This window comes from Sphingobacterium sp. xlx-96, assembly GCF_011007365.1.
Lineage (GTDB): Bacteria > Bacteroidota > Bacteroidia > Sphingobacteriales > Sphingobacteriaceae > Sphingobacterium > Sphingobacterium luzhongxinii.
Map to the genome: position 1 here is coordinate 460,542 of NZ_WFKM01000001.1, position 115,343 is coordinate 575,884.

Annotated in this window: 87 protein-coding genes, 2 tRNA genes and 1 pseudogene (2 of these 90 cut by a window edge); 53 read left to right on the forward strand and 37 right to left on the reverse strand. The window is 39.6% G+C overall.

Annotated elements, in window-relative coordinates; translation table 11 throughout:
• The 4 genes from G7B20_RS02175 to G7B20_RS02190 all read left to right on the forward strand — a co-directional run.
• Window positions 1-1,048, forward strand: partial view of a FecR family protein gene (locus G7B20_RS02175; RefSeq protein WP_164108386.1) — the 3' portion only. It extends 125 nt beyond the left edge of the window; the window shows 1,048 of its 1,173 coding nt (coding positions 126-1,173); its start codon lies beyond the left edge, outside the window; its stop codon occupies window positions 1,046-1,048.
• A gap of 106 nt (window positions 1,049-1,154) precedes the next feature.
• Window positions 1,155-4,727, forward strand: coding sequence for a TonB-dependent receptor (locus tag G7B20_RS02180; RefSeq protein ID WP_205600158.1), 3,573 nt, complete (start codon window positions 1,155-1,157; stop codon window positions 4,725-4,727).
• Window positions 4,728-4,742: 15 nt separating this feature from the next.
• Window positions 4,743-6,509 (forward strand): RagB/SusD family nutrient uptake outer membrane protein, encoded by a 1,767-nt coding sequence (locus tag G7B20_RS02185; RefSeq protein WP_164108387.1) that lies wholly within the window; start codon window positions 4,743-4,745, stop codon window positions 6,507-6,509.
• Window positions 6,506-7,354 carry an endonuclease/exonuclease/phosphatase family protein gene (locus G7B20_RS02190; RefSeq protein WP_164108388.1) on the forward strand — a complete coding sequence of 283 codons (849 nt, stop codon included), beginning with the start codon at window positions 6,506-6,508 and terminating at the stop codon, window positions 7,352-7,354. The genes G7B20_RS02185 and G7B20_RS02190 overlap by 4 nt, the downstream gene beginning before the upstream one ends.
• Before the next feature lie 231 nt (window positions 7,355-7,585).
• Here G7B20_RS02190 and G7B20_RS02195 read toward each other — a convergent pair whose 3' ends face one another.
• On the reverse strand, window positions 7,586-7,981 hold the full coding sequence (locus tag G7B20_RS02195; RefSeq protein WP_164108389.1) for a VOC family protein: 396 nt from the start codon (window positions 7,979-7,981) through the stop codon (window positions 7,586-7,588).
• A gap of 133 nt (window positions 7,982-8,114) precedes the next feature.
• A complete protein-coding gene (locus G7B20_RS02200) occupies window positions 8,115-9,392 on the reverse strand; it encodes an ATP-binding protein (protein WP_164108390.1) in 1,278 nt (425 codons plus the stop codon).
• A gap of 274 nt (window positions 9,393-9,666) precedes the next feature.
• On the opposite strand from G7B20_RS02200, the gene G7B20_RS02205 reads away from it, so the two are divergent.
• From G7B20_RS02205 to G7B20_RS02245, 9 genes are all read left to right on the forward strand, one after another.
• Complete coding sequence (locus tag G7B20_RS02205; protein WP_164108391.1) at window positions 9,667-10,683, forward strand: hypothetical protein; 1,017 nt, start codon at window positions 9,667-9,669, stop codon at window positions 10,681-10,683.
• Window positions 10,684-11,025: 342 nt separating this feature from the next.
• Complete coding sequence (locus G7B20_RS02210; RefSeq protein WP_164108392.1) at window positions 11,026-11,574, forward strand: dihydrofolate reductase family protein; 549 nt, start codon at window positions 11,026-11,028, stop codon at window positions 11,572-11,574.
• Between the two features lie 282 nt (window positions 11,575-11,856).
• Entirely contained in the window at window positions 11,857-12,423 is a 567-nt protein-coding gene (locus G7B20_RS02215; RefSeq protein WP_164108393.1) for an RNA polymerase sigma factor, read from the forward strand.
• A 57-nt stretch (window positions 12,424-12,480) separates the two neighbouring features.
• Window positions 12,481-13,569: a FecR family protein gene (locus G7B20_RS02220; RefSeq protein ID WP_164108394.1), complete on the forward strand. Its 1,089-nt coding sequence runs from the start codon at window positions 12,481-12,483 to the stop codon at window positions 13,567-13,569.
• A 36-nt stretch (window positions 13,570-13,605) separates the two neighbouring features.
• A complete protein-coding gene (locus G7B20_RS02225) occupies window positions 13,606-16,941 on the forward strand; it encodes a SusC/RagA family TonB-linked outer membrane protein (RefSeq protein ID WP_205600157.1) in 3,336 nt (1,111 codons plus the stop codon).
• A 4-nt stretch (window positions 16,942-16,945) separates the two neighbouring features.
• Window positions 16,946-18,226, forward strand: a complete 1,281-nt coding sequence (locus G7B20_RS02230) for a RagB/SusD family nutrient uptake outer membrane protein (protein WP_164108395.1) — start codon at window positions 16,946-16,948, stop codon at window positions 18,224-18,226.
• 2 nt (window positions 18,227-18,228) lie between these two features.
• On the forward strand, window positions 18,229-19,176 hold the full coding sequence (locus G7B20_RS02235; protein WP_240465968.1) for a phosphodiester glycosidase family protein: 948 nt from the start codon (window positions 18,229-18,231) through the stop codon (window positions 19,174-19,176).
• An 8-nt stretch (window positions 19,177-19,184) separates the two neighbouring features.
• Window positions 19,185-20,942, forward strand: coding sequence for a BACON domain-containing protein (locus tag G7B20_RS02240; RefSeq protein WP_164108396.1), 1,758 nt, complete (start codon window positions 19,185-19,187; stop codon window positions 20,940-20,942).
• Window positions 20,943-21,739: 797 nt separating this feature from the next.
• On the forward strand, window positions 21,740-21,919 hold the full coding sequence (locus G7B20_RS02245; protein WP_164108397.1) for a hypothetical protein: 180 nt from the start codon (window positions 21,740-21,742) through the stop codon (window positions 21,917-21,919).
• 801 nt (window positions 21,920-22,720) lie between these two features.
• On the opposite strand, the gene G7B20_RS02250 is transcribed toward G7B20_RS02245, so the two are convergent.
• On the reverse strand, window positions 22,721-22,876 hold the full coding sequence (locus G7B20_RS02250; protein WP_164108398.1) for a hypothetical protein: 156 nt from the start codon (window positions 22,874-22,876) through the stop codon (window positions 22,721-22,723).
• Between the two features lie 274 nt (window positions 22,877-23,150).
• Here G7B20_RS02250 and G7B20_RS02255 point away from each other — a divergent pair, with 274 nt between their 5' ends.
• Complete coding sequence (locus tag G7B20_RS02255; protein ID WP_164108399.1) at window positions 23,151-23,387, forward strand: hypothetical protein; 237 nt, start codon at window positions 23,151-23,153, stop codon at window positions 23,385-23,387.
• A gap of 170 nt (window positions 23,388-23,557) precedes the next feature.
• On the opposite strand, the gene G7B20_RS02260 is transcribed toward G7B20_RS02255, so the two are convergent.
• The 4 genes and pseudogenes from G7B20_RS02260 to msrA form a co-directional block, all read right to left on the reverse strand.
• The gene (locus G7B20_RS02260; protein WP_164108400.1) at window positions 23,558-25,270 is read right to left on the reverse strand and encodes a RagB/SusD family nutrient uptake outer membrane protein; all 1,713 of its coding nucleotides are present in this window, start codon (window positions 25,268-25,270) and stop codon (window positions 23,558-23,560) included.
• A 17-nt stretch (window positions 25,271-25,287) separates the two neighbouring features.
• Window positions 25,288-28,560, reverse strand: a complete 3,273-nt coding sequence (locus tag G7B20_RS02265) for a SusC/RagA family TonB-linked outer membrane protein (protein ID WP_164108401.1) — start codon at window positions 28,558-28,560, stop codon at window positions 25,288-25,290.
• A 409-nt stretch (window positions 28,561-28,969) separates the two neighbouring features.
• A complete protein-coding gene (gene msrB / locus G7B20_RS19715) occupies window positions 28,970-29,458 on the reverse strand; it encodes a peptide-methionine (R)-S-oxide reductase MsrB (RefSeq protein ID WP_205600165.1) in 489 nt (162 codons plus the stop codon).
• A 24-nt stretch (window positions 29,459-29,482) separates the two neighbouring features.
• A pseudogene (gene msrA, locus G7B20_RS19720) lies at window positions 29,483-30,058 on the reverse strand (peptide-methionine (S)-S-oxide reductase MsrA); the annotation flags it as partial.
• Between the two features lie 381 nt (window positions 30,059-30,439).
• Between msrA and G7B20_RS02275 the strand changes: the two are divergent.
• The 15 genes from G7B20_RS02275 to G7B20_RS02345 all read left to right on the forward strand — a co-directional run bounded on the left by G7B20_RS02275 (window position 30,440) and on the right by G7B20_RS02345 (window position 53,263).
• A complete protein-coding gene (locus G7B20_RS02275) occupies window positions 30,440-31,885 on the forward strand; it encodes a sulfatase family protein (RefSeq protein ID WP_240452759.1) in 1,446 nt (481 codons plus the stop codon).
• A gap of 661 nt (window positions 31,886-32,546) precedes the next feature.
• Window positions 32,547-33,995, forward strand: a complete 1,449-nt coding sequence (locus G7B20_RS02280; RefSeq protein ID WP_164108404.1) for a sulfatase — start codon at window positions 32,547-32,549, stop codon at window positions 33,993-33,995.
• A 119-nt stretch (window positions 33,996-34,114) separates the two neighbouring features.
• Window positions 34,115-34,915 carry an alpha/beta hydrolase gene (locus G7B20_RS02285; protein ID WP_240452758.1) on the forward strand — a complete coding sequence of 267 codons (801 nt, stop codon included), beginning with the start codon at window positions 34,115-34,117 and terminating at the stop codon, window positions 34,913-34,915.
• Between the two features lie 143 nt (window positions 34,916-35,058).
• Window positions 35,059-36,441, forward strand: a complete 1,383-nt coding sequence (locus G7B20_RS02290) for a TrkH family potassium uptake protein (RefSeq protein WP_164108405.1) — start codon at window positions 35,059-35,061, stop codon at window positions 36,439-36,441.
• A gap of 4 nt (window positions 36,442-36,445) precedes the next feature.
• On the forward strand, window positions 36,446-37,123 hold the full coding sequence (locus G7B20_RS02295) for a potassium channel family protein (protein ID WP_164108406.1): 678 nt from the start codon (window positions 36,446-36,448) through the stop codon (window positions 37,121-37,123).
• A 139-nt stretch (window positions 37,124-37,262) separates the two neighbouring features.
• Complete coding sequence (locus G7B20_RS02300) at window positions 37,263-38,714, forward strand: sulfatase-like hydrolase/transferase (RefSeq protein ID WP_164108407.1); 1,452 nt, start codon at window positions 37,263-37,265, stop codon at window positions 38,712-38,714.
• Window positions 38,715-38,788: 74 nt separating this feature from the next.
• Window positions 38,789-40,306, forward strand: coding sequence for a sulfatase family protein (locus G7B20_RS02305; RefSeq protein WP_205600156.1), 1,518 nt, complete (start codon window positions 38,789-38,791; stop codon window positions 40,304-40,306).
• Window positions 40,307-40,513: 207 nt separating this feature from the next.
• The gene (locus G7B20_RS02310; protein WP_164108408.1) at window positions 40,514-40,903 is read left to right on the forward strand and encodes a DUF1398 domain-containing protein; all 390 of its coding nucleotides are present in this window, start codon (window positions 40,514-40,516) and stop codon (window positions 40,901-40,903) included.
• A gap of 1,371 nt (window positions 40,904-42,274) precedes the next feature.
• Window positions 42,275-43,267, forward strand: a complete 993-nt coding sequence (locus G7B20_RS02315; RefSeq protein ID WP_205600155.1) for a helix-turn-helix transcriptional regulator — start codon at window positions 42,275-42,277, stop codon at window positions 43,265-43,267.
• Between the two features lie 335 nt (window positions 43,268-43,602).
• Window positions 43,603-44,691 carry a hypothetical protein gene (locus G7B20_RS02320; protein ID WP_164108409.1) on the forward strand — a complete coding sequence of 363 codons (1,089 nt, stop codon included), beginning with the start codon at window positions 43,603-43,605 and terminating at the stop codon, window positions 44,689-44,691.
• An 89-nt stretch (window positions 44,692-44,780) separates the two neighbouring features.
• Complete coding sequence (locus G7B20_RS02325; RefSeq protein ID WP_164108410.1) at window positions 44,781-47,852, forward strand: beta strand repeat-containing protein; 3,072 nt, start codon at window positions 44,781-44,783, stop codon at window positions 47,850-47,852.
• Window positions 47,853-47,945: 93 nt separating this feature from the next.
• Window positions 47,946-49,493, forward strand: a complete 1,548-nt coding sequence (locus G7B20_RS02330) for a gliding motility-associated C-terminal domain-containing protein (RefSeq protein WP_164108411.1) — start codon at window positions 47,946-47,948, stop codon at window positions 49,491-49,493.
• Between the two features lie 356 nt (window positions 49,494-49,849).
• Entirely contained in the window at window positions 49,850-50,845 is a 996-nt protein-coding gene (locus G7B20_RS02335) for a type IX secretion system membrane protein PorP/SprF (RefSeq protein ID WP_164108412.1), read from the forward strand.
• A 30-nt stretch (window positions 50,846-50,875) separates the two neighbouring features.
• Complete coding sequence (locus tag G7B20_RS02340) at window positions 50,876-52,843, forward strand: OmpA family protein (RefSeq protein ID WP_164108413.1); 1,968 nt, start codon at window positions 50,876-50,878, stop codon at window positions 52,841-52,843.
• Between the two features lie 243 nt (window positions 52,844-53,086).
• Entirely contained in the window at window positions 53,087-53,263 is a 177-nt protein-coding gene (locus G7B20_RS02345) for a hypothetical protein (protein ID WP_164108414.1), read from the forward strand.
• A gap of 250 nt (window positions 53,264-53,513) precedes the next feature.
• Here G7B20_RS02345 and G7B20_RS02350 read toward each other — a convergent pair whose 3' ends face one another.
• The 3 genes from G7B20_RS02350 to G7B20_RS02360 form a co-directional block, all read right to left on the reverse strand.
• On the reverse strand, window positions 53,514-54,392 hold the full coding sequence (locus G7B20_RS02350) for an AraC family transcriptional regulator (protein WP_164108415.1): 879 nt from the start codon (window positions 54,390-54,392) through the stop codon (window positions 53,514-53,516).
• Between the two features lie 124 nt (window positions 54,393-54,516).
• Window positions 54,517-55,956 carry an alanine/glycine:cation symporter family protein gene (locus tag G7B20_RS02355; protein WP_164108416.1) on the reverse strand — a complete coding sequence of 480 codons (1,440 nt, stop codon included), beginning with the start codon at window positions 55,954-55,956 and terminating at the stop codon, window positions 54,517-54,519.
• 331 nt (window positions 55,957-56,287) lie between these two features.
• Window positions 56,288-57,469, reverse strand: coding sequence for a trans-sulfuration enzyme family protein (locus tag G7B20_RS02360; protein ID WP_164108417.1), 1,182 nt, complete (start codon window positions 57,467-57,469; stop codon window positions 56,288-56,290).
• 189 nt (window positions 57,470-57,658) lie between these two features.
• On the opposite strand from G7B20_RS02360, the gene G7B20_RS02365 reads away from it, so the two are divergent.
• Entirely contained in the window at window positions 57,659-58,714 is a 1,056-nt protein-coding gene (locus G7B20_RS02365) for an NAD(P)-dependent alcohol dehydrogenase (RefSeq protein ID WP_164108418.1), read from the forward strand.
• 102 nt (window positions 58,715-58,816) lie between these two features.
• Here G7B20_RS02365 and G7B20_RS02370 read toward each other — a convergent pair whose 3' ends face one another.
• A complete protein-coding gene (locus G7B20_RS02370) occupies window positions 58,817-59,362 on the reverse strand; it encodes a hypothetical protein (RefSeq protein WP_164108419.1) in 546 nt (181 codons plus the stop codon).
• A 421-nt stretch (window positions 59,363-59,783) separates the two neighbouring features.
• Here G7B20_RS02370 and G7B20_RS02375 point away from each other — a divergent pair, with 421 nt between their 5' ends.
• From G7B20_RS02375 to G7B20_RS02385, 3 genes are all read left to right on the forward strand, one after another.
• Window positions 59,784-60,278, forward strand: coding sequence for a hypothetical protein (locus G7B20_RS02375; RefSeq protein WP_164108420.1), 495 nt, complete (start codon window positions 59,784-59,786; stop codon window positions 60,276-60,278).
• A gap of 172 nt (window positions 60,279-60,450) precedes the next feature.
• On the forward strand, window positions 60,451-62,145 hold the full coding sequence (locus G7B20_RS02380; RefSeq protein ID WP_164108421.1) for a tetratricopeptide repeat protein: 1,695 nt from the start codon (window positions 60,451-60,453) through the stop codon (window positions 62,143-62,145).
• A 15-nt stretch (window positions 62,146-62,160) separates the two neighbouring features.
• Window positions 62,161-62,826, forward strand: a complete 666-nt coding sequence (locus G7B20_RS02385; RefSeq protein WP_164108422.1) for a response regulator — start codon at window positions 62,161-62,163, stop codon at window positions 62,824-62,826.
• Window positions 62,827-62,976: 150 nt separating this feature from the next.
• On the opposite strand, the gene G7B20_RS02390 is transcribed toward G7B20_RS02385, so the two are convergent.
• Window positions 62,977-63,168: a cold-shock protein gene (locus G7B20_RS02390; RefSeq protein WP_079642416.1), complete on the reverse strand. Its 192-nt coding sequence runs from the start codon at window positions 63,166-63,168 to the stop codon at window positions 62,977-62,979.
• 94 nt (window positions 63,169-63,262) lie between these two features.
• Window positions 63,263-63,336, reverse strand: a tRNA-Arg gene (locus G7B20_RS02395).
• Between the two features lie 227 nt (window positions 63,337-63,563).
• Between G7B20_RS02395 and G7B20_RS02400 the strand changes: the two genes are divergently transcribed.
• The 3 genes from G7B20_RS02400 (at window position 63,564) to rlmH (ending at window position 65,202) form a co-directional block, all read left to right on the forward strand.
• Window positions 63,564-64,088: a YceI family protein gene (locus G7B20_RS02400; protein WP_164108423.1), complete on the forward strand. Its 525-nt coding sequence runs from the start codon at window positions 63,564-63,566 to the stop codon at window positions 64,086-64,088.
• A gap of 80 nt (window positions 64,089-64,168) precedes the next feature.
• Window positions 64,169-64,253: transfer RNA gene (locus tag G7B20_RS02405), tRNA-Ser, on the forward strand.
• 475 nt (window positions 64,254-64,728) lie between these two features.
• Window positions 64,729-65,202, forward strand: a complete 474-nt coding sequence (gene rlmH / locus G7B20_RS02410; RefSeq protein ID WP_164108424.1) for a 23S rRNA (pseudouridine(1915)-N(3))-methyltransferase RlmH — start codon at window positions 64,729-64,731, stop codon at window positions 65,200-65,202.
• 373 nt (window positions 65,203-65,575) lie between these two features.
• Here the strand turns inward: rlmH and G7B20_RS02415 are convergent, their stop codons facing one another.
• From G7B20_RS02415 to G7B20_RS02425, 3 genes are read right to left on the reverse strand one after another with little or no spacing between them, the layout of a single operon-like run.
• Complete coding sequence (locus G7B20_RS02415) at window positions 65,576-66,037, reverse strand: NUDIX domain-containing protein (RefSeq protein WP_164108425.1); 462 nt, start codon at window positions 66,035-66,037, stop codon at window positions 65,576-65,578.
• A gap of 12 nt (window positions 66,038-66,049) precedes the next feature.
• A complete protein-coding gene (locus tag G7B20_RS02420) occupies window positions 66,050-66,853 on the reverse strand; it encodes a DUF1080 domain-containing protein (RefSeq protein WP_164108426.1) in 804 nt (267 codons plus the stop codon).
• Between the two features lie 2 nt (window positions 66,854-66,855).
• On the reverse strand, window positions 66,856-67,587 hold the full coding sequence (locus tag G7B20_RS02425; protein ID WP_164108427.1) for a hypothetical protein: 732 nt from the start codon (window positions 67,585-67,587) through the stop codon (window positions 66,856-66,858).
• Window positions 67,588-67,886: 299 nt separating this feature from the next.
• Between G7B20_RS02425 and G7B20_RS02430 the strand changes: the two genes are divergently transcribed.
• Window positions 67,887-70,304, forward strand: a complete 2,418-nt coding sequence (locus G7B20_RS02430; protein WP_164108428.1) for a thiamine pyrophosphate-dependent enzyme — start codon at window positions 67,887-67,889, stop codon at window positions 70,302-70,304.
• A 62-nt stretch (window positions 70,305-70,366) separates the two neighbouring features.
• On the opposite strand, the gene G7B20_RS02435 is transcribed toward G7B20_RS02430, so the two are convergent.
• The 5 genes from G7B20_RS02435 to G7B20_RS02455 all read right to left on the reverse strand — a co-directional run bounded on the left by G7B20_RS02435 (window position 70,367) and on the right by G7B20_RS02455 (window position 75,616).
• On the reverse strand, window positions 70,367-71,224 hold the full coding sequence (locus tag G7B20_RS02435) for an ROK family protein (RefSeq protein WP_164108429.1): 858 nt from the start codon (window positions 71,222-71,224) through the stop codon (window positions 70,367-70,369).
• Entirely contained in the window at window positions 71,211-72,308 is a 1,098-nt protein-coding gene (aroC, locus tag G7B20_RS02440; protein WP_164108430.1) for a chorismate synthase, read from the reverse strand. The genes G7B20_RS02435 and aroC overlap by 14 nt, the downstream gene beginning before the upstream one ends.
• 77 nt (window positions 72,309-72,385) lie before the next feature.
• Window positions 72,386-73,636: a 3-phosphoshikimate 1-carboxyvinyltransferase gene (aroA, locus tag G7B20_RS02445; RefSeq protein WP_164108431.1), complete on the reverse strand. Its 1,251-nt coding sequence runs from the start codon at window positions 73,634-73,636 to the stop codon at window positions 72,386-72,388.
• A complete protein-coding gene (locus G7B20_RS02450; protein WP_164108432.1) occupies window positions 73,636-74,742 on the reverse strand; it encodes a chorismate mutase in 1,107 nt (368 codons plus the stop codon). The genes aroA and G7B20_RS02450 overlap by 1 nt, the downstream gene beginning before the upstream one ends.
• A gap of 49 nt (window positions 74,743-74,791) precedes the next feature.
• On the reverse strand, window positions 74,792-75,616 hold the full coding sequence (locus tag G7B20_RS02455; protein ID WP_164108433.1) for a prephenate dehydratase: 825 nt from the start codon (window positions 75,614-75,616) through the stop codon (window positions 74,792-74,794).
• Window positions 75,617-76,180: 564 nt separating this feature from the next.
• On the opposite strand from G7B20_RS02455, the gene G7B20_RS02460 reads away from it, so the two are divergent.
• From G7B20_RS02460 to G7B20_RS02470, 3 genes are read left to right on the forward strand one after another with little or no spacing between them, the layout of a single operon-like run.
• Complete coding sequence (locus G7B20_RS02460) at window positions 76,181-77,038, forward strand: EamA/RhaT family transporter (RefSeq protein WP_164108434.1); 858 nt, start codon at window positions 76,181-76,183, stop codon at window positions 77,036-77,038.
• Window positions 77,035-77,652: a YigZ family protein gene (locus tag G7B20_RS02465; protein WP_164108435.1), complete on the forward strand. Its 618-nt coding sequence runs from the start codon at window positions 77,035-77,037 to the stop codon at window positions 77,650-77,652. Before G7B20_RS02460 ends, G7B20_RS02465 begins: the two co-directional genes overlap by 4 nt.
• Window positions 77,649-78,506, forward strand: a complete 858-nt coding sequence (locus G7B20_RS02470) for a nucleoside phosphorylase (protein ID WP_164108436.1) — start codon at window positions 77,649-77,651, stop codon at window positions 78,504-78,506. The genes G7B20_RS02465 and G7B20_RS02470 overlap by 4 nt, the downstream gene beginning before the upstream one ends.
• 5 nt (window positions 78,507-78,511) lie before the next feature.
• Here G7B20_RS02470 and rodA read toward each other — a convergent pair whose 3' ends face one another.
• The 8 genes from rodA to G7B20_RS02510 form a co-directional block, all read right to left on the reverse strand.
• Window positions 78,512-79,786 carry a rod shape-determining protein RodA gene (rodA, locus tag G7B20_RS02475; protein ID WP_164108437.1) on the reverse strand — a complete coding sequence of 425 codons (1,275 nt, stop codon included), beginning with the start codon at window positions 79,784-79,786 and terminating at the stop codon, window positions 78,512-78,514.
• Window positions 79,773-81,746, reverse strand: coding sequence for a penicillin-binding protein 2 (mrdA, locus tag G7B20_RS02480; RefSeq protein WP_164108438.1), 1,974 nt, complete (start codon window positions 81,744-81,746; stop codon window positions 79,773-79,775). The genes rodA and mrdA overlap by 14 nt, the downstream gene beginning before the upstream one ends.
• A gap of 6 nt (window positions 81,747-81,752) precedes the next feature.
• Window positions 81,753-82,277, reverse strand: coding sequence for a rod shape-determining protein MreD (locus G7B20_RS02485; RefSeq protein ID WP_164108439.1), 525 nt, complete (start codon window positions 82,275-82,277; stop codon window positions 81,753-81,755).
• Window positions 82,270-83,112, reverse strand: a complete 843-nt coding sequence (mreC, locus tag G7B20_RS02490) for a rod shape-determining protein MreC (protein WP_164108440.1) — start codon at window positions 83,110-83,112, stop codon at window positions 82,270-82,272. Before mreC ends, G7B20_RS02485 begins: the two co-directional genes overlap by 8 nt.
• A gap of 104 nt (window positions 83,113-83,216) precedes the next feature.
• A complete protein-coding gene (locus tag G7B20_RS02495; RefSeq protein ID WP_079642435.1) occupies window positions 83,217-84,239 on the reverse strand; it encodes a rod shape-determining protein in 1,023 nt (340 codons plus the stop codon).
• A gap of 146 nt (window positions 84,240-84,385) precedes the next feature.
• Window positions 84,386-86,074 (reverse strand): M1 family metallopeptidase, encoded by a 1,689-nt coding sequence (locus G7B20_RS02500; protein ID WP_164108441.1) that lies wholly within the window; start codon window positions 86,072-86,074, stop codon window positions 84,386-84,388.
• Entirely contained in the window at window positions 86,055-86,498 is a 444-nt protein-coding gene (locus tag G7B20_RS02505; RefSeq protein ID WP_164108442.1) for an acyl-CoA thioesterase, read from the reverse strand. Before G7B20_RS02505 ends, G7B20_RS02500 begins: the two co-directional genes overlap by 20 nt.
• A gap of 74 nt (window positions 86,499-86,572) precedes the next feature.
• The gene (locus G7B20_RS02510; protein WP_164108443.1) at window positions 86,573-87,838 is read right to left on the reverse strand and encodes a DUF819 domain-containing protein; all 1,266 of its coding nucleotides are present in this window, start codon (window positions 87,836-87,838) and stop codon (window positions 86,573-86,575) included.
• A 253-nt stretch (window positions 87,839-88,091) separates the two neighbouring features.
• Between G7B20_RS02510 and G7B20_RS02515 the strand changes: the two genes are divergently transcribed.
• Window positions 88,092-89,363, forward strand: a complete 1,272-nt coding sequence (locus G7B20_RS02515; protein ID WP_164108444.1) for a Gfo/Idh/MocA family protein — start codon at window positions 88,092-88,094, stop codon at window positions 89,361-89,363.
• A 3-nt stretch (window positions 89,364-89,366) separates the two neighbouring features.
• Window positions 89,367-90,440, forward strand: coding sequence for a Gfo/Idh/MocA family protein (locus tag G7B20_RS02520; protein WP_164108445.1), 1,074 nt, complete (start codon window positions 89,367-89,369; stop codon window positions 90,438-90,440).
• Here G7B20_RS02520 and G7B20_RS02525 read toward each other — a convergent pair.
• Entirely contained in the window at window positions 90,437-92,326 is a 1,890-nt protein-coding gene (locus G7B20_RS02525) for an OmpA family protein (RefSeq protein WP_164108446.1), read from the reverse strand. The two genes, G7B20_RS02520 and G7B20_RS02525, sit on opposite strands and share 4 nt — an antisense overlap.
• A gap of 89 nt (window positions 92,327-92,415) precedes the next feature.
• Window positions 92,416-93,039, reverse strand: coding sequence for a 7-carboxy-7-deazaguanine synthase QueE (locus G7B20_RS02530; protein ID WP_164108447.1), 624 nt, complete (start codon window positions 93,037-93,039; stop codon window positions 92,416-92,418).
• Window positions 93,040-93,180: 141 nt separating this feature from the next.
• Here G7B20_RS02530 and G7B20_RS02535 point away from each other — a divergent pair, with 141 nt between their 5' ends.
• Complete coding sequence (locus G7B20_RS02535; protein WP_164108448.1) at window positions 93,181-95,613, forward strand: gliding motility-associated C-terminal domain-containing protein; 2,433 nt, start codon at window positions 93,181-93,183, stop codon at window positions 95,611-95,613.
• 81 nt (window positions 95,614-95,694) lie between these two features.
• On the opposite strand, the gene G7B20_RS02540 is transcribed toward G7B20_RS02535, so the two are convergent.
• A complete protein-coding gene (locus tag G7B20_RS02540; protein WP_164108449.1) occupies window positions 95,695-96,630 on the reverse strand; it encodes a zinc dependent phospholipase C family protein in 936 nt (311 codons plus the stop codon).
• A gap of 116 nt (window positions 96,631-96,746) precedes the next feature.
• On the opposite strand from G7B20_RS02540, the gene G7B20_RS02545 reads away from it, so the two are divergent.
• From G7B20_RS02545 to G7B20_RS02555, 3 genes are read left to right on the forward strand one after another with little or no spacing between them, the layout of a single operon-like run.
• Complete coding sequence (locus tag G7B20_RS02545; protein WP_164108450.1) at window positions 96,747-97,733, forward strand: glycosyltransferase family protein; 987 nt, start codon at window positions 96,747-96,749, stop codon at window positions 97,731-97,733.
• Window positions 97,730-98,494, forward strand: a complete 765-nt coding sequence (locus tag G7B20_RS02550) for an FKBP-type peptidyl-prolyl cis-trans isomerase (RefSeq protein WP_240452878.1) — start codon at window positions 97,730-97,732, stop codon at window positions 98,492-98,494. The genes G7B20_RS02545 and G7B20_RS02550 overlap by 4 nt, the downstream gene beginning before the upstream one ends.
• Window positions 98,481-99,377, forward strand: a complete 897-nt coding sequence (locus G7B20_RS02555; protein WP_164108451.1) for an aldo/keto reductase — start codon at window positions 98,481-98,483, stop codon at window positions 99,375-99,377. Before G7B20_RS02550 ends, G7B20_RS02555 begins: the two co-directional genes overlap by 14 nt.
• Window positions 99,378-99,380: 3 nt before the next feature.
• Here G7B20_RS02555 and kdsB read toward each other — a convergent pair whose 3' ends face one another.
• The 3 genes from kdsB to G7B20_RS02570 all read right to left on the reverse strand — a co-directional run bounded on the left by kdsB (window position 99,381) and on the right by G7B20_RS02570 (window position 105,487).
• The gene (gene kdsB / locus G7B20_RS02560) at window positions 99,381-100,124 is read right to left on the reverse strand and encodes a 3-deoxy-manno-octulosonate cytidylyltransferase (RefSeq protein WP_164108452.1); all 744 of its coding nucleotides are present in this window, start codon (window positions 100,122-100,124) and stop codon (window positions 99,381-99,383) included.
• 236 nt (window positions 100,125-100,360) lie between these two features.
• Window positions 100,361-102,550 (reverse strand): glutamine synthetase III, encoded by a 2,190-nt coding sequence (locus tag G7B20_RS02565; protein ID WP_164108453.1) that lies wholly within the window; start codon window positions 102,548-102,550, stop codon window positions 100,361-100,363.
• 156 nt (window positions 102,551-102,706) lie between these two features.
• Window positions 102,707-105,487 carry a prolyl oligopeptidase family serine peptidase gene (locus tag G7B20_RS02570; RefSeq protein WP_240465969.1) on the reverse strand — a complete coding sequence of 927 codons (2,781 nt, stop codon included), beginning with the start codon at window positions 105,485-105,487 and terminating at the stop codon, window positions 102,707-102,709.
• A 231-nt stretch (window positions 105,488-105,718) separates the two neighbouring features.
• Here G7B20_RS02570 and G7B20_RS02575 point away from each other — a divergent pair, with 231 nt between their 5' ends.
• The gene (locus tag G7B20_RS02575) at window positions 105,719-106,450 is read left to right on the forward strand and encodes an SIMPL domain-containing protein (RefSeq protein WP_164108455.1); all 732 of its coding nucleotides are present in this window, start codon (window positions 105,719-105,721) and stop codon (window positions 106,448-106,450) included.
• 73 nt (window positions 106,451-106,523) lie between these two features.
• On the opposite strand, the gene G7B20_RS02580 is transcribed toward G7B20_RS02575, so the two are convergent.
• Window positions 106,524-107,384, reverse strand: a complete 861-nt coding sequence (locus G7B20_RS02580; protein WP_079642450.1) for an RNA polymerase sigma factor RpoD/SigA — start codon at window positions 107,382-107,384, stop codon at window positions 106,524-106,526.
• Window positions 107,385-107,635: 251 nt separating this feature from the next.
• Here G7B20_RS02580 and G7B20_RS02585 point away from each other — a divergent pair, with 251 nt between their 5' ends.
• Entirely contained in the window at window positions 107,636-107,863 is a 228-nt protein-coding gene (locus G7B20_RS02585) for a helix-turn-helix domain-containing protein (RefSeq protein WP_164108456.1), read from the forward strand.
• Here G7B20_RS02585 and fmt read toward each other — a convergent pair.
• Window positions 107,860-108,777, reverse strand: a complete 918-nt coding sequence (gene fmt / locus G7B20_RS02590; protein ID WP_164108457.1) for a methionyl-tRNA formyltransferase — start codon at window positions 108,775-108,777, stop codon at window positions 107,860-107,862. The two genes, G7B20_RS02585 and fmt, sit on opposite strands and share 4 nt — an antisense overlap.
• Before the next feature lie 96 nt (window positions 108,778-108,873).
• Here fmt and G7B20_RS02595 point away from each other — a divergent pair, with 96 nt between their 5' ends.
• From G7B20_RS02595 to G7B20_RS02615, 5 genes are all read left to right on the forward strand, one after another.
• A complete protein-coding gene (locus G7B20_RS02595) occupies window positions 108,874-110,091 on the forward strand; it encodes an ABC transporter permease (protein WP_164108458.1) in 1,218 nt (405 codons plus the stop codon).
• Window positions 110,092-110,200: 109 nt separating this feature from the next.
• Complete coding sequence (locus G7B20_RS02600; RefSeq protein WP_164108459.1) at window positions 110,201-112,330, forward strand: cation:proton antiporter; 2,130 nt, start codon at window positions 110,201-110,203, stop codon at window positions 112,328-112,330.
• 14 nt (window positions 112,331-112,344) lie between these two features.
• Window positions 112,345-113,607 carry an NADP-dependent isocitrate dehydrogenase gene (gene icd, locus G7B20_RS02605; RefSeq protein WP_164108460.1) on the forward strand — a complete coding sequence of 421 codons (1,263 nt, stop codon included), beginning with the start codon at window positions 112,345-112,347 and terminating at the stop codon, window positions 113,605-113,607.
• 8 nt (window positions 113,608-113,615) lie between these two features.
• Window positions 113,616-113,819 (forward strand): M64 family metallopeptidase, encoded by a 204-nt coding sequence (locus G7B20_RS02610; RefSeq protein ID WP_164108461.1) that lies wholly within the window; start codon window positions 113,616-113,618, stop codon window positions 113,817-113,819.
• Between the two features lie 11 nt (window positions 113,820-113,830).
• Window positions 113,831-115,343: the 5' portion of a M64 family metallopeptidase gene (locus G7B20_RS02615; protein WP_164108462.1), read on the forward strand. It continues 2 nt past the right edge of the window; only the first 1,513 of its 1,515 coding nucleotides appear in the window; its start codon is at window positions 113,831-113,833; the stop codon is cut by the window's right edge — 1 of its three bases falls inside, at window position 115,343.

Consider the following 115,343-nt stretch of genomic DNA (forward strand, 5'->3'; position numbering starts at 1 on the left):
GATCGATTCCTTCAAGGACGAAGAGTCCCAACAGGCACTATCTTCTTTGCGCTCAGAGCGTATGTTTGATCGTATTATGCGATCCGTGAATGAATCCAGCGTGCCTGTATCGCATTTTAAAAACTTTAGATTATGGTATGGAACGGTAGCAGCCTTATTGCTACTATGTTTTAGCTTATTGTTTTATTCTGAATCTAAGAGAACGGAAGAGTCAACAGATATCTCGGGGGTGGTTTTGCCGGGTAGTCCGAAGGGAAATTTACTATTGGATAATGGAGAACTCATCGATTTGGATAAACTTAATGTAGACACAACGATCGTACTTGAGGGCTACAACGTTACTAAGGACAGGCACGGCGAACTATCTTACACCTTGACTAGCACCGGCCCTTCCGACCGCGTAATATATAATACTATTGTGACGCCCAAAGGTGGCGAGTATAAACTATGCCTCCCGGATGGTACCTACATCTGGGTCAATTCCTCATCTCAATTAAAATACCCGTTGAATTTTGGGAAGGAGCGACGTGTAGTGGAGCTGGAGGGCGAGGCCTTTTTTGAGGTAGCTAGACTGGCGATAGGTCAAAAGTATATTCCATTTATCGTAAAGACCCGTCAGCAAGAGCTTGAGGTATTGGGTACTGCATTCAATATCAATAGCTATGACCCTGAGATACGCACTACCTTGGTCGAGGGGACGGTACGATTGCGGTTTGACAATATACAGCAACAGTTGCTAAAGCCTAATCAGCAAGCAATCTATAATCCGCACAAAGATGAGGTGTCTGTAAAGCCTATTGATCCATTTTATACGGTTGCTTGGCGAAATGGATCCTTTGCGTTCGACAATGTTAATCTTTATGATGTGATGGCTACGATAGCCCGATGGTACGACGTAAAAGTCGATTATCAGGGAGATTTTAAGGAGGTTTATTTTTCAGGAACGATCTCCCGTTACGCAGACATTAATAAACTATTAAAACTAATTACCCTGACTGGGGGTGTTCAATTTGAACTGAAAGAAAGGAGGGTATCTGTTATGAAATAATTTCAAAATGGATAGCTAAAGATTCAGGAGCGTTGCGACCGCCCCTGAAATTTAGTCGTATAAAAAGACTATCGATTGAAAGATTAACGAATAAAAAAACAACCAGATGCAAATTAACAAAAAAAATCTGGTAGGATGTTCTGTTGTTTTGCAGGAGCATACTACCAAAATCCCAATAGCTATGAAATTGTCGTTGGCAATACCGCTTTTATTGGCTGCAAGTCTACAAGTTAATGCGTTTACTTTTGGACAGCATATCACACTGAATAAGAAAAATGTCAAGCTGGAATCTGTCTTGAAAGATTTGCAAAAGCAGACCGGTTATAACATCTTCTACGCACAGTCCTTGTTATCCAATAAGAAAAGGATAGACGTAAATTACAGCAATGAGCCTTTAGAGAAAGTTTTAAGGAGTATTTTGTCTGCGCATCAATTGAACTACCAAATTGTCGATAAAGACATTATACTAACAAGAGGTACGGAAACTGTAAGACCTACTGTTGGATCATCTTCAATAGTGGCTTTACAGCAGAAAACCTATTCGGGGGTTGTATCCGATAGCAAAGGGCAACCGATAGAAAATGTAACAATCACTGAAAAAGGCAAAACTAACCGTACACTTACCAATGCAAATGGACAGTTTGAGATCCAAAGCACCGCCGCAGATCCAGTTTTCCAGTTTTCGATCCTAGGTTTTCAGACCAAAGAGATTAAGCTAAGTAGAGGGAAGATGACGCAGGTGTCTATGCAGGAGTCCGTGCAGGATATGGATGAGGTTGTGGTTGTGGGGTATGGTCAGCAGAAGAAGGTAAATCTTACTGGTGCCGTGGATCAAGTGACATCCGAAGTTTTTGAAAATAGACCGATTACCAATGTAGCGCAGGGGCTCGTGGGGGTTGTGCCTAATTTGAATATTCAGATGCTCGACGGTAAGCCCAATCAATCACCTGGTTTTAATGTACGTGGTACTACCTCTATTGGTCAAAAAGGGGATGCTTTGGTGCTTATAGATGGTGTAGAGGGAGATCCCATGATGCTCAACCCCAATGATATTGAGACGATATCTGTTCTTAAAGATGCTGCATCTGCTTCCATTTATGGAGCACGTGCTGCTTTTGGTGTGGTATTAATTACAACTAAATCGGCTAAAGAAGGTAAGACATCAATCACTTACAGCACGAATCTTTCTATCAAGTCACCAACTACTGTTCCGGACAATATTACCGACTCATACCCCTGGGCCAAAGGTTTTAATGATGCTTGGTCCCGCTGGAATGATAGTGGTACGACACCTACAGCAATCAACAAGACCTTGCCTTTTTCGCAGGCCTATCTCGCGGAGATAAAGCGCCGATGGGAGGATCCCACGTTGCCGCGAGTTGATGTCAACCCAACTACCGGAGAGTATATGTACTTCTACAGTACGGATTGGTATAAGGAATTGTATAAGGATAATTTTATCGCACAGGATCATAATATTTCGTTGTCCGGTGGCAACGATAAGGCGGTGTTTTATCTGAGTGGACGCTACAACGGGCAGGATGGACTGTTTCGGTACAGCGAAGACAAGTATGATATGTATAACCTACGCGCTAAGGGTTCTATCCAATTGACTGATTGGTTACAGGTCGATAACAATACTGAATATTCCAAGATGCAATATTTTCAACCGATCAACGTCGGCGAGGGGAGTGGCGTATGGCGCAATATTGCTGACGAGGGTCACCCGCTGGCACCTTTGCTAAATCCAGATGGCACCTTGTCCTTTTCATCTGCCTATACGGTAGGGGATCACTATATTGGCAAGAATGGCATAAGCTCTGATCATCGTTTTTTGAAAAATAGGACAGGAGCTGTAGCTAGTTTTTTTGATAAATCGTTGAATTTTAGAGCTGATTTTACTTTTCAAAGCACGGATATTGGATCGCAGCAGAACAGAGTTCAGGTGCCATACAGCCGCTACGAAGGTGTGATCGGTTATACAGGTACCAATACCAACGATCTACAGGAGAGACGGAGAACTACCGAATACATGGCTACCAATATCTATGCAGACTATAAGACCGCTCTTGCAGATAGTCACCATTTAGCTTTCTTGGTGGGGTACAACTACGAACAGTCGAAATATAAAAATCTGACGGCTCAGCGCAATGGTATCGTATATGCCGATGCCAGCGACATTAACCTAGCGCTGGGGCAGAGTATTGTAACTACCGGAGGCTACAGAAAATGGGCGATAGCAGGAGGTTTTTTTCGAATCAATTATGACTTCAAAGAACGGTATCTGTTGGAGATAAATGGCCGTTACGATGGTTCTTCTAAATTTCCTTCCGATCAACAGTGGGCATTCTTTCCTTCTGCATCAGCAGGTTGGCGTATTTCAGAAGAGGAATTCTGGAAAGTGGATCCGAAATACATCTCCAATCTGAAACTGAGAGCCTCGTATGGCAGGTTAGGCAATGGAAATATCGATCCCTACACCTTTATGGAAAACTTTAAAATTACGCAGTCGGGAAGAATTATAAATGGTGTACGACCGCAGAAGACCGAGCAGCCCAATGTGGTGCCGGATGGTTTAACATGGGAAAAATCGGCAAGCAGTAATATCGGTCTTGAATTTGGCTCTTTCAGCAATCGCTTACAGGTTACTATGGACTACTATAAGCGAGCTACTACCGACATGTTTACGGTGGGACCGACGCTGCCTGCTATATTCGGAACAGAGGTTCCAAAAGGCAACTATGCGGATTTAGAGACGAGGGGATGGGAACTTAGTGTAAGCTGGAAAGATCAATTTGAGTTGAAAAATAAGCCTTTTAAGTATGATTTACGTGTGGTATTGTCGGATTATCAAGCCGAGATTACCAAGTATAACAATGCCGACATGCGCTTGAACGATTATTATGTGGGACAAAAGCTTGGCGAGATCTGGGGGTATCAAGTAGAAGGTTTGTTCCGGTCGGAAGAAGAAATTAAGAATTCGCCTTCGCAATCAAATATCCCAAATACCAACACCCGTAAAAACTATCCAGGGGATCTTAAATTCAAAGATCTGGATGGTGACGGAGTGATCTACCAAGGATTGAATGAGGCCGACAACTCGGGTGATAAGACTATTATCGGAAATTCGACGAGTAGATACTCATTTGGTGTCAATCTGGGCGGAGAGTGGAATGGTATATTTGTGTCCGCATTTTTCCAAGGAGTCTTAAAACAAGATTGGTATCCCGCGCCGGAGTCCCGCTTCTGGGGGCAGTACAATCGTCCATACAATTCATATCCAAGATGGCATGAAGCCAATATGTTTAGAGAAGAATTGGGCAATTATGATGCCTACTTACCTCGTTTGGTTGGTTATATTGCTCAGGGTTCAGGACGTGCATTGAATACTCCAAATGACAGGTTTCTACAAAATGCAGCCTATATCCGTTTACGCAATCTACAGGTAGGATACAATCTCCCCCAAAAAGTAGCCGCCAAAATAAAGGCATCTAATCTTAAACTATACATGTCGGCAGAAAATATCTGGACTTGGTCTCCTATGTACAAATGGACGAAGGATACGGATGTAACTAATATTTATGGTTCAGATAGAGATCTGAGTGGGGGCAACAGTGGAGACGGATACAATTATCCAATGTTGAAAGCTGTTTCTTTCGGTCTGATGGTGGGATTTTAATCAATAATAGAAAACATGAAAACACTTAACCATATTTTTGTTGTATTTGCACTGTTTACCATGGCATCATGCGATCTGGAAGAGATGCCAGTAGATACAGCTACCAACCAAGCGATATTTGAATCTGTAGGAGGGCTGGAGCTTTATTCCAATTCCTTTTACGATATCCTACCCAGTACCGATGTAGGGGTGTTTCAGCGTGACGACCTCTCAGATCTTGTCGCTCGCAATGGTGTAGATGACTTTTTGACGCCCAATGCACTGAGCCCCATTACCAGTGGAGGATGGGACTGGAAAGACCTTAGGAATATCAACTATTTTATCGAGAATGCGAATAAAAGCGCCGTCGCAAACAAGAACCATTTTGTAGGAGTAGCGCGATTTTTTAGGGCATTGTTCTATTTTGAAAAAGTCAAGCGATTTGGTGATGTGCCTTGGGTAGATCAGACTATTGCTATTGATAATGACGCTGTACTGTATGCTAAACGGGATGATAGATTTCTGGTGATGGACAAGGTTCTGGCAGATTTGGATTACGCTATAGAGCATATTGAGCTCACTACCGATCCTTCGGCTACACGTATTACCAAAAGTGTAGCGCGCGCCTACAAAACACGTATATGCTTGCATGAAGCTTCGTTTCGTAAATACCATGTAGATTACAATAAACAGTCTACCGCACAACAATGGTACCGTGAAGTGTTCAAGGAAGCGAATGCGATCGCTGGATTTGTCTTGCATAAATCCTCGGATGTAGAAAAGTCCTATCGAGAGTTGTTTATTGCGAAGACACCTTTTGTTGATGAGACTCTGCTAGCCGTAGTGCTCAATGCTAATTTACAGGTTTTTAGTTCTGCCAATAGAAGGTTTATCAGTCCTACCTACGGTAATAGGCCCAGTCTTACTCGCGATTTTGTAAAGATGTATCTCAATGCCGATGGTTCGCGTTTTACCGACGACCCTAATTACAAAACAAAACCCTTCGTAGACGAAGTGAAAAATCGGGATCTAAGATTGAAGCAGACGATTCGCTCAGGAAATTATGCACGTACCGAGAATGGTGTGCCCGTTATTTCGGCTCCTAATTTCACACAGACTTATACCGGGTACCAGCCTATTAAATGGTGTTATGATGAGCGCTTTCCGTATGATGATGAAAGTCGCAACGATAATGCACACATCATTATGCGGTGGGGAGAAATCCTGCTCAATAAAGCTGAAGCATTAGCCGAACTAGGCGAGATGACACCAAGCGAGTGGAATAATACCATAGCGGCACTTCGAGAGCGTGCCGGTATACCTGCAGGGGCTGCAAGACAACTGCCTACGGTAGCCGATCCCTACCTGCTTAACTACTACAAAGGACGATTTAGCGATCCTATTTTGCTAGAAATCATTCGTGAACGGGCTGTTGAAATGATTTTTGAGGGGTTGCGCACCGATGATCTGATCCGTTGGAGACTGGGAGAGCTATTTCAGACATCTGCAATGAATGGAATGTATGTGCCTGGACTGGGGGAATATGATCTTAATGGTGACGGTAGGAAGGATGTTTATTTTTACCAGGGACAAAAGCCGACTTCCAGTACGGCGGGTATAGCATTCGTTAATGTAAGTCCTTCTACGTCAGTAGGCCAATTACAATTGTCCAACGGCACTTCAGGAGAGGTATTATGGAACCCAGGCGTGCGTAAATGGGAGGATAGAAAGTATCTATACCCAATTCCGCAAAATGCAAAAGATAGAAACAATAATTTAGGACAAAATAAAGGTTGGGAATGAAAAAATTAGTTATCGCATGCCTACTGATAATTGGCATTGCCGGGACAACTCAAGCACAGCATAAAGAACAGCGTACTTACCAGGTAGCCACATTTAATATCCGGATGGATACCGAAAAAGATGGTCTTGATGCATGGTCTTATCGCAGAGATATGGTCAATGGACTGCTAAAGTACCATGAACTGGATATCATCGGCACACAAGAAGGTTTTAAACATCAACTCGATGATATATCACGTATTGATTACCTCAAGTATGTTGGTGTGGGGCGTGATGACGGCCAACAAGGAGGAGAGCATTCTGCTATATTTTATAATATACATAAATTTGATGTCTTGGACAAGGGGGATTTCTGGTACAGCGAGACGCCAGACAAACCTGGTAAAGGCTGGGATGCGGTCTGTTGCAATAGAATCTGCTCTTGGGTTATGTTGAAGGATAAAGCGAATGGGAAGCGGTTTTTTGTATTTAGTTCGCACTTCGATCACCAAGGGGTAAAAGCAAGAGCAGAGTCTGCCAAACTAATGCTTAAGAAAATAGCCGAAATTTCAAAAGGAGCCCCGGTCATTGCGTTAGGGGATTTCAATGCTACTCCTGATAGTGAGCCTATTATTACAATCAAGCAGAGCCTGAAAGATGCCTTCGAAATTAGTCAGACAGCACCTTATGGACCTGTCGGTACTACCAATGCGTTCAAGTGGGATGCTCCTATGAAACAACGCATCGATTATATTTTTGTGAACGAAAGTGTTCAGGTGTTGAAGTACGCTTCATTGGTCGATGCCTTACATATGCGTTTCCCTTCGGATCATCTTCCTGTAGTTGCGAAGGTCAAGTTCGATTAGATTGATCGAGTTATAAGATTTCTTTAGTGACCGTTTAGGTTCTGATATTGTATCTGTACAATTTTGATACCTAAACGGTCTTTTACATGCTATTTGGTGTATATTTCGAAGGCTTGCATCTTTTTTAGGAAAGAGTTTTCTACTTGGCTTGTACTTCGATGCGGGTCTGTTACAGACCATAGTTCGGTATTTATTGAAGCATATGTCCATTAAAATACAAGAACAGCACAATTACATCTGCAGTACGTTAAAGGTGTGTCCATCTGGATCAGCAAAGACAAAGCCATAGTAAGTCTTTCCAAATTTCTGAGGTCTAGAAAGAAGTCTCCCCCCTGCCAGCTCTACAATATTGGCCCAGTTATCCACCTCCTCTTCGCTGGCTGCAGACAGCGTAAACATTACTTCAATAGCATTTTCAGCATCGGCAATTTTAACCTTCATATTAGCTTCAAGCACATCTTTTAGAAAGAAATGTATGACAAAGTTATCTTTTCCTATAAGGAAGCTCGTAAGGTCTTTTGTAACAGGGTGTTTTCCGTTAGGGGTAAAGCCTAATGCCTCATAGAATCTGGTTGTTCTTTCTAAATTATTTACCCCGAGGTTTGCCCATATTTTTGTCGAATTCATCTATAGATTTTTATGTAAAAATAAGCGGATCAGGGAAACACTCGCTTTTCCCATGACAAGAAAGGTCGTTTCTATTTCTTACACCGCTTAGATGATAGCAAAATCCATAAAATAATCAAGGGCACGTCTTAGCTTAGTATTTGATTTCCAGCAATTTCTTTATTCGTTCCTTTTCTTTATCCGATAGGGGAATAGCCTGTTCCACTATCGGTAATATCTCCATCCTCCGCTCTGTTTGCAGTAATAAATCTAAAAAGCCGAGGTACGTTCGTACCAAATCTGGTTTTATACCGACAAATGCACGTGGATCTACAATGTAAAGCTCTTGTACCAGTTGTAATAATATTGCTTTTCTCTTATTATCTTCTTCCGACGTGCTATATCGAGGGAGAAGATCTTTTTGAGCCAATTCAAGCATTTTGATGGTTACAGCTTGCTCACGGACATATTTTTTTTGTTTACGATCCAGAAGATCACGTAGTTCCGCCATCAATCGACGGTATACGACCTGATGCTCTTTTTCACTGAATAGATTGCCTTCATTGGACAAGCCGATTTCCGATTGTTCGAAATGGTTGAAAAATATAGATTCTATATACACTGAATGGTGAAATTCTATCGCATTATTGTTAAAGCTACTTAACACTTTGGCTACCTCCATTTTTTGACTGTTAAGAAAATAGTAGTAGTAGCGGTCACCTATCGGCTGCTTCCATCTTATATAGTTGACTTTAAATAGATACGAATTTTGTGTTGGACTATATATCGTAACCGATGTTGTATCTGTCTCTTGGATGAGCTGATTGTAGGAAAGAATTTTTCCATTTATTTTTATAGTGTACCCAAGCTCTTTGTTGAGCTGTAAAAACCAACCAAATTCCTGAGCTAGGAAATCCAAAAATTCTGCTGATTCCAGTACCGAAGCGTTCACGCTAAATATACCTTCCAATACCACTGTTGTGCCTGTGCTTTCTGCTTGCGATAGCTGTGGCTCTGAGCTTTCGTATTCCTCTTTTGAATTTCTATCTATTGTAAGTCTATATGCCATTAGCTTACTTCCTATGGATACCACGGTATGCCAGGTGGCACGTGTCGCAAATAAAGAAAATGAAAATCGTCCTTTGCCTTTCTTCCCGCGTGTATAGGAGGTGCGTTTAGGTACGGCTTTCTTCAGTGAATCTAAAAAGTTACCAAATGAATAAGGCAGTAAATCCGGAGTGATGCCTTCACCATTATCCATGATACGGATACGCTCAATATAACCTAGTTCATTGCTTGATATATCTATGACTACCGAAGTTGCCTTTGCGTCAAATCCATTCCAGATATACTCTGCGATGACCTGTTTGGAGTCTTTTGGTAATCCTGACGATTCTATACTAGCATTTGTTATTTTGGTACTATTCTTCATTATGAATTGCGGTTTTGTATATCAAACCTACATAAATTCGTCTTTACAAGCAATATAATTGCGTTGTATTCTAAAGACGGATTTTGTAGCGCTACTCATCCATTTAATTATTTTTGGTCAAAATAGAGAAAATCTATTGCATGACGGTACAAGACATAACTGAAAAAAAATCCATTGAAAGAAGAAGTGTGTTTTACTTACTTATTAAGTAATTTATATTTTTTTATCCTCAAAGGATATTTTTTCATATGTTTAACGTGTTTAATTTTAAAGAATGAAGATTCGTAATATATTCTGGATTACTATTTGCTCATTATTATGGTTGAGTTGTTCAAAAAAGACAGCCATTGAAGAAATAGAAGCGAGCATACCCAAAGAGCCTACTGAAGAAGTTACTCCTAATCCGAAACCCATATTTGAGAAACGTCAGGTTCGGCTCGAGATGAGGGAATACTATACCGACCAAAATATTGACGAGAACTATTTTTTAGGGAGTATCTGGCATCTTAAAGATACAATACAAGGCTTACGGCTTGAAAGCTTGAAAAAAATAGCCAAAGATACTAAATTCCATATTTTATCGTACAATGATCCATCCATAGATATAGGCTTCTTTGAGCCTAATTACAACTCGATTTTGACTTACGCTAATAAATTCAAGAAATCAGGTCAGTTCAGTAGTATGAATTTTTCGAAGACTACGTTTGCCGATTATGCGGAGATTCAAGGTTATTTAGGCTATTCCAAGGATGTACAACAGGTATTGTCACTCGTTCGGCATTCTGACTCGACTACCGTCCAAAAGAAATACAATACATTGCTTTATAATAATCTGAACAAGCTCACACTTTTCGTTGATTACTTAGAATATGATGAAGCATACCCTGATCAAGTAATTACTCCGTTAAAGAAAGAAGGTTACAATCCCTATCTGCTCGCATCGGTCACCTATGGCAGTCAGTTGATTCTTATGGGAGAGAGCGATTCTACGCGTGTAAGTCTAAATTTAGCCCTTGAAAAGTTATTGGATAGTAAACCTCTAGATAATACGGATCTAAAGGTGCTAGAGCGTAGTCGGGTGTTATTTTATTATCGAGGAGGGGGCAAAGAGAGCTTCGTTCAGTACCCAAAGGGGGCTAAAGCTGTTCAATCAACAGTCACGGAACTGCTTGCGATGATCAAACAAACAGAAAACATTTTCAACTATCCCCTCAAATATTCGTTCATGAGTATGGCCGATTACAGTGTATTAAGTACCTACAATATATACAACATGCATATCAAAAAGTAAAAGTACCTTGAGTCATTCCTCCTGTCGCGATTTTTTTCGAGGTTCGTACATGGGTGTTATTTTTCCTCAAAAACTAATAGCAGATCGGTGTTTTGAGAAGTAATGACTATTGCCTAAGGTGTTCAATTTCTTGCCTTATGACAAATATTATCACAACATCTATTTATAGACTTGTATAAAAAATAAGTTTTTGAAAGAAAGTGATTCTAATCTATAATGGAGCTTATATAGCAATCATTTTGTCTCTTGGTTCAAAAGCATACTCTAAGAAAGAATACGAAACATCCTTGGAGCTGTTGAAAATCAAACCAAGCTGGCGGATCGACAAGTAATTAAACACCTATGAAAAAAGTAATAGCGGCAATGAATATGACGATTGACGGATTTTGCGATCATACCTCAGGTATCCCTGACGAAGAGATACATCAACACTATGCAGATCTGTTGCGAACGGCTAGTATCGCTTTATTCGGTAGAATAACTTATCAGCTTATGGAGTTTTGGCGTACCGTGTTGGTCAATCCAACAGGCGATAAAGCGATGGATGATTTCGCTATCGCTATAGACAATACACCTAAGCTTGTTTTTTCACATATGCTGAAAAGTATAGATTGGAGGAGTGCAAAGTTAGCTAGTCAAGATCTGGAGAAAGAGGTTTTACGCCTTCGACAGGAGTCTGGAAAGGATATATTTGTATGCAGCCCGAGTTTGATTGTAGCATTGACCAAACTCAATTTGATAGATGAATATCAACTTTGTATTCACCCTGTTATAGCAGGTGGCGGATTGGCACTATTTAAAAATATTAGCCATAAAATTAACCTCAAACTCATCAAAACCAAAACATTTAGTGCAGGTGCAGTTATACTGTATTATGAACGTATCAACTAACAAGGTACGAATGATCGGCCACTGCGTAATTTTCCTTTCTAAAGTTGTTTCAGAATAGCTCTGTTTGTCTTTAGCTTCAATTGAACAGTTGGATAAGATTAGTTTTTTTACGCAATTGCAATCGTAATTACATCGTGGGGGATCATTGACAGATCAGAATACGTTGATATTTTTGTTTTTATCGATTTTTATTCAATATTTTTATGGTGATAAATTTGATGCACAAATAACTTAACCTAGATATAACAAAAGATTTATATCGGGTATCCTAAATTTGCCAATGTGAATCCAAATGAATTGAACAGCTCTCATAAAGCAGAACATCAGCTGCTTGACCAACTCGCTTCTGGGAGTCATGAGGCTTTCGAAAAGCTGTACCGCTTGCATTGGATATTTGTTTATAATGAAGCCTATAGACGGTTACGCAATCAAGACGAGGCTGAAAATATCACACAGGATATCTTTACAACGCTATGGGAAAACAGGGAGAAGACATCGATTCAGGAACTTAAGTCTTATCTTTTTGTCCTAACGAGGAATAAAACCCTTAATTTCATTCTCAAAAATAAGCCCGCCTTAATCACAGACTACGAAGAGAATATTCAGAATGATTCATCTCCTTTAAAAGACCTACTTACGAAAGAAGCTTACGATACTGTTCATGAAAAGATTCTTTCTTTGCCCCCACAGCAGCGAGCAGTTTTTGCCATGCGATACCATGAAAATAGATCTACAGATGAAATCGCAGCAGTGATGGGACTCTCTATAAAAACAGTTCGGAACCACCTTGGGAAAGCTATTTCTGCAATCCGAAGTATACTCAAGTTTCTGATTCTACTTTTCTTTTAATTTTTTTATATCCCACTGGGCTTTCCTGTTTATCATCTGTCTTTAGTATAAGAACAGATGATGAAAAAGAACCTCAAAGACATAATACAAAAATATCTTCTTGGCAAAGCTGACAAGAAGCAAATAGATCATGTAGAGCATTACTACGATGACTTGCAGTCCGATCTCGATATTACCAAAGAAAAGTCTACGAGACAATTAGAAGAGATGGAATCCCGCATATGGATCAATATACATGCGCAGCAAAAGGTGAAGACTTTACGCCGTTCTAGGCATCGGTACATACGTTGGGCAGCAGCAGTGCTTTTACCCTTGTTGTTGGTGGGGGGCTACTATCTGAAGTCGATAAATAGGACTGAGGTTGATTTGGCCGAGGTAGGTCCGGGCAAGTTTGGTGCTAATTTAATCACAGAGACCGGACAGGTATATTCCCTGACATCTTTGGAGGATTTAGCAAAGCTGGAAGACGAAGGTATTTATCGGGAAGAAGATGGGAAGGAAGTTGGTATGCATGAGATTGTAACACCAAAAGGCGGGTATTATCAGTTGGTTTTATCTGACGGTACGTCTGTATGGCTTAATGCTGCTACGGCTATACGATTTCCTGCACGATTTGCAAGTGGTAAAAGAGAGGTGTTCTTATCAGGCGAAGCTTATTTTGATGTTTCACATGACAAATCAGCTCCTTTTATTGTTCACACAGACCAACAATCAACAAGAGTCTTAGGGACAAAGTTTAATATTACCTCATACAAAGGACAGCAGGCTGATATTGTTACTTTAATAGAAGGTTCGGTCGAGGCGACATCCAATTATAACGATAAAATCCTTATGACTCCAGGTCATCAGGCATATATTGGGAAGCAGATACGCTATACCACTGTAGAAAATGCAGAAGATGTTGCGGCTTGGCGTAAAGGCGAGTTTTTCTTTGATAATACGCCAATCGGCGAAGTCATGACCCGAATCGGTCTGTGGTACAATATCGAGGTCAATCTTGACAATCTTCCTGAAAACAGATTGAACGGGTTGGTCAACAGAAATGTGCCGTTAAAGAAGCTGTTAGACCTGATCGAAACCACTTCGAATGTCAAAATTATAGTCAAGGAGGGCCGACTCACCATCGCTACGAATCAAGAAAAATAATATGCGAGTAATCAAACTAATTAAACAATCAAATTCATGAGTTTTTTTAAAAGAAGAAAAGGAGTGTTGGGGCTGGCTTTGGCCCTGCAGTTAGGAGCAGTGATGCCCACTGTACATGCTGCTTCCCTACAGCGGGTGTCTTTAGATGTTAAGAATGAAAAGTTGGTCGATGTATTTAAAAAAATAAAACAACAGACCAATGTTTCCTATCTGTTCGATGGTCAGTATAGAAGTGAGGCTAATAGGGTGTCTATAAAGGCACAAAATGTAGATCTTGCAGAATTGTTGTCGGATATCTTCAAAGGACAGCCCTTTGACTATGAACTGAACCAAGGTGTCATCGTTATAAAAGACAAAGCTGCGCCAGTTCCGGCTCTACGAAAAATCGATGTAATCCAACAGTTTGTTGCCGGGTTTGTGGTGACGGAGACAGGGGGAGCTCTAGCAGGCGCGTCGGTACAAATCATCGATGGAAGCAAGGCTACGCAAACGGATGAAAAGGGCTATTTTAATTTGCCTATTACAGGAACATCAGCGACCGTACGTGTCAGTTTTACGGGGTATGAGTCGAAGATTGTCACCATTCGTATGCATGAAGCCCCGAAGGTTATATTGAACGTTGAAGAGAAGCTTTTAGAAGAGACCGTTGTGGTAGGATACGGCACGCAGCGTAGGTCGCTGGTGACCAGCGCTGTTGGAAGCCTTAAAATCGATGATTCGAATATGCGACAGGTGGCGAGTCCCACGAGGTTACTCGAAGGTCGCATTGCTGGTGTAAATGTATCTATGGGATCGGGCAATCTAGCTTCTGGAGAAAAAATTACTATACGAGGTAATTCTTCTATCAGCGCTGGAAATAACCCCTTGTACGTAGTCGACGGAGTACCAATCAATACTTCGGATATGGCGTTATTTTCATTTGGAGAGTCCTACAGTCCACTAGCTGCGTTTAATCATGCCGATATAGAATCCATCGAAATCTTGAAAGATGCCGCATCAGCTGCTATTTACGGTTCGCGCGCTAGTAACGGTGTTGTACTTATCACCACGAAGTCTGGTAAAGCTGGGAGGAATGATGTACGGATTAATGTAACAAGCGGTTTTAGCCAGTTTGCCAATAAGGATAAGATAAAGCTCGCTAATTCCGAGCAGTATATAGCCAGCTTTAATGCCGGTGTGGACAATTACAATAAGCAATACGGGCGTAAAGTAGGAGACAGTGATTATAAGATACGTATCCAAAATCCCTATCAGGGACTTCCAGATACAGACTGGTTAGGACTGATCTTGCAGACAGGGTATTTTCAAAACTATGATGCAGCACTCTCAGGAGGAAATACCAAGACCAATTATTATTTTGGACTGGGACTTACCGATCAGTCGGGCGTAGTTAAGAACAATGCGATTCGTAAGTATAACCTGAATACAAAAGTCAGCCACAAGTTTGCTGATTGGCTAGAGGTAGGGGCAAATAATATGGGGAATTTCATTAAAAACAACCAAGTGCCTGGTGCCAACTTAGGGTCTACCATTATTGCGCGTGCTATTGAACAACGCCCTTTCGACCGTCCTTTTAAGCCTAATGGCGATTATTATGTGGGAGGTACAGATGAGCTGACGCGACACAATCCGTTACAGATCCTAAACGAGCAGGATGCTTACGTAGATAATTATAGATATCTGGGTACGTATTATGGGCAGGCTAATTTTTTAGACCATTTTTCATTTAGATCATCTTTTAGTGCAGATATCGGTTACACCTATGATTATACCTATTATAATCAAAAGCATCCTTATGGTACTGGAGTAGGTCGATTGTTGGATTATAACAGGTTGATCCAAAACGTTGTGTTTGATAACGTTTTGAATTATAATAATACGTTTGGGGAGCTGACTGTATCGGCTATGTTGGGACATTCGTATCAGAAGCAGATGAGCCGATCTTCGTCCATTGACGGTCGCGGGTTTCCGACCCCATCTTTGCAGGTCATATCTGTAGCATCAGAAATTTTCGCCGCCAGTGGTGGTATTGGCGAGTATGCGTTGGAGTCTTATTTCGGAAGAGGTACTTTTTCCTACAAAGACCGCTATTTAATGACTGCTACTTTACGGGCTGATGGATCTTCTAAATTTCATAGGGACAATCGTTGGGGATATTTCCCTTCCCTCTCTTTTGGCTGGAATATTTCCAATGAAGAGTTTATGGGGATCAATGAAAATGATTTGAAGTTCAGAGCAAGCTACGGTGTCACTGGAAATCAGGAGGGGATTGGGCAGTATGCCTATCAAGCGCTTATGTCAGGAGGACAGAATTATGGTAATGAATCCGGGATATCCGTTTCTTCTTTTGGTAACAAAGACCTACGTTGGGAAAAAGCAAACCAGTATGATGTTGGTTTTGATGTCTCTTTTTTTAAAAGAAAGCTGAATATCGTATTTGATGCTTATTACAAAAAGACATACGATCTTCTTTACAGCATGCCTATTCATGCTACGACAGGGATGACGAGTATCGTGAGCAATGTTGGCTCTATGATGAATAAGGGGCTCGAGCTTGGCATCAATACCAATGTGCCGCTGGGACAAGTACAGTGGAAGTCAGCGTTTAATATCGCCCACAATACCAATCGTATTACCTCTTTACTGGAGGACCAGACACCGATTGCGATAGGTGATAATAGAGCGTTAAAAGTAGGTGAGAGTATTGGTGCATTCTATTTATTCGACTGGGATGGACTATTTCAATACGATGGCGAAGTGCCACAGGAGCAGTTTGAACTGGGGGTGCGCGCCGGAGATGTGCGTTGGCGCGATGTCGATGGCAATAATATTATCAATGACAACGACCGTATGGTGTTAGGAAATGCCAATCCCAAGTTTACAGGAGGTTGGAATAACTCTTTCTCCTATAAAGGTGTACAATTGGACTTTCTGTTTACCTACTCCTATGGCGCTGACGTGTATGCGCAATGGAAATCAACAGGAATGGCCAATCTAGGAGCAAATTTCGCTAAAGATTTGAGCTACGTAGAAAACGCATGGACAGGGGCTGGTAGTACAAATGTGTACCCAAGAGCATTGGTCGGATTAGGTCATAATACGAAAAACTCAACACGTTTTCTCGAAGATGGCTCTTTCATCCGTCTGCGCTCTATGACATTGGCTTATAATTTTGATAAGCAATTTATAAGACAGGTTAAGTTAAATGGTCTTCGGGTATTTGCTACTGTAGATAACCTGTTTCTACTGACAAACTATTCTGGATGGGATCCTGAGGTGAATAATAATCTTGATCCACGATATTACGGCGTTGATCTATTTGGGGTACCTCAACCTAGAACTTTTAGCTTTGGCGTAAACATTAATCTATAAAACCATGAAATTCCAAAATATCTTTATATTGACATGTGCTGCAACGGTATCGTTGTTTAGCTCCTGTGCGGACAAGTTAGATCTCTATTCCCACTCGGCTATGGCTCCAGATGCGGTGACAGCTAGCGATATACCGGCTCTGCGTCTAGGGATGTACAATAATATGCAGAATGATCCCGGTGTACACAATTTTATAATCTTTGATCTTTTAGGAGGTGATTTGCAGACAGGGGCCAATAGCTCACCGCTTAATTTGATCAATGCTACGCTTTCTCCACTCAACTCCATCGTTTCTAGAGGCTGGAATGGTTATTATAGCTCATTGTACCAGGTGAATAACGTGTTGTCTATCTGTCTCGCTCAGCCAGAAAGTAGCCTCCGTAATTTAACTTTGGGCGAGGCTTATTATTTTAGAGCTTTAAATTATTACAATCTTATAACGCGTTGGGGCGGTGTACCGGTACTGCCTGGAAATACTTTAGATAAGCCTTTCCGGACACCTAAAGAGCAGGTTTGGGCCTTTATTGAAACCAATCTTATTGAGGCTGCAAAATACTTAACAACATCCAAATCTTATTATTATGTTTCGGCAGATGCCGTTAAGGCTTTGCAGGCGCGTGTGTATCTGGCACAGGGCAAAAAGCAAGAGGCTGCGGCGGCAGCACAGTCTCTTATTTCTTCTGGTAAATATGCATTGGATAGCTTTGAGAAAATCTTTAGGAAGCAGGCTAATGCAGAGGTCATCTTCGCATTTGAAAACCTTTCCGAAGAGTCATCCATTAATATTTCGGATCTATTTTACTCCTATGCACATCCGAATAAAGGGCAGGGAAACTATAGAATCACTAACGAAACGGTCAATCTGTTTGCTCCTACGGATAAACGGCGTAACATGACCATCGTCAATATTGCGGGGACCGATTGTGTCAACAAATATCCCAGCGGACAGACAGGGAGAGATCCGGTTATCATATCCCGTATTTCGGAGATGTATCTTATAGCTGCGGAAGGATTAGGATTAGACAAAGGCTTGACCTATTTAAATGCCCTACGTCAATTTCGCGGATTACCTGCTGTAGCACCATCTTCGGAGAACGAGTTTATTACGGCATTACTTCGGGAACGGCAGCTCGAGCTCTTGGGTGAGAACTTTCGGTATTATGATTTGATCCGTACTGAAAAAGCTATAAGTACATTAGGTATTTTACCTTATCAGACACTTTTACCTATTCCTGGTAGTGAACTGCAACGCAATACAAATTTAGAACCTAATCCCGGCTATTAACTATGAAGATGATCCAAATACAAAAAACCTTATTGGCTACAACGCTTGGACTTGCCCTCACGGTATTGTCCTGTAGCAATAAAGAAGAGTTTATTAGGGTAGAAGATACCTATTCTCTTATACCTACCTCAGAGGTAGGTAAGAAAATTGTCGAACAGACAGATCTTATGGTGCACATCCATCAGGACAGTGCCTATCAAATTGTGGATGGGGTCAGTGCTACAGAGATAAGCTATATATCGAAGACAGGTCTTGCGAAGAAAATATTTGTCATTGAGGCAGATCTTACCAATCCCAACATCGGTGTTGAAGTTTCGACGCCCAATAACTCTGCTCAGTTTGGTATGCAACCCATGACTGCGCAGGCTACGTTTGAGGATTATGAAGGGCATAAAGTATGGGCAGGGATCAATGCTGATTTTTACAATATGACCAACGGTACTCCTCAAGGTATTGTATATAAGGAAGGTGTCGCAATCAAGACTACCGTTACAGATCAAGTGAATACTTTCTTTGCTATACTAAAGAGCGGAAAGGCTTTTGTCGGTAATCAGGCCGATTATGCACAAGTGAAAAGCGAGATCCAAGAAGCTGTGGGTGGACGCGTTACTCTAGTTGCTGATGGGATATTACAAGCTCAGACATCTGATGTCTTGGAACCGCGTACAGCCATTGGAGTTTCTCAGGATGGAACTAAGGTATTTATGCTTGTCGTAGACGGACGCAGGTTTCATTATTCCAATGGTATGAGCTACGAAGAGTTGGGCAAATGCTTAAAAGCACTTGGAGCCTACGATGCTATTAATCTTGATGGCGGAGGTTCTAGTACCTATTTCAAGCGAAGTACAGCAGATTTCAGTATAGGTAGGTTTCAATTACGCAATTGGCCTTCCGATAATGGTGGTGCAGAGCGTGCTGTGGCCAATGGTTTATTGTTAATAGCAAAATAGAACATGTTATGAATCGTATTGTGAAAAGTTTTCTCATCCTAATATCCGGGTTGTTCTGCCTAGTTTCGTGTAAAGATATTGATCTCGAAAGTTTTACGCCTAGTACAGGCCGTATCGGTTTTGCCAGTGTCTCGTTGGATGCTCCTAATACATTAGACACACTTTGGATAGACCTGAATAGCAACTTGCCTTTTAGATTGAAAACCGATGATAGCTGGATTTCCTTTGTGAAACCCAATGGGCTATCTTCTGAAAAAGTTGGAATTATTACAGCAAGAAATCGTGATTTGGCTGAACGTATAGGTAAAGTAGTGGCCTATGTTACTGATGAGGTACGAGCCGAAATACAAATTAAACAATCCGCAGGAGATCCGCTTCCAGATGTTACACGTCATTTTTATGTACGCGTAGATGGGCAAACTGCTGCCGATGGGCTTTCCTGGACGAACGCTACTTCTTTGCATAAGGCGTTGGATGAAGCTGTGAATGGCGATTATATCCATGTGGCAGCAGGTGTGTATATTCCTACGCAGGTATTGACAGGAGGGGCATCAGTCCAAGATGCTACATTTGAAATTGCAGAGAATGTGCGTATCATAGGGGGGTATCCCGCTCAGGCTACCAATGGATCAGTAGCAGACCCTAAGTTACATAAGACGGAGTTTAACGGGAACAACAAATCTATTCACGTTGTTACTGTGATTGCGCCCAAAGCGCAAGGGCAGCAAGTTGAGTTGCATGGCATAACCATTACCAAAGGTATGGCAGGAGGTACCGGATCGGTCAATGCATCGGGAACTGTTGTCAGTAAGCAGCATGGAGGAGGTTTGTTTGTCTCAAAGGCCAAGGTATTGCTGAAGAATGTTTCTGTAACTGATAATGGTTCTGCAAATCACGCTCCCGGTGTTTATATCACATCATTAGCCGATGTAACTATGGATCACGTATCGGTAAAGAATAATTATACGACGATAGCTGCTTCCAATGGTGGCGGTATCTGGAATGATGGTTCTCGTCTTGTGATGTACGATTCCGAGGTTGTAGGGAATCGCATCGGTGGTGTAGGTGCCGGATTATACAGCTTGAATACTGCTGTCGAAAGTGTGAACATACTTTATAATGTTACTATAGCCAGAAATATCACAGGTATATTTGGTAATAACGCAGTAGGAGGAGGTATTTATGCCCGTGAAAAGTCATTATTTTACGTAGTAAATTCTACAATTTATGGCAATAAGGCTGGAGGTAGCGCCTTTGGCGGTGGTGTAGCATTATACGGGGCCACCACTTTCCATCTGATCAGCTCCACCGTTTCAGGTAATGAGGCGGGTACTACAGCTACTGCTGCCGGCGGTGTGGGGATTCACAATGCATCCGCCAATAACAATAACCTTCATATTTATAATTCATTGGTGTCGGGCAATTTGCGTGGAAGTTGGTCTGACATTGGAGGCAACGCGTACGCCGGTTATTCGGTCAAATCATCTATATTAGGTACGCAGGTGCTTGATTTTGACGGAAGACCTACTTTAGGGCAGTTTGATCCGGAAGTGTCATTTGTTGCATTTGGACAGCATGGTGGTTTTGGCGAAACATTTTCGCTTAAAGGTACCTCGGCAGCGAGCACCGAAGGTATGTCATCCCTTCAGCTCGAAATTCTGGCCAATAATTTGCAGGCATTGGAAAGTAAGAAGTTACTTGTAGATCAAAACAATGTATCTCGCTCAAATAAGAAAGTTATGGGAGCAGATGTCGTTATTAAATAGCTTTATATTTGATCAAAACAGAACTCGTACGTATTTATACAAAAAAGACCTGAAGTTCCTCGCTTCAGGTCTTTTAACTAACCAATTCCCGACGGATCCAAAACAAAATATAAAGAGGGGGCTATGGTCTTTAAAAACACGAAGAGATTTCACGACCGGATTTTTCAAATTCATGAAAGATGCAGGACGAAGGTGTTGATCCCATGGTAAATCTATGATTCTCCAATTAGCTTGACACCTCCCCAGGAGTTAGTACTTGTCAATCTTCAATAGTCATGTTTTTAGAGTATTAATAATATATAGATAATGTAGTTGTTTAGGTTTTTTTTGACAAAACAAATAGAATATAAAACCAATAACGGCGATAGCCTTGCACGATGTGCCGCTATCTTACCTATACCAGGAGCTCTTTAGTAGCTTTACCGTGCCTTTCTGGTACATTTCAGTATCTTTTGGGTAGGTTGTGGATTAATGGATTTGCAGATGCGCGAGTACGAAGAGGAACATCGCGTTGGATAGCCTACCTCTCTAACCCCATCTAACCCTCTTTAATCAGGTTCATTTTCCTGCCTCTTTACGCCATATACTACCATTTTGGACAGGCCTCAGCTGTAGCTATCGCAAAGTTGATCTATCAACAAAAATTAAATATCATGGCAAAACAAAATTTTATGTTTGGTTTAGTTGTACCTGTGGCATTTGACCGCGCTACAGGAGATGTTTCCTGAAGTATTCCCATATTCGATCGGCAGCGTACCGCCACATTATTGCTCAGGGCTACACATAGGCGATTTAGAATGGCGACAGTAGAACAGACTCTGGATCCCTTTGACCGGGGAGTGCCCCGCAGAGACGCTTACGGTGAACCTACCGGTCGATTCGACCATAATGTTCTACATCACATGGAGGGGATTGATATGTTCCAACATATCAATGGGGTTTACTACCCTCTGATGGATAATCTGTACAATACCTGAGTATTGTTGTAGTCGATATTCCGTAGGTGAAGTGAGAGCGTGACGCAATAACAAGGTTAATGCGTCATTCATCACTTAGCTGATATCAAAATACAAACTGATCAAAACTAATAAAATGCCAATACTAATAACAACGAAATTAAGGTTTTTTATATTGTATAGAAAATCCATACTATAAATATTAAGCTTCTGATATTTATAGTTTTAATTATTTTATATTATTTTTTACTTTATCATAAAAGATTCTTCGAACTATAGATCTTCGGTGGCAGTACTCGATCTTGGCATCCTTACGGTGGCGGTATTTGGCTTACTGGTTGGTGTCGCCGCTATATTGTGCGGCCTTTGGTTGCAGGAGTTCCTGTGGCGGCCGTTCAGAGTATTCCGCCAACACTTTAAATAATCACTTTAATCAATTGACAGCATGGCAACAATCTTTATGTCTCGGTTTTCTTCTTGCTGCGCTATGCAGGGATAATGGTGATAGGAGTGATGTTTTAAAGACTCTTTATGTGCCTAAGTCACCGGCGCAGGGTGACTCCTTTTTGCTTGACTAAAAAGAAGGAAAAAGTCAAGGTTGTATTTCTTTGTGCTATTCTTTATCCAAGAACCTAAGCAAAATGGAACTCTCTCGATATATCGGGCTCAAACATCATTTTACTCTTAACGGTTCTTATTCTAAAGAATTAAGCAGTCAAAATACAAGGCCAGTTTATTCAGCTAGGATTATTAGTACTTCCTTTGTAAGCTGGTGTGCGCCCGTAAAGGGGGTATAATGAATGTTTTTTTGCAAAATCTAGGCTAGCGTTCTATAAGCCTATCATCAGCCAACTTATCCGCAAGGGAAACTAGATATTCAAAAAAGCCGACGTATTCGGTAACTACAGTGTCTATGCCAGGTGGATCAATCACTGTGGGACCGGTTAAAGAAAAAATGGTGTCGTATATACTCATCATCGAAGGTAATAGTAATAATAAGGTAGAATAGGAAAAAAGACATGTTTACATGGTGCATGGCAATGCGAAGTGGGTTTAGTTTACAATTAGTTGTCCATGGATGATATACCCCTGTTTTTTAACCAAATTAAATTTTGTTTTAATGTTTTTGTTTTTAATTTATACTTATTATCAGGATTTTATGATTTATTATATCAATAATATGTTTATGTTATTTTTAATTATATTAGCAGGTAATTCTGTCTATAGGATGAGCAAATAATCTCGTGAAAATATGTGTCAGGATCTACAAATCGAAGGTAGGTTGGCAATTAGTAAATCCTGGAAGCAACCTGTTGGTAGAGACAGTTTTTCTCGTTATTGGAAGTTTATAAGAGATACAGGCTTATATTTTCATCCCGATGAGGGGATGGGGCAATCCAGAAAAATCGCTTATATTGAACAAAAGAGCGTAGAAGTAAAGCAATCAGAATGTAAAACTTCTTGGGATAGTCTTGGTATCAAAAAATAGTAAATAAGGGAGCGACAGGCAGCGTAAGTCAATACGTAATTGGGATAGTGTATGGTGGACCCCCTGATTATTCTAATGATGTATGGGTATCGAAAATGGATGCAATAAATTGAGCCGATTATCTTTTTAATCGGCTCAATGTTAATTGTCAGTAGGCTGACTTCTCCTGTTTAATATTCTTTATGCTGTTTTAATGTGCCTCCGCTACGATCGATTTCGGTCTGTGGAATAGGGAAGTACGCATTATGGGGCTGATAGCTCAGGCCGCCGTAGTACGGCAGGTACTTAGCTTCAAAGGTAGAGTAGCTTTCAAGAATCTGCTTGGCAATGCCCCAACGTACCAAGTCGAAGTAACGATGGCCTTCTAGGGCAAGCTCTAGCCGTCGCTCCATCCGTACGGCATTGCGTGCGTACGATTGGTCTGCAAAGCTAGGGTAGGGCTTGACAAGATAGTCGGCAACGGCGATACCTCCCACCTGCTTGCGTGGCAGCGTGTTCGCGCGTTCGCGCACCATATTGACATACTTACGGGCTTTTTCTAGATCAGAGGCTTCAACGGCACACTCGGCAGCCATTAAGATCACATCGGCTAGACGTATGATATTGACATCTAATCCCGTGATATAGTTTTCGCCGGAAACAACATTTCCTGGAAACTGACTCTTTTTGATCATGGCCTTCATGCTGACAAAAGGACCTGCAAACGAGGCGTCGCGTATCCAGTCATCACCAGGCATGATTCCATAATCTAGGTAAGGTACACCCCGGCGGCCTACCGTATAGTCAAGACGGGGGTCTACTCGAAGTTTGACGTTAACAGTATAATCTGTTTTGTCTTTCCCCTCTAGTAGCATGTCTGATGTATAAGGATCTGTCCGGTATTCTCCATTTAGATAGGGGAGGCCGTTCGCATCGACTTTGTATACATTTGCTAGGTCAATTGTAGGTTGATAAAAGCCACAGCAACCTATTGGTGATGTGCCGTATAAGCCGCTTAGCATATCGCCTACATTAGCATTGTCGGCCGATCCGTTTGGATTGATGGCGTGCTTGGATACCATGATCGCTTCTGGACCATCTTCCTTGTCGATGTCAAAATTGTTTTGGAATGGCATGCTAAGAAGATCTTTGCCGCTTATCACCTCCTCAAATAAAGGTAAAGCGAGATCGTGTTTACCTTGGTAGAGGTAGAGCTTGCCCAGATAAGCTTTCGCTATGTTTTTGTCCATTCTTCCGGACTCACTCTTGAATTTGGTCATAGGAAGGTTATCGACCGCAAATTTGATGTCTGCTATGATCTTGTCATAAATATCGGTATCGTTTGGTTTTACTTTTGCCTCATCAGATGTTGTGTTTTCATCGATATAAGGTAGGTTTTTGAAGACTCGCCATAGAAAGAAATAATAGTGTCCCCGTAGCATCTTGCTCTCTGCTTCTATTTCTATTGCTCGCTGCGCGGAGATATCTTTAGCGCCGTTTTGATCCTGTTTCAGTAATTTTAAGGTAGAGTTACAACGGTTGACCCCTTCGTAGTACACCTGCCACATAGTCAGCAGTTGATCATTGGTGGAGCTAGGCTTCAATGATTCCAGGTTGTTCATTGCCGGTTGATCCTTTTCATCCGACCCCTTATGTGCATTGTCAGAGGTTATTTCACCGAATACCCATTGGCTAGGAGCAGAAGCATAGTTGCCCCATGAACCGCTTACGTTGCCATTCATGATTCCGTAGGCTCCTAATAATAAGGATTCTACACCATTTCCGTTCACGATCTGTTCGCCATATAGTTCGCCTTGAGGTACTTTGTTTAGAAAGTCTTTGCCGCAGCTGCTTAATAATAGGGTGGCCGATAGTATCGTTATATATAGTTTTCTTTTTTTCATGACTTTATATTTTTTTATTAAAACCCTAAATTCAATCCTAATAAGTACTGACGCGATTGAGGGTATACCCCTAGGTCTACGCCAATGGCTGGGTAATCGCTCGGTGTTGCGGTCACTTCGGGATCGAACCCATCGTATTTGGTAATGGTAAATAAGTTGGTGACTCCGGCATAGATGCGTAATTTTCCTAGATTGCTGTTCTGTCCAAATAACGTTTTGACGGGCAGTGTATACCCGATCTGGAAGTTCTTCATTTTTAAGAAACTACCGTCTTTAACATAATAGCTCGATGTTGCAGATTCGTACTCCGATGGTTTATTCGTTAAAGAAGGCATACTAGAGTTGGGGTTTTCAGGGCTCCAAGCATTAAGTAGTCGAGTGCTGCGTGCTCCATTAAAAGTGCCGAAATCAGTAAAATAAGCAGTCGCGTCAAAGACATCATTGCCTTGAGAACCATAGAAAAACAGCGCTAGATCCCATTTTTTATAAGCCGCATTTACGGATAGAGAATAGATAAAGTCAGGATGTGGGTTGCCGATGATGGTACGATCGGCTGCATTGATTACGTTGTCTCCATTTCGATCAACATATTTCAAGCCTCCGGGGCGGGCTTTCTCATCGGCGTAATTAGGAGAGTTCGCGACATCGGTGGCATCTTTGTATACCCCTGCTACCTGATAACCGTAGAATGCACCAAAGACCTCTCCAGGTTTTAGGATGGTTGTCTCAAGGGCTCTGAACTTACCGTAGTTTTGTTGAGACACAGATGGTGCTAATGCAACGACTTCATTTATATTCTTACTAAAGGTACCTGTCAGATCTAAGGTAAAATCTTTTTGCTGTCTATGTCCATAATGGTATCCAAGAGAAAGCTCGACACCATGATTGCGCATGTCCCCGATGTTAATATAAGGAGAAGTGGCACGTCCAACTGCTGTGGCTGGTTGAGGTACCCTAAAAAGCATATCTTGCGTCTTTTTGTCGTAGTAATCGAAGGTACCGTCGATATCACCGTTTAATAGGGTAAAGTCTAATCCGATGTTAAAGGCGTTGACCTGCTCCCATTTGACATCTTCGTTGGCATAATGGCTCTGCCATAGCCCGCTCTGTACTTTGCCTCCTATGGGATAGGAAGAATGAGTAATAGAACTCGCATAGCGGGCTATGTAATTGTTGGCAGGTATGCGTTGATTGCCTGTCACTCCATACCCCGCTCGTATTTTTAGATCTTCAAGCCATGAAACAGATTGCATAAACTGCTCGGACGAAATACGCCACGCCCCGCTGATACCCGGGAATGTGCCGTATTTGTTGTTGGGGCCAAAATTGGATGAACCATCTCTCCGTACCGTGGCACTTAGGATATAGCGATCATCGAAGCTATAATCAACCTTCCCGAAAATAGAAAACAAAGAGCCTACAGATCCGGTACCTGTATTACCAAAGGCTTCAGTACCTGCATTCAGATAGAAATAATCCAAGCTCTCTAAGGTGAAAAAACTATTTCTACTACCTGAGATGTCTCTGCTGTTACTGTTTATCGCTTCTGTACCGGCGAGGATGTTTAAACTGTGTTTATCAAACCTCTTGTTGTAGGTTAAGGTATTGGTCCAGGTCCATTCCGTGTTGTAGCCTTGGCTCTCACTCATTGAGTTATTGGAGTATGAACCTTCTGAAAACTCAGGATTAGGATAGGTGATAGATATACCTCCCCAGTTTTCGTAGCGCAAACCAAAGCTTGTTCTCCCTGTAAGGCCTTTGATGATGTCGACCTCGCCAAAGGCATTGCCAAAGAAGAAATTACTTTTGTTGACGTTGTCTTTGCCTCTATAGGCTTCGGCTACGGGGTTCCGGGCATTACCAAGGTCTTTACCTTTACTACCGGCAAAGTTGCCACCTTCGTCATAGACTGGTATAATGGGTTGTGCGCGAAGAGCCCATCCGACGATACTGGCATCTCCCATGTATCCTCCTGCTGCGTTGGGATTTACACCCATACCTACCCCTTTGGTAAAGCTGTATTGCATGTTCTGACCAAAACGCAACTTATTGTCAAAAGCTTTGAATTGGGTGTTGCTACGTACATTGAACCGTTCAAACTGAGAGTGGATAATAGTTCCTTTTTGATTGAGATACCCTCCCGACATGGCGTAGGTCGCATTATCTCCTCCTCCTGTGGCCGATAGCTGATAGCTTTGTGTCGGTGCGGATCTGGAGACTTCGCGGAGCCAGTCTGTTCCTTCTTTATTGGCTTTGGTTATCTGATAAAAACTGGACTGGTCCCGAGAATAATTGTAAAGCGACATGTCTACATCAGCGGGAGTGATGTCGTGTGATGTTTTGGCTCCGGCAAGTAGGTAATCCGGCAATTGTAGGTTGGTACCATGAATCTTATTGTTCATATCGTAAACCTGCTGCGGTGTCATCATTTTTGGATAACGGCTATATTGTGGGGTTTGGATACCGCCATATACATCGAGGTTGATCTGTGGTTTTCCGGAACTTCCTTTTTTAGTGGTGATGATGACTACACCATTATTGGCGCGTGATCCGTATATAGACGCGGCAGAGGCATCTTTAAGTACCTGCATGGTCTCGATATCATTGGGATTGAACCAGCTTAATTTTCCCTCGTAAGGCACACCGTCTATAACATAAAGTGGCTCATTATTGTTGATCGTACTATAGCCCCTGATTTTGATCTGCGGAGTCGAGCCTGGAGCACCGTCATTGACAATCTGTACACCAGCGGCTTTACCTTGCAGGGCTTCCACCGCTGTGGCAGTAGGCTGGGCTTTGAGCTGTGCTACATCGACAATAGCGACAGAACCAGTGAGGTCCTTCTTACGTTGGGTGCCGTAGCCCGTTACAACGACTTCTTCCAAGCTGCTGGCATCAGATACCAGCTCGATCTGTAAGCTGCCTGTGCCGGTAGGAACAGCCCTTCTTGCGGTTTCGTAACCAATGTAACTGATCTCAATTAAGTCATTTGGAGCGGCTTTGAGTTGGAATGTACCTTGATCGTTGGTCGAGGTTGCAATAGACTTGCCGACAACTTTAATGGTTACTCCGGCCAGCGGGGCCTTCGTAGCACTGTCTTTGACGGTTCCTTCGATCTCATTTTCTTGGAAGATAAGGTGTACATTCATAACTAGGTCTGTAGAAAGTGCAGGGACTGCTAGTAGCGGATTACCGATGAGAAGCAGTGCGCCGGACATCAGGAGGCTTCGCCGTAATGTCTTCTGGACTGCAACAACACGAACAGTTTTAGTTTTTGGTTGTTCAATCATAATTGTGTTTTGATGTTTATAAGTACTCGATTACAATGATCTAGATCACATGCATTAGTTGTTCATAAAATTAAGATGTAGAGATAGGTCTCAGTGGTAAAACATTCTCGCTGAGTAAATGTTTTGGTTTTCTGAAAATTTATTTGAAAATAGTGGTAATTATAAAGTTGTTTTGTTAACTTATTGCTGACTAGTGGGTTACTTTTTGTTTTTGTTTCATGGTTTTTTTACGCTTAGCATGCCAACAAAAGGTAAAGGGAGAATTGGAGGAAAGGATGAAAGAGATCAGCACCTATGGCCTGCAGATCGATATTAAGCCGATGTAGGAGGGTGATTGAAGGCTTGGGCGAGGTTAAGGGGGATGATTTAAGAACAATGCCCGGCATATTTGATGCCGGGCATTGTTCTTTTATTTCTTTTCCAAGAGTGGTAGGTACTTTTCGTAACCCTCTGCTTTCATTTTTTCTTTGGGTACAAACTTGAGTGAAGCGCTGTTGATGCAGTAACGTAATCCTCCCTTGTCTGCTGGACCGTCATTGAATACGTGACCAAGATGGGCATCACCAGTTTTACTCCGCACCTCTGTACGGCGCATACCGTGGGAGTTGTCCGACACCTCTTCAATAAGACTATTGCTGATCGGCTTGGAAAAAGCTGGCCATCCGCAACCGGAATCAAATTTATCGGTCGAGATGAATAAAGGTTCTCCCGTAGTTACGTCTACATAAATGCCTTCCCTGAATTCGTTGTCATATTCATTGTTAAAAGGACGTTCGGTCGCATTATTTTGCGTTACCTCATACTGCAGCGGAGTAAGTGTCTTTTTCAATGTCTCTTTGTCCGCTTTCTTGTAGGTTGCCGCTGGAGCTGGATTGGCTTTGCGAGCCAGTTCAAACATTGCCGGTCCTATGTGGCAGTACCCGCCAGGATTTTTATCAAGGTATTTTTGGTGATAGGTCTCTGCATCGTAATAGTTTTTTAAGGGTTCTGCTTCAACGACAATCTCGGTGCTGTATTGCTTCTTTAATTCGGCAAGTAGTTTCTCAATAACAGGTATATCCGCAGTATTGGTATAATAGATTCCAGTACGGTACTGCGTACCTATGTCATTACCTTGCTTATTAAGCGTGGTAGGATCGATGGTCTTAAAGAATAAGTCGATCAATAGTTTTAGATCAATTACCTCTGGGTCATAGCTCACCTTGACGGTTTCCGCAAATCCAGTATTGCCGGTGCAGACCTCTTTATAGGATGGGTTTTCAGTGTTTCCATTGGCATAGCCAACTTCAGTCGCAGTGACGCCGCGTACCTGCTTGAAGAAATGCTCGGTGCCCCAAAAGCACCCCCCTGCAAAATAAATAACCTGATTGTGCGTATTTGTAGTATCCATAGTATTTGGGTTTGACGATTTTAAATCCGATGTCTTCTGCGAAAAGCCGATTTTACTGAGTAAAAAAATGCTGACCGCAAGGGCCGTGAGTGCTAATAGCTGTTTCATATACTAAGTAATTATTTATGAGCGTTTATCAATCTTTCGGTTGTGTACAATAGCTCCACTTCCTAGTAATGTACAAAGATAATGCCTTGATGCGTGTTTTCCGCTTAAAAATGTTGATGAAGGGGCAGGATAAACTCTTTTTACAATAGTACGACTAACAGCAGCGCTTATGGCTATCAGATTTTTTTAATTAATACCGTTTTCTTATTATCTATCCGGTCTTGTTGAGCGTACTTTTTGCGTTACACAATCGATTGATTTACTGTGGTTGTAAAATAAAATCAATAAAATATTTTATTTTTAGAACTACTATACTTGATTTGTAACGTAATTATGAACAGACATTTTTTTTCAATTAGCGTGTTTATTCGGACTGTGTTTATGTTGATACTAGCATCTTCAAACAGTTTATTGGCACAAGTACAAAAAGATCGACCCAATGTAATTATGATCTATGTCGATGATCTTGGTTACGGAGATCTTAGTTGCTATGGGGCCAAAGCCGTACATACTCCGAATATCGATGCATTGGCAGCAAATGGTTTACGGTTTACGCGAGGCCATACCACATCGGCTACGTGTACACCCTCTCGATTTGCCCTGATGACAGGTGAATATCCTTGGAGAAAACCAGGGCGTAATATTCTACCAGGGGACGCGGCACTTATTGTACCTGTTGATAAGATTACGTTGCCGAAGGTTTTTAAGAACGCAGGTTATAAAACTGCTATCGTTGGAAAGTGGCATCTAGGTCTTGGCGACAAAGTGGATAAAGATTGGAATCAATCCATCAAACCAGGGCCTAATGAGGTGGGGTTCGATTATTCTTTCATCTTTCCGGCTACTGCAGATCGTGTTCCCACGGTATTTATGGAAAATCATGAGGTTATCGGATTGGATAGCTATGATCCTATAGAGGTGAGTTACAAAGGTAAAATTGGAAACGAGCCTACTGGAAAAGAAAACCCTGAGCTCCTCAAGTTACAGTCTTCTGTGGGGCATAATCATACTATCGTAAATGGGATCGGACGTATCGGTTATATGTCCGGAGGGAGACAATCTCGATGGACAGATGAAGAATTGGGTGCAGCTTTTTTGAAAAAGGCCCAGGATTTTATCAACGAAAATTCAAATGATCCTTTCTTTTTATATTTTGCGCTGCACAATATTCATGTACCTAGAATGCCTGCTACAATTTTTAAAGGATTAAGTCCACTAGGATATAGAGGAGACGCTATCCTGGAGTTGGATTGGTTGGTTGGACAGATCACAAAACAGCTTAAGGAACTTGGCTTAGCTAATAATACGATGATCATATTCAGTAGCGATAATGGCGCAGTGCTGGACGACGGTTATGCCGACAGAGCGGTCGAGTTAAATGGTAAGCACCGACCGAATGGTGTGCTTCGTGGCTGGAAGACTGATGCCTACGAAGGGGGGACTCGTGTTCCTTTTATTATCAGCTGGCCGAAAGGTATCAAACGCGGCGTTTCCGATGCCTTGGTCTGTCAGATAGATTTTTTATCTAGCTTTGCCAGTCTGTTCAATCAGCAATTGCCAAAAGGAGAAGCCTCCGATAGTGAAAATATGTTGAATGTATTTTTAGGCAAGTCTACTACAGGTCGCGAAGTATTGGTACAGGAAGGGTATAGTAATCTAGCTATTGTTAAAGGTGATTGGAAATATATTCCGGCGCATCGAAAAAAGGGAGAGGAGTTATATAATTTAGCAAAAGATATCTCCGAACAGCATAATCTGATTGATAGATATCCAGATAAGCGTAAAGAATTGGAATCTTTGTTGATACAAGAACAAAACAGGCGTTAAATAAAGCGATTTTGTGTACTTAGTTGCTTAACATGAACAGATCTGCTTTATTTTTTTTGATTTTGTTGATCAGACTAGAAATGGGATTGACCCAAAATAGCGATGCCCCAAATATTATTTGTTTTTGGCAGATGATATGGGTTGGCAGGATAGGCTAGGGGGACCTCATAGACACAATTTGTCGTTGAACAGTGGAAAATTCTGCTTATGAAAGAGGGGTGCGTGTACCTATGGTTATTTCTTGTCTCGGTCGGGTGCAAGCAAATACACAATCCGACCAACGGAAAGAATTATTTTTTGTGGTTGTAAAATACTGTTCCAATAGTAAGGTACGTGCTCTCAATTCGGAGCATTGGCCCTGAACACTTCGAGTGACGGCATAAAAAGGGAAGGCCGAAGAGTATGCTGTCATAACCTTACGTAGTATTACTATCGAAGGAAGAGGAACATTCGAATTAACACGATTAGAAAGGCCATTTATTGTATTTGACGAGGATGGAGAAACCTTATGGCCACTATGGCTATCTAGGATACTGCAAAAGATAAATCAAAAATTGCCCGTGCTCAAAACAATAGTTTTTGTTTGGATTTTGCCTTGACAGAACATGCGGAAAATCAGTGATGTTATCCAGATAAATAATATATTTACAAACGATTTAAGATGAGGATATTAGCATTTTCTTTTTTAGTCTTTAGTTTTTTTATTACGATTACTGTTTTTGGTCAAAAGAACGGTAGTAAACCCAATGTGCTATTTATTATTGCCGATGATCTAAATGTCTCGGCATTAGGTGCGTATGGCAATAAGGTGATGAATACTCCCGCAATCGATCAGTTAGCAAGGGAGGGGATTGTTTTTAATAGAGCCTATTCCCAGTTTCCGGTCTGTGGTCCCTCGCGTGCTTCATTGATGTTTGGGTATTACCCCTCCGCAACTGAAACCTACGGTTATGTCAGCGGAAGAGAACAGGTCGGCTCTGATCGCTTTTCGATGACGCAGTGGTTTAAACATCATGGGTACTATACGGCGCGTGTAGGCAAGATTTTTCATATGGGAGTTCCTATTGATATCGAAAAGGGAACGGATGGAGAAGATGATCCAGATTCCTGGACGGAACGATTTAACTCCCAAGGGCCAGAATGGCTATCGGAAGGGAAGGCAGAGTTGGTACAGAATAACCCAGATGGAACTATTGAGCGAAAAGGTGGCAATGTAATGACAATTGTTAGGGCTGCAGGAGATGATTTGGTACAGGCAGATGGTAAGACCGCTCAAAAAGCGATTGAATTAATCAGAGAACATAGGAACAAACCTTTTTTTATCGCAGTAGGTTTTGTAAGGCCGCATGTACCATTTGTAGCACCGGAGAAATATTTTGCCGATTATCCTTGGGAACAGATTGTCCCGCCAGCCATAGTGGATAATGATTGGGCAGACATTCCTAAAGCCGGAATTAATTATGTGACCACTCAAAATGCACAAATGGACGTGACACAAAAGAAGAAGGCCATAGCGGGATATTACGCTTCAGTGTCTTTTGTTGATAATCAGGTCGGCAAGATTATGGACGCCTTAAAAAAGGAAGGATTAGAAAAGAATACGATTGTAGTTTTCGTATCGGATCACGGTTTTCATCTCGGCGAGCATGATTATTGGATGAAGGTTAGCCTTTTGGAAGAGTCTGTACAGATTCCGATGATTATTAAAGCTCCGAAGACTTCCCCAGGAAAGACTGAATCGTTTGCCGAGCTGGTAGACATGTATCCGACGCTTTCGGAATTGGCGGGATTGCCGATACCGGGTAATATTCAAGGGAAGAGTTTGAGCCCTGTATTGAAGAATCCTAGACGCTCTGTAAAAGATGCGGTTTTTTCGGTTTCAAAAAATGGAAAGTCCTATCTGTTTAGAAATGATAGATGGGCTTATATACAGTATGGCGAACAAGGAGAATCTGGGATAGAACTATACGATATGTACCAAGATCCGAGACAATTTACGAATCTGGCAATACAACCTGGGTACGAAAAAGTCTTGATGGATCTTCGTACTCAATTGAAAGCCAAGTTGGCAGAAGTACGAAATAATGATTTAGGAAAAGATTATAGGTAGTTGTAATCTAAAAGATATTAATTGTATTTTTCGCAATTACATCAAAATAACTTGTTACAGATAAGCAGACTTGTAATTACTTTATAGGCTTTTACTGTTTTTAAATTAAGCCATTTTTTATGATGAAAGAAATTCTTATTGTATTTTTCCTGCTTTCTTCTATTGTTTCCTATGGACAGGGGATATCATATCGCATTGAAAAGGATGTTAGGTATACTAATGGACAAACAGATTATGAAGTGGAAAAATGTAGACTCGATTTTTATTATCCTGAAAATAAAGAAGATTTTACTACGCTAATATGGTTTCATGGAGGAGGGTTGACTGGAGGTGGAAAGCAGTTGCCGGATTATTTATTGAACAAAGGCATTGCCATCATTGGGGCAGGCTATAGACTCGCACCTAAAGTAGATGTGGTAGACATTCTTGAAGACGCCGCCGATGTCGTGAAATGGGCATTTGAAAATGTGGAAAAAGTGGGCGGCAATAAAAGTAAAATTGTTGTAGGAGGAATATCTGCGGGAGCATATCTTTCGCTTATGATTGGTTTAGATAAAAATATACTCGCAGGGAGAGGGATTTCTGCGGATAGTTTGTTGGGGGTGGTGTCGTTTAGTGGGCAGACTATAACACATTTTACCGCAAGAAAGCAAGCTGGAATTAACGGGCTTCAGCCAGTAATAGATAAGTTGGCTCCTTTGTATTGGGTAAGAAAAGACGCCCCCAAAGTACTTCTTATTACCGGAGATCGAGAGTTGGAGTTAATGGGTAGGTACGAAGAAAATGCTTATTTATATCGTATGTTAAAGTTAGTCGGACATACTAACGTAAGCATTTTTGAATTGGACGGCTATGGACATGATATGGAATACCCAGCATATCCAATATTGTTGAAGAAAATCGAGGAATGGAGTAAGTGACCAATATTCAAGCTGAAACTCCCCAGCAGCAAAGGCTCGTAGTCAATCAATTTTAGGAGCCTATTCTTAAATTTATCTGGACGATAACTTTAATCCATTCATAAAAAGAGTTTGTTTTTATACTTTTGTTATTAAATTAGCACGTGATTCGAAAACGTCTATTTAATCCCGCGCAATTATTTATTTCCAGCTTTCTGGCGCTCATTCTTTTTGGAACTATATTGTTGAAGCTTCCTGTTGCACTAGAGAAGCCCCTATCCTGGCTAGATGCTTTATTTACGGCCACTAGTGCGGTGTGTGTCACAGGGTTGGTCGTGGTTGATACCTCTACTCACTTTACGATATGGGGACATGCTTTCATTATGCTACTTATCCAGGCTGGGGGTATTGGTATCTTGTCATTTGCCGGATTGTTCGCGTATTTTCTTAAAGGTGGAAGTAGTTATGAGAACCAATTGGCTATACGTGACTTCTCGAATACCGAGCGTCTGGGAGAAGTTTTTGTTCTCTTGAAACGAACTATATTGATCACATTTGGTATAGAGCTAGTGGGTGCCGCCACTATTTTCTGGAGCTTGAGGGACGTAAGTAATATGGGAATCCTGGAGAAAGCTTTCACGTCTTTATTCCATGCGGTTTCTTCTTTCTGTAATGCAGGATTTTCTACGCTGCCCTTGGGCTTGATGGATAGTGCCGTGGTTCACAATTATGGTTTTCAACTGGCTGTAGCCTGCATTTATATTTTTGGCGGACTAGGATTTCCCATTGTTATAAACATGCTTAAATACTTCAAGCATGTGGTGAATAGATTATTAAAAAAATGGACTTTGAACGAAAATTACTACCGTCCTTGGATCATGACGATCAATAGTAAGATCAACCTGATTACTACGGGATTGATTACGGCTATTGCGACTCTTGTATTGTATGTTAATGAATACGGGCATGTACTAGCTGGACATGACGGGATCGGTAAGTGGGTAATAGCCTTTGCTACAGCTACTACACCGAGGACCGCAGGGTTTAACAGTATTGATTTTTCGCAGCTTCATTTTTCTAGTATTCTTTTTGTTATGCTGCTGATGTGGATCGGTGCTTCTCCAAATTCTACAGGAGGAGGAATCAAGACCAGTACATTTGCAGTAGCTGTACTTAATGTTTGGAGTTTGGCTCGAGGCAAAAATAGAACCGATGTCTTTCGTCGAGAGATAGCTGCGATTTCTATACAGCGGGCTTTTGCAACCATGTTCTTGTCTTTGATGGTCATCGGATTGGCCGTGTTTGGTATTTCTTTTTTTGAACAGGACAGACCGCTGCTAGATATTGCTTTTGAATGCTTTTCGGCTTACAGTACGGTTGGATTATCGCTAAATGTTACAGCAGGCCTAATGACGGGCAGCAAGATAATTTTAGTTCTGCTCATGTTTGTTGGGCGAGTAACGATGCTTTCCGTATTGATAGCATTTGTAAAAAAAGTAAATTATGTACAGTACAAATATGCTCCAGAAGAGTTAACAATATATTAAGAATATGAAGTTTATAGTCATAGGTTTAGGGAATTTCGGAGCATCGCTCGCCGAGAAACTAACCCTTCAGGGTAATGAAGTAATAGGGGTAGACCGTCGTCTTGAAAAAGTAACTGCACTTAAAGAGAAGATAACACATACCGTATGTTTAGATGCTACCGATGAGGTGGCGTTCTACTCTTTGCCACACAAAAATACAGATGTGTTTGTCGTAGCAATAGGGGAAGATGAAGGGGCGAATATTATGGTTACGGCATTATGTAAAGAAGCTAACGTCAAAAGGTTGATAAGTAGGGCTGTAAATCGGCTACATGAAAAGGTGTTGGGTGCTTTGGGAGTATCCGAAATCGCCCATCCGGAAGAAGAATCGGCGGAACGATGGTCAAAACGGTTGTGTATGTCGGGGCTTGTAGATTCATTTGAGTTGAATAGCAACTACTCCATTGTGGAGGCTGTAGTGCCCGAAAAATATGTCGGAAAAACAATACAAGAAATTGGATTCCGCGAACGATATGAACTGCTTGTATTGACTATTTTGAAAAGTACGGAGAAAGAAACAACATTTGGTAAAAGTGTTGTAACTACTGTTTTGCATGGTATACCAAAACCAGATACAAAGTTAGAACAAGGAGATATTTTAGCTATTTATGGTTATAACGATCACATAAAAACATTTTTATAAAGCATTTTCTTCCGATTTTAAAAATAGTTTTCTATTTCACGGACCCCAATCATTCCGTTAGATATACTTTTTTCAGTTTCGGGAAATAGAAAATCTTCTTTAATTTTAAGGCAATCAATTGCTTACTTATCAAAAAGACATGAACATACTTTATATCAAAAGCTTTTTAGTTACGTTGTTGTTTTTAATTCACCTCATCAGTACATCGTTGATGGCACAACATAAAAATGTACTTATAATTTATAGCGATGATCAAAGTTATAATACGATCAGAGCATTAGGAAATAATGAAATACATACGCCCAATCTGGATAAATTAGTCAGGCAAGGTACAAGTTTTCGCCAGGCTCATGTGATGGGAGGACACCATGGGGCCATATGTATGCCCAGTCGTATTATGATGCTAACCGGTAGGTATCTCAACAGGCTGCCAGATGATGGTGCAGTAGTGCCTGATAGTATTGTGGGATTGCCCGAAGCTTTGCGCCAGCGAGGTTATACCACTTTTCACTGTGGCAAATGGCATAGCGACAAAACGTCGCATCATCGTTTTTTTAGTGCAGGAAGTGAGCTGTTTTTTGGAGGTATGCATTTTGAAGAAAGTGGAGGACAGTTTCATCCTTACGTATACGATTACAATAGGGAAGGCAAATACCCTAAAGATGCTGGTCGTAAAAGCGATACCTATAGTACAGAATTGTATGCGAATGCTGCGATCCGTTTTTTGGAAAGTAAAACTGCGCATGAGAAGCCTTTTCTATGCTATGTAGCCTTTACTTCTCCCCATGATCCTCGCACACCGCCTCCGGCTTTCAAGGGGATGCATATTGCTACGGAAATAACATTGCCACCAAACTTTTTACCAGTACATCCATTTGATAATGGCGAATTAAAGGTGCGTGACGAATTGTTACTGCCACATCCGCGTACGGAAGAGGCAGTCAAGGAGCAAATTGCGCTTTATTATGATATGATCAGCGAGATGGACGCACAGGTGGGGCGGATTCTTGACGCGTTAGATAAAGCTGGATTAAGAAATAATACGCTTATAGTTTTTGCGGGTGATAATGGTTTGGCTGTAGGACAGCATGGGCTCTTGGGCAAGCAGAATCTGTATGAGCATAGTATTCGTGTCCCCCTTATATTCTCTGGCCCAGGTGTGCCAAAAAATAAAGTGTCTAATGCGTTTAGCTATCTCAGTGATATCACGCCGACAGTATACGATTGGTTGGGAGCTGTACAGCCTGCGACTGTGGAAGCAAAAAGCTTAATGCCAATCTTCAAAAATCCAAAATCTCACATACGTAAAAATATTTATAACATTTATGGTCATTGGAGCAGAAGTGTGAAAACTCCGGAAGGGTATAAGCTGATTGCCTACAACGTGAATGGTAAGAGTCGTGTTCAGCTTTTTGATTTGAAGAAAGATCCTTGGGAAATGAATGATTTGGCGAATAGACCGGAAGAACAGAATCGTGTCCGACAATTGTGGAATTTGCTGAAAGAGGAGATGCAAATTGCCCATGATGATCTTGATATCGATAAGTCTAACTGGGGCAGAAAACCTGGTCAGAAATCTTTTGGTAGTTAGTTTTTGTTGCAGAGGTTATTGTACGTATATATAACCCCAAAGCCCAATCGAGTTATCTGAATAACGAATACACCATGAATAAAATCGTCAATTATATCGTAGTTTTACTTTTAGTCATACTGGGCAAAATCGATGTGTCAATGGCTCAGCGTGAGGATTTTCCTAATATTATCTACATCCTGGTAGATGACTTAGGGTATGGGGATATTAGTAGTTTTAACAATAGATCTAAAATACAGACACCTTTTATAGACAAGTTGGCTAGCGAAGGAATGCGATTTACCGATGCTCACAGCAATTCCTCATTATGCACTCCAAGTCGATACGGTATCTTGACGGGTAGGTATGCTTGGCGGTCTAAGCTTCAGAACGGTGTATTGTGGAGCTATGATAAGCCGTTGATAGAGGAATCACGACCTACGGTAGCTTCGTTGTTAAAAAGAAACGGTTACCATACAGCCTGTATTGGGAAATGGCATCTTGGACTTGAATGGAAGAGAGATCAAGCAGATGAAGTTCTCCTTACCGAGCCTATCACCGGAGGTCCATTGGAAAAAGGGTTTGATTATTTTTATGGAATATCTGCTTCATTGGATATTCCGCCTTATGTATATATCCGTAACGATAGAGTTACGACAAAATTGATCGATACGATTGCTAAAAATGAGGGAAAAGGTTTCTGGAGAGCAGGACCTATCGGTGACGATTTTAAGCATGAAGAAGTTTTGGACAGATTGGCTGATGAAGCGGAGAGTTATATTCGGGAACGAAGTAGCTCGGCGCGTCCATTTTTCTTATACCTATCGTTAACCTCACCACATACACCTATATTGCCCAGTGCAGACTTTATTGGTAAAAGCGGGTTGAACGCTTACGGAGATTTTGTATTGATGACCGACGCTATAGTCGGTAGGATTATGGTGCTGCTGGGTGAACTCAATATTGATAAAAATACACTTATTGTCTTCACAAGTGATAACGGATTTGCTCCTGCCGCAGATTTGGAAGAAGCCTTACGTTTGGGGCATCAGCCCAGTGGCATATACCGTGGTACTAAGTCCGATATTTATGAAGGCGGGCATCGGGTTCCGTTTATAATGAATTGGCCGGCGCAGATCGCTGCGGGGAGTGTGAGCGACAAAATGGTGAGCCACACGGATTTTATGAGTACCTGTGCAGATATAATGGGGGTAAAGTTGCAAGACAATGAAGCCGTGGACAGCTATAGTATACTGCCTTTGATGAAGCCTGATGTGGGGAAGCACTATTTGAGAGATCATGTCATCCTACATTCCGGAGATGGTGTTTTTGCGATTCGTAAAGGGGAGTGGAAGCTTATTTTCGGAGCCGGTTCAGGAGGGTGGAGTTATCCGACAGCGAAGGACTTAGAAGGTGTAAAGTTGCCTGATTTACAGCTTTATAACATGTGTATAGACCCGTCGGAAACAAAGAATTTGGTCGATAGCCATCCAAAAACCGTAGCAGTACTTACAGAATTATTAAGACAGTATATTACCGATGGACGAAGCACAGAGGGCACGAAGGAAAAAAACGAGGCGGACGTAAATGTGGTTTATAAGCCTAAAGGTTAGGTAGTGCAATTACTGAAACTAGTCTTGTTTAAATTGACCTGAGGTGATAATTCCAGACCTATACAATCTGTAGTCAATGTCGTGATGAGCGGAAATTTAGCAGGAGCTATGATTAATCATCAATTGACAATAGAAACATTTTAGCTGTTTTGGTATTAGAATTGTGCATACTTCAACAAATCGGTTAACAACTAAAATTATATCAGAGTGTTTACAGTAGAACAAATCGAAGCAGCCCATAGTAAGGTGAAATCAGGTGCTGAGTTTCCTGTTTACGTTAAAGAAATCAAGACAATAGGTGTTACACATTACGAAGCCTATGTTTCGGACGGTCATATCAATTATTACGGTGCCGATAATTACATGGCACAGGTACCTGCAGCCTATGAAGCGTTATCTATTGCTGACACCGCCAATAGTGAAGAATTCAAAAACGTGCTGGTGGCTCATCAGAAAGGCAAAACCGATTTCATTACCTTCATTAAAATGTGTGCGGATTGTGGCATTGAAAAATGGACAATCTGTATGGACAAAATGACCTGTACCTATTACGGCAAGACAGGAAGCAAAATTCTGATCGAACAGATTACTCGCTAGTCACAGTAATCTACAGGAGTCTGTCTAAAAAGGTCTCAAAAAAAGAGAACCCCGTCGTTAATTGAAAAAACGGCAATTGTTGTAAGTTTGTAGCTTTCAATAACGATGTCACTCATAGTTGAAAGCCGCTTTTCTATTCACCCCATAGAACAAATAAATAGTGACGACCAACTGAGTTCTGTCCAAGACCTGACTTTGTTCGGTCTTGACTCTACCAAAACCCGGTGAATCCCCGATGAGTCCCCGATCACCATCGGGGACTCATCGGGGATTCACCAGAAGTTCATCGGGGAAAAGTGGTATTTGATCAGGTCTTGGTAGTTGCCAAGGAGGGTCTTTCTCTGCTTATTCGTTGCTTTTTGGTTGCTTTTCATTTGGTCTACAACTAAGGAACAACCGAAGAACAGGCATGCGAATAGCGGGCCAAGTGCCTACAATGCTCAGAGAAAGGACTACGGATAGATAATGCTTCTGTAAGCTGTGACGATCCATCTGACCGGAGAGTCGCTGCTGCTTCGTACGGGCCGTATTCGCCACTCGTTCAGTAAATGTCTATCGATTCTCTGTCTATTCCCGATCTATTCTCTATGTATTCCTTAGGGAAAAGGTAGAGAATCATAAGGCAGAAGATACAAAAGTTACGAAGCTGTTGCGAAGCAGTTCCGAACAAGGTATGGATAAGCAACGGGTAAAACACAGATCAAATAAGGATTCGGCACATAGCAGGATGACCTGTATTGTCATTGGATCTACTTTGTATTTGTTCAAAAAATAACCGCTCGCGGTGCTATAAGGGGAATTAGAGATAGCGAAAAGCTACGCGAAATGGGTATTTTGTTTTATCAAAGTAAATGGGATAAACTTATTTAATGGTTTCCTGTATCTTATTCTTTATAAATCTCTTCCGTAGATGCTAATGTGTGGGGATTTATTATCAATAGATTACACCAAGATCTAAACCACGGAAAAATTGGAGGCAAGTAACTGTAAAAATTAAGAAGAGTAATAAGCTTGATTACCAGTATTTAATTACTTGGGTATATTACAAAGGGTATATTTTGCTTGCATTTAAATTAGACGGTCTATATTACCATGGAGTAGTGTTTTTAAATGTGTCTACGTGTTATAACACGTAGTTTTTTAGTTTGTTGTGTTCAGTCAATTTATTGAATTTGTTCTGTTTAATTCTTATTTTTGCAAAAATTGCACCAAGCTAATTTTAGGATCTTTAATAAGTTAACATAGATCTGTGTTTCTGGGAAAGCCATTTTCACGAAATACACCAAGCTACCAAAGTATATTGAGTTGTCTGTCAGAGGATTGACTTGACGTATTGAAAAACAAAATATATAATTCATAAAAAGTGAAATTATGGGAATTCGGAGGTTTTGGAGAGCTATTTCAAATCGAAATATAGCAAGGGATGTCGACAAATTAACTGCAATTGATTACAAGATATTGAATCAATATACGGTACTTGTTTCAGGAGTTTTCTTAATTGACGCCTTTAGGGACTTATATTTTGGGAATACGATAGATTTTTTCGTTCTTTTTGTATTAGGTATTGGTCTTCTGTTATGGTTTTTGTTTGTCCCCATAAAAGTTCGTGCACTTCCTGTTTTACTATATATTATATTTATAGTTTGTATTCTTTTAGTTTTTTATTTCTCCTGTCGGGCGGGTTTCAATAGTGGGTTGACTGCATATTATTGGGGGCTATTATTTATGACTTTATACACTTTTGGGGAACGGAAGTTGATTTTGTATTGTGTGTCAATATTTGTTTTAGTTTTTGTTCTGTTCTATATAGGTCACCATTACGACTTCGCATTATTTAACATGAATGATACACCGGTTTCTGAAAAATTAAGGAAGAATCATCGATTGGTCACTTTTATTCAGATACTGGTTCTTCTAGGTTTTTACGGGTATTTTGTTAATCAAAAAAATAGAATGACGGTAAGGCTGTACGAAGAAGCGATAAAGAGTAAGAATATTATTTCTGATCTCAATCGAAGGTTGGAATCTAGCGGATGCAAATCCCAGATTGAAGATGTCGTAAAGCTTGCTATGGAAGATGATATTGCTTTTGTTCCAAAGTTTAAGTTAGTGTTTCCTGATTTCTACACAAATCTTCTCCAGATTAATCCCAATATGACTACAGATGAATTCAAAACTTGCTCTTTGCTGAAATTAGGGTTCACTACTAAAGATATCGCGGAATACTGTAATCTTGCTGTTCGCTCAGTACAAACTAAGAAAAATAGATTGCGGAAGTCTTTTGATATTCCTTCTGATGAAGATTTGTACTGCTGGATAGAGAAAATAGAAACCTGCAAACCTACTGTCGAAGCCCCATTTTGATAGAATGAGTTTATGTGATAAATAAATAGGACTAGTATCAAAACGGTATTGTCCTTGCTGCACATGGTGTATCGATCAATATCACTAATACCTTTTTTGATCAATTTGTATCTTTAATATTAATTACTTTAATGTTTAATCAATTGATTTTTGCCGGTGATTATCTGCTGATGTATCTATGTAGTATTTATATGTAGTACCTAAGATGTACCCGTATTTTAACAACTAATTCTAAGACTTTTCATTTTTGTGAAATTAACAGTTGAAGCGATTTAAACATCGTTATTTGATTGTGGTAAATTATTAACACATCGATGGTTGAAATTAGTTAAAATATGAAAAAGGCAATTATTACATTAGGAATAATTTTGTATTCTACGTTTATTTTTGGGCAGGTATCTATTGGTGCTTCCGAACCAGAGGCATCAGCGATTCTAGACTTGAACATAAATGCACTGAGTAGTAAAAAAGGTTTCCTGGGACCAAGGGTGGGTTTATCTTCTAACACGGATATAATAACAATTCCAAATCCAGCTGTTGGGCTTATGATATTTAATACGGGAACTGGAGCACTAAAAGCAACAGGATATATGTATTGGAGTGGTACTGAGTGGAAGTTGTTCAGTAGTATAAGCACAGTTAACCCGATAATAGGTGAGCTACGTTGTTCAGAAGCGAAGCTCTCTCCAGAAAGTTATGTGAAAGATGTACCATATTCTGGTACAATGACTATTCCGTATAGCGGAGGAAATGGCGGAGCTTATCCCGCAGGTGCGCCAATTGCTTCTACTGGGGTCACTGGACTCACAGCAACGCTACAGGAAGGGGTCTTATCGCATGGTAATGGTTATATCACTTATTCGGTTACAGGGACTCCTAATGGGTCGACACCAGAGAAAGCTACTTTTGCTGTCCCTTCGATGTTTGGAGTTTCAAGTTGTTCGGCGTCAGTTGGAGGTAAAGTACTCGCTATTGGAGAGGCTATTACTTCCATCTATTCCATACCTGTTTCTGTCGGTAGTGTGGGGTCATTCATTTTGGGAGATTATGTAACGGCAAATGGACTTGCTCCATTACCCACTATAGATGGGTTAGAGATTAATTTGGCAGGCGTCAATACGGGTTATTATGACCCTCGGATATATAATCGTCTGACCTCAGTACAGTTGGTTAGTTATCAGACGTTTGCTACACAGGTCCTTGAGAATGAAACCAATTTGAATATCTCGCTTAATCCCGGAAGCTATCTCCAGGTTGACGCGAATAATGTAGTTCTTTGGACGACTAATCTCGCTGAAGTAGAAACAACGAATTTGCAGGTGCAGATCGATATGAATACCTATAGATGGTATGAGTTTAAATGGTGGTGTATGAGGGTGGTAAATGATTTTAAAGTTTTTTTAAGCGTTAAACGGGTTGCGTAAATAGGAACTATGCTTAGTTAATAAGGAATTTATAGCTCTTAGATTTTGAACCTTTTATCAGATTCTATCGAGTAAAAATATATGGAATTATGAAAATAAAATATTTTGGTTTAGCAATCATTTTGACCTTAATGGTTTCTGTTTCTACTGCTCAACAAAAGCTTTCTGATGGCACTGACGGGGGAGGAATTGCGGTCAATGCTGATGCAATTTTGGATCTAGCTAGTAAGAATAAGGGGCTGCTGCACACACGGGTAGCTTTGGAATCCTCTTCAAGTGAACGTCCTCTAACAGCACATGTGGCTGGAATGATGGTGTATAATACAGCCAAGAGAAATGATGTAGTGCCGGGAATCTATTATAACAATGGTGTTCGTTGGGTTTTAGCTTCAGCGGGAACGGCAACATCGATAACCTATGACCCGATAACTTTTGAGATCTCATTTATCGATCAAAATGGAATCCCTATAACAATCGATTTTAAAGGGATCGTCAAGGGGAATGAGACAGTGACGACGTTTACCTCTCTAGGAGAAGGCAAATATAAATACACCTCGGAAGACAGTACGGTCACTGTCATCAATGTACCTGCCGATATTATCCAGAACTTCGAGGATATCCTTAACAATACGGATGTTACGAACCAGATCACGGAGCTGATCAAGGAGATCGGCGGCAATGTTTACTATGACGGTACGACATTGACCTATCTTGACGATTCAGGGGTTAGCCAGACAATGGATATCTCGACGATCGTCAAGGGGAATGAGACAGTGACGACGTTTACCTCTCTGGGAGAAGGCAAATATAAATACACCTCGGAAGACAGTACGGTCACTGTCATCAATGTACCTGCCGATATTATCCAGAACTTCGAGGATATCCTTAACAATACGGATGTTACGAACCAGATCACGGAGCTGATCAAGGAGATCGGCGGCAATGTTTACTATGACGGTACGACATTGACCTATCTTGACGATTCAGGGGTTAGCCAGACAATGGATATCTCGACGATCGTCAAGGGGAATGAGACAGTGACGACGTTTACCTCTCTGGGAGAAGGCAAATATAAATACACCTCGGAAGACAGTACGGTCACTGTCATCAATGTACCTGCCGATATTATCCAGAACTTCGAGGATATCCTTAACAATACGGATGTTACGAACCAGATCACGGAGCTGATCAAGGAGATCGGCGGCAATGTTTACTATGACGGTACGACATTGACCTATCTTGACGATTCAGGGGTTAGCCAGACAATGGATATCTCGACGATCGTCAAGGGGAATGAGACAGTGACGACGTTTACCTCTCTGGGAGAAGGCAAATATAAATACACCTCGGAAGACAGTACGGTCACTGTCATCAATGTTGTAGGCGATGTTACCGGCAATGCAGGTGATATCTTTTCCAACACGGATGTGGTGAACGAGATCAAGAACCTTATCAGTGGTAACGAGACGCTGACCAGTATTGTTTACGATGCTACAGCGAAGACCCTTACCTACAAGGATGAGGACAGTACGGCTACGGTCCTGAACCTGGTTGATTTGGTGGGTGATGCAGAGACAGTGACGACGTTTACCTCTCTGGGAGAAGGCAAATATAAATACACCTCGGAAGACAGTACGGTCACTGTCATCAATGTTGTAGGCGATGTTACCGGCAATGCAGGTGATATCTTTTCCAACACGGATGTGGTGAACGAGATCAAGAACCTTATCAGTGGTAACGAGACGCTGACCAGTATTGTTTACGATGCTACAGCGAAGACCCTTACCTACAAGGATGAGGACGGTACGGCTACGGTCCTGAACCTGGTTGATAATGATAAGCAAACAATAACCGACTTTTCGATTACAGAAAATACTTTGTCTATTACACTAGAGAACGGGAATACTAAAACTGTTGACTTGTCGGTTCTTTCTGAAAAAACAGTTTTGGCAGCGGGAGTAAATGCAACGTTAACCGGAACAGGAATAGCAACTTCTCCTTATGTTGTTGATGTGGCTACAGCAAATGGCGAAACATTAGGTGTGGTAAAACAGGCGGCAACAAACCCTTCTGTAACAGTTGTAGGCGGTGTATTGGGTGTGAACCAATCAAATGTTTCAGTTTCAGGTGAGGTGACAGGATCATTGAATAGCACCATCATTGCCGATAATGTAATTGATGCGGACAACCTTAAGTTGAAAGCTGTACCAGCAAGCAAGCTAGACGGAACGGGAGCTAAAGCAGGACATGTTGCCACAGTTAACATTGATGGAACTGTAAGCTACAAAGAGATAAACCCCTCGGCAATATCAGGTAGAAAGAATATCTCTTCAACAGATGGAATTAGATTGACAGGGACGACCACAGGATCGGTTTTGGAAGATATTGCTATAGGAATTGATGATGGAGGGATTGGTCCAGGTAAGATTACTCCTGGTATAAATGGGCAGATTTTGACTGTAGATGCTACAAGTAAAGTCGTCTGGAAAAGTAAAGCAGATCTGGATGTCATCACTGGTGTTAGCAATACCTCTATTAATAATAATTTGACGACTTCAGTTAATGGTACTACAGGAACGGCTGTAAATATTATTAATAGCAATAAACTGGAACTGAATGGTGGACATCAACTTTACAGTACGGTTAATGGGGTGGCTACATCGCCGGCAGTTGATTTGTCTTCATATTATAATACGGATCAACAGCAAGTTTTGGATTTGAGTATGACTTTGAATAAACCCGGAGAGATTTCTTTGACACTTGAAAATGGCGGCGGTGAAAAGTCAGTTAGTTTGATCTCTACAGATGCCAAAAACCAGATCGTTGCTGGGACTGATGGTAAGCTCCATGTATCGACGGACTTGATCAACTATAGCACAACCGAACAGGCCACAGGTAGAAAATGGATCGGAGATGTTACCGTATATGAACGTACGCTAGAAGTAATCTTAAACGAAGCAAGCACTTTTATTACATTGCCTTCAGCGAATAGACCAACGAAGATAATTGGTGTGCGTTTCATCAATAGATCGAATAATGCAATAAGTAGTGGAATTATGAATTATGACTCAGGGACAGGTAAAATTATTTTTGGATCGGGTTTAATGGCAGTCACTCAGCAAGCTGGAACCTATGATTTAATTTTGGAGTATACCAGATAGTTTTTGTCGGACCTCGAGCTTACTCGTTTGAGCGATTGAATACAAGCAGATCAAGAAAAGTTTTTAGCGGAAGGCAATGATTAATAACGAAACATGAAGAATTGGCTAATTATATTATTAAGTACTCTATTTAGCGGATCTTCGCTAATTGCACAGAGTCGGTCCGGATCTTTTGAAACAAGCAACGGGATGGAGTACATAAGTGCAGGGAATTACAAAATTGTATACGCCGAGACTTTATATTTGGGGCCAGCGGCAGACTGGAAGATTGATGGAGAAGTCCATATTTATAGCCGGAATGTGTGGGTTGATCAGAATGCAAAGATCACCGGAGCAGGTACTATTTACGTTCATAGCCCAACTACCAACCCCTATTATGAGAAGTTGAAAGCTTCTGCAACTGAAATAGATGCAAATAATGGAAATTTCATCGGGGTAAATATTGTGCTGACCAATCCTCTTGGAATTAAATTAACTAACATCGTCGCTCCGAGTTATGGAGGAGGAGTTTCTAACCAAGGAGCTCTTTCTGCAGCATTAAAAATTGGAAAATCTATTGATTTTCGGGTTGACGGAGCAAGTATTTATCTGAATGGAAACAATCTGGAACTTTCGGAGACCGGTGAATTGTTGAACTATGGACCAGAGCGTATGGTGGTGACCGGTAATGTTATTACAGGACACATGATTCGCGGCTATAGTACAATAAAGGAATTGTTTTTTCCTGTAGGGGTTGAACAAGGGGACTATACTCCAGCACGATTGATACCACAGACCTGGAATTCACGTGTTCATGTATCGGTAAACAATTATTTAGCTTCAGGGATACAAATACGGGATGAAACGTTGGGTATGGATCGGATCTGGAATGTTTTTGCGGATAAAAATATGAAAATGAATTATACATTGAGCCATAATATGCAGACCAACGGGGTGGCTTATGTAGATGCCGATGCGCGGATTGTCCAGAATGCGGATGGAGGGAATTGGATAGGAGATGTAACTGTAATTGAGGAAGAAGGAGTAAATACACGGAATGATATAGAGACAATGTCCGAAAATACGCTTACAGGAACTTGGTTTACAAAATTCTCTTTGGAAGGGCCTACGGCCAACGATGATAGGGTTACTATGTCGTACGGATATGACGTAAAGATTGACGTTCTGGCAAATGATGAAGCAGGATCTAGCGCTATTATTCGTAGCCAGGTGAAAGTTGTGTATTATCCTCATAATGGGCAGGTTATGGTCGGTATTGATGGTGTTGTGACATATGTTCCTAACAATAGATTTGTAGGGGAGGATACTTTTGAGTATGAAATTGTCGACATAAATGGGAAGCGGGACAGTGCTCGTGTGACGGTTCAGATTATGCCAAGAGAGCTTTTAATACCTAATGTGCTGACGCCCAATGAAGATGGTAGTCATGATCGATTTATTATTCAAGGAACGGAAGCTTATGATCAAATAGAACTTACTGTAATAAATCGTTGGGGCAATGAAGTCTATCATAATGAAGACTATAAAGATGAATGGGATGGAAGTGGTTTGAATGAAGGTACCTACTATCCGATTATTAAGGCAAGAAGAGACGGAAAGGTACGGGTGTTTAAAACTCATGTTCTTCTCAAACGTCACTAGGGTAAATTATTATATAGGTAGTGTGTTTGATTCGAAAATGGCTGTAGGAGAGGAAAAAAATATAGTTTTTACTTTTAGGCGTCCTTTACCCAAATCAGTTTCTAGATGTATGGCAGGGTCTATGAATAGAAGGAGAATATTTTTTTTGATCGAGATACTGTGCAGTATTATTGCTTTTAGACGGTATCCGTGTGATTGGGGGATAAGAGGAAGAGTTTTATCGGATTAGAAAAAAACTAGAATGAAAATTGGCTATAGTTAAGATGGTAGAGATACCTGTACTACCGTAAGGCATAGTATAGGAGGTTTAAGTGGGACGAAAGGATAATGTTAGCCTTAACATAATAAGGAAGAGAATGAAGTATTTACCCATAGTTGTATTGCTGTTGTCTGTAGTGAATGTGTATGGACAGCAAAGTATTCAGTTTACTCAGTATATCTTTAACTCGATAAGCGTAAATCCGGCTTATACGGGATATAAAGAAGAATGGTTTGCACAATTGGCACTTAGGACACAGTGGGCCGGTTGGGATGGGGCTCCAAAAACAGGATCTATTTCTATCGATGGTGTTCTGGATTCAGAAAGTAAGCGTCATGGCGTAGGGCTTCAAGTTGGTACAGATGCGTTAGGAGCACAGAAAGTCACTTCTTTTTTTGCTAATTATGCGCTGCGTTTACAGTTGAATCGGGCGGATACCCGTCGATTGGCATTTGGTATTGCGTTGGGTACGAGTCAATATAGTCTGGATGGGAGTAAGTTAGATCGTTTAGAGGTCGATAATCTGATCCCTGATGGAATGATAAGTACATGGAGACCAGATATTCGATTAGGTGCTTATTATAATACAGAAAAGTGGTATGCTGGAGTTGCAATACAAGATTTGTTTGCTAAATCGTCAGAAAGTGAAGAATTTATTTTTAACGAAAACAAACTTGAAAGTCTTTATCGTAATACCAATTTGTATTTTATTGGAGGAGCTGTATTCGAGTTGGATTCCGATATATTGCTGCGCCCAAGTATATTGGTGAAAGATGACTTTAAAGGTCCTACTTCCCTGGATTTAAATGCAATGATAATTTTTAGCAATAGGGTTTGGCTAGGAGCCGGTTATCGGACAAGAGCTCGCATATTCAAGCGTACTTACTGGGATCATTCTCCAAGTAAATTAAGCAATTTGAACGCAGCAACTGGTATCGTTCAGTTTTACGCTACCCAGCGTCTGAGGATAGGCTATTCTTATGATATAATGCTGAATAGAATGAGTGGGCTCCAAAATGGATCACATGAGATTACCTTGGGTTTAACATTTGGTCAGTCTTTTAAGAGGGTAATGAATCCCCGATATTTTTAGGATGTTATGGTTCGATTTAATGAAAGAGAAATGATAAAGGATATAATCACATTAATTGCCCTAATTCTAATCTTAATGACTAGATGTGCCTGCGGACAGGAGGGCGCAAATGTTCGTACACGGGCGCAAGAGATGTTAGATCGCTATGAATATAGGAAAGCTGCTTCGCTTTTTGAGTCATTGGTTAACAGGGAGAAAGCAATACATAAAGATGTAGAGCGATTGGCTGAATGTTATTTTTATCTACAAGATTACGAGTTAGCTGAAAATCTTTATGCACGCGTACAGAAGACGGATGATTTTGAAGAACAATCGGTGTTGAATTATGCTGAAGTTTTAAAGATGCAAGGAAAATATAAAGAAGCTAAGATTCAATATCAGCGATATGCATTGTTATATAATGAGTCGGAAAAGATTATTGTAGCAATGGCTGGAGCTGATTCTGCACAAGCTTGGCTCACACATCCTACGGCGTATTCAATGGTCAATCAGCAGGAAGTGAATACAAAAAGTTCCGAATATGTTTCTTTTTCGAGTGATTTAGGTATCTACTATGTTTCCGATGCAAATGCAAAGATATATAGCGATGAAAAGGATTTAAAAAGAGCTTATTCACGTTTGTATGGAGCATTACGCGATAGTGTTGGGTCGCTATATAGTCCAAAACGTTTGTTAACCGTTGTTAATCAATCTAAATACCATGTGGGGGATATTGTAATTAGTAAGGATGCACAAACGATGTACGTTACACGGACTTACACTGGAGTAAACTCAGAAATTAATCGCGAGAAGGGGAGGCGATACCGACAGTACAATTTAGAGTTGATCTTGTATAAAAAGGTAAATGGAAGATGGGAAGAGTCAAGCTTTCCTTATAATAATACGCAAGCATATTCTTTAGGTCATGCTGCGTTAAGTGAAGATGAAAATATATTATATTATGTTTCTAATATGCCCGGTGGTAAAGGAGGAAAGGATATTTGGTTTTCGGAGCGACTTGATAATGGGTCTTGGAGCGAACCAATAAATGCAGGAACTGAAATAAATTCAACCGGGGACGAAATGTTCCCGCGAGTCGATGGGGATGAACTTTATTTTTCGAGCAATGGTTTTGCGGGAATGGGGGGACTGGATATTTTTAAAGCCAGAGGTATGAAGTCTGATTTTTGCAAACGGGAAAATCTACGGTTTCCGATCAATTCGGCCAGTGATGATTTTTCTTTTGTGCTATACCAAAAGGATAGTCTTGGAAAGGTCGGTTACATATCTTCTAATCGACCGGGAGGTAAGGGAGGGGATGACATCTACAGGTTTAATCTGGAACATCCAAAATTTACGACAGAATTGAAGGGTATAGTACTCAATAAAGAGACGGGAGAACAGTTGGTTGAAGCTTCCGTTGTGCTTTATGACAAAAACAAACAACTTCTTGCTAAGAAGAAAAGTGATCAACACGGAAGATTTTTCTTCTCCTTGGCTGGAGAAATGGACTATACAATTCAAGTAGAAAAGGAAGGCTTTTTAGTTGGGGTTGCAGAAGTGAGAGGGCTGAGTAGAATTTCTCAAGATTCTAGCACGAGTATAACTTTAAGACTAGAGCCGGTTATACAGGTGGGACATAAATTTATCTTGGAAAATCTATATTACAATTTAGATGCTTATGCTCTTCAAAATGAGTCCAAGAGAGTTTTGGATAGGTTGGTATACACGCTACGTGACAATCCAACTTTAGGGGTTGAACTATCCAGTCATACGGATAGCCGTGGTTCAGCAAAATACAATCTTAGACTTTCACAAAAGAGAGGATCTGAAGCTGTTGATTATCTGGTGAATAGAGGGATTGATAGAGGTAGAATAACATTATCAGCGTATGGGGAAGAACGTCTGCTTAATCATTGCGTTGACGGTGTAAAATGTTCAGAAGCAGAACATCAAAAAAATCGGAGGACAGAAATTGAGATACTAGAGTTTAGGGAAATTCAGATGCAGAAAAAGTAAACAATTAAAAGTAATTAATGCCAACTCTGGTATACTTTCATAGGTAGATTTGGAATTCGGTATTGTCTCTCCGGCAATGCCGAATCTGTTTTAAGGCGGAATACTTTGTTGGTGTGGTATGAAGTATCTATGTAGTATACGGTGGTGTATCTGAGGCGTATATAAATGGTCGTAGTTAGCCACTTTTGATCGTATTTTTAAAAAAAAAAGAATATGTTGTATTAAGTTGATTTGGCGTAAATTATGAATAAAAGAAGAGGTAAAAAGTATTCAAAAAAAATAAAAAAGGAGGTCGTATCAGCGATTGTAAATGGTGAGTTATTAATCGGTGAAGCTGTGAAAAAATATAATATTTGTACAAAGGCTACTATTGTTAGGTGGTTAAAGGTACATGTCGCAGAAAGTGACACTATCCCTTAAAGTGCGTAGGTTGAAAAGCTAGGGTTTAGATCTTATAATCTAAGCCTTAAAAAAAATAAGCATCAACTAAAGAAAGGAAAAAAAGTTATCAGACGAAATTCAGTCCGCGGAATCAAACTTTTTGAACGTGCAGTTTTTCCTTTTTTTAGAATATCTCCTGGGAATGAAAAGAATGGAAATCATAATTAAGCAAGAAGCAACTCTAGACGTAGAATGGTATTTTGATATATAATAAGTTTTGTGAGCTTACTCACTTGGTATTTCTTATAATCGAAAGTTTATTTTTATAATCTGTGGGTGTTGTTTTCTTAATTGATTTGAATGTTTTATTAAAATTTGATAAACTACTAAAGCCACAGGCATAGGCAATATTACCTATTAATTCGTTACTTTCGTTTATCATTTTGCAGGAATAACTAATTCTAATTTCATTTAAAAATTGTGTAAAGCTTTTTTGTGTTCGGTTTTTAAAGTATCTACAAAAAGCAGGCTTTGTCATGTTTCCAATGACAGAAACTTCATCTAGACTGATGTCACGGTGATAGTTTTGAAACATAAATCTAATGATATTGTCTATCTTATCATAGTTATTTGTTAAAGACTCTATATCGTATCTTGTATCATTTAAAACTTTATAAGCATTTGTATTTATAATAAGATCCATTAGATCTAAAAACAGCACGACTTGTTTAAGCCCTTCAGCGTTGGAAATGTCTAAAATCAAAGGTTTCATTCTTTGGGCCAATAAAGGTTCGAAAAGTATACCTTGCTTAGAAATCTGGAGAAAGGAGTGAAGTCGCCTAGTGTCAATAAAATTTCTCATTACTGCAAGTAGCTTTTCGGGATCAAAAAAAAGTGTGATAGATCGAGCAACGATGCTGTCGGGAAAATCATCGGCATGGGTATACCAGACGTGGGGCAAGTTTGATCCTAGAAATGTGATCTCATCCTTCTCATACGAATCAATATTGTCTCCTATTATTCGCTTACCAGTACTTTCTAAAACAAGATTTATCTGACATTCTGGGTGATAGTGAAATTCAGTAGCAAAATTAGTGTTAGAATAATGTTTGATACTAAATGCCTGTCGATTAATATCATTCAATATTTTAGCAAATGTAGGTTTCATAATATTTTGTTTATACGGTTGTACTAAAATAAAACCTGAATCTCAAAAAAGAAATAGAAAACTAGCTTTTAAACAGGATTTACGTAAAGTTATTGATGTTGGTAATATGTTATATACGCAATGATCAAGTTGGTTTTTTTGACCTCGACCAGAAATCCATATTTCTAAAATTAAGTTTGCTACTGTCGAACGTGGGGTCTTCCTTACGTGCCAGCTGCTCTTGATAATCCTTATAAAGTCTATACACTTTGTTGTGGAGTAGTATGATCGCAACAAGGTTGAGCCACGCCATCATGCCTACCCCGATGTCACCCAAAGTCCACGCGGACTCGGCAGTGCTCACACACCCCATATAGACAGAGATAAGGATGAGGAGACGTAGTAACCACACAATAATGCGTTTTGACGATTGTTTGCTGATAAAGCTGACATTACTTTCGGCGATGTAATAGTAGGCCATGATCGTGGTGAAAGCGAAAAATGTGAGTGCTAGGGCCACAAAGATATTCCCAAAGGCTGGGAAGTGATGTGCTACGGCCTGTTGTGTGAAAGCAGGTCCCATTTCTACTCCTGGAATATGTTCGACGATAAAGCCTCCTTCGGGGTCCTGCACATTGTATTGGCCCGTGAATAGGATCATCAATGCGGTGGCCGTGCATACGAAAAGGGTGTCTACATAAACCGAAAAACCTTGTACCAAACCTTGTTTGATCGGGTGCGAAACCTCGGCTGCTGCTGCTGCATGAGGAGCTGTACCTTGCCCGGCTTCATTGCTATAGATGCCGCGTTTTACACCCCAGGCTATAGCGCTGCCAGCAACAGCACCAAAAGTAGCCTCCATATTAAATGCCGATTTAACAATCAGTGCCAAAACACGAGGTATCTCTTGTAGGTTGAGAACCATAATGACAATAGCCATGAGGATGTAGGCTCCGGCCATGAAAGGAACGACAAACTCAGCGACCTTGCTGATACGCTTTACCCCACCTATGATAATGATGCCTAATAGGCACGCTAGGAATAGGGCAGTGAAGAGAGGCGGGATATCGAATGCCTTCTCGACAGCGACACTGATACTATTGCTCTGTACGCTTGGAAGGAGGAAGCCTGTGCTAATAATGGTGACTATGGCAAATGTCCAGGCAAATATCTTCGAACGTAATCCTTTTAAGATATAGAATGCCGGTCCGCCACGATATTCTCCTTGATCTACTTCCTTGTACATCTGCCCCAAAGTGGCCTCAACGATAGCCGATGCACTTCCCAAAAATGCAATGATCCACATCCAGAATACGGCGCCAGGTCCTCCCATGCCGATAGCGGTAGCGACGCCTGCGATATTACCAGTACCGACACGCCCCGAGATAGCCAATGAAAAGGCCTGAAAGGAGGATATTCCTTTGTCCGAACTACTGCCTTTGAATAGGAGACGCACCATCTCACGAAGTTGTGTAAGTTGTGGGAATTTAAATCGGACGGTAAAATAAATCCCAGTGATAAGACAAAGATAGACCAACGCATCACTCCATACCACATTATAAACTTTGGTTATCAAATCTTCCATATATTGCAATTGTATAGGTTCATAGCTTGCTAAAATATGTAAAACAGTTCGTCATTGTCTGAATTATTGTATAGATTGTGTTTATAAAGATGTTTGTGGTATATATGTATTAGTTATTGGAATAATAGTTGTTTGTTTTTTGGGGATTGTGGCAGCAATTCGGGAGGTCTCATATTTTATATAAATTTATAATGAAGTAGCTACTCTCATGTATTCTAATGCTAATATACAACTTAGCTGGCTATTGAAATAATTTGAAAAAAGGAGGTTTTTTGTTCTCCTTTTTTGGACAGGATATTTTGACGTTATCATGTGTCTGGGATGAGGTTTATTACGCTTCAAATGCCTGTGCAAAGTCAGCGATAAGGTCATCTATATGCTCTATACCGACAGAAATCCGAAGCATCCCGCGATTGATCCCGGCTATTTTTTTCTGTTCGCTCGAATGATGTCCGCCCCACATACTAGCCGGGTGTACAACGAGGGATTCTACTCCACCAAGACTGGCAGCATTGGCAAATACTTTTAGATTTTGGAGTATGTTTTGTGCGTGACGATACTGCTCTTCTTCGGTAGAACCCGCTACCTCGATGCATAACATGCCCGTAAAGCCTTTCATCTGCTGGCTTGCGAGCTGGTGCTGTGGATGGGAGGGAAGTCCTGTATAAATGACGGATTTGATATGATTGTTCTGGGACAGCCATTCAGCAAGCTGCTGTGCATTCTCATTGATCTGACGCACGCGAAGTGCTAAGGTCTTTAGACCACGAAGAAGCAACCAGGAATCAAATGGACTAAGGCTGGCTCCCAATACCAACGATCTTCGCCAGACTTTATGAATAAAATCTTTAGAACCACATACAGCACCGGCAGTCAGATCGGAATGCCCACCCAGGTATTTGGTGGCACTGTGTACGGTCACATCTATGCCAAACTCTGCCGGTATTTGGTTGATCGGTGAGGCGAAGGTATTGTCGACCATGGTGGTGATGCCATTTTCCTGTCCTAGTCTGCCGATAAAGGCTAGGTCGGTGATATCTAGATTTGGATTGGAAGGTGTCTCAATATAGATGAGTTTTGTATTGCAGCGGATTGCTTTGCTGAAAGATGCATTATCTGTCTGGTCTACTTGTGTAATCTCAACATTGTAGTCGTTGAGAAATTCTTTCAAGAATAAGGACGCTCCGGAATAATGGGACTGCTGTGATACAATATGATCGCCTGATCGGACGATAGCTAATATAGCAGTGCTAATGGCAGCCATTCCGGTAGCCAGGACAAGTGCGTCTTCTGTTTTCTCAAGTGAGGCTAAAATAGCGGCAACCTGACTGTTGGTTGGATTGCCATGCCGGTGGTAAAATTCGGGATGTTTTGTTTCGGTGGCAGCGATAATGTATTGGTCTAGATTATCACTAGCCAGATACGTGGAAGTCTGAAATATAGGGGGCACTACGGCACTTGTTTGGTTGTATTCTTTGCCGATGTGTATGCTGTTTGTTTCTAATCTTGACATAATGGATACGGTTTTATAATTCTAATGTACGAATAATCTATTGATTTAGTATACATTTGGGTGCCTACAAAATTAGCTTTTATATTAGGACACAATATATTCGATGTAAAAATGATTTTATGTAAATTTGTGTATATAAGACGCTGGCTGACATAGCGTAAAGAATGTTTAATTTTTAATCGAATAGTGATGATAAAATCAAAAGGTTATGCTGCTAAGGATAGTAATTCGAAACTGGAGTATTGGGAATTTGAAAGAAGAGAACTGGGCGCCAACGATGTGTTGATAGATATATTATATAGCGGTATCTGCCATTCGGATATCCATCAGGTTCGTGATGAGTGGGGAGGGACGCAGTATCCGATTGTTCCGGGACATGAGATTGTAGGTCGTGTAAGTGCTGTTGGTAATGCTGTGATTAAATTCAAGAAAGGTGATTTGGCTGGGGTGGGATGCATGGTGGCGTCTTGTGGAGAATGTGAAAACTGTGAGTCGGACCAGCAGCAGTTTTGTCTAGAAAAGAAAACTGTATGGACCTATAATAGTAAGGATGTCATGCATGATCATACGTTTACATTTGGTGGTTATAGTAATAATATAGTGGCAGATGCTGATTTTGTGTTACATATACCTGAATCTTTAGATATTAAGAAAGTTGCTCCTCTGCTGTGTGCCGGAATTACAACATATTCGCCGTTAAAAAGATGGAATGTGAAAGCAGGACATCGGGTAGGGGTATTGGGACTAGGCGGATTGGGGCATATGGCTGTTAAGATTGCAGTGGCTATGGGAGCGGAGGTAACGATGATTAGTCATTCACCTCGAAAGAAAGCCGATTCTACCTTGTTGGGTGCAAAACACTTTCTGAATATGAATGTTCCTGACGAGATAGTTGGTTTTTTGGGTTATTTTGATTTTATTATTGATACGGTATCTGTTCCGCACGATTATAATCTTTATTTAAATTTACTGAGAACTTATGGTGTGCATATTTGTGTAGGTATTCCAGCGGCACCTATTGAGATCGAAGGCCGTTCTATCATGGGAGGTAATAAGATATTGACAGCCTCAAGTATAGGAGGGATACAAGAGACGCAGGATATGCTTAACTTTTGTGCCCAGCACGGTATTCTTCCTGAGACTGAAATGATTGATATTGATTATGTGAATGAAGCTTATCAGCGCGTATTGGATAGTGATGTGAAATATAGATTCGTCATTGATATGAAGTCAATAGATCGGTAAATATGTTTGAAAATAAATAAAGTGATGATCTCACTTATAACGAAAAAGGCGTTCTGAATTATATTCAGAACGCCTTTTTTTTGCCTTTTATTTAGCTTTCCCCTACTCTTTTCCCCATTTGTCGAATAGGAAGAATATAGCCCCTAGGGCTACTGCTCCAATAGAAAGATACGTGTTTAACATAGTGAAATTGTTTGAGCTCTTTCCTGTTTTTTGACGATATAATTTGACAGCTTCAAAGTGAGTATGCAGATCTGTAGTAGAAGATGAATATTTTGCGGATTGAACAGGTATCGGTGTACGCCAAGCGTCGTAAGGCCTAGGACGAAAGTTAATACAGATTGCTAGCAGTTTGTATATGTCTTCGGATGGATTGGATGTAATGCCTGATACATAGTTTTTTAATGGTCTTAGTTTGTCAAGATCCATTAAATCTAGTTGATGAATGACTACGTTGTGATCCGTAGAGCACGATAGAAACCTCCCAACAGTCTTGCTATCCCCCGGAATAGGTTCCTCTGATAATCGCTGTTTTATCAACTTTCGAAGTCTACATGTTGAGGGTTTTTGTAATTCAATAGGTAGTCTCCCTAGACGCTTTTGTTCCAAAAAACATGCTACCACTTCGCTCTTAAATTGCTCAAACATAATCCAAAATTAGTGTAGTACGACTGTTGAAAATTACGGGAAACCGTAAAATAGGTGTGAATATTTTAAGCTTAAATTTTTTTTTGTTCTTGGAATTTTTTGAATTCAACGACACTATTGGAATTAATGGTGGAATAAATGGTACGATTGGAATTATCATTAAATCAGGACTTAAACCACGCTAGGTTTGCTCTCAGAATCTAGTTAAGGATCACTGCAAACGTGGTGGTGATCTAGTAAAAACAAGATACTATCGAGAAGATATTGTAGGAACTGTTTGCCGGTTTGGGAAGCAGCATATAGTTCCCGCAATGGACACTCCCACTTCCCGAAAAAATCAGAAGGCCTTCTGAAAACAATGTAGTATCCCGGCGCACGATGCACCGGGGCTACTCAGTTTTTGACTTTTAATTTTTTTAAAATGTGGGTATTAACGTTAGTGCTACTAGCAGGTAGCTCCTTGAATAGTTCTGTGAATTCTAGTTGTCCTAATACAACAACTGGACAGTTTGTTTATCAATCACATCCTGAAAGTGAAACGGGTAAATCAAAAGGTATCATAAGACCTATTCCTCCTGTGGTTCGTAGGGCAAATGTTGAACAGGAAAATGGTACAGGCGGAGATAAAGGGACTACACGTCCACCGGTAAAGCCACTAAAAATTTATAGCTATCTTGATCAAGAAAATGGTACAGGCGGAGATAAAGGGACTACGCGTCCACCGGTAAAGCCACTAAAGATTTATAGCTATCTTGATCAAGAAAATGGTACAGGCGGAGATAAAGGGACTACGCGTCCACCGGTAAAGCCACTAAAGATTTATAGCTATCTTGATCAAGAAAATGGTACAGGCGGAGATAAAGGGACTACACGTCCACCGGTAAAGCCACTAAAAATGTTTAGTAGAATGGTATAGTTGAGGTACGGACAACATATGTTGCAAATTCAATACTTACAAATCTGTAAAAGGGGATATTTTTAATTCCTCTTTTACAGATTAGTTTTTTTTGGTTTTAAATTGACTATTTGTGGTCGCTAAATGTTATAGATGATCGTGTTTTTAGTATCTTAAGCACAAAATTATAGCTTTGAAAATTGGTGCTTTTTTTTTTCTGTTATTATTGAGTGTGGTATCATGCGGGGATCAGGAGTCTGTGTTAGTCAAAACTGATTCAGTAGACGAGTCCATGTATCGAGAAGCAATAAGATTTCTGGATAAAGGGAAATTAGATAGTGCCTTTGTTTTCTTTGACCGTGCTAAGGATTTGTATCTTGAAGCGCGGGATAGTAGTGGTATTTCGTTGTGTCTGATTCAAATGGCAATAACACTTACGGATGTTGGTGATTATTTAGGTGCTCAAGAGTTATCTTATCAAGCATTCAAATATCTTAATATTGAAGATAGTACGCAACATAACTTGATCAGTATTAACTACAACAATATTGGCAACGCAACAGCTCAGTTGGATGATTTTGATGAAGCATTACGTGTTTACGATCAAAGCATTAGATTCGCAACAAATACGTCTCATAAGGAGTTGGTGTTAAATAATAAAGCAGTAGTATTATTTGATTTACGGCGGTTTGAAGAAGCTTTGAAGATATATGAGAAGCTAATCGTCGAAAAGAGAACTGATGATCTTTCGTATGCTAGGGCGCTGACTAATTATGCGAAGACGAGGTGGCGGATAGATACATATTATGATCCATTGCCTGATCTTTGGATGGCCAAAGATATTCGAAAACAGCTTCAGGATGTGTGGGGCCAAAACTCCAGTTACACCCACCTTACAGAATACTATGAAGATCGGAATATAGACTCTGCAATTTACTATGCGCGAAAACGATTTGACATGGCGAATCAACTGAATAGTTCAGAGGATCTGATGAATGCATTTACCATGCTTGTTCGCCTAGAACCTAGTGATTCTTCCAAGGGTTTGATAGACAGTTTCAAGCTTTTGCAAGATAGTGTACATAGTTCAAGGTTACTTTCTAAAAATCAGTTTGCCTCCGTCCGATATGAAGCGGAGAAAAATAAGGTTGAGCATACTGAGTTGAAGAATAGTCTCTCTGAAAAGATACAAAAGATCAATTTACAGCGAGTCTGGGCCTCGATTGGGGGGATCTGTATTTTATTATTCGTGGTGTTGGGATACGTTAGGTCAAAACAGCGTAAAGAAAGAATGAAGAATGAAGCTGCTGAACGCATAAAAGTAAATCAATTAAGAACATCAAGAAAAGTGCATGATGTTGTGGCCAACGGTTTGTATCGCGTGATGTCCGAGATAACACATATTGAGACACTTGATAAAGACGATGTATTAGACAAGATTGAAGACATGTATAATAGGTCTAGGGATATTTCTTATGAAGCGGAAACTGATGACGAATCTGAACTCTTATCTTTTGATCAAGTGATAAGCAGGTTATTGAAATCTTTTTCGAGTATCAAGCATAAGGTGTTTATTGTTGGGAATGATGCGTCGGTCTGGGAGGGGCTGTCGGCGGTGCTAAAAGAAGAAATACACCGTATATTACTAGAACTCATGCTCACCATGAGAAAGGACGGTGGGGAAGCTACCGTTTTGGTTCGATTTGTACGGGAAGCGCAGTGCTTTAGCATAACGTATAAATATAACGGGAGTAGAATGAAAGGAATTCATGACGGAAATGGTATCAGAAATACGGAAACCCGTATTCAGAGGATTGGAGGAAAGATTATCTTTGAGAATAAAGAAGCTGATGGTTTGAGAATAGATATTCAGATCCCCATCATTTAAACCATGTGATATTTTATGTTAAAAAGAGTATTGATAGCTGAAGATCATGAGTTAGCTAATATATCTGTACAAAAGTCATTAAATGACTTTGGCATTAAGGAAGCTAAATATGTCTACTATTGTGACCATGCTTTGGTATGGCTCAAGAAGGCAGTTTTGGAAAAAGTACCATATGATCTTTTGATTACTGATCTAGGATTTGAAGATGATAATACGGAACAGGAAATCAGACATGGTCTTGCATTGATAGAAGCTGCTAAAGCTATCCAACCGGAACTAAAAATAATAGTCCTTACGGCTGAACGTCTAAATAGCAAGATTGACAACTTGTTAAAATTGGGACAGGTGAATGGTTTTGTGCGTAAGGCAAGACGGGATGCGTACTATCTATTAGAGGCCTTGTATGCAGTAAATGAAAATAGACAATATATTTCACCTGAAAATACACAAAAATATTTTGGTAAAAATAGTTATGAGTTTAGCAAACAGGATATTGCAATTATATCGCTGTTGGCTGAGGGGGTAGCACAAAAGAATATTCCAGTTTATCTACAACAAAGGAATATTAAGCCTTGGGGGCTGAGTAGCATTGAAAAAAGTCTCCGACAAATGAAGGATATTTTAGGGGTAGGTAAGAATGAGCAGTTGGTAGCATATTGTAAAGATATTGGTCTCATATAATTTGAAGACATTTCAATACCCGCCATAGCAAGAAAGCTGACTTTGACATGGCTAATGTTTTAATTATATGCTATCGTAAAGTAATGGCGAAAAAAAAAGGATAGACCGTAATAGTTTATCCCTTTTGTAAGAAAGTATTGTTGTAATATATTATGCTAATTGCACGTTAACCGCATTGATACCTCTTTGAGTCCTTTCAGTGTCGAAAGTTACAACGTCACCTTCGGATACTTGGCTTTTTAAAGCAGATACGTGTACGAATACATCTGCACTTCCATCTTCTGGAGTAATAAAACCAAATCCTTTAGTTTCATTGAAAAATTTAATTTTGCCTTTGTTCATTATATTTTAATTTAACACTCGCAAGGTAAGTATAATAAATGAATAATCAGGTAATAAAAAAAAAAACTCTAAACAATTTGTTTAGAGTATTACGTACGCCCATCAGGATTCGAACCTGAGACCGACGGTTTAGAAAACCGTTGCTCTATCCAGCTGAGCTATGGGCGCCTGTCTTTCAGTGCAACAAAAGTAGCGTTTTGGATGTCAAATACAAAATATTTATTCTTTTTTTTGTGCTGTATCGAATAACTGCCTGCATGACAGTTGTATAATTTGTCTTAAAATCTTAATATAGTTTAAGAGTGAAGTTTTTGTTGTTGGTTACCTTTGTATTGTTAAGAACAAAAGCAAGATAAATTAGTTTATTATATTAACAAGTTATATTAAATAGTATTATGGTAACATGGAATTTAGATACGGCGCACAGTGAAATTGAATTTAAAGTGCGTCACATGATGATCTCTACAGTAAAAGGACAATTTAAAAATTTTGAAGTATCCATTAATAGTGAGTCTGACGATATCTCAAAAGGAATAGTGAGTGTAAAAATAGATACAACCTCAATAGATACGAAAAATGAACAAAGAGACCAACATTTGAAAAGTGATGATTTTTTTGATACAACAGAATTTCCTACTATCACATTTGTATCAACTTCGGTGGTAGGGGATGTACGGGACGATTTTAAGATTCATGGTGATTTAACTGTGAAAGGAATTACTAAGTCAATCGTGGTGAAAGCTGAATTTGGAGGCATTGCGAAAGACCCTTGGGGTAATGAGAAAGTTGGATATACCGTAAAAGGAGCTATAAATCGATCTGATTTTGGATTAACATGGAATGCCGCCTTGGAGACTGGTGGCGTAATGGTCTCCGATGAAGTGAAATTTGAAGGTGAATTACAGTTCTTAAAAAGTTAATAATCAGCATTTATAGTGATTTGTGAGCGTTTTTTTGAAATAAATTTTGGAAACCAAGGTAGAATTTCTACTTTTGTGGCGGAGAGCTGGCAGAGTGGTCGAATGCGGCGGTCTTGAAAACCGTTAACTGTCACAGGTTCGGGGGTTCGAATCCCTCGCTCTCCGCAGAAAGACCTCCATCGAAAGATGGAGGTCTTTTGCGTTTAGAGGGATGAGAGCCCCACGGTATCGATTCTTGAAGGTTCAGGATATTGCGCAAGGGCGATCGAGGGGCTGAACCAATCCTTCGACAGCCGCTTGCTAACAAGGAAAAGGTATCAAAACCCTACAAATTCAAAAATTTGAAGTTTTTTTGTTTATAGACCAATCCCGTTTTTTTCAATACTTCCTGTTTTCAGCGAGATGCTAATGAGACCCTAAAATTTAGTCGCTGGGGTCTCGCTAAAATAAACTTCAGGACACAGCACAAAAAGATCCAATTGTACCGAATAGCGCTAACTGGATGTCATAAAGTAAAACTCATAAATCAATTTTACTTTGTGTAAAATAGTAGATCGATAAATAACAGACCAGAGTATCTTGTTTACTCGCTCATTTCGTATCTTTGTGTAAAAAAATAGAAGTAGGTTAGATTCGAAATATGAAGATTAGTTTGTTGTGTATCGGAAAGACGGATGATAAGTTTATTCAGGAAGGAATCGATAAATATCTTAAGCGATTAAAGCACTATGTGCCGTTTACAATCGGAATACTGCCGGATGTGAAGAATGTGAAAAGCATGTCTGAGGCACAACAAATGGAAAAAGAAGGGGAACTATTCTTTAAAAATTTGACCAATGCGGATTATGTGGTTCTTTTGGACGAAAAAGGAAAAGAATTTAGATCTATTGAATTCTCAGAGTATTTGGAACAAAAGATGATCGGAAGTGTACAACATGTGGTCTTTCTTATTGGAGGACCTTATGGCTTCGCTCCTAAAGTGAAAGAACGTTCAAATGCGAGTATGTCTCTTTCGAAGCTAACATTTTCGCACCAGATGGTTCGCTTATTTTTTGTAGAGCAGGTTTATAGGGCTTTTTCTATTATGAAAGGCGAACCTTATCACCATGAATAGTTTGTAGATTTATTATATTCTTTGCATCTTTAGATAAAGACAATAGTGTTATGGATAAGTATAAGAGAGATTACAAATTTAAAAGCAATGAGGGGGAGCGGAGTCTTAAATGGCTGATTGTCATTTGTGGGATTGTAATTGCTGCTATCGCTTATTTCCTTAGTTAAAAGTAAATTAGTGTATATATAAAATAAGGCGATATTTGGGATATCGCCTTAAAATCACACTAACTATAAATGCAGCTCCCAGAAAGGGGCTTCATTTGTGATAATCAAGCACCATGCACTGGTAAGCATGATTTCAGTGTTATAAAAATATAAATCATTTTTAGAATAATCAAGCTTTTTTGAAAATAAAAAAAACGAAAAAAAACCTAGATTTTAGGTTGGTGATCTGTTTTTTTGTAGCTTTCCCAAGCGACTTGATCCGTTTTAAAAGTAAGATGCTCGCTATGTAGTTCGTGGCAATCTATTAATCGAAAAACTTCCTCTTTGTCTTGTGTGTTAAGGGGCTCAAAATTCATCGGACGCTCTTGTAGCGGCATTGTTATCGGACCTAATGCTTTTACCAAGTAATAGATGGATAAAATCTGACTGTTATTGAAGCTTGATTTCTCGTAAAAATCGGTTGTATAAAGGTGTTTTACTACTTCGATCTCTAAATTGCACTCTTCTATAAATTCACGTTTTAAAGCATCTATCAATCCTTCGCCATATTCTAAGCCTCCTCCGGGGAATTTAGTAAAAGATACACTTTGCGTGCGTTCGTCACTCACTAATACTCTATTCTGTGCATCTATCAGTATTCCATATACCCTTACGTTGAACATGTACATACTACTTCTTGTTTATTTATTCTTGGGGGTTAAATCTTTGATGAATATATTTCTGAATTCTACGGGTTGTCCTTCGCTTTGAAGTGCAATAAATCCGCTCTTCAGGGCTTTCCCATCTATTTTCATTCGAGGATCAAAGTTGTTTACTACTGATCCTCCGATATGTGGTTTGTTGTAAGACAGTACGGTGTCCCCTTCGATAATATGGTGAATGATGGAATCTCCTAATACGATGAGTTCTGCTTTCACCCACTGGTCGCCGTCGTAGGTCTTGGATTTTGAATTTATGCAATGGGTTGTTAGCAGCTTACCTTGATGATATATGTGTGTGCCAGGTGAACACATGTTGCCTGTAGGTCTTGGTTTACCATCGCTTAGGCCCCCCAGAAATTGCATTTCAACAGATATGGGCCAGTCTTGGTCGGCAGGCATTGTTTTGGGATCTTGCGAATGGAACATAATACCACTATTGCGCAAGGTATAAGAAGGTGCCCCCGGGTACAAATCCCCGTAGAATCGGTATTCCAATTTTAAATGATAGTTGGTAAATGGAGTGTCATAATAAAGATGCCCAAACCTATTGTCATAAGACTTGCCATAACCATCATAATTTACTTGGATAACTCCATTATTAACACGAAAAGTAGCAGCGAAATTGTTACCGCTCTCGTAGGGATAAATTTTCGCTGTCCAGTTTTTTAGGTCTTTACCATTGAAGAGAGACTTCCACCCGTTATCGATCTGTTGTTGTGAAGCGCAGGATGCAGTTACAAGTCCGAAAGCAAAAAATACAATTTTATGATAGATTTTAAACATGATTAAATCTCCTGAAATCCGCTTTCTATAGACATTTCGTCAATAAACAAAAAAGAGTAGTGTCTGGGAAGAAACCATGCTACTGTGCTTCCTATTTGCTGGAAGTCTTGTTCATTGGCAAATTGAGCCGGTGTAAAGTTGAAAACTAGATCTTGTTTGACCTGGGTTTCATCTTCAAAATTACGGGCGATCAACATTGTTTTCGGTATATTAATTCCTGCGTGTTTTAAAAATTCGCGGAGTTGTTTTCTGATATATTTAGGCAGTATCGCATCTGAAGGTTGACCTATTAATACTTTTTCATCGTTTCCAATTACTACATTTTCTTTGTGATTAGAGAAGATGCTTTCGTCACTATAGAAGCTATCATTTAACTCAAAATTGGCAATATCTCCATAAGTAAATATCCAATCAGGCTGTTCGGTTTGCGCGTTGATTACAATACCAAAACCCTGTAATAAAAGTGTTGGAAGTTGCTTACTGATTACAAAAGCATGAAAGTGCTCATTTGATGTAACGGTCTCTAGCTGAACATAAGGAAATCCATCGCTAGCGATAATAACCTCTGGGGAGCCTAGTTTAAGGTTGGCATCAGCAATGTTTTCCAGAAAAGTTACTATCCATTTTTGATCACGCTCAACAATTGGAGTTTGAATCAAAGTATTTATTATTACCGTCTTTTCCAAGTCTCCTAAGCCTATTTCGGTATTGTCTGCACTATTTTTCAAATTCATTAATGTGTTATTATTACGTTAAGTTGTGTTTAAAAGTACATAATAATACTGTATATTCTAGATCCTGTTTAAAATTTACTGAATATTATATCTTAGATATGCTGCTACTGGGGGGATTCAAAAGAAGGCTAAGCGTGACTGAGCTATAGTTAAAAAGGAGCCTTAATGATACTTGAAGTTACTTAGAAAATAAGATTGGATATATACCTCGAAATAGCTGAGGAAAGTGATTAATATTACTAATACTTATATTGTAAGAACTAAATTTGCTACTTTTGTTAAAATAGAACATTAAATTAATGATAGATACTGATTTAAAGGTTTCCGTAGATTTATCTACTTCTAAACTGAGTTTTGATGATTTTCGTCAAATCATTAAGGCGGATTATGAATTTGCCGTACAGAGTAGGGTGGTGAGTCTATTGGGACGTAAGGAGGTACTGACAGGTAAAGCCAAGTTTGGTATTTTTGGGGATGGAAAGGAACTCGCCCAAATTGCATTAGCTAAGGTTTTTGAGCATGGAGATTGGCGTTCAGGTTATTATAGAGATCAGACATTTGCTTTCGTTTCTGGTATAACAACCATTTATCATTTTTTTGCGCAATTGTACGCGCATCCTGATATTGAGGCAGATACGTCATCTGGAGGTAGACAGATGGTTGCGCATTTTTCGACTAATTTATTGGACGAGAACGGAAACTGGAAGGATCAAACATTAATAAAAAACTCTTTTTCTGATATCTCAACCACAGGTGGTCAAATGGCGCGCTCGATGGGATTGGGACTTGCATCCAAATTGTACCGTAATAATAAAGACCTCTCTTATTTGAAGTACTTTTCGAATAATGGAAGGGAAGTCGTCTTCTGTAATATTGGAAATGCTGCTACTTCCGAAGGTGTATTTTGGGAAGTAATCAATGCGGCTGGTGTACATCAAATACCAGCAGTTATATCTATTTGGGACGATGGATATGGGATATCTGTACCGAATTCGATCCAAACCAGTAAAGGGGATATTTCGGAAGTGCTGAAAGGGTTTCAGCGAGATGAAAATGGAGAGGGGTATGAAATTTTTAAGGTGAATGGTTGGGATTATCCAGGACTATGCGAGACCTATGAAAAGGCTGCCAAGATAGCTCGCGAAGAGCACAGGCCGTGTATTGTTCATGTTACAGAGTTAACCCAGCCGCAGGGACACTCGTCATCAGGATCTCATGAACGTTATAAAACGAAGGAACGTTTAACTTGGGAAGTTGATTATGATTGTAACATCAAAATGCGCCAATGGATATTAGATGCCGGGATAGCCTCTGAAGAAGAACTCATAGCGATAGAGGATAAGGCAAAAAGATTTGTTAGAGAGGAACAGCGTAGGGCTTGGTCTGATTATAGAAAAATGATTCAGGCTGAGTTGGATGAGGCGGTTTCATTACTTTCACAGATTCAAGACGAAGTAGTTGAGCTGCCGTTGAAGACCTTGATCAGTTCGTCTGAAGCTTCGTTAAAGGAGATCTACTCCACGGTAAGGCAGGTGCTGAGAGAACTTCGTTTTAAGGATTCACCGCAAAAGAAAGCATTGCTGTTGTGGTATCGAGATAAGCAGATATTAAATGCCGATAGATATAATAGTACACTTTATGTGGAGTCGGATGCAAGTCCATTTAACGTTGCTGTTGTGGAGGCTGAATACGAACAAGATGCTGCTATAGTGGATGGACGGGAAGTGCTGAATGCTTGTTTTGAAGCTAATTTTAGCAGAGACGAACGGATATTGGCTTTTGGTGAGGATGTTGGTAAGATTGGGGATGTGAATCAGGGATTTGCCGGATTGCAGGACAAGTTTGGTGAAATGCGTGTCTTTGATACCGGAATTAGGGAATCTACGATTATTGGAAAAGGGATCGGTCTGGCTGTTCGTGGACTACGCCCTATCGCTGAGATACAATATTTGGACTACTTATTATATGCCCTCCCCGTATTAAGTGATGATCTAGCTTCTTTGGGGTATCGCACTAAAGGTCAGCAGAAAGCACCTCTTATCATTCGCACTCGGGGGCATCGTCTAGAGGGGGTTTGGCACTCTGGATCACCCATGACAGTTTTATTGGGAGCTTTACGGGGGATTCATGTCTGTGTACCCCGCAATATGACGCAAGCAGCAGGAATGTATAACACATTGTTGAAGTCAGATGATCCAGCTTTAGTCGTAGAGTGTCTTAATGGCTATCGCTTGAAAGAGAAAATGCCGAGTAATGTAGGTGAATTTACAGTACCTCTAGGGATCGCTGAATTATTGCGATCGGGTACCGATGTAACCGTGGTATCTTACGGTTCGACACTTAGATTAGTTCAAGAAGCTGCTTTAGAGCTGGATAAAATAGGGATTTCTATTGAGATTATTGATGCACAGTGTCTTCAACCATTTGATAAAGAACATATTTGCGTTACTTCTCTAAAGAAGACTAACCGTCTTCTTGTTGTGGATGAGGATGTACCTGGTGGTGCGAGCGCCTTTATATTGCAGCAGATTCTAGAAGATCAAGGGGGCTATTATCATTTGGAGAGCAAGCCTCTAACTTTAAGCGCAAAAGCACATAGACCTCCATATGGTTCTGATGGTGATTACTTTACAAAACCATCAGTGGATGATATAATAGAGTCTGTATATAGGATTATGAACGATGTAAATCCTCAACAATTTCCATCATTGTTTTAAAAATCATTTACTTTCCCGTTTCAGTAATTAAAATTACTGAAACGGGAAAGTAAATGATAATATTATTCAAATAGTGAAGCTGCACCTATTAATGCAGCTTTTTCTTCGTATTCTCCGATACGGATATTGAAATCAACAAATGAATTATCATTATTAATGATCCCCCAAGCCTTGGCAATGTTTCCACCAATAATATAATTATTACAAAGATGTTTGTCGGAAAAAAAAGTTAAGAACTGATATAAGTTGCTACGATATTCTACCATTATAGACTGAAAGAAATCTGTTTGATGATGTTTTTCTATAATTTCTTTAAGACCAAACTCTTGTAAGCCTGATAGTTCTTCAAACCGCCTTGTGAACCAACGAGTCACTAAGTACTCTTCAAAAATACTGTCCTTATAAGGAGTATTCCATAAATTAGCATCATAAGCCTTATCTCCTTGTTGCCATATGGCGCTACCTAGTCCAGTCCCTAGTGTAATCCCTAGGATACAATGTTCCTGATGGCGACCTGTAGCGAAGATCTCTCCTTGTAAAAATGCAGCCGCATCGTTGATATAGCGTATGTCGATTGAAGGGGATTCCAACTCCTCACGCAATGCTGAAGTAATGTCAAGTTTGTAAAGATCGTCATACTTGTTTTGTCCATTCATTAGAGAAATACCATTTTCATAATCGAAGGGGCCCGGCATAGCGATACCGATTTGATCTATTGGGCCATTGAAGCGAGCAATTGATTCTTTAATTGCATTTGTCCAACTTTGAAAAATCGATTTAGCATTTTTAGAAGAATTTACTTCTGCGCGAGTGATAGTTTCTGAAAGAATTGACCATGTATCGCAAGCGACAATAGCGGAGGTAATGTGTGTACCTCCGATATCGCAAGCTAATATATATGTAGACTTACTTTGTGACATTTAAGTATGCGTTGTGTTTTAATAGGTGGTCAGCGATTACAAGAGCAGCCATGGCTTCTACGATAATAACAGCTCGTGGCACAACGCAAGGGTCATGTCTTCCTTTACCTGATATTACGGCCTCTTCGCCTGCTTCGTTTAGTGTGGGTTGGTCACGCATGATTGTAGCGACGGGCTTGAATGCAACTTTGAAAGTGACATCCATGCCATTGGATATCCCGCCCTGTATACCACCAGAATAGTTTGTGCGTGTTATAGTTTTATTGGCTTCTTTGACAAAGATATCGTTGTGTTCGGAGCCTTTTAGTCTAGATCCGTCAAAGCCTGATCCGTATTCGAAGCCGTGTACGGCATTAATACCCATCATAGATTTTGCCAGATCAGCGTGTAATTTGTCAAATACGGGTTCGCCCAATCCTACAGGTAAATTCTGTATGATGGTCGAGATGCGTCCGCCCACAGTGTCTCCCGCTTTGCGGATACCATCAATGTAATCTATCATCTCGTTGGCTGTGGCTGGATCAGCACAGCGGACAATAGTGGACTCGCGTAGTTCTAATAGATTGCGTAAGTCTGAGTTGTCTAGATTTGGTGATTCGATCGAACCTACACCGGATACATGCGCAAATATGGTTATGCCATGTTGTTTTAGAAATAGTTTAGCAATAGCACCAGCTGCAACGCGCGCAGCAGTCTCTCTTGCCGACGATCGGCCTCCGCCTCGGTAATCACGTATCCCATATTTCATCTGATACGTATAGTCCGCATGTGAAGGACGGAACTTATCACTGATATGAGAATAGTCTTTGGAGCGCTGATCTTCGTTGGGAATGACGATAGCTATTGGCGTGCCGGTAGATTTACCTTCAAATATACCAGATAGAATCTGCGCAGTATCACTCTCTTTACGTTGTGTAGTAATTTTGGATTGACCAGGGCGCCTTTTGTCCAACTCAGACTGAATAAATGCTTCGTCAATCACTATGTTTGAAGGACAACCGTCCAGTATAACACCTATCGCCGCACCATGGGATTCGCCGAAAGTGGTTATTCTGAAAAGATCTCCAAATGAATTTCCTGCCATAATTTATTAATTGAGGTAAATATATTAAATCGTCTATACTTTAGCGAAAAAATATAGACGATATATCTGATAATTGTTTAGGATGTGAAGAATCCCTGGTTCTGAAGGTCCTCCCAAAAAGTAGGATAGGACTTTTCGACTACTTGAGGTTCTTCAATGATAATGTTGTTAAAAACCAATGCTAGAGGTGCAAATGCCATAGCCATGCGGTGATCTTCATAGGTCTTTATGGCTATAGTACCAGGATCTGCTACATTTTGACTGTGTAGGTGATAGTTGACTCCGTCCTTTTCCAATCGTGCACCATATTTAGCGATTTCATTCTGTAGGGCAGCGATACGGTCTGTTTCTTTAATTCTTAGTGTTTCTAATCCTGTAAATGATATGTCCCGCTTTAACACAGAAGCCACAACAACTACAGTCTGGGCTAAATCTGGACATGATTTGAAGTCAAAAAGTGTTTTGTCGGACACAATATCCGTTTTTTCAAGAAAGATTCCATCTGCTTCAAAGGTCGTCTTAACGCCGAAGTGCGTCATGATATCCGCTATGGCTATATCTCCCTGTAAACTATTCTTCTTAAGACCTGGTAATCGAATTGAACCAGTCCTAGATAAAGCGACGATAGCATACCAATACGAAGCTGCACTCCAGTCGGGTTCGATATATAGTGTGCTTTCCAGAGCCTGCTGAGCTTGGATCTGAATACTGTTTTCAATCCACAGATGTTTAATACCAACCTCACTTAACATATCCAGTGTCATAGTTACATATGGTAAGGATGTCAGTTCTCCTTCAATCTCTAGTGTAAGTCCTTTTTCGAGAGCTGAAGCTATTAAAAGAAGTGATGATACATATTGACTACTTACATCGCCTTTTATCGTTACAGATTTTTTAGATTGAATTAAAGGACCGTGGATTCGCAATGGGGGATAACCCTCATTTTGTGCGTATTGGATCTCTGTTCCAATGCTATTCAATGCATTAACAAGAATGCCTATAGGACGTTGTTGCATTCTAGAAGTACCTGTCAATATAAATTCCCCTTGGAGTAGATTGAGGTAGGAGGTCAAAAACCGCATAGCCGTACCCGCTGGACCAATGTCTATTGTTTTGACACCATTAGCAGCATTCTCATGCGCTTTTTTTATAGCCTTAGTTAGTAATAAAGTGTCATCGGCATTGGAAAGGTTTTGTATAGTAACCTTTCCAGCGCTGATGGCTTGGATGATAAGCGCGCGATTACTCTCTGATTTTGAGCCAGTGAGCTGTACGAGGCCGCTTATCTCCCTTGTTGGATGCGAGAGCTTAATGCTTGGTTGCTCCATTATGCCTCCGCATTAACTTTTGTGTTCATGATCTCATTCTGCTTACGAATAGACTCATTGTGTAATAGCTCTAAGTATTTAACGGTGAAGTCTTCGCTAAGATTCAGTGCCTTAGCGAGCTGTAAACGTTTTTGGACGATTTCATCCCAGCGTGATATTTGTAAGATTGTCACGTGATTGTCGCGTTTGTATTCACCTATTTTTTCAGCTATCTTCATACGATCACCGATTTGTTTGATAATCTGATCGTCCAATTTGTCTATCTGCTGACGTAATTCGGCTAATTTATCGTCGAATGCAGGATTGTTAGATTCGGCATGACGGATCGAAAGATTGTCCAATAAATCTGAAAGTGCTGCTGGTGTTACTTGTTGCTTGGCATCAGTCCATGCTACCGAAGGGTCGATATGTGATTCGATGATAAGTCCTTGCATATCCATATCCATTGCTTTTTGTGTAACGTAAGGAATCAATTCACGATTGCCACAGATATGACTTGGGTCATTTATAATAGGTAGCTCAGGAGCAATTGTTTTCAGCTGTATTGCAATATCCCACATCGGTTCGTTACGGAATGCTGTCTTTTCGAATGATGAAAATCCTCTATGTATAGCGCCTAATTTTTTTATACCAGCACCATTGATTCGTTCTAATGCTCCAATCCATAAGGAAAGATCAGGGTTTACCGGATTTTTAACTAAAACAGGAATATCTACGCCTTTCAATGCGTCGGCAATCTCTTGGACGGTAAATGGATTTGCCGTAGAGCGCGCACCTACCCATAATACATCAACTCCTGCCGCTAATGCTTCTTCAACGTGTTTCGCTGTAGCAACCTCCGTTGCTGTAAGTAAACCTGTTTCTTCTTTTGCTCTTTTCAACCATTGTAAACCAATACTGCCAATTCCCTCAAATTCTCCCGGACGAGTACGGGGTTTCCAAATACCTGCACGAAGTACATTTACTTTTCCAGTGTTGGCTAAAAGGTGTGCTGTAGAAACAAGTTGTTCTTCTGTTTCGGCACTGCATGGTCCAGCTATGATTAAGGGTTTGTCCCCGATGTTGATCCAAGATTGTAATGGAAGGATGTCTAATGAATGTTTCATTTTATTTTCAATTTTTTAGTTTTATTATTATTTAGTGTGTTGTTTTCGATTATACTTTTTCGTTTTTGATATACTCGCCCATGATACTGAAATTGACAGTATGTTTGAGTACTTTGCGGATGGCAGCATCGTAATCGGCTTGCTTTTTCCATTCGACATCTACATAAAAATCGTATTCATTGCGGCGTCCTACTACAGGCATGGACTGTATCTTACTGAGATTGACATTTTGTTCTGCAAAGCATTGTAATACGGACGCGAGGGAACCTACGGCATTACCTGTCTGGAAGGAGAGGGAAGCCTTGTTGGCGCCCTTTTGCTCAACGACCTCGTTGCTCAAAATTAAGAAGCGAGTTGCGTTTTTCTTGTTGGTTTCTATACGCTTTTCAAGAATATTAAGACCATATATTTTTGCCGCAAATTCACCTGCAATTGCTGCAGTATTGGTGAGTTGTTCTTCTTTTATTTTTTTTGCACATCCTGCTGTATCCAGCCCCTCCTTAATAATCCAGTCTGGATGGTCGGAAAGAAATTCGTCACACTGTCTAATTGCTATGGGGTGGGATTCGATATATTGTATGTCATCGAGCTTTACACCAGGTAACGCTAATAGATTCTGCTGGATATTAAGGTGTACTTCGCCTACGATATGGAACCTGTAATCCCTTAATAAATTGTAATTAGGCAAAATGCTTCCGGCGATAGAGTTTTCAATAGCCATAACGACATTGTCAGCTTTGCCCTGCTTAAGAATTTCACAGGTTTGTTTGAATGAACTACACTCTAATGTTTCGATATCCTGTCCGAAGTATTTGAATGCAGCCTCTTCATGAAAAGAAGCTTTTACGCCCTGGATTGCAATTTTTGTTTTCATATTTAATACTTAAATAAAAAAGGTCCCGGATTGAATCCGGGACCTTTTTTATATTTTATTCATGTTATGAACTCTATACATACTAGCCCCGGCTCTTATCGCTAAAATAAAAGAAGTAAAAATAGTTGTATGTAGTTACTGTATTCATTGTCTCTGTTTTGATATTCCAAAGGTATGTGATAGAAAAGTTATATCCAAATTTTTTTTGTTTTTTTACTTTTTTTGAAGCTAAAAGAAAGGGTATTTATATTATTTTTTTTGATGATATTTCGCCTTTTTTATGTTGTTTTTTTTGTCATTTTAAAAATATGTAAATGTTGTTTAAAAATGCTTAAATGCGATATTTTTTATGATTTATGTGTTTTTTTAGACTATTTATTGTGTTGTTTTTACTTTGTTTTATGTCTTAAAAAAGTTGTTTTTTTTAATTTAAATTCTGTTTATTTATTGTTTTTTTTTTACTTTTTTTTGTTCTTGATAAGGTCGGATTAAATATAATGTGATACTGTCAGGATATAATTCCACTCTTTTTAGTAGTATTGTAGTCTTTTAGTAATATCAAATATGTTATATGTTATCTTGAGTGTTTTTTGTAGTGTTAGCGTTGCTGTAATACTAAAAATAGCACGCGGCAAGTCGTTGAATGTACAACAGCTTGTATTATGGAATTACCCGACTACAGTTTTATTAACTTATTTTCTTTTAAAGCCAGCTTTGTCAGATATTTCTTGGCAGACATTGCCGTATCAGTTGTACGTCCCGCTTACCATATTATTGCCTACACTTTTTATTTTTATCGCTTTGGCTATTAAATATAGTGGCATTGTAAAGACCGATATTGCACAGCGTATGTCATTGTTTATACCTTTACTTGCCTCTTTTTTGTTTTTTAACGAACAGGCAAACACAGGAAAAGTGGTAGGTTTGGTCATAGGTTTGGTAGCAGTAATCTGTTCTGTGAGCTGGAATAAAAGCGGTACTGATCAAAAATCTAGTAGTATACTATATCCATCAATTGTTTTCGTTGGAATGGGAATTATCGATGTTTTGTTTAAACAAGTGGCACAACATACTGAGGTGCCCTATATTGACTCTATGTTTTTTGTATTTGTCGGGGCAATGTTTATCGCTTTTTTTATATTGGCATCTCAGTTTTGGTTACTGAAAAAGAAAGTTGACTTGAGAAGTATTATATGGGGCAGTGTTTTAGGGATATTCAATTTTGCGAATATTTTTTTTTATATGAAAGCACATCGCGCTATTCCAGAAAATCCATCTATTGTATTTACCACGATGAATGTAGGTGTCATTGTGGTAGGCTCGATAGTCGGTGTATGGATGTTTCGGGAGAAGCTTAGTCTTTTGAATAAGATCGGCCTAATATTGGCTGTGATATCTATATTATTAATTACGTACCTGTGAGTTTATTTGAAGATACATACTTAACGATTGGTCAGCCCTCTGAGGGTGTTTTTAGAGATAAAGGTAGTAAGTTTATTGCCTATGCTTACCCATTTAAAAAAGAGACGCACCTAAAGGAGATTATTGCAACGCTGAAATCACTCCATCCAAAAGCGAGGCATCACTGTTGGGCTTATCGTCTAGGCACAGACCGTAGTGTTTTTCGTATTAATGATGATGGAGAACCTTCTGGCACTGCCGGGAGACCTATTCTAAATGTATTACTATCTAAGGATCTGACTAATATTTTGGTCGTGGTAGTACGTTATTTTGGAGGAACATTGCTTGGTGTCCCTGGATTGATAAATGCTTATAAGATGGCGACTCAGGAAGCCCTAGCAGAGGTTGAGGTCATTGAAAAGACGGTCAATGATGTTTATGATGTGTCTTTCGAATATTTGCAAATGAATGATGTAATGCGTCTATTAAAAGAAGAAGAAATTAGTGTTTTGAGCCAACAATTTGATAACAGCTGTGTTATTACTATAGAAATTAGAAAAAATCTTGTAAACACGGTGTTGTCAAAATTGGATAAAATTGAGAAGACTAGCGCTAAATATTTGTACACTTTATGATAGCAGATACTGAATTGATTTTGAATGCGGACGGAAGTATATACCATCTCAATATTCTTCCGGATGATTTGGCTGATACGATAATATTTGTTGGTGATCCCGACCGAGTACCTTTGGTCTCAAAATATTTCGATAAAATAGAAATAAAGAAAGGAAAACGGGAGTTTGTGACACATACAGGGCTGTTACGAGGGCGACGTTTGTCGGTGATATCGACCGGTATTGGTACGGATAATATTGATATAGTAATCAACGAAATAGACGCTCTGGTAAATGTAGATTTCTCAACGAAGACACTTAAGGATAAACTGAAAAGTGTAGATATTATAAGGATTGGAACCTCTGGTTCCATACAAGGAAATATTCCGATAGGTACTATTTTGGCGAGCGAGTTTGCTATTGGCTTTGATAATTTAATGCAATTCTATGTTAAAACCTATACGCCTATGGAGCAAATCCTGTCGGACAAAGTGGGGAGTCACTTTTCAAATTTGTCTTTTCGTCCATATATAGGTGCTGCTAGTCCTAAGTTATTAGCTAAATTTGCATCAGGAATTGCTCAGGGAATTACGATGACAGCCCCTGGATTTTATGGGCCACAGGGTAGGAGTGTCAGATCGCATAATATGTATCCGGATTTGATACAAAAAGCGAGCTCTTTCGTAACTAATGATGGTCGACATATAACTAATTTAGAAATGGAAACAGCTGGTATTTATGCACTTTCCAATATGTTTGGTCATCACGCACTTTCTGTAAATGCAGTATTGGCATCACGACTTGATGAAGAATTTTGTTCCAACCCTGCAGAAGTAATTGATAGGGCAATACAGTATGTATTAAATCGGATTTGATATTGTTAATTGGGAGATAAACCTTTACGAGTAGAATCAAATTTTAACATTATAAAAAGTAAAATTGTAAAACTCCACAGTGAGGATCCTCCATAACTAACAAATGGCAAAGGGATTCCTATAATAGGAACTAATCCAATGGTCATACTTAGATTGATGAAGAAATGGAAGAATAAAATCGATGCAACACAGTAAGAGTAAATGCGAGCAAAGGCTGTCCGTTGTCTTTCGGCAATATGTATAATCCGGAATAATAAAAATACATATAGGGCTACTACGGTAACAGAGCCTACAAACCCCCATTCCTCACCGATAGTACAAAAAATGAAGTCGGTACTTTGTTCCGGAACAAAGTTGTATTTCGTTTGTGTTCCTTGAAGATATCCTTTGCCGAAAAGCTGTCCTGAACCAATTGCAATCTGGGATTGGTTTAAGTTGTATCCTTCTCCTCTCGGATCATTGACTTTACCTAGTAAAATATCAATCCTACTACGTTGGTGAGGCTGTAAAATATTTTCCCAAGCAAAGTCAACACTCAACACATAGATGGATGCAGCTAAACAGAGTAGCGCAATATTAAGTATGTGCTTTCGCTTTGATCTATTGAAATAAGCCAAGGTCGCACAAATAGTAAAGATAATTCCGATCAATATCCATTCGTTTTCAAGTACCAATGCTAGTACAAAAAGTAAAATAGCTAAGCCTCCCAATAGTAATAGTTTTGTGTTGACATAGCCCTCTCTATAGAAGACAAAAACTAGCGAGAAAAAAACAAGAGCCGAACCTGTATCAGGTTGTAATTTGATCAAAATAACAGGCAATAGCACAATGCCAGCTGCGACAGCAAGGGAGGTGAGATTAGGTGTTTTGCTAGCTTGGGAGTTGAGGTAATAAGACAGTAATAGACAGGTGGCTAGCTTTCCAAATTCAGAGGGCTGTAGTCGAAAAAAACCTAAGTCTATCCACGATTGATTACCATTTACATTTTTTCCTACAATAAGAACAGCAATTAAAAGTAAGATTACGACACCGTATACTATTGGTGTAACTGAAATAAAAAAACGTTGGTCTATGATTAATATACTAAAACCAATTATGATTGCGGTAAATATAAAAAGGGCTTGTTTACCGTAGTTGGTAGCTAAATTAAAAATATCTGGGTATTCTGGGTTATAGACTGCCGCATGTATATTAAACCAGCCTATAAGACATAGTGTGAACCAGATTGCAATCGTTGTCCAGTCTATTCGACCTAAAAAGCTATTTTTAGTGTTGTTCATATCTACGGCTTAATTGGCTTTGGTGGACTAATAGTGATGATTTTTGTGCTCTTTGTGCAATTTGCTTTTTTACCTGCGTACTGTCTTTTTTTTCTTTGTTATTATCTTTCTTACTTTCCGTCGGTTTTGCTTTTACCTGAGGTAACAGGCTGGCATTTAATATGCGGTCCTGAAGATATTTTGGTAGCGTTATCGTGTCGCGGAGATGTTTTTCGACAAGCATACTTGCTATAGGTCCAGCCCAGGTTCCTCCATAACCGGCATTTTCGACAAAGACTGCAATCGCTATTTTAGGGTTTACACGAGGAGCAAATGCGAAAAATACGGCATGATTTTCACCATGTGGGTTTTGTACAGTACCTGTTTTTGCACACATTTCAATGCCATTTATACGCACGGAGGAAGCAGTACCTCCCGGGGCGTTGACCGCTCTACTCATTCCTTCAATAACAGGTTCATAATGTTGTGCATCTACTCCTGCAAATATCTTTTCGGTGAACTCTTTTTTGATAATTTGTTTTTGGCCTATACCTTTGATAAGGTGAGGACGATAGTAAAAACCCCTGTTGGCTACAATAGCCATGATATTAGCCATTTGCAGTGGAGTGATGCCCAATTCTCCCTGACCGATTGATTGGGAAATGGTATAACTTGATCCCCACTTTTCGCTTCCAAAGCGTTTCGTATAATAGCTGGCGGGATACACATTTCCTCCTTTTTCCCCAGGTAGATCAATCCCCAAAGGATGGCCTAAGCCAAATTTATGAAGTCCTTCCCGCCAGAGCTCATAGGCTTTTGGTCCAGACATGCTCCTCGAATCAATCATACGGGCATAAACATAGCCGTAGTAAGTATTACAGGATTTGGCAATTGATTTAACTAGATCTGTAGGGCCGTCAACGTGTGTACAACGCATGATTCTACCTGCTCCATATCTATAGCCGCCGGGACAATTGAAAATGGTGTGCGGTGTAATAACACCCGCCTGAAGCCCCGTGAGTGCAGCGACAACCTTGAATACAGATCCAGGGGGATAGGAAGCCTGAATAGGTCTATTAAACATAGGTTTGTGAGGATCGTATAACAACTTCATATAGTTGTTTCCGCGTTGTCTTCCTACCATTAAATTCGGGTTGTAGCTTGGACTGCTGACATAGGATAGAATCTCCCCGGTTGAGGGTTCGATAGCTACAACCGAACCTAATTTGTTTTTCATCAGTTTTTCGGCCAATAGTTGTAATTCCTTGTCAAGAGAAGATACGAGTCCATCTCCAGATACCGCTAGGGTGTCGTATTTGCCATCCATAAATACACCTTGAGCACGGCCAAAAACATCAACCATTTGATTTTTGACTCCACGTTGTCCCCTTAAGAGCTCTTCGTAAGAGCGTTCTACCCCCGAGGCACCAATGTAATCTCCACGTTTGTAGAAATTATTTGAACGTTCAATATCTTTTTCATTTACCTCTTGAATATAACCTAAAAATTGCGCTGCAATGCTATCTGGGTATTGACGCACCGTACGAGGTTGTGCTTGGAAACCTCTAAATTTGTCTAAATGTTCTTGCAGTACAGCGAAAGTTTCTGCGCTCATCATTCCTTCAAATATTGAAGCCCGGAAGGGTGAAAACGAACGAGCTTTATTCATCCGGGAGATAAAACCTGCTTTGTCAATTTCAAGTAGACGACACAGCAATAATGTATCTATATCTTTTACCTCACGCGGTATGACTAGGAGGTCATAAACAGGTTCGTTTTGAACAAGTATTTTTCCATTTCTATCCAAGATTACACCCCTTGCAGGGTATACTACAGTTTTTCGGAGCACATTATTATTGGCTGATAGTAGATAAGAATCATCTATAATCTGAAGATAGAATAGACGAGCTACAATAATCAGCGCTATAGCTATGAATATCCCTTGTATAATGTACTTTCGTTCGAAGAAACTATTGTTCATGTCGCTTTAGTTAATCAATCTTGATTTGCGATTGTAGGTAATCAAGCTAATGATAAGAATGACCACTACCGTGAATAAGCTGCTGAAAAGTATACTTGCTAACGTATATAGTATATCCTGAAAGGAGAACACTTCTGTTAGAAATAGGACAAGATGATGTATAAATGTCCCTAGAAATAAGTAGGTTGAAAACCATTTAAATCCCATGTTTCCCCAACTCGGAGTTTGAAAAGAAGCCTGTTCATCCATCTCCAGTGTGATTTTGTGAAAGAAAATACGAAACCAAGCCAAAGCTACACAAGCAGCCGCATGTACGCCTATGCTGTCATAAAATGCGTCTACGGTAAGACCTGTAAGAAATGCAAGTAGAAAAAGAACAAAATTGGATATACCTGTAGGTAATAAAAGTATGATAAGGATGTAAGGAAACAATGCTGCTATATTGTAATATCCAATATTTTTGAATACGGCTACCTGCAATACAATAAGTATCAAGAAGCGGATGATATTGAAAACGATTACCCTAGCCATTATCTTTGTTTTGTTTTTCTAATTCTAATTTCTCCATTGCCATTTTATCTTTTACGATGTAGACATGATTAAGATTAATAAAATTTGTCGTCAATAGGACCCGTATGTCCTTAAAGCTTTCTCCTGAAGTCAAATCGGTCTGCACGATGTGTCCAACTTTAATTCCCTTTGGAAACTTAGTGGAATATCCTGACGTAAAGACAGGTTGTCCCACATAAACCTTTACGTGATTTGGAATATCCCGTACCATGGCGTAGCGCGGATCTTGATTGTTACCCCAAACTAAGGATCCAAATGCAGTACCGGTACTATCTAGCGTGACAGATATTTTACTATCAGGATGTAATAGTGATTTGATGGTGCTAAAATGAGGCGATACATTCAGTACTGTGCCGACAACCCCGTTGGAGGTAATTACGCCCATATCTTTCTCTATACCATCTATCGACCCTTTATTAATAGTTAGATAATTACTTTTTTGATGAACACTGTTATTGACAACTGAGGCAACAAGAAATTCATATCGTGAATTATCAATGCTATCCACGATATTTACAGAGTCTTTCGTACTATCAGAGGAAGTTATATTTTGTAACTTCTGACGCAGTAATGCGTTCTCATTTGTTAATTGTTCATTAGTTGCGCGCAATGACAGGTATTCTTTCCACGAGTTCACATTGCCATAAAAAGAACCAATAATAACATTTGAGGAATTTACAAAGGAAGAACGTTGGTAATTGTTGTTCTGAACAACGAGGAAAATAGAAAAGGTGAAAAAAAGAATAAACCAAAAAAAGGCGTTATATCTTACCAAAAAGAGCCATAGGTTTTTCATATTTTTCCGTAGAGATTTATTTCGTTATCTAAAAAATACGCGATATAGAAGAAGATTAACTTTTCTATATCGCGCAGAAGTATTTTTATTTTACCTTGTTTTCGTTATTGCATCAAAAACTTGAATCTTCCGATATTCTTAAGCGCTATTCCTGTTCCTCTTACAACAGCACGTAATGGATCTTCCGCGACATGTATAGGTAGTTTTGTTTTGGCTTGTAATCTTTTGTCAAGACCTCTCAGTAAAGCTCCTCCACCGGTTAAATATATTCCAGTCTGATAGATATCCGCAGATAATTCAGGAGGAGTGATTTCTAGTGCTTTTAATATAGCCTCTTCAATTTTTGAAATGGACTTGTCCAAACAATGTGCAATCTCGGTATAAGAAACGGTTATTTGTTTAGGAATACCTGTCATCAAATCACGTCCTTGTACCGCAAAATCTTCTGGTGGATCCGTAAGCTCCGGGAGCGCAGCACCAACCTCAATCTTAATTTTTTCTGCAGTTCGGTCTCCAATCATAATATTATGTTGACGACGAATGTATTGCACGATATCGGAGTCAAAGTTGTCACCTCCCACACGGATAGATTGATCACAAACAATTCCTGATAGTGCTATCACCGCAATCTCTGTCGTACCCCCACCGATATCAATAATCATATTTCCTACAGGTTCTTCCACATCGATTCCGATACCTACCGCAGCAGCCATGGGTTCGTGAATGAGGTAGACTTCTTTAGCACCGGCAATTTCTGCCGAATCTCGAACGGCACGCTTTTCTACCTCCGTAATACCGGAAGGTATACATACTACCATACGCAACGATGGAAAAAACCATGATTTGCCATTGGTTACCAATTTTACCATTCCTCTTATTAGATGTTCAGCCGCAGTAAAATCTGCGATAACCCCATCTCTAAGTGGTCTAACTGTTTTTATGTTGTCGTGGGTTTTACCTTCCATCTGCATAGCCTGTCTGCCTATCGCAATGACCTTGTTTGTTGTCCGATCAAAAGCTACAATCGAAGGCTCGTCCACTACTACTTTGTCATTATGTATTATTAAGGTATTTGCCGTACCCAAGTCAATCGCAACTTCTTGCGTAAACCAATTGAATAACCCCATTTAGTAAGTCCTAATTCTGTTTTAATTTTAATGCAAACCTAATGAAAAAAAATCTATTATGGTAACTGAACTCTACAAAAATGTCAAATAAAATCATGTTGATTTTTGATCAGAAACCATCTGTTAAAACGCTATAAATGCTCGTGTTATTGTATCAAAGTGCCGATATAATAATTGAAGGTGTCAATTTCTATATTATCTTTTTTTAAGTTAGGTATCTCTATTTTTGTAAACGTATCTTTAAGTAGTATACGGATCTTTTTTTTGCCTTTTAATCCGATGTGTACTGGCATGTTGAAATCTGGGATATCACTAATCCATCTCCCTAATACGTTTCCGTCTGATCCGATTTGGATTTCCAAAGTCGGTATAGCTGTGGTTTGAACATATTGAGCAAAGAAGGGGCGTAGATTGAAACCGGATTCAGTGCTTACAAAATTAACAATATCGTTATAATCTACTCCCGAATGGTAGAATTTTTCATTAAGGCTTCTGAGTATTGATCTCCATTTTTCGTCGTTGTCAATTATTGTACGTATCATATTCAGTATTACGCCTCCTTTCAGATACATATCTCCAGAACCTTCCTTGTTTACATGGTAAGGCCCCTGTAGAGGTCTGTCATTGAGAATGCCTGTACGATTTCCATGAACATAATCTTGACTTGCTTTTTTACCATAGAAGTAGTCAATGAATAATGCTTCGGAGTAATTGGTGAAGCTCTCGTGTATCCACATGTCGCCAAGGTCTTTTGCTGTAATATTGTTGCCAAACCATTCATGGCCCGATTCATGAACAATGATGAAGTCCCATTTTTTACCCCAGCCTGTGTTAGATCCGTCGCTACCTAGATATCCGTTTTGGTATTTGTTCCCGTAAGCAATTGCACTTTGGTGCTCCATGCCTAAATGAGCTGTTTCAACGAGCTTATATCCATCTTTGTAAAATGGATAAGGGCCAAACCAATGCTCAAATGCTTGTAGGGTTTCTCTCACATTTTTTTGTAGATGTTCTCTTTTATTTTTTTGATTATTCTCTCGCAAGACATAATAATTAATATCCAAGTTACCATTTACTCCTTTATAAATTTCTTTGAAATGGACGTAGTCTCCTATATTTAAAGCGACATTATAGTTGTTTATTGGGTTTTCTACTCTCCAGTGAAATTTGCGATAGCCATCTTTAAGATCTTCTGTCCGAATGAGTCTTCCATTCGAAACATTGATTACGTCTTTGGGAACTGAAACTGAAATCAACATGCTGTCCACTTCGTCAGATTGATGGTCTTTATTGGGCCACCATACACTCGCACCCAATTTTTGGCAAGCGGTAGCTACAAAAGGGAGACCATTACTGTCCTTTTTCCAGTCAAAGCCTCCATCCCAAGGGGCACGAGTAGCCTGCAAAGGATGACCGGAATAATGTACTCTAAAAGAATCTATCTTTCCGTTTTCAATAGTTGTCGGGAAATCTATAAATACAGCATTGTACGACCTGTTGAACGGGATCTCGCTCCCCTGATATTCGACTTTGTCTACACTCAGGTTGTCAAATAAATCAAACTGCAGGCGATCAAATGGATTGACTGCTTTGAATTTGAATAGATTGGATACACAAATCGACTTATTGTCGATATCAATACGGACATCTAGATGGTAATATAGGATGTCGTAGCAGGTACGCAAAGGTGTTAATTGACCGCGTAGAGAATCCGCCTCAAAGAATATATCTTTGGCTTTCATGAGTTGTGCATCATTCTCCTTGGGTATAATTATGATTATAAGAGTAAGGAAAATAGAAAATAAATTTGTGTATCTATGCGTTGCTTTCTGCATAGTTTTCTGATTTTGGGATTTTTTCTAAGATTTCATACCAATCTGAAGGGATGTCAGTAAGCTTTCTATCAACGAGGTTTAACCAAGCACCGTCGACATTTACCTCTGCAGCTTTTACCTGATTTTCTTTGTATACGATGTGTTGAAAGGAAAAACGTGCATTGCTTCTGTTTAATTTAGTAAGCAGCACGTCCACCTTTATGTATTCATCTAGCTTTACTTCTCTGAAATAGATGAGCTCTTCTCGGAAAAGAATAGGCCCGATTTTCTGCCTTGCAAATTCATCCAAAGATAACCCCATTTTGTTTAACATATTACTTCGTGCCTGGGCACAGAAATCGGCATAAGCGGAATGTCTAAGATGACGATTTGCATCTATTTGAGACCATAGGACCTGACCTTCGTAAAAGGTTTTGTTCTGCATATCCATTTGTTTTTATAATTACTTGTATTTTTCGTATTTTAAAAATGCAAGATAACTAACAAATGACAAAATCACTAGATAGGAGAGGCAATTTGCATAAGTATAGCAGTAAGCCACCCTGCATAGGTGCCAATTGCATAGCCAAATACTGCTAATATAACCCCGACAGAAATTAAAGAAGGATGAAATGCTGCTGAGGCTACCGATGCGGAAGCAACACCCCCAACATTAGCCATGCTACCCACAGCAAAGTAGAAAAAAGGAACTTTGAAAATTTTGCCTACTATCAGTAATAAAAAAGCGTGGAAGCTCATCCAAATAATACCCACTGCAAATAAACCAAGATTTCCAACAATAGCTGAAATATCCATCTGCATACCTATGGTGACAATGAGCATGTATAGTAATACGGTGCCAACTTTAGAGGCTCCTGCATGTTCCAGGTTTTTGGCAGGGGTAAAGGAGAGTACAATACCAATGATTGTAGCAAAGAGTATGATCCAAAAAAAGCCGCTTGTGAGTGAAAATTGTTCTAATTGTGGGTAATGCGTTGTTACAAAAGATGCTACAGGCTCAGCGAGATAGGTTGCTAAACCCGTTCCGCCAAAAGCCAATGCCAACATGATTATAAAGTCTTTTGTTTGTGGCGTACGTGCATTGGCTTGGGTTTTGGTTTCCATTTTTTGCATTAATTGATCGACATCTGTAGAATCCGCCTTGAAAAACTGGTCAAATTTTTTGACTTTACTCGCACCAAATAACAGAAAAGCCATCCATAAGTAAGCAACAAACGCATCAACAGCAATTATAGAGGAAAATAATTTAGGCGATGGTTGTAAGATTTCTTTTAATGCTACTTGATTAGCACTTCCACCAATCCATGACCCCGCTAAGGAGCCTAATCCACGCCACACCTCGTCAGGGCCTATTCCTCCAACAACCTGAGGGGCAAAAAAGGAAACAATCCAAACAGCCAAAGGTCCCCCAAGGACTATTCCTACTGTCCCTGTGATGAACATTAAACCTGCACGTTTCCTCAAGGCCCACATTTCTTTAAGATCTAAACTTATGACAAAAAGGATAAGACAGGCCGGAAGCAGATATCTACTACCTACACTCGTTAATGGAGAGTTCGACCCTTCGAATACATGCAGTGAATTTAGAATCCCAGGGAGAAAGTAACACAATAATAAAGGGGGGATAACATTATAAAAACCTTTGATGTATTTGTTCGACAAGGATGAGGTATAAAAGATTAATCCCAAGATAGCCATTAATATCCCAAGGATGACGGCTGTGTCTGTAATTAAAGGTTCGATAATGACTGTTTGGTTATTCATTTTTTAATAAGTCTGTTTCGTTATTTAGTTAGTTGAAATCGGTTGGTTCTCAACTAAAATTTTTACGTAAATATTGTAATATTCGATCCCCTTTTTAGGTAGCTAGTTAGAAAGCAAATGAAAGGGTTTTTGAAATTTTTGTGAATTTATGTAATATTTTTGATAAAAATAGTAACGAATTCTTTACTATTATGTGTTTGCGTTTGTAATACATATATATTGTTATAACTTTAATTTCCTATTTAATAAAACTATGAATTTGTCTAGACGTCATTTTTTAAGAAACAGTGGTATAGCATTGGGGAGTATTCCTTTTATCACATTGGCCGAGAAGTTGGGAATATCCAATGCAATTAAGGTCGGCTTAGTTGGTTGTGGAGGAAGGGGGACGGGAGCTGTTGTGCAATCTTTGGCTGCAGATCCTAATGTCGTGGTTACGGCTTTGGCCGATGCATTCCAAGATCAAATAGATCAAGCATTACTTATTTTAAATAAAAAAGATGCAAAACGCATTGATGTTCCTAACGAACGTCAGTTTGTAGGTTTTGATGGTTATAAGGCACTGATTGATTCAGGAGTGGATGTCGTACTATTATGTAGTCCTCCCAATTTTAGGCCTGATCATCTAGAGTATGCCGTTCAATCCGGAAAACACGTGTTTTGCGAAAAACCGGTTGCAGTAGATATTCCGGGATTGAAACGGGTTATGGAAAGTGTACGTATCTCGAAAGAAAAGAAGTTAAATCTTGTTTCTGGTTTTTGTTTCCGCTATTCAGAACCTAATAGGGAGATTATGAAACGGGTTCGAGATGGGGCTATAGGCGATATTAAATCGGTAACGACATTTAGGTATGGCGGTGAGTTGACTTTAAAAGAGCGAATGAACACTTGGACTGATTTTGAGTATCAATTGCGAAACTGGTATTATTTTCAGCGGTACGCATCAGATTTGATTGTAGAACAGTCGATACACAGCGTTGATTACATGAATTGGATTATGGGCAATAAGTTGCCTAAATCGGTCAGTGCCACGGGCGGACGACAAAGTCGATCGTGGGAAGCTACAGGAAATACCTATGATCATTTTGCCGTAGAGTACGATTATGGAGCAGGTGTTAAAGGAATGCATTTTTCAAGGCAACAAAATGGCACTGAATCCCGTAATTCGGTGGAGGTTAATGGAACGCGGGGCTTTGTTGATGTTAATATTATGAAAAACTATAATATATATGGCGACGAGTCATTTGAATATAATGGAAAGATCAATAATATGTATCAGACACAACATGACGAGTTGATGGCAGCAATCTCAAAAGGCCAAATGCTTAATGATGGAGACTTTATGGTGAACTCTACGCTATTGGCAATTTGGGGTAAGATCGCAGCATATACCGGCAAACGCATATCTTATGAGCAGATTATGGATTCTAAAGAGGAGCTAGGCCCACATTCAGATGGATATAACTGGTCGATGTCTCCTGATGTAACACCAATAGCACAACCAGGATTTAAACCTTTTGTTTAAGTTATGCTAACACGTATTAAAATTTTAATTGTCGGTTGTGGTAATATGGGAGCCTCCCATGCACAAGCATATCACAATTTGCCTGATTTCGAAATAGTAGGTTTGGTTTCAAGAGGCGAAAGTAAAAAACTACTTAACGCTAAGCTTGGCGCTTCGTATCCTTGTTTTGAAGATTATGAAGCAGCGCTGCTGGAGACCCTACCCGACGCTGTTTGTATTTCGACCTATCCCGATACCCATGAAAATTTTGCTGTCCTGGCTTTCGAACATGGAGCACATGTTTTTATCGAGAAGCCGCTTGCCGATACTGTGATTGGTGCTAGGCGTGTTGTGGACGCTGCTGTGCGAGCAAATAAGAAATTAGTGGTGGGTTATATTTTACGGCATCATCCCTCTTGGACCACATTTATATCGGAAGGAAAGAAGATGGGGGCTCCGTTGGTCTTTCGGATGAACTTGAATCAACAAAGTCAAGGCCATATGTGGGACGTACACCGAAATCTAATGAAAAGCTTAAGTCCAATCGTAGATTGTGGGGTACACTACATAGATGTGATGTGTCAAATGACAGATGCAGCGCCAGTTTCTGTTTCTGCGATTGGAGCCCGTTTGACGAATGATATCCCCCTTGAAAATTATAATTATGGGCAACTACAGATTCGGTTTGACGATGGTAGTGTAGGATGGTATGAAGCAGGATGGGGGCCCATGATGAGTCAGACTGCTTTTTTTGTGAAAGATGTCATAGGCCCTAAAGGCTCGGTGTCGATCGTTGCAAATGATGCTTCCAAAGATGGTATGTCAGATTCGGTAGAAGCTCACACAAAAACAGAATCTATCCGGGTTCATTACGCAGATCTAAATGAAGACAATAGTTTTGTTAGAGAAGATAAATGGATCAATCTGGAAGACGAACCAGATCATCAAGAGTTGTGTAATCGTGAACAACGTTTCTTTTTAGAAACTATTCGGAATAATGTGGATCTTAGTAAATCCATGGAGGATGCAATTAATAGTCTTCACATCGCAATAGCTTGTGACGAAGCGGTGCGTACGGGCAATATTGTGCAGCTTTAACGTATTATAATTTCTGTTCGACGGTTTTTTTGTTTTCCGTCTACCGTCGTATTATCGCCTATTGGTTTGGTATCTCCGTACCCCATGCTTGTCACTCGGGAAGAGGGAATCCCTTTTGATAATAGATATGCGGATATAGCGGATGCGCGATTTTCAGAAAGCCTTTGATTGTGTATTTTATTGCCTGTGTTGTCAGTATGCCCAGCCACCTCAATTTTTACAGTTGGGTTTTTTTGAAGAAAATTTACGATCAGTTGAAGTTCAGTTGTCGAAGTTTTTAGTGGAATAGAACTATCGGTATCGAAGTAAATGTTGTTTAGCTGCATTATGCCTCCTTTTTTGAGCGGATGAAGGTAGATATCACTGTTAAAGACCTCATCCTTTAAGATGATATTCGAAATATCATATTGTCTTGATTCAAACATATATCCCGGTTTGTGTACGTGTACTGCGTAGTTCGCACCTACCGGCAATGTCGCAATAAATTGGCCATCGTTATAGTCAGATTCATTAAGATAGGCTACTTCACCATTGCTTGTATTTGTTACAGCAATGGTCGCAGATAGAGCAGTTTTGTTTTCTGCGTTATAGACGTTGCCCTGTATATATGCTACAGGGATTGGTTGTATATGCAGTGGGATGTTTACGCTATATATATCGAGTTGTTCTGTTGAATCGGCAGACGACAAATAGCCTACAGATCCATTCATAACGATATGTATAGCGGTTTGGTCATAATTATTGTTGATTGGGGCGCCTAGATTGATAGGTGTTGTCCATTGTCCCAAGGTGTCTATTTGTGTCTTAAAGAGGTCAAATTGACCAAAGCCTGGCCAACCAGCAGATGCGAAGTATAGCGTTTTGTTATCGGCATGAATATACGGTGAGCGCTCGTCAAATACGGAGTTTACTTTACGACCTAAATTTTGAGGTGTTTGCCATTTACCATCTAGGGATAGCTCACTTTTCCATATATCGCTAGCTCCATATCCTCCTTCTCTATTACTGACGAAGTAAAGTGTTCGCCCGTCTGCTGAGATAGCAGGTTGCGCCTCCCAGCCTTTGGTATTGATCGGCGGCCCTAGGTTGTAAGGGACACTCCATACGCCATTTTCATATTTTGAAACATAAATATCGCAGCTACCCAGCCCATTAGGACGGTTACAGCCAGTAAAGAAAATGTATTTTCCATCTGGAGAGATAGAGTGCGCACCTTCATTAAAAAAGTCGGAGTTTACTGCGCCAGAAAGCTTTTGGGCAATGGACCAAGTTAATCCCTCTTTATGACTCTCAAAGAAATTTTCCTGATTACTGCTCTTACGGGTGAATATGATACGTCTTGCATCCGCAGTCAGTTTCGGAAAGTACTCGTCGTCCAGCGTATTTATAGCTGTTGGCAGTTTCTCAAGATGTACAGAGGTATCTGGTATTTGTTTTAAAGCAAATACACAATCTTGAATATATTTATCCACCTTCTGTCTACTTTTCGGATTTAGATTTTCTTTGGCGTAAGTCGTAAGAAAATTTAATGCGACTTGATATTCCCCATTTGCCAACATAGATTCGCCCAATCCAAAAAGAGTCAGTTTGGTTAGATTAGGATCTATCTGTAATACTTTTTTGTAAAGGGGAATTGCTTTTTGATATTGTTTTTCAGATCGGTATAAATCTGCTAATTGCTGATAAGCCGTTGCAAATTCGGGGTCTAGCAGAATGGCATGTTGTAATTCAGTGATGGCAGCATGTTTATCTTGGAGCGACAGATGTTTGGCTGCATTCTCATAGGCGTTTTGTGCCTTTTTATTTACAGAACTCTTTTGAGCTAAAGTGATAGTGCCCCAACAGGACAGTGTTAAAAAGAAAAAGGTTTTTAATAACCAATTCATCTGACTATTTGTTTTTGTACACGACGGACAGAAACACGAAATATGTGTATCAGATGTTAAAAGTAGAAAACAATCTTTAAATAAGCGAATTATGGAATGTTTAAAAATTTATGGGTCTGTAAGGAGATATCCCAATGAGGATGCTCTTTAACATATTCAATAATCAACGGAGTGATTTCGCTTGCTTTGGACCATTCGGGCTGAAGGTACAATCTGCAATCAGGGCCTACCATTTTAGCGTGGTCTTCTGCCCATTTGAAGTCACTTTTATTAAAAACAATGACTTTTAGTTCACCGGCAGCTTGTAGAACCTCTATTTTAGGGCTTTTAAATTTCTTTGGCGATAGACAGATCCAATCCCAAACTCCACTCAATGGGTATGCGCCAGATGTTTCGATAAAAGTTTTTATTCCCTCTTCCTTAAGACGTCGGGTGAGATAATCCAAGTTATATATAAGGGGTTCCCCTCCAGTGATAACTACCGTTTTTGCGGGATGTTTCTTCGCATTTTCAACAATCGCTTCAGTGTCTGTAAGAGGATGTAATTCAGCATCCCAGCTTTCTTTTACATCGCACCAATGACAACCTACATCACAACCTCCTAGACGTATGAAATAAGCTGCTTTTCCAGTGTGGAATCCTTCTCCTTGAATCGTATAAAAATCCTCCATTAATGGAAGTTTTGTGCCGTTTTCGGGGACTTGATGTGACATTATCTTCAAATTTTATAGGCTGCAAAGGTAAGATAAATAAGCCAAGGATTGTATATCTAAAAACTTTAAATTCTATTATTGGCTTTTTATTACGAAAAGATTATATTTGATACAGTCCGTCGGGACACATCTATCTATACTATGAATATGAAATTAAACATGCTCCTTTTGGTGGGCTTGTTTTTTTGGACGAATGCCGTTTTGGGCGAAGGTTCTAAAGACCTGTATCCTGAAAATATAAAAGGTAATCGGGCCTTTTTGGTCTCGCAGCCTTTTGAGAGAACTGCTTTTTCCAATCAAGCTTCACATTATGCCTATGCACTAGAAGGCGAGACCATAGCTGTCGCTTCCAGTGCTCAGAATGTCGGTTCTGGGAGTATTATACTTACAGCACCTGATGGTAAGATATACCAGACAAAATCAAATAATGTGGGCCGTATTCAAGGTTTTAACGGTTCGACTCGAGCTGCAGAGTTAGCAGGCCCCCGAGTCGGATACACCTCATTCGAAGTGCCTGTCGGCATAGGGCAAAGTGGAATTTGGCGCGTTGAATTTACATCGCCTGATACAGACCCCTTCAATGCCCGTTTGATACATCCATACAATCTTAAAGCTAATGAAGATTGGGTACAGCATAAGGAAGGTAGTCTCATTGCGGCTTGGGATGTTTCTATTCGAGATGTAAATAATGCGAGATGGCTTTCCGGCAGAGTTTTTATGTCAATGTTACAATTGCATCTTTCTCAGGAAAGTTTGGCAGATGCACATGGAGGTTTTTATGGACGTAATTATGTGTTGACAAAGGATGGTTACATTTATCATGTTGACGGTAATGGTAGCCACGGTATCGATTTTGTTTACTTCGTTAATAATTCAGGTATACTGGATGAACATGGCAAGGTCACTTACAAAAGTGCTAATCAGGAGAAGTTAGCTAAGTTTCATAACCCCAATCATGAAGATAATAATTTACATATAACACACAAGATGTTTTACAACATGCCAGATGTGTGCATGCCCAAAGAGAGTGTTGGATGTTTTCCTGGTGGCGGCAGTTGGTTGTTTGATCCGAAGCAAGTCGTTGAGGTAAAAGATATAGCGATAGAATGGTTAGAAGGGAAGGAAGGTCAGTTGAGCGAAGAAGGAGTTTTTTTGAGATTTGAAACAAACTATTCTGGTCGTTATAAGGTAATCATCGCTGCAAAATCAGAACAGCAGTGCTTTAAGGAACGTGAGTTGAGTGTGGAAGCTAAAGAAGGTGTAAATAACTTTTTCTGGGATGGGTTGGATGGAGACGGTCATTTTGTGCCAAAAGGAAAGGATTATAAAATAGGGATTTCTATCTCTTTGTTGAAAGGAGAGGTACATTTTCCTTATTTCGATATGGAGATCAATCCGAATGGTATTTTAGTAGAGCGTATGAATGTCGACGGGACTACGCATAGTGATGCCATCATGTATTGGGATGATACAGATATCACTGCTGGACAACCCAGTGAAATCTCTAGACCACAAGAAAATAAAGTAGGAAGTCCAAGTCGGGTCGACGGACATCGTTGGGGAACTTATACACCTAGCAAATATTTAGACAACGGTTTGTCTAATGGAGGATATGGGGCATATAGTTATGGTAACGAGCGAGCTATGGATACCTGGACCTATTCCGTGCAATTGCTGGCAGAAAGTGAAATACGAATTAGTGTTGGAACAAGTGGAGGGAATGATGGAGGAGAAGCTGTTCCACCTTTAGAGCAAGAAAAGCGTATTAAACTTTATCAGGGAGGGGACGTTAAGTTTGATTTGTTTACTGTTAGCGGCGAGACTTCAGTGACTTGGAAAGATATTGAGATTATAGATTTTCCGCTTTATGGAGACCTGAAGGTGAGCGGTGGGACTATAGTTTATAAGGTTAAAGACATCGCTTTTTATGGTGATGATATTTTTTCTTATCGACTTACCAACGAGAGGGGGATACAGCCTGTGGTAGGCAAAGTATATTTAGAGATTATAAAAACTAACCCAATAGCACAAGATGATTTCTATGATGTCATGTATAATACCCTAGATTTATCTCAAATTATTAATAATGATTTTGTTGAAAATTCTTATATAGACAAAGAAAGTGTTCGGATAGTAGATTATCCCCAAAATGGTATCTTATTTAAAGACGTGAATGGTAAATGGTTGTATCAATCGAATGAAACTTACATCGGAAAAGACAGGCTAGCTTATCAGGTGATGGATGCAAATGGAAACTGGTCGAATATTGCTACTGTAAACATAATCATTAAGGGATTATTTATACCCAATACCATAACACCTAATGGAGACGCGAAAAATGATACTTTCCAAATTTTTGGATTGTCAAATTTTGATCAAGCAGAAGTTAGTATTATGGATCGATTTGGAAGAGTGGTATTTGCCTCAGTCGACTACCGCAACGATTGGATTGTTCCATCTAATTTAACAAGTGGAGTGTATTTTTATATTTTTATAGGCAACAAATCTGGACAAAAGACAGTGATAGATAAGGGATCACTTATGGTGCTAGCTAATAGTTCCTTTGAGGATTAAGTGTTTTATACTCTATATCTTACTAAATTGAGTATAGTTTGAGAGTGTGAAATAATATGCATCCTCTTATTTTATAGTGTCTTAATGCCATTCTTCTCGTCCCAAACTTTTTTTGTTTTTGGTATCTATTGGTTTAAAGTCTTTATCGTTTACTTTCAAATCTGATAGATCAGGCTGTCCCGCATCAAGCCAAGCTGAATACCAAAGCGATGCCACACTAAGAATAGATGATCTAAAACGTCGTTCCACCATACCATTGAGCGCTTGATGGTATATCGTCGCATAGCTGTCGGAATAAGTATAGATTAGTTGGTTGTTTCTCTCTATGTAAGCTTTACGTTCAGAAGCTTTAAATTTCAGGGAAAGCTGTTTCTCAATTTGAAGAACAGAATCTACAAGAGCGTTGCTTTCTCTTACTATTTTCCAGGATTCTTCCAAGGGATCGCTGATATATTCTGCTCTTTTAATAAAGTAATTGTATTCATTAGAGAACATTTCAGGAAGTCTCGTCTCCCAAAAGGAGTGTATGCCAACCTGATCAGTGTACTGACCATTGTAATTGCTGCTTGTATGCAAAGGAACATGGGCGTCAGCAATATAATGGCCGATGTCTGCACAGTATTGAATGATTTTTCTTTCATTGCAGTCTTTGAAAGATCGTACTAGATTTTGATAGGTTTTCCATATCTGCCAAGGCACAATACCCTGCGCTAATAATTTACGCTCCGAGTATTTTTCTACCGCCTTACTCCAATGAATAGGGACGGAATCTATATTTTCGTAGCGATCGATATCTATGTAGTGTCTAGGTCCTTCTACAGTATCAACATAACAGCGTTTATCAGCATCGACAGCTTTTTCTGTGATGAGTTTTATATTTTTCTTGAAAAAGGGGGCTAGTTCGGAAGGTAATAGAAATATCGCTGTCTCGTTTATTTTTTTATGTGCATAGAATCCCCAAGAACAAGTAAATATAAGGATGGACATACCTATCAATACTCTTGTTGCGGTTGTCATATCGTAATGGTTATGAGTTTGAAGTTACTGAAATAATATGCTTAATCATAATTTAACACGATGAAGAGAAGCAAATCGAAAAAAATGAGTATTTTCGAATCACTTTAAAATTGAGGATGAAAATATTATACGCCATACAAGGTACAGGAAATGGGCATCTTTGTCGAGCAATGGATATCATTCCATGCTTGCAACAATTTGGTCAAGTTGATGTACTAATTAGCGGAATTCAGGCCGATATTCAATTGCCTTTTGATATTACTTATAAACTGCATGGTCTTAGTTTTATTTTTGGAAAAAGTGGTGGCGTTGATTTATGGAAAACATTTATGAGCTCAACGATCCGGAAGTTTATTCAAGAAATAAATTCAGTTCCTGTAGAAAATTATGATCTCGTTATCAACGATTTTGAGCCTATTACAGCATGGGCGTGTCATACAAAAGATATACGTTGTATTGGTTTGAGTCATCAAATTGGTGCATTGCATCCGGACAGTCCCAAGCCTGAAGAGGGGGATTTGATGGGTAAGTTTATTATGAAAAACTATGCGCCTGTATCAGACGCTTATGGGTTTCATTTTCAGTCCTACCATAAGTCGGTCTACACACCCGTAATACGGGAGTCCATACGAAATTTAGAAGCTACGAAAAACAGCCATTATACCGTTTATTTACCATCTTATGACGACGCCCATCTTTTGAAACATTTGACAAAATTTGAGGACGTAAAGTGGGAGGTGTTTTCAAAGCACAATTCAAAGTCGTTACGGTATAAAAATGTAAGTATTAATCCTATTAACAGCGATGCTTTTGTGAAAAGTATGGCTTCTTCCGAGGGCGTATTGTGTGGGGCTGGATTCGAGACCCCAGCCGAAGCATTGTATCTAGGAAAGAAGGTCTTAGTGATTCCGATGAAAAATCAGTACGAACAACATTTGAATGCTGCAGCTCTTGAAAAAATGGGAGTTCCTGTTATCAAAAGTCTAAAAAGAAAATACGAATATGATATCGAACTTTGGTTGAATAATAAAAGTAACGTTACCGTTGACTATCCAAATAACACAATGTCTATTATAGAAACAATCATAAATAACCATAGATGAAATTCAGATTAATGTGTGCTCTGGCAGTGGCAATGACAGGCTCATTATGTATCGCTAATGCGCAAACTGCCGTAAAAAGGCAGTCCGCAAAACCTCAAAACAGAAATGTTCAAAGCAGTAAGGCCGTTGTAAAAAAAGCAAATGTTGTTGTTTTAAAAAATGGACGAGATTCTTTGTCTTACGCGTTAGGTACTGATGTTGCTCGGTCATTAAAATCAAACGGGTTTGATTTAGATGTAAAATTACTTTCTGAAGGGATATCGAACTATTTCAAAGGTGATAATATTCTTTTAACGGAAGATAAGAGTGCGGAAATAATTCAGACTTCTGTCCGGAAGATGATGGAAGTGAAAAATGCCGAACTTCGTAAACCAGGAGAAGAATTTCTCGCTAAGAATAAGTTGAACCCGAATGTCAAAGTGACTGACGAAGGTGTTCAGTATGAAATTTTAAAACAAGGAGATGGGCTTCGTCCTACTGTGTCTGATGAGGTTATTGTACACTATTTAGGAACATTGCCCAATGGCAATAAGTTTGATAGTTCCTATGATAGGAACGAGCCTCTTAACCTTTCTTTGTCTTCTGTCATAAAGGGTTGGCAGATTGGTATACCTTTGATGAATGTCGGAGCCAAGTACAGATTCTTTATCCCTTATAATCTAGCCTACGGCGAGCGTGGAACTGGTACCATACCTCCGTTCAGTCCATTAGTTTTCGAGGTTGAACTTTTGGAAGTGAAGACTAAAGATGCAGCGGAATAAATTAGGTAATTCAGGGATAGAGGTTACCCAACTTGGGTTTGGAGCAATGTCCCTTTCAGGAGAAGATAGGTTAGCAGATATAAACCTGATCAAAGAGGCTTACTCCGAAGGAATCCATTATTTTGATACAGCCGATTTATATGGTAAAGGAGAGAATGAAAGATTGTTGGGTGAGGCGTTAACGGGAATCAGACAGGATATAATATTAGCTACTAAAGTCGGAAATGTATGGCATGAAGATGGCCCTGGTCGGGATTGGAATGTCTCTAAAGAATATCTTAATAAAGCCGTTGATGCATCTTTGGTCCGATTGAAGACTGATTATATTGATTTGTATCAGCTACATGGAGGTACTAATACCGATAATTGCGAAGAAATCATCGAAACATTCGAGCGATTGAAAGAAACAGGGAAAATCAGAGCTTACGGTCTGTCTTCCATTCGGCCCAATGTATTTAAATATTATTCAGAACATAGCGCTATCGTTTCCAATATGATGCAGTATAGTGTATTAGATACCAGACCAGAGGAGTATTTTACCTCTTTTCAATCTAATGACGTGAGTATCATTGCTCGAGGAGCTTTGGCACAGGGAGTCTTAATCGGAAAGTCTGCTAAACCTTATCTGGCGACAGATGTGGATACCGTGACACATTTACAAGAGCAGATCACTTTAATCGCAAAATCTCAAGGCGTATCAAATCTTGCCATTGCACTAGCTTATGTTTTGCAAAATTCTATTATTGCCAGTGCTTTGGTAGGAATCCGTAATAAGGCTCAACTAATAGAATTACTCCACGCTTATGAGGAGATAAGAACTTTAAATGCGAATCAATTTATACCTCTTGGAATTGATTCGCATTATAAAGAACACAGAGATTAAATATTATTTTGTAAAATACTTCTTGAGTAAATATTCTAAATCTTCAGGTGTATCTATGGCTTCGTTGGTGTGGCTGGATGTTGCTGTGTGTATTTTGTAACCATTATCTAACCATCGTAATTGTTCAAGTGCTTCCATTGCTTCAATATCAGAGTAAGGAAGAGCGGCTAGCTCTTTTAAAACAGGTACACTGTAACCATATATTCCGATGTGGCTATAGTAAGGACGTTGCTTTAGCCAGTCTTCTTTTTTTGTTCCTCTAAGAAATGGTACTGCTTGCCGTGAAAAATAAATAGCCTCTCCATTTTTGTTGATTACAACTTTTGGTTTATTTTCGTTGAATAATTCTTCAAAGGTCTCTACTTTACGAATCAACGTCGCTATCTGTGTATGGCTATTATCAAAGCAGCTGCTTAGCAGGTTTATCTGTAGTGGATCGATGAAAGGTTCGTCGCCCTGTATGTTGATCGCTACCTCAAATCCTTGGATACTTTCAATAACCTCTGCGCAACGATCTGTACCAGATTGGTGATCTTTTTTTGTCATAATAACGTTTCCAGCAAAACTTTTGACATGATCGAAGATACGAGTATCATCTGTTGCTACAATAACTTCGTTCAAAGAGGACGCATGCTTCGCTTGATTGTAGACACGTTGTATCATACTGGTACCTCCAATATCTATTAAAGGTTTGCCGGGAAATCTTGAAGAGTCATAGCGTGCCGGAATTATCCCTATAGTTTTCATCTTTTTACTTCTTTAAGCAGGGGAAATTAACAATAAAACTCTTATTAACCCATCTTTATATAAAAAAAAGTAAATTATCATAAATACCAACAAGAATGAAAGTAATATGGATATTTATGTGGCTTATAGAAATCAATTAAAGTAAGCACTAATATTTTCGTCAAAGATGATTTAATTAAAAAGAGACGCCCATTTAGATGTCTCTTTAGTTAAAATATAAAGGTTGATTAGTTTACTTAGTGAATAAACAAGAGTTCGCGTAGTTTTGGTAGCGGCCATCTTGAGTCGTCAACGATTTTTTCCAGTTTATTGACGTGGTAACGTATTTCATCGAAATATGGCTTAACAATTTCATCATAGCTGATGGCTTTCTCTCTTAAGTCTTCAACAGTGTTTGCTGTTTTACGCGCTTGACGCATCTCTTCAGACTTCTCCAATATAGTGTTTGCATGCTTGGATATACGCTCGACCAGATTCAATTGGGAAGAATAAGCTTCTTTTGCCAGCCCTAAATCTTTAAGGCCTTGCACGTTGGTTATCAGTTCATTCTGATAGACGAAACAAGCAGGTGCGATCTGACTATTTACCACTTCCCCGATTACACGGGCTTCAATCTGTAGCTTCTTATAGAAGTTTTCCAAAAGAATCTCGTGACGAGCTTCAGATTCGCGTTTAGAATAAATTCCTAGTCTCTCGAACAAAGCAATGGTTTCTTCTTTGACATAAATATCTAAAGCTTTTGGTGTAGATTTAATATTTGAAAGCCCTCTGGACTCAGCTTCTTGTGCCCACTCATCGCTGTATCCATTTCCTTCGAATCGGATAGCTTTGGACTCTTTGATATATTTTCTTATTACGTTAAGTATAGCAAGGTCTTTTTTCGTTCCTTTTTTGATTTGCTTATCTACCTCAATTTTAAATTCAATCAGCTGAGCTGCTACAATAGCATTCAATACTGTCATTGGTAGCGCAGAGTTTGCTGAGGAGCCTACCGCACGAAATTCAAATTTATTACCTGTAAAAGCAAAAGGAGAAGTTCGGTTGCGATCGGTATTGTCCAATTTTAATTCAGGGATTTTAGGGATTCCATGCCAAAGGTTCGCTTCTGACTTAACTTTTTTGGCTACGCGTGCGGATTCTACTTCTTCCAATAACTCATCCAATTGAGATCCTAGGAAAATAGATATGATAGCTGGTGGAGCCTCGTTGGCACCCAAACGATGATCGTTACTATGACTTGCGATAGAAGCACGCAGTAGGTCAGCATATTCGTGAACGGCTTTGATTGTGTTTACGAAAAACGTTAAGAACATAAGATTGTTCTTAGGTGTTTTCCCAGGAGACAGCAAGTTTACTCCAGTGTTGGTAATTAGTGACCAGTTATTGTGTTTGCCGGATCCGTTAACCCCTGAATAAGGCTTTTCATGTAGAAGCACTTTAAAATTATGACGTATTGCGACTTGCTCCATGACATTCATCAGCAATTGATTATGATCGATTGCTAAATTTATCTCTTCATACATAGGTGCACATTCAAACTGCGAAGGAGCTACCTCATTATGACGGGTTTTTAAGGGGATACCGAGCTTAAGGGCTTCATTTTCTAGATCGACCATGAAAGCCAATACCCGCTCAGGAATGGCACCAAAGTAGTGATCTTCTAATTGTTGTCCTTTAGCAGACATATGTCCAAATAGTGTGCGTCCGGTTAGTTGCAAGTCGGGACGCGCGTTGTAAAGGGCAAGGTCTACCAAAAAATATTCTTGCTCAATTCCTAGTGAGGCATTTACTTTAGTGACCGCTTTATCAAAGTATTGTGCTACATCAGTTGCAGCTTTATCTATTGCATTTACCGCTTTCAGTAAAGGAGCTTTATAATCTAAAGACTCACCTGTATAGGATACGAATACGGTAGGGATACAAAGTGTTTTTCCGGCAGCAGACTCATAGATAAAAGCAGGAGAAGAAGGATCCCATGCTGTATATCCACGTGCTTCAAACGTATTTCGGATACCTCCATTTGGAAATGAAGAGGCGTCGGGTTCTTGTTGCACCAATGCATCAGCTGTGAATTTTTCAATAGCATCACCGTTTTCATCAGGTTCAAAAAAGGCATCGTGTTTTTCTGCAGTAGTTCCTGTTAATGGTTGAAACCAGTGCGTGTAATGAGATACCCCGTTTTGGATAGCCCATGTTTTCATGGCCTGAGATATGAACTCAGCAATTTCTCGAGTGATTGGTTCACCGTCTTCTATTGCTTTGGTCAGTTCTTTGAAAGTTGTTTTCGGCAGAAAATCTTTCATTTTGGCAATAGTAAATACATTTTTGCCAAAAATAGTGATAGCTCTTTTTGTGACCACCTTTTCTTCGGGCAATGCGTGTCTGGATGAGGCAGCATTTACGGATTCAAATCTGATACTTGACATTGGGTTTTGTGTTGGAGTTGATTTTTTTTGTGATTTACATCTTCTGTGTGTCAAAAATACAATCTATTTTTTTATTTTTTTATAAAAATCAAAAAAAACACTCGAAAAAAATAAATTTTTCGAGTGTTTTTGGTGTATAATATTGGGTTTTGTTGATTATTTTGTGTCTAAACCCCAGTTTATACCTTTTTTAGTTGCATTTACTCCGGTTTTTATCCATTCTGCCGCTGGTTTTCCTTTTAAGAAGTGATCGAAGAATTGGCTTTGTCGGATTTGGATGTCTTTCCTGTTCTGTCTTTGTATCAAGTTGTGGTCATCCCCGTTATAATTTAGTAACCAGGCAGGTTTTTGTAGTCGACGTAATGCGGTAAACATTTCTATCCCCTGATACCACGGTACGGCTCCGTCATTGTCGTTGTGCATGATGACTACAGGTGTATTTACCTTATCCATAAAAAATAAAGGTGAGTTTTCAATATATAGATCTCTATCCTCCCAAAGAGTGGCACCTAGTCGACTTTGTGTCTTCTCGTATTGAAATTGTCTGGACATACCCGTTCCCCAACGAATACCACCATATGCAGAGGTCATATTGACAACAGGAGCACCAGTCCAGGCCGCAGCATACATATTGGTACGGGTTATTAAGTGTGCCACTTGATAACCGCCCCAGCTCTGACCTTGAATCGCCATTTTTGTGGAGTCTACCCAAGCATTTTGTGCTAAGTGTCGCATTCCTGAGTTGATGTATTCTTCTGCGGATTTGCCAGGCTGGCCGGTTTTATATGAAATGTCTGGCGCAAAGACTAAATATTCGTTGCTCACAAAGTATGGTATATTGAGCCTTGAAGGTGTAGGGGCTGGGGGGTGGTAGGTATAAAGACCTTGAGATAGCTTTTCATAGAAATAAGCTATTATTGGATATTTTTTTGTCGGGTCGAAGTTTTCAGGCTTATATAAAATTCCTTCAGCCGGGTGACCGTTTGGTGTTACCCACTTTACGAGTTCCGCTGTGCCCCAGTTGTATTCGTTTTGTTGCGGATTGATATCCGTGAGTCTTTGTTCGCCTTTAAACTGCGTAGAAACATAGAGGTCAGGACTTTTGTTATAGTTTTCTTTTGTGTAAATGTAGGTTTTAGACTGTTGATCAGTTGAAAAATTCTTAAATGTGAATTTATCTTGGATAATTTCTAAAGGATTTTTAGTTTTTGATGGGTCTACACTAAATACACCATTCTCTTTGTTTGTTTCATTGAAACTAGTTAAAAATAGCGGTGTTTTTTCATTTATTTTAAATGTACTTTTTCTGGGATCGTTGTTGTTTCGTGCATTTATTAACCTAAATACCAGCTTATTGTTTCTGCCGAATTGATTGGTAATACATTTTTTTGTTTTTCCATCCAAAGAAAAATACCAAACGTCATATCGGTCATTGATATATATACCTGTGTTATTATCTGCCCACGCTGCTATTCCATAAGACGAAGCTGTCGTTGGCATATCATTTTCTTCGTCAGCAAATGATACCGATAGACCTTTATTTAGCTGGTGCTCTGTGCCTGTAGCAATGTGATGACTGTACCAATTTCCATCTTGTTCGTTAAATAGTACGATATATTCGGCGTCAGGAGATAGATATCCTTGTCCATTCCAGTTTGACTTTATTAATTTTCGCTCACCCGTACGAGTAGATATCGCATAGATTTTTTGTAGTTGATAAGCTTGCCATTGATATGCAATCCTGTTGCCAAAAGTAGTTGTGGCCATTATCCATTCTTCAGTAGCGGCATCTGTGTAAGATGTTTTGTCAAACGTATCGTCGATCAAAGATATTAACTGGTTTGTATTTAGGTTGTATACAGCATCATAGTTTTTGGCTAAATCTCTTTTTAAATTGACAAGTTGCTGTGTCATCAAATAATCGTCTTTCCAATGCCATATATCGACTTTTGCATTTTCGAATTCAATCAATGTCGTATCTTTTACAGCAGGGATGGGTACTAGACCAAAGAAAAGCTTTTTGCCGTGTGCGTCGAATGATAGTTGACCATCGCCAGACACATACCAATCTTTCGGTACTCCCTGTGTGTTCTTGTCAATGAGCATTCTCGCTGAATCTTGTCCTATCTTATATAGGTATAGTTTGAAGTCTTTTATTTGGGCTTTCGACGGACTTTTGTCAGCTAGAAAAGAAATCTGATTACTTTGGTCGTCAAATGTTATGCTTTTATAAACAGCTTTTCCGTTACTGATTTTTTGCAGTGCTTTTTTTGAAAGATCATAGAGATAGAGGCCGTCAACACCTGAGCTGTCTTTTTCCTCTGTTTTTTTGTTGAATACCAGGTATTTCTCATTGTTGCTAAAAAGATAAATATCTGCTTTCCAGAATTGAATCGTGTCACCCGATGAGAGTTGTTGTAAGACTAACACATTTTCTTTTTTCGCTTTTGTTCCCTTGGTGCCTTTTTTGAGTAATTCAGTACTTGTGCTATCTACTCGACCTTTTGAGCTGTCAGCGACAGAAGGAATATTTAAAACTTGCGTATACGCAATATAATTAAGCGTATTTTGTGCTACTTTAAAATTTTTAATAGGTCCAAGCTTAATTTGTTGCCGTTGCTCGATGTTAAAAACTATCAACGAATCTTTTGGAAAGTCCTCCGCTTTTTTCTTTTTTATTTTAGCCTCCCGGATGTCCTTGAAAGGTGGCTTTATCGTGCTGACCAGAAATTTCTCTCCCTCTGTAATTTTCGGTCCGGATGCGCGGTCAATGCGTTGTATTAATTTGTTGTTTTTGTCTTTTAGTTCAAGGTATCCGTCGCCTTCCTGTGGCGATACGGTATAGAAAACATAACTTCCCGATTTGCTGATATCTGTTGAGGTTATATTTTTCCAGATATCATATGTTGAATGGTCTATAGGCTTTTTTTGTGCCATTAGAGCAGGCAGGGTTAAACTGCAGATAATCGATGTTAATAAGCTTTTGTTCATTGAATAATGAGATTGTTCAGTCCGGTCAAACATAGAAAAAATGAAGCATATTAGCGAATACCGAATATAAAAATTACATATAAATAGGGTATTGCTTATTTTGGCACGTTAATTACTATTACTATGTATATTCGAATAGGAAATCAAGCGTAGTTGTTAAATCAAAATAATGGAAATATGAAATCAACAGGTATTGTAATTAGTGTAGTGGCCGCTATCGGGTTGCTTGCTTCAGCTTTTGTGTTAGCTAGCGCTTATAAGTATAAGTATAGCGTTAATAATACAATTAATGTTACAGGAAATGCAAAAAAGGATTTTGAGTCAGATATTGTTAAATGGACTGCTTCTTATAGTCGCAAATCTATGGATCTTAGTGAGGCATCTGAACAATTAAAGAGAGACCGGGATTTAGTGAAGAGCTTTTTAATACAACAGGGTATCGAAGAAAGCGAGATCTTGTTTAATGCCGTAAATATCATGAAAGACTTTTCTTATCATACGGATGAGCGAGGTAATAGCTATAATACGTTTTCAGGTTATAGTCTTACGCAGATGGTGAGCATAGAGTCGAAAGACTTAAATAAAGTCGATAATGCGTCGCGAGAAATTTCTACACTTATCTCGCAAGGCGTTGAGTTGAGTTCCAATTCGCCTAATTATTATTATTCAAAATTGGAGGATTTAAAGCTTTCTTTAATCGCTGAAGCGTCACTAAACGCTAAGGCAAGGGCCGAAAATATTGCTAAGGAATCCGGTTCCAGTCTAGGAAAGCTTCTCAGGGCAGATTTGGGAATATTCCAGATAACGGGGCAGAACGATAATGAAGACTTTTCCTACGGCGGTGTATTTAATACAACGGCACGTTTAAAAACTGCTAATATTACAATAAAAGCAAGTTATGGTCAATAAGGAGATGGTTGAAAAGTGAAAAAAATAAAGCGCAAGATTATCTCTTGCGCTTTTCCATTTATCGGTCTTTGTATTAACCTAAATAAGATTTTAAAATTTTGCTGCGAGAAGTGTGACGTAGTCGTTGTAAAGCTTTGTCTTTGATCTGACGTACGCGCTCTCTCGTTAAATTGAATTTTTCACCGATCTCTTCAAGTGAAAGTGGGTGATTGGATCCTAACCCGAAAAATAGAACGATAATTTCTCGTTCACGCTCTGTCAATGTCGATAAAGATCTTTTGATTTCTTCTGACAGTGACTCATCGATAAGAGAACTATCCGTATCTGGATCAGAGTTTTCTAATACATCTAGTAGGGTATTTTCCTCTCCTTGTACGAAAGGAGCGTCCATGGATACGTGTCGACCCGAATTACTTAATGTGTCAGATACCTTGTCTACGGTAGTTTCTAAGATGTCAGCTAATTCTTCAGGAGAAGGCTCTCTTTCGTATTCCTGCTCTAATTTTGAAAAAGCTTTGCTGATCTTACTTAGTGACCCTACTTGGTTTAGAGGGAGACGTACGATACGCGATTGTTCAGCGATAGCCTGCAAAATAGATTGACGAATCCACCACACTGCATAAGAAATAAACTTAAATCCCTTAGTTTCATCAAATCGCTTAGCTGCTTTTATAAGGCCTAAATTTCCCTCATTAATCAAGTCTCCCAATGTGAGTCCTTGATTTTGATATTGTTTGGCTACAGATACGACGAAACGTAAATTGGTTTTTGTTAACTTTTCTAATGCTACCTGATCTCCCTCGCGAATCCGTTGCGCTAAGATTACTTCTTCTTCAGCGGTAATCAAGTCAACTTTACCAATTTCATGTAAGTACTTGTCTAGAGATTGTGATTCACGATTCGTGATCGATTGTGTAATTTTGAGCTGTCTCATTAAAATTTATACCTTTCTTCTGGAATGTTGCAAAAATACAAAAAAAAATCTTCGTATTGTGTAACAAAAATGTAATTTATATACTCATTTTGAGGTAGTTATAGGAAGTATTAAAACCTATCATTAATATCAAAAATCGTTCCAAAATTATTGATTGTTACATATTGTCATTTGTAAAATATTATTCTAAGGTTAAAACCTTTTTTTTTGAAAAATGTTTTATAAACAATGAAAATTAAATAAATAACATTATGGGTATAATAATACGTTTAGATGAAGTGATGGCAAAAAGAAAAGTGTCCCTAAACGAGCTTAGTGATCGTGTAGGAATTACACTTTCAAATCTCTCTATCTTAAAAAACCAAAAAGCAAAGGCAATTCGATTGAGCACATTGGCAGCCATTTGTCGTGCACTTGACTGCCAGCCGGGTGATATAATAGCGTACAAAGAGGATGACTTGTCCGATAGTGAGGTTTAATCGAACCGATATCCTCTCAGGAATTCTTCAATAGACATTCTCTTCTTTCCTTCAATTTGTAGAGATAACAAGTTGATATACCCATCTTTTGTACAAAATTTCAAGAAGCTCTTGCTATCCGTATAAAAATCTCCAGGGGGTTTTCCAGTAAAAACTACTTCTGTCGTAACTTCGTATATTTTAAGTACTTTATTGTCTAGTAAGGTGTAGGCGGCAGGGTAGGGGCTCAATCCTCTTATTTTATTATAGACATCTTGAGTGTTTTTGTTCCAGTCAATAAAGCAGTCATCCTTGAAAATCTTAGGTGCATGTTTAATCTCTGTTGATGCGATATCTTTCTGAGGTATTGGTGTGATACTGTTATTTTTTAAGCCTTGGATTGTATCAATAAGAATTTCAGCTCCTGCATACATCAGTTTGTCATGCACCAAGCCAGCGGTGTCATTGTCTTCTATCTTAACTTTTTTACTAAGTAAAATATTGCCCGTATCAATTTCATGTTGTAAGAGGAAGGTGCTTACTCCAGTCTCCTTCTCGCCGTTGATGATAGCATGATTGATCGGGGCTGCACCGCGATATTGCGGTAGTAAGGAGGCGTGCACATTGATGGTTCCCATCGATGGCATGTCCCAGACAGCCTGAGGAAGCATACGAAAAGCAACCACAACCTGCAGATCAGCTTTAAAAGATTTTAAAGTTTCTAAAAATAAAGCATCTTTGAGCTTTTCAGGCTGCAATATAGGTAGGTTATGTTGCAGAGCGAACTGCTTGACAGCAGACTGATGTAATTTCTGACCACGACCAGCAGGTTTGTCAGGACTTGTTATTACAGCAACAACGTTTTCTCCTGCATCAAGAAGGGCTTTTAAGGAAGCTACGGCAAAGTCGGGAGTTCCCATGAATATGATACGCATAAATACTTTTTTTTTATTTTCGAAACACTTTGAGTGTCTCATTTGTCAAGTTGCAAAAATTGTTAACTTTGCGAAGTTACAAAATTATATTTCAGCTTGAATTTTCCATTATTTATTGCAAAGCGAATAATTTTCAAAGGGCAAAGAACCTTTTCAAAGCTCATTGTACGTGTCACTATTGGAGCGCTTGCATTGGCAGTTATTGCAATTCTTCTTTCCGTAGCAATTTTAAGGGGATTTAAGGATGAGATTACCGATAAGCAGCGTGGTTTTTTTAGTGATATAATTATCACTAAACAGGATTTAAATCAAGCTGAAAATGCGCCCATCTCTTTATCTGCTGCTAAAATCGAAGAGATTCGTGGTATTCCGAATGTTGTTTCTATTTCCCCTTTTGCAACAAAGGTTGGCATTATGAATGTAAATGGAGAAGTAGAAGGAGTAATGTTGAAGGGGGTAGAGTCTACATACGATCAATCATTTCTTGCTAAGACCTTGGTTAGAGGTGATACATTAGATTTCAAAGAAGAGACAGCGGATAGTCAACTTTTGATATCTTCTTATTTGTCGGAACGTTTGCATCTCGAACTAAACGATAGTTTCGTGATGTCTTTTGTTCAGGATAACAGAACGCGTAAGCGAAAGTTTGTAGTTAAGGGGATATTCCGCACAAACTCAGAAGAGCTTGATAATAATTATGTAATAGGCTCATTAGAGCTAATACGCCGATTGAACAATCTGGGGGATACAGAAGCAGGAGCATACGAAATTAGGATTAAGGATTTTGAGCAGTTGCAGCAAACTACAGACGAAGTTGATGATGTTTTGCCTTTGGAGATGAAATCGACAAATGTAGTCGAGCACCTTGCTGATATTTTCAATTGGTTGAAGATGCTAGATATGAACGATGATATCATATTCGTACTTATGGTTATTGTGGCAGTTATCAATATGATTTCTTCATTACTAATTACTATTTTAGAGCGGACATTCTTAATCGGCATGCTCAAGGCTATGGGGATGGTCAATCGTGAAATACGAAAGATTTTTTTGTTAAATTCTTTGTATTTAATTGGCTACGGCTTAATGATAGGGAATGCTCTGGCCTTGTTTATCTATTTTTTACAAAATCAAACTCATTTTTTTAAATTAGATCCAGCGATTTATTATATCGAGTACGTTCCGATGTTTATAGATTTTGGGACAGTTCTTCTACTGAACTTCAGTATTGTTTTGATAGCTTTGTTGACTTTATTCATTCCTTCAATGCTTATTTCTCGGATTTCTCCAATCAAGACTATACAGTTTAAATAGACTTTAAAAATCTTCTTTCTTTAATAGGTCTACTTTTTTTTGTACTTTACGTACGTTTACAATCCTTTGTTTTGGATTGTCATAAATTAAATGAACTTTCAATTTATATATGGGCAGTAAGATTTTTGAACATTTATCCGAAGCATTTGAAGCACCACTAACCAATCCGGTACTTGTTTTTTCTTTAGTACTTTTTATTATACTTCTAGCCCCTATTTTACTTCGGCCTATTCGTGTGCCCGGTATTATTGGTTTGATATTATCAGGAGTTGTTATAGGTCCGCATGGACTCAATTGGTTAGAAAAAAGTTCAGCTGTAAATCTTTTTTCTACCATTGGTCTATTGTATATCATGTTTATTGCAGGGCTTGAGTTAGATATGAATGAGTTCAAAAAGACTAAACATAAAAGCATTATGTTCGGTCTTTTCACATTTGCTATACCTATTGCTATCGGTTTTCCTGTTTGCTATTACCTATTGGGTTATGGAACATTAGCGAGTATTCTGATAGCTAGCATGTTTGCTACCCATACTTTGGTGTCATATCCTATTGTCAATCGATATGGTATTTCCAAGCACGAGGCTGTAGCTATTACAATAGGAGGTACGATATTGACCGATACTGCAGTTTTAATTATCTTGGCGGTTATTACGGGAGCCTCCCAAGGGAGTATAAATCAGGAGTTTTGGGTTACTCTAGGCATTTCCTTTGCGGTATTCTTATTTATTATGTTCGGTATTATTCCGAAAATTGCGAAATGGTTTTTTGAAAAAATTCAATCCGAGAAGACAGGGCATTATATTTTTGTACTAACGGTTGTTTTTTTTGCAGCTTTTTTGGCAGAGATGGCTGGTCTAGAGCCGATCATAGGGGCATTCGTTGCGGGATTAGCCTTAAACAAGCTCATACCTCATTCTTCGGCATTAATGAATCGGATAGAATTTATTGGAAATGCAATCTTTATTCCTTTTTTTCTGATCTCGGTGGGGATGATCGTTGACGTCAGCGTATTGGCAAAAGGACCTATGGCGCTAATTGTAGCTGGCACATTGACCGTAGTTGCTGTGTCAGGTAAATATCTGGCAGCCACCGCTACTCAGTTAGTTTTTAAGTACACTGGAAATCAAAGAAACTTGATCTTTGGATTGAGTAACGCCCATGCAGCGGCAACTCTTGCTGTAATTATGGTGGGGTATAGCAATAATATTATAGATGAGAACGTGTTAAATGGAACTATAGTTCTCATCCTTGTAACCTGTATCATAGCATCTATGGTAACCGAAAGCGCTTCGAAAAAAGTTGTAATGGAAGGTCATCAAGACGATGCGCATGTCGAGCATGTGGAAGAGGGAGAAGAGCAGATAATGATTCCGATTGCGAATTTGAACAATATGGAACCCATCTTAGACTTCGCTACCATGATCAAATCGAAAAAGTCACATTACCCGTTGAGTATACTTAGCGTAGTTCCAGATAATGAACGAGCTGAGCGAAATTTGATCGAAGCCCGCAGAAATCTGGACAATATGGCGCAGTACGCATCAGGATCGGAAACTGAAGTGGAATTATTGACAACGATTGATTATAATATTGCTGCAGGGATTGCCAGAATGTCTAGACATTCACTGGTAGACTGTATCATTATGGGATGGCCTAGTGCAGTTTCTTTCGTTGAGAAAATTGTTGGTGAAAAGACAGAAAGTATCGTGAATTCTACAGATACAACCTTGTTCATGTGCCGATTGGAAAAGCCGCTGATTTCACACAAATCTATCACAGTGTTCGTTCCTCCATTAGCAGAGTCGGAGGTTGGTTTTGAGTATTGGTTGGAGAAGATTCTAAAATTGGCACAAGAACTCTCTTTACCTGTTAATTTTATTTGTAATGGACGTACACAAGGGGCTACAGAAGAGGTTCAGAAACTTCTCAAATCAAGCGTACCGTTGCATTATGGCAATTACGAAGATTGGGATAATATTTACGGTCTGGCGACATTTAGCAATGTTGATTCATTATTGGTATTTGTATCCTCTAGAAGTGGTGAGGTCTCTTACAGGGACGCATTAGATGGTTTAGCGCGGAGGGTAGGCCGTTATTATAAAAATCAAAATCTAATACTTCTGTTCCCAAGTCGTCAGGCAGATTTGCATATTGATGAGTATGAAGATATTCAGACAGCACCGATTTTCAGAAAGATAAGTCGTGAAATAGGAAATATGTTTAACAAGGAGAAATAATCAATATCGTAGTTATGGAAGCGAAGATAACAATGAATACAAGTAGAGGTTTAGTGGTACCCGATGAGCCCATTATACCTTTTATTATCGGAGATGGAATCGGTCCAGATATTTGGAACGCCTCGGTTCGAGTATTTGATGAGGCCGTTAAACAGAGTTATGCAGGAAAGCGGAGGATTGTTTGGAAAGAAGTGTTGGCAGGAGAGAAGTCATTTAATTTGACAGGTGAATGGTTGCCTGAAGAAACATTATCGATCTTTAAAGAATATTTAGTTGGAATCAAAGGCCCCTTGACAACTCCTATAGGAGGAGGTATCCGTTCATTGAATGTAGCACTTCGTAAGGAATTAGATTTATACGTATGTCTGCGGCCTACATCATGGTATCCTGGTGTGCCTTCGCCAGTGAAGCGTCCGCAAGATGTGAATATGGTTGTTTTTAGAGAAAACACGGAAGACATTTATGCTGGGATAGAGTTTGCGGCAGGTAGTAAAGAGTCGAATGAGCTTCAGGAATATTTAAAGCAGCATTTGGGCGTACAATATAATTTTTCAAACACGACCGGTGTGGGGATAAAACTTGTATCCGAAGAAGGATCGAAAAGGTTAATCAGGGCCGCAATAAGTTATGCACTAGAACACAAATTACCTTCTGTAGCATTGGTGCATAAGGGCAACATTATGAAGTACACAGAGGGGGCCTTTAAACTTTGGGGCTTCGAGGTTGCTGAGAAGGAATTTGGGGAGCAGACTTATACGTGGGGGCAATGGGAACGTACAAAAGCTGACCGAGGGCAAGAAGCTGCGAATGCGGAGCAGAAGGAAGCGGAGCAAACAGGAAAGATAATTATTAAGGATGTTATTGCTGATAATTTTCTTCAGCAGATCTTGTTAGCGCCAAAGGATTATGCCGTTGTAGCTACACTAAACCTAAATGGAGATTATATTTCGGACGCCCTCGCTGCTATGGTTGGAGGGATAGGTATAGCACCAGGAGCCAATATAAATTACAAAACAGGCCATGCGATTTTTGAAGCGACTCATGGGACAGCACCTAGATTTGCGGGAACAGATTCCATGAATCCATCTTCTGTTATTTTGAGTGGCGTCATGATGTTGGAGTATATGGGATGGAATGAGGCCGCTGACACAATTAAGCGTGCATTGAGCGAAGTTATTCAAGATAAGACCGTGACAATAGATTTCTATAACTTAATGCAGGATGCAACATTGGTAAAAACGAGCGAGTTTGCGGACAGGATTATCGAGAAGTTATAAGAGACTAAATGAATAGATTTTCTTTTCTCTTAATTTGGGCTTTTTCTGCGGTTAATTTTATTTTTGCTCAAGAAAAATACCAAATAGATACGTTGATACACCAAGGGCCGGATGAAAAGATGGTGACATTCGTCATTCTCGGAGATGGATATACAAAAGCAGAACAGGATAAATTTAGTAAAGAAGCCGAAATTTTCGTTCGTTTTTTTTGAAGACAGATCCGATGCGTAGTTATGAGTCTTTTTTTAATATTTATGCTATCAAAACTATTTCTGAAGAATCTGGAGCTATACACGCTTGCACAGCCATAGATTGTCCTGAGGATCATCACACAACTGCTGTTAAAGAAAGTAACCAGTTTCCCCGAAATGCGAAGGTACCTATGAGCCGTCCAAAGACAATTTTTGGAAGTAGTTTTGATAACGGTAATATCCATCGTTTGGTAATCCCTCAAAACCAGAGCTTAATATCCGAAATTTTGAAGACACATACCTCGCAGTACGACATGGTCTTGATACTCGTAAATTCACCTTTTTACGGCGGTTCAGGAGGAATGTATGCTACTTCGACAGTTAATATGGCCAGTAACGAGATCGCTATCCACGAGATCGGCCATTCTTTTGCAAAGCTAGGAGACAAGTATTGGGCTGGCAATCAGTATGCCTATGAAAGTCCCAATAGCAGCCAAATTTCTGATGCGAATAACGTAGCTTGGTCGCATTGGTTAGGTATTAACGGAGTTAAGGTGTATTCCTATGGTAATAAAGATTCAAAATCAAACTGGTATCGACCCCATGAGTCTTGTAAAATGCAGACGTTGAAAGCACCGTTTTGTAGCGTGTGCCAAGAGCAGTTCGTTCGAAAAATCCATGAGTTGACTTCACCTATTTTGCGTAGAGAGCCCGCTTATGATACGGTAAACCAAAGTTGGAAAGTACAACAGTATAAAGTAGAATTAGCTTTGCCATTTCCCAATACACTGAAAGTACAATGGTTGTTAAACGCAGGTTTTATTAACTCTAAAATACCTTCTGTATGTATAGATCCCGGGCATTTAGGAGCAGGCAAAAATGTTCTTGAAATTATAGTTGAGGATACTACATCTTTGGTTCGGAATCCGACCTATAACAGCAATGCTGTGTATGTTGAAAGCTGGAATATAGTAGCGGATACAGTTTCACAAATCGTTGCTCCAAAAGTTACTTGCACGGATTCGTTGCAGACTTGTTATGGTACATCGCAGGTAATAAATATTGAATATGTTTCAGCCAATGGTGTGTACCGTTGGTACGATAAGGAAGAAGGGGGAGAGCCTTTGAGTGAAGGTCCAACTTTTCACACGCCTAGGATTTTTGAGAATAGCAGGTATTATGTCGATATGGAGCTTGATGGCAAAGTATCACAACGCACGTCGGTCAATATATTATGCTTTTCAGCACTTCAAGTATCCCCCGGTGTAAAAATAAAATGGAATAACAAATCCCAAAAGTATATTGTCTCTTTAGTCAACGATGTACTAGATAGCACAGAAAGGTATAAGTGGACAGAATCGAATGGTAATCCATTATATACATGGGATGCCATAAAGTCTAGGTATGTTTCGGTGGAGGAAAATAGCCATATGGTAGTCGTCGATAAGACTATTTTAGAGAAAGGTATTTTTGTCCAAAAAGCGAATAGGTCTACGACCTGTACAGGTGATAATTACGCTATCAATTTGAAAACACATTCCAGAT

Excerpts from the sequence above, each read along its gene's own strand:
- G7B20_RS02180 (WP_205600158.1), top strand. The coding sequence starts at position 1,155 with ATGCAAATTAACAAAAAAAATCTGGTAGGATGTTCTGTTGTTTTGCAG.
- G7B20_RS02185 (WP_164108387.1), top strand. The coding sequence starts at position 4,743 with ATGAAAACACTTAACCATATTTTTGTTGTATTTGCACTGTTTACCATG.
- G7B20_RS02190 (WP_164108388.1), top strand. The coding sequence starts at position 6,506 with ATGAAAAAATTAGTTATCGCATGCCTACTGATAATTGGCATTGCCGGG.
- G7B20_RS02195 (WP_164108389.1), bottom strand. The coding sequence starts at position 7,981 with ATGAATTCGACAAAAATATGGGCAAACCTCGGGGTAAATAATTTAGAA.
- G7B20_RS02200 (WP_164108390.1), bottom strand. The coding sequence starts at position 9,392 with ATGAAGAATAGTACCAAAATAACAAATGCTAGTATAGAATCGTCAGGA.
- G7B20_RS02205 (WP_164108391.1), top strand. The coding sequence starts at position 9,667 with ATGAAGATTCGTAATATATTCTGGATTACTATTTGCTCATTATTATGG.
- G7B20_RS02210 (WP_164108392.1), top strand. The coding sequence starts at position 11,026 with ATGAAAAAAGTAATAGCGGCAATGAATATGACGATTGACGGATTTTGC.
- G7B20_RS02220 (WP_164108394.1), top strand. The coding sequence starts at position 12,481 with ATGATGAAAAAGAACCTCAAAGACATAATACAAAAATATCTTCTTGGC.
- G7B20_RS02225 (WP_205600157.1), top strand. The coding sequence starts at position 13,606 with ATGAGTTTTTTTAAAAGAAGAAAAGGAGTGTTGGGGCTGGCTTTGGCC.
- G7B20_RS02230 (WP_164108395.1), top strand. The coding sequence starts at position 16,946 with ATGAAATTCCAAAATATCTTTATATTGACATGTGCTGCAACGGTATCG.
- G7B20_RS02235 (WP_240465968.1), top strand. The coding sequence starts at position 18,229 with ATGAAGATGATCCAAATACAAAAAACCTTATTGGCTACAACGCTTGGA.
- G7B20_RS02240 (WP_164108396.1), top strand. The coding sequence starts at position 19,185 with ATGAATCGTATTGTGAAAAGTTTTCTCATCCTAATATCCGGGTTGTTC.
- G7B20_RS02245 (WP_164108397.1), top strand. The coding sequence starts at position 21,740 with ATGGCGACAGTAGAACAGACTCTGGATCCCTTTGACCGGGGAGTGCCC.
- G7B20_RS02250 (WP_164108398.1), bottom strand. The coding sequence starts at position 22,876 with ATGATGAGTATATACGACACCATTTTTTCTTTAACCGGTCCCACAGTG.
- G7B20_RS02255 (WP_164108399.1), top strand. The coding sequence starts at position 23,151 with ATGTGTCAGGATCTACAAATCGAAGGTAGGTTGGCAATTAGTAAATCC.
- G7B20_RS02260 (WP_164108400.1), bottom strand. The coding sequence starts at position 25,270 with ATGAAAAAAAGAAAACTATATATAACGATACTATCGGCCACCCTATTA.
- G7B20_RS02265 (WP_164108401.1), bottom strand. The coding sequence starts at position 28,560 with ATGATTGAACAACCAAAAACTAAAACTGTTCGTGTTGTTGCAGTCCAG.
- msrB (WP_205600165.1), bottom strand. The coding sequence starts at position 29,458 with ATGTTTGAACTGGCTCGCAAAGCCAATCCAGCTCCAGCGGCAACCTAC.
- G7B20_RS02275 (WP_240452759.1), top strand. The coding sequence starts at position 30,440 with ATGTTGATACTAGCATCTTCAAACAGTTTATTGGCACAAGTACAAAAA.
- G7B20_RS02280 (WP_164108404.1), top strand. The coding sequence starts at position 32,547 with ATGAGGATATTAGCATTTTCTTTTTTAGTCTTTAGTTTTTTTATTACG.
- G7B20_RS02285 (WP_240452758.1), top strand. The coding sequence starts at position 34,115 with ATGATGAAAGAAATTCTTATTGTATTTTTCCTGCTTTCTTCTATTGTT.
- G7B20_RS02295 (WP_164108406.1), top strand. The coding sequence starts at position 36,446 with ATGAAGTTTATAGTCATAGGTTTAGGGAATTTCGGAGCATCGCTCGCC.
- G7B20_RS02300 (WP_164108407.1), top strand. The coding sequence starts at position 37,263 with ATGAACATACTTTATATCAAAAGCTTTTTAGTTACGTTGTTGTTTTTA.
- G7B20_RS02305 (WP_205600156.1), top strand. The coding sequence starts at position 38,789 with ATGAATAAAATCGTCAATTATATCGTAGTTTTACTTTTAGTCATACTG.
- G7B20_RS02315 (WP_205600155.1), top strand. The coding sequence starts at position 42,275 with ATGGGAATTCGGAGGTTTTGGAGAGCTATTTCAAATCGAAATATAGCA.
- G7B20_RS02320 (WP_164108409.1), top strand. The coding sequence starts at position 43,603 with ATGAAAAAGGCAATTATTACATTAGGAATAATTTTGTATTCTACGTTT.
- G7B20_RS02325 (WP_164108410.1), top strand. The coding sequence starts at position 44,781 with ATGAAAATAAAATATTTTGGTTTAGCAATCATTTTGACCTTAATGGTT.
- G7B20_RS02330 (WP_164108411.1), top strand. The coding sequence starts at position 47,946 with ATGAAGAATTGGCTAATTATATTATTAAGTACTCTATTTAGCGGATCT.
- G7B20_RS02335 (WP_164108412.1), top strand. The coding sequence starts at position 49,850 with ATGAAGTATTTACCCATAGTTGTATTGCTGTTGTCTGTAGTGAATGTG.
- G7B20_RS02340 (WP_164108413.1), top strand. The coding sequence starts at position 50,876 with ATGATAAAGGATATAATCACATTAATTGCCCTAATTCTAATCTTAATG.
- G7B20_RS02345 (WP_164108414.1), top strand. The coding sequence starts at position 53,087 with ATGAATAAAAGAAGAGGTAAAAAGTATTCAAAAAAAATAAAAAAGGAG.
- G7B20_RS02350 (WP_164108415.1), bottom strand. The coding sequence starts at position 54,392 with ATGAAACCTACATTTGCTAAAATATTGAATGATATTAATCGACAGGCA.
- G7B20_RS02355 (WP_164108416.1), bottom strand. The coding sequence starts at position 55,956 with ATGGAAGATTTGATAACCAAAGTTTATAATGTGGTATGGAGTGATGCG.
- G7B20_RS02360 (WP_164108417.1), bottom strand. The coding sequence starts at position 57,469 with ATGTCAAGATTAGAAACAAACAGCATACACATCGGCAAAGAATACAAC.
- G7B20_RS02365 (WP_164108418.1), top strand. The coding sequence starts at position 57,659 with ATGATAAAATCAAAAGGTTATGCTGCTAAGGATAGTAATTCGAAACTG.
- G7B20_RS02370 (WP_164108419.1), bottom strand. The coding sequence starts at position 59,362 with ATGTTTGAGCAATTTAAGAGCGAAGTGGTAGCATGTTTTTTGGAACAA.
- G7B20_RS02375 (WP_164108420.1), top strand. The coding sequence starts at position 59,784 with ATGTGGGTATTAACGTTAGTGCTACTAGCAGGTAGCTCCTTGAATAGT.
- G7B20_RS02385 (WP_164108422.1), top strand. The coding sequence starts at position 62,161 with ATGTTAAAAAGAGTATTGATAGCTGAAGATCATGAGTTAGCTAATATA.
- G7B20_RS02390 (WP_079642416.1), bottom strand. The coding sequence starts at position 63,168 with ATGAACAAAGGCAAAATTAAATTTTTCAATGAAACTAAAGGATTTGGT.
- G7B20_RS02400 (WP_164108423.1), top strand. The coding sequence starts at position 63,564 with ATGGTAACATGGAATTTAGATACGGCGCACAGTGAAATTGAATTTAAA.
- rlmH (WP_164108424.1), top strand. The coding sequence starts at position 64,729 with ATGAAGATTAGTTTGTTGTGTATCGGAAAGACGGATGATAAGTTTATT.
- G7B20_RS02415 (WP_164108425.1), bottom strand. The coding sequence starts at position 66,037 with ATGTACATGTTCAACGTAAGGGTATATGGAATACTGATAGATGCACAG.
- G7B20_RS02420 (WP_164108426.1), bottom strand. The coding sequence starts at position 66,853 with ATGTTTAAAATCTATCATAAAATTGTATTTTTTGCTTTCGGACTTGTA.
- G7B20_RS02425 (WP_164108427.1), bottom strand. The coding sequence starts at position 67,587 with ATGAATTTGAAAAATAGTGCAGACAATACCGAAATAGGCTTAGGAGAC.
- G7B20_RS02430 (WP_164108428.1), top strand. The coding sequence starts at position 67,887 with ATGATAGATACTGATTTAAAGGTTTCCGTAGATTTATCTACTTCTAAA.
- G7B20_RS02435 (WP_164108429.1), bottom strand. The coding sequence starts at position 71,224 with ATGTCACAAAGTAAGTCTACATATATATTAGCTTGCGATATCGGAGGT.
- aroC (WP_164108430.1), bottom strand. The coding sequence starts at position 72,308 with ATGGCAGGAAATTCATTTGGAGATCTTTTCAGAATAACCACTTTCGGC.
- aroA (WP_164108431.1), bottom strand. The coding sequence starts at position 73,636 with ATGGAGCAACCAAGCATTAAGCTCTCGCATCCAACAAGGGAGATAAGC.
- G7B20_RS02450 (WP_164108432.1), bottom strand. The coding sequence starts at position 74,742 with ATGAAACATTCATTAGACATCCTTCCATTACAATCTTGGATCAACATC.
- G7B20_RS02455 (WP_164108433.1), bottom strand. The coding sequence starts at position 75,616 with ATGAAAACAAAAATTGCAATCCAGGGCGTAAAAGCTTCTTTTCATGAA.
- G7B20_RS02460 (WP_164108434.1), top strand. The coding sequence starts at position 76,181 with ATGTTATATGTTATCTTGAGTGTTTTTTGTAGTGTTAGCGTTGCTGTA.
- G7B20_RS02470 (WP_164108436.1), top strand. The coding sequence starts at position 77,649 with ATGATAGCAGATACTGAATTGATTTTGAATGCGGACGGAAGTATATAC.
- rodA (WP_164108437.1), bottom strand. The coding sequence starts at position 79,786 with ATGAACAACACTAAAAATAGCTTTTTAGGTCGAATAGACTGGACAACG.
- mrdA (WP_164108438.1), bottom strand. The coding sequence starts at position 81,746 with ATGAACAATAGTTTCTTCGAACGAAAGTACATTATACAAGGGATATTC.
- G7B20_RS02485 (WP_164108439.1), bottom strand. The coding sequence starts at position 82,277 with ATGGCTAGGGTAATCGTTTTCAATATCATCCGCTTCTTGATACTTATT.
- mreC (WP_164108440.1), bottom strand. The coding sequence starts at position 83,112 with ATGAAAAACCTATGGCTCTTTTTGGTAAGATATAACGCCTTTTTTTGG.
- G7B20_RS02495 (WP_079642435.1), bottom strand. The coding sequence starts at position 84,239 with ATGGGGTTATTCAATTGGTTTACGCAAGAAGTTGCGATTGACTTGGGT.
- G7B20_RS02500 (WP_164108441.1), bottom strand. The coding sequence starts at position 86,074 with ATGCAGAAAGCAACGCATAGATACACAAATTTATTTTCTATTTTCCTT.
- G7B20_RS02505 (WP_164108442.1), bottom strand. The coding sequence starts at position 86,498 with ATGCAGAACAAAACCTTTTACGAAGGTCAGGTCCTATGGTCTCAAATA.
- G7B20_RS02510 (WP_164108443.1), bottom strand. The coding sequence starts at position 87,838 with ATGAATAACCAAACAGTCATTATCGAACCTTTAATTACAGACACAGCC.
- G7B20_RS02515 (WP_164108444.1), top strand. The coding sequence starts at position 88,092 with ATGAATTTGTCTAGACGTCATTTTTTAAGAAACAGTGGTATAGCATTG.
- G7B20_RS02520 (WP_164108445.1), top strand. The coding sequence starts at position 89,367 with ATGCTAACACGTATTAAAATTTTAATTGTCGGTTGTGGTAATATGGGA.
- G7B20_RS02525 (WP_164108446.1), bottom strand. The coding sequence starts at position 92,326 with ATGAATTGGTTATTAAAAACCTTTTTCTTTTTAACACTGTCCTGTTGG.
- G7B20_RS02530 (WP_164108447.1), bottom strand. The coding sequence starts at position 93,039 with ATGTCACATCAAGTCCCCGAAAACGGCACAAAACTTCCATTAATGGAG.
- G7B20_RS02535 (WP_164108448.1), top strand. The coding sequence starts at position 93,181 with ATGAATATGAAATTAAACATGCTCCTTTTGGTGGGCTTGTTTTTTTGG.
- G7B20_RS02540 (WP_164108449.1), bottom strand. The coding sequence starts at position 96,630 with ATGACAACCGCAACAAGAGTATTGATAGGTATGTCCATCCTTATATTT.
- G7B20_RS02545 (WP_164108450.1), top strand. The coding sequence starts at position 96,747 with ATGAAAATATTATACGCCATACAAGGTACAGGAAATGGGCATCTTTGT.
- G7B20_RS02550 (WP_240452878.1), top strand. The coding sequence starts at position 97,730 with ATGAAATTCAGATTAATGTGTGCTCTGGCAGTGGCAATGACAGGCTCA.
- G7B20_RS02555 (WP_164108451.1), top strand. The coding sequence starts at position 98,481 with ATGCAGCGGAATAAATTAGGTAATTCAGGGATAGAGGTTACCCAACTT.
- kdsB (WP_164108452.1), bottom strand. The coding sequence starts at position 100,124 with ATGAAAACTATAGGGATAATTCCGGCACGCTATGACTCTTCAAGATTT.
- G7B20_RS02565 (WP_164108453.1), bottom strand. The coding sequence starts at position 102,550 with ATGTCAAGTATCAGATTTGAATCCGTAAATGCTGCCTCATCCAGACAC.
- G7B20_RS02570 (WP_240465969.1), bottom strand. The coding sequence starts at position 105,487 with ATGGCACAAAAAAAGCCTATAGACCATTCAACATATGATATCTGGAAA.
- G7B20_RS02575 (WP_164108455.1), top strand. The coding sequence starts at position 105,719 with ATGAAATCAACAGGTATTGTAATTAGTGTAGTGGCCGCTATCGGGTTG.
- G7B20_RS02580 (WP_079642450.1), bottom strand. The coding sequence starts at position 107,384 with ATGAGACAGCTCAAAATTACACAATCGATCACGAATCGTGAATCACAA.
- G7B20_RS02585 (WP_164108456.1), top strand. The coding sequence starts at position 107,636 with ATGGGTATAATAATACGTTTAGATGAAGTGATGGCAAAAAGAAAAGTG.
- fmt (WP_164108457.1), bottom strand. The coding sequence starts at position 108,777 with ATGCGTATCATATTCATGGGAACTCCCGACTTTGCCGTAGCTTCCTTA.
- G7B20_RS02600 (WP_164108459.1), top strand. The coding sequence starts at position 110,201 with ATGGGCAGTAAGATTTTTGAACATTTATCCGAAGCATTTGAAGCACCA.
- icd (WP_164108460.1), top strand. The coding sequence starts at position 112,345 with ATGGAAGCGAAGATAACAATGAATACAAGTAGAGGTTTAGTGGTACCC.
- G7B20_RS02610 (WP_164108461.1), top strand. The coding sequence starts at position 113,616 with ATGAATAGATTTTCTTTTCTCTTAATTTGGGCTTTTTCTGCGGTTAAT.